General features: G+C 67.2%; 108 protein-coding genes and 2 tRNA genes (1 of these 110 only partly in view). 77 read left to right on the top strand and 33 right to left on the bottom strand.

Translation table 11 applies throughout. From position 1 onward, the window contains the following. On the top strand, positions 1-361 hold the 3' end of the coding sequence (gene lpxC, locus LWH48_RS01075; protein WP_161432362.1) for a UDP-3-O-acyl-N-acetylglucosamine deacetylase. The gene continues 551 nt to the left of window position 1, outside the view; only the last 361 of its 912 coding nucleotides appear in the window; its start codon lies off the left edge, out of view; it ends in the stop codon at positions 359-361. A gap of 116 nt (positions 362-477) precedes the next feature. Here the strand turns inward: lpxC and LWH48_RS01070 are convergent, their stop codons facing one another. Beyond that, a complete protein-coding gene (locus tag LWH48_RS01070; RefSeq protein ID WP_232910952.1) occupies positions 478-945 on the bottom strand; it encodes a DUF721 domain-containing protein in 468 nt (155 codons plus the stop codon). A 99-nt stretch (positions 946-1,044) separates the two neighbouring features. Between LWH48_RS01070 and LWH48_RS01065 the strand changes: the two genes are divergently transcribed. The 4 genes from LWH48_RS01065 to LWH48_RS01050 all read left to right on the top strand — a co-directional run bounded on the left by LWH48_RS01065 (position 1,045) and on the right by LWH48_RS01050 (position 6,504). After that, the gene (locus tag LWH48_RS01065) at positions 1,045-1,407 is read left to right on the top strand and encodes a hypothetical protein (RefSeq protein ID WP_232910951.1); all 363 of its coding nucleotides are present in this window, start codon (positions 1,045-1,047) and stop codon (positions 1,405-1,407) included. 66 nt (positions 1,408-1,473) lie between these two features. Then, complete coding sequence (secA, locus tag LWH48_RS01060) at positions 1,474-4,212, top strand: preprotein translocase subunit SecA (protein ID WP_232910950.1); 2,739 nt, start codon at positions 1,474-1,476, stop codon at positions 4,210-4,212. A gap of 36 nt (positions 4,213-4,248) precedes the next feature. After that, positions 4,249-5,466: a bifunctional glutamate N-acetyltransferase/amino-acid acetyltransferase ArgJ gene (argJ, locus tag LWH48_RS01055; protein WP_232910949.1), complete on the top strand. Its 1,218-nt coding sequence runs from the start codon at positions 4,249-4,251 to the stop codon at positions 5,464-5,466. Positions 5,467-5,556: 90 nt separating this feature from the next. Then, positions 5,557-6,504, top strand: coding sequence for a Nudix family hydrolase (locus tag LWH48_RS01050; RefSeq protein ID WP_232911026.1), 948 nt, complete (start codon positions 5,557-5,559; stop codon positions 6,502-6,504). 84 nt (positions 6,505-6,588) lie between these two features. Here the strand turns inward: LWH48_RS01050 and LWH48_RS01045 are convergent, their stop codons facing one another. The 3 genes from LWH48_RS01045 to LWH48_RS01035 all read right to left on the bottom strand — a co-directional run bounded on the left by LWH48_RS01045 (position 6,589) and on the right by LWH48_RS01035 (position 9,853). Further along, the gene (locus LWH48_RS01045) at positions 6,589-8,109 is read right to left on the bottom strand and encodes an NCS2 family permease (protein WP_232910948.1); all 1,521 of its coding nucleotides are present in this window, start codon (positions 8,107-8,109) and stop codon (positions 6,589-6,591) included. 217 nt (positions 8,110-8,326) lie between these two features. Beyond that, the gene (locus LWH48_RS01040) at positions 8,327-9,514 is read right to left on the bottom strand and encodes an amino acid aminotransferase (RefSeq protein ID WP_232910947.1); all 1,188 of its coding nucleotides are present in this window, start codon (positions 9,512-9,514) and stop codon (positions 8,327-8,329) included. Next, complete coding sequence (locus tag LWH48_RS01035) at positions 9,515-9,853, bottom strand: 4a-hydroxytetrahydrobiopterin dehydratase (protein WP_232910946.1); 339 nt, start codon at positions 9,851-9,853, stop codon at positions 9,515-9,517. Between the two features lie 152 nt (positions 9,854-10,005). Here LWH48_RS01035 and LWH48_RS01030 point away from each other — a divergent pair, with 152 nt between their 5' ends. Further along, the gene (locus tag LWH48_RS01030; RefSeq protein WP_232910945.1) at positions 10,006-10,626 is read left to right on the top strand and encodes a hypothetical protein; all 621 of its coding nucleotides are present in this window, start codon (positions 10,006-10,008) and stop codon (positions 10,624-10,626) included. Here the strand turns inward: LWH48_RS01030 and LWH48_RS01025 are convergent. The 3 genes from LWH48_RS01025 to cfa all read right to left on the bottom strand — a co-directional run bounded on the left by LWH48_RS01025 (position 10,615) and on the right by cfa (position 14,898). Then, positions 10,615-12,585: a RecQ family ATP-dependent DNA helicase gene (locus LWH48_RS01025; protein ID WP_232910944.1), complete on the bottom strand. Its 1,971-nt coding sequence runs from the start codon at positions 12,583-12,585 to the stop codon at positions 10,615-10,617. The two genes, LWH48_RS01030 and LWH48_RS01025, sit on opposite strands and share 12 nt — an antisense overlap. Before the next feature lie 66 nt (positions 12,586-12,651). After that, positions 12,652-13,551 carry a GGDEF domain-containing protein gene (locus LWH48_RS01020; protein ID WP_232910943.1) on the bottom strand — a complete coding sequence of 300 codons (900 nt, stop codon included), beginning with the start codon at positions 13,549-13,551 and terminating at the stop codon, positions 12,652-12,654. A 195-nt stretch (positions 13,552-13,746) separates the two neighbouring features. Further along, positions 13,747-14,898 carry a cyclopropane fatty acyl phospholipid synthase gene (gene cfa / locus LWH48_RS01015; RefSeq protein WP_232910942.1) on the bottom strand — a complete coding sequence of 384 codons (1,152 nt, stop codon included), beginning with the start codon at positions 14,896-14,898 and terminating at the stop codon, positions 13,747-13,749. Between the two features lie 133 nt (positions 14,899-15,031). Between cfa and LWH48_RS01010 the strand changes: the two genes are divergently transcribed. Continuing rightward, complete coding sequence (locus LWH48_RS01010; RefSeq protein WP_232910941.1) at positions 15,032-16,516, top strand: sodium-dependent transporter; 1,485 nt, start codon at positions 15,032-15,034, stop codon at positions 16,514-16,516. Further along, positions 16,513-17,346, top strand: coding sequence for a uroporphyrinogen-III C-methyltransferase (gene cobA / locus LWH48_RS01005; protein ID WP_232910940.1), 834 nt, complete (start codon positions 16,513-16,515; stop codon positions 17,344-17,346). The genes LWH48_RS01010 and cobA overlap by 4 nt, the downstream gene beginning before the upstream one ends. On the opposite strand, the gene LWH48_RS01000 is transcribed toward cobA, so the two are convergent. From LWH48_RS01000 to LWH48_RS00985, 4 genes are read right to left on the bottom strand one after another with little or no spacing between them, the layout of a single operon-like run. Continuing rightward, complete coding sequence (locus tag LWH48_RS01000) at positions 17,343-18,446, bottom strand: ABC transporter substrate-binding protein (RefSeq protein ID WP_232910939.1); 1,104 nt, start codon at positions 18,444-18,446, stop codon at positions 17,343-17,345. The two genes, cobA and LWH48_RS01000, sit on opposite strands and share 4 nt — an antisense overlap. Continuing rightward, on the bottom strand, positions 18,443-19,816 hold the full coding sequence (locus LWH48_RS00995; protein WP_232910938.1) for a sensor histidine kinase: 1,374 nt from the start codon (positions 19,814-19,816) through the stop codon (positions 18,443-18,445). Before LWH48_RS00995 ends, LWH48_RS01000 begins: the two co-directional genes overlap by 4 nt. After that, complete coding sequence (locus LWH48_RS00990; RefSeq protein ID WP_232910937.1) at positions 19,813-20,478, bottom strand: response regulator transcription factor; 666 nt, start codon at positions 20,476-20,478, stop codon at positions 19,813-19,815. The genes LWH48_RS00995 and LWH48_RS00990 overlap by 4 nt, the downstream gene beginning before the upstream one ends. Then, positions 20,475-21,071 (bottom strand): helix-turn-helix domain-containing protein, encoded by a 597-nt coding sequence (locus LWH48_RS00985; RefSeq protein ID WP_232910936.1) that lies wholly within the window; start codon positions 21,069-21,071, stop codon positions 20,475-20,477. The genes LWH48_RS00990 and LWH48_RS00985 overlap by 4 nt, the downstream gene beginning before the upstream one ends. 208 nt (positions 21,072-21,279) lie before the next feature. On the opposite strand from LWH48_RS00985, the gene LWH48_RS00980 reads away from it, so the two are divergent. From LWH48_RS00980 to LWH48_RS00900, 17 genes are all read left to right on the top strand, one after another. Beyond that, entirely contained in the window at positions 21,280-22,266 is a 987-nt protein-coding gene (locus tag LWH48_RS00980; RefSeq protein WP_232910935.1) for a Bug family tripartite tricarboxylate transporter substrate binding protein, read from the top strand. Between the two features lie 5 nt (positions 22,267-22,271). Beyond that, positions 22,272-22,718: a tripartite tricarboxylate transporter TctB family protein gene (locus LWH48_RS00975; protein WP_232910934.1), complete on the top strand. Its 447-nt coding sequence runs from the start codon at positions 22,272-22,274 to the stop codon at positions 22,716-22,718. Then, positions 22,718-24,244 (top strand): tripartite tricarboxylate transporter permease, encoded by a 1,527-nt coding sequence (locus tag LWH48_RS00970; protein WP_232910933.1) that lies wholly within the window; start codon positions 22,718-22,720, stop codon positions 24,242-24,244. Before LWH48_RS00975 ends, LWH48_RS00970 begins: the two co-directional genes overlap by 1 nt. Before the next feature lie 331 nt (positions 24,245-24,575). Continuing rightward, a complete protein-coding gene (gene urtA / locus LWH48_RS00965; protein ID WP_232910932.1) occupies positions 24,576-25,883 on the top strand; it encodes an urea ABC transporter substrate-binding protein in 1,308 nt (435 codons plus the stop codon). 90 nt (positions 25,884-25,973) lie between these two features. Further along, positions 25,974-27,569: an urea ABC transporter permease subunit UrtB gene (gene urtB / locus LWH48_RS00960; protein WP_442908282.1), complete on the top strand. Its 1,596-nt coding sequence runs from the start codon at positions 25,974-25,976 to the stop codon at positions 27,567-27,569. 6 nt (positions 27,570-27,575) lie between these two features. Then, on the top strand, positions 27,576-28,715 hold the full coding sequence (gene urtC / locus LWH48_RS00955; RefSeq protein ID WP_232910930.1) for an urea ABC transporter permease subunit UrtC: 1,140 nt from the start codon (positions 27,576-27,578) through the stop codon (positions 28,713-28,715). Continuing rightward, complete coding sequence (urtD, locus tag LWH48_RS00950; protein WP_232910929.1) at positions 28,712-29,557, top strand: urea ABC transporter ATP-binding protein UrtD; 846 nt, start codon at positions 28,712-28,714, stop codon at positions 29,555-29,557. The genes urtC and urtD overlap by 4 nt, the downstream gene beginning before the upstream one ends. Beyond that, entirely contained in the window at positions 29,557-30,255 is a 699-nt protein-coding gene (gene urtE / locus LWH48_RS00945) for an urea ABC transporter ATP-binding subunit UrtE (protein ID WP_232910928.1), read from the top strand. Before urtD ends, urtE begins: the two co-directional genes overlap by 1 nt. Positions 30,256-30,507: 252 nt before the next feature. Next, complete coding sequence (locus LWH48_RS00940) at positions 30,508-31,407, top strand: urease accessory protein UreD (RefSeq protein WP_232910927.1); 900 nt, start codon at positions 30,508-30,510, stop codon at positions 31,405-31,407. Between the two features lie 26 nt (positions 31,408-31,433). Beyond that, positions 31,434-31,736: an urease subunit gamma gene (locus LWH48_RS00935; RefSeq protein WP_232910926.1), complete on the top strand. Its 303-nt coding sequence runs from the start codon at positions 31,434-31,436 to the stop codon at positions 31,734-31,736. Between the two features lie 9 nt (positions 31,737-31,745). After that, entirely contained in the window at positions 31,746-32,072 is a 327-nt protein-coding gene (locus LWH48_RS00930; protein ID WP_232910925.1) for an urease subunit beta, read from the top strand. Then, positions 32,069-33,772 (top strand): urease subunit alpha, encoded by a 1,704-nt coding sequence (gene ureC / locus LWH48_RS00925; protein WP_232910924.1) that lies wholly within the window; start codon positions 32,069-32,071, stop codon positions 33,770-33,772. The genes LWH48_RS00930 and ureC overlap by 4 nt, the downstream gene beginning before the upstream one ends. A 9-nt stretch (positions 33,773-33,781) precedes the next feature. After that, positions 33,782-34,288: an urease accessory protein UreE gene (gene ureE / locus LWH48_RS00920; RefSeq protein ID WP_232910923.1), complete on the top strand. Its 507-nt coding sequence runs from the start codon at positions 33,782-33,784 to the stop codon at positions 34,286-34,288. Next, positions 34,278-34,973, top strand: coding sequence for an urease accessory protein UreF (locus LWH48_RS00915; RefSeq protein ID WP_232910922.1), 696 nt, complete (start codon positions 34,278-34,280; stop codon positions 34,971-34,973). Before ureE ends, LWH48_RS00915 begins: the two co-directional genes overlap by 11 nt. 25 nt (positions 34,974-34,998) lie before the next feature. Continuing rightward, entirely contained in the window at positions 34,999-35,646 is a 648-nt protein-coding gene (gene ureG, locus LWH48_RS00910) for an urease accessory protein UreG (protein ID WP_232910921.1), read from the top strand. Between the two features lie 37 nt (positions 35,647-35,683). Then, positions 35,684-35,911, top strand: a complete 228-nt coding sequence (locus tag LWH48_RS00905; RefSeq protein WP_232910920.1) for a hypothetical protein — start codon at positions 35,684-35,686, stop codon at positions 35,909-35,911. A gap of 161 nt (positions 35,912-36,072) precedes the next feature. Next, entirely contained in the window at positions 36,073-37,497 is a 1,425-nt protein-coding gene (locus tag LWH48_RS00900; RefSeq protein WP_232910919.1) for a phospholipase D-like domain-containing protein, read from the top strand. A 29-nt stretch (positions 37,498-37,526) separates the two neighbouring features. Here the strand turns inward: LWH48_RS00900 and LWH48_RS00895 are convergent, their stop codons facing one another. Then, on the bottom strand, positions 37,527-38,453 hold the full coding sequence (locus LWH48_RS00895) for a YihY/virulence factor BrkB family protein (protein WP_232910918.1): 927 nt from the start codon (positions 38,451-38,453) through the stop codon (positions 37,527-37,529). Positions 38,454-38,633: 180 nt separating this feature from the next. Between LWH48_RS00895 and LWH48_RS00890 the strand changes: the two genes are divergently transcribed. From LWH48_RS00890 to dcd, 5 genes are all read left to right on the top strand, one after another. Continuing rightward, positions 38,634-39,308, top strand: a complete 675-nt coding sequence (locus LWH48_RS00890) for a hypothetical protein (protein ID WP_232910917.1) — start codon at positions 38,634-38,636, stop codon at positions 39,306-39,308. A 75-nt stretch (positions 39,309-39,383) separates the two neighbouring features. Continuing rightward, positions 39,384-40,115 (top strand): RNA pseudouridine synthase, encoded by a 732-nt coding sequence (locus LWH48_RS00885; RefSeq protein WP_232910916.1) that lies wholly within the window; start codon positions 39,384-39,386, stop codon positions 40,113-40,115. A 144-nt stretch (positions 40,116-40,259) separates the two neighbouring features. Then, entirely contained in the window at positions 40,260-41,378 is a 1,119-nt protein-coding gene (locus LWH48_RS00880; protein ID WP_232910915.1) for a hypothetical protein, read from the top strand. 157 nt (positions 41,379-41,535) lie between these two features. After that, on the top strand, positions 41,536-42,336 hold the full coding sequence (gene apbC / locus LWH48_RS00875; RefSeq protein ID WP_232911025.1) for an iron-sulfur cluster carrier protein ApbC: 801 nt from the start codon (positions 41,536-41,538) through the stop codon (positions 42,334-42,336). Between the two features lie 99 nt (positions 42,337-42,435). Continuing rightward, positions 42,436-43,002: a dCTP deaminase gene (gene dcd / locus LWH48_RS00870; RefSeq protein ID WP_132042428.1), complete on the top strand. Its 567-nt coding sequence runs from the start codon at positions 42,436-42,438 to the stop codon at positions 43,000-43,002. 116 nt (positions 43,003-43,118) lie between these two features. Here the strand turns inward: dcd and purN are convergent, their stop codons facing one another. Then, positions 43,119-43,856 carry a phosphoribosylglycinamide formyltransferase gene (purN, locus tag LWH48_RS00865; protein WP_232910914.1) on the bottom strand — a complete coding sequence of 246 codons (738 nt, stop codon included), beginning with the start codon at positions 43,854-43,856 and terminating at the stop codon, positions 43,119-43,121. Further along, positions 43,853-44,917, bottom strand: coding sequence for a phosphoribosylformylglycinamidine cyclo-ligase (gene purM / locus LWH48_RS00860; RefSeq protein ID WP_232910913.1), 1,065 nt, complete (start codon positions 44,915-44,917; stop codon positions 43,853-43,855). Before purM ends, purN begins: the two co-directional genes overlap by 4 nt. A 125-nt stretch (positions 44,918-45,042) precedes the next feature. On the opposite strand from purM, the gene LWH48_RS00855 reads away from it, so the two are divergent. Then, complete coding sequence (locus LWH48_RS00855; protein WP_161432339.1) at positions 45,043-46,122, top strand: AI-2E family transporter; 1,080 nt, start codon at positions 45,043-45,045, stop codon at positions 46,120-46,122. Beyond that, entirely contained in the window at positions 46,119-46,820 is a 702-nt protein-coding gene (gene hda, locus LWH48_RS00850) for a DnaA regulatory inactivator Hda (protein WP_232910912.1), read from the top strand. Before LWH48_RS00855 ends, hda begins: the two co-directional genes overlap by 4 nt. 13 nt (positions 46,821-46,833) lie before the next feature. Here the strand turns inward: hda and LWH48_RS00845 are convergent, their stop codons facing one another. Next, positions 46,834-47,385: a carboxypeptidase-like regulatory domain-containing protein gene (locus LWH48_RS00845; RefSeq protein WP_232910911.1), complete on the bottom strand. Its 552-nt coding sequence runs from the start codon at positions 47,383-47,385 to the stop codon at positions 46,834-46,836. Positions 47,386-47,558: 173 nt separating this feature from the next. Continuing rightward, the gene (locus LWH48_RS00840) at positions 47,559-47,936 is read right to left on the bottom strand and encodes a phasin family protein (RefSeq protein WP_420841784.1); all 378 of its coding nucleotides are present in this window, start codon (positions 47,934-47,936) and stop codon (positions 47,559-47,561) included. Between the two features lie 193 nt (positions 47,937-48,129). Here LWH48_RS00840 and LWH48_RS00835 point away from each other — a divergent pair, with 193 nt between their 5' ends. After that, positions 48,130-49,509 (top strand): class II fumarate hydratase, encoded by a 1,380-nt coding sequence (locus tag LWH48_RS00835; RefSeq protein WP_232910910.1) that lies wholly within the window; start codon positions 48,130-48,132, stop codon positions 49,507-49,509. A 3-nt stretch (positions 49,510-49,512) separates the two neighbouring features. On the opposite strand, the gene LWH48_RS00830 is transcribed toward LWH48_RS00835, so the two are convergent. The 5 genes from LWH48_RS00830 to phnD all read right to left on the bottom strand — a co-directional run bounded on the left by LWH48_RS00830 (position 49,513) and on the right by phnD (position 54,120). Further along, positions 49,513-50,577, bottom strand: coding sequence for an endonuclease/exonuclease/phosphatase family protein (locus LWH48_RS00830; RefSeq protein ID WP_232910909.1), 1,065 nt, complete (start codon positions 50,575-50,577; stop codon positions 49,513-49,515). A 76-nt stretch (positions 50,578-50,653) separates the two neighbouring features. Continuing rightward, the gene (phnE, locus tag LWH48_RS00825) at positions 50,654-51,463 is read right to left on the bottom strand and encodes a phosphonate ABC transporter, permease protein PhnE (RefSeq protein WP_232910908.1); all 810 of its coding nucleotides are present in this window, start codon (positions 51,461-51,463) and stop codon (positions 50,654-50,656) included. Beyond that, on the bottom strand, positions 51,457-52,272 hold the full coding sequence (gene phnE / locus LWH48_RS00820) for a phosphonate ABC transporter, permease protein PhnE (RefSeq protein WP_232910907.1): 816 nt from the start codon (positions 52,270-52,272) through the stop codon (positions 51,457-51,459). The genes phnE (LWH48_RS00825) and phnE (LWH48_RS00820) overlap by 7 nt, the downstream gene beginning before the upstream one ends. After that, on the bottom strand, positions 52,259-53,074 hold the full coding sequence (phnC, locus tag LWH48_RS00815; protein WP_232910906.1) for a phosphonate ABC transporter ATP-binding protein: 816 nt from the start codon (positions 53,072-53,074) through the stop codon (positions 52,259-52,261). The genes phnE (LWH48_RS00820) and phnC overlap by 14 nt, the downstream gene beginning before the upstream one ends. Before the next feature lie 77 nt (positions 53,075-53,151). Next, entirely contained in the window at positions 53,152-54,120 is a 969-nt protein-coding gene (gene phnD / locus LWH48_RS00810) for a phosphate/phosphite/phosphonate ABC transporter substrate-binding protein (protein ID WP_232910905.1), read from the bottom strand. A 111-nt stretch (positions 54,121-54,231) separates the two neighbouring features. Here phnD and LWH48_RS00805 point away from each other — a divergent pair, with 111 nt between their 5' ends. Beyond that, the gene (locus tag LWH48_RS00805; RefSeq protein WP_232910904.1) at positions 54,232-54,828 is read left to right on the top strand and encodes a histidine phosphatase family protein; all 597 of its coding nucleotides are present in this window, start codon (positions 54,232-54,234) and stop codon (positions 54,826-54,828) included. On the opposite strand, the gene glpD is transcribed toward LWH48_RS00805, so the two are convergent. Both glpD and LWH48_RS00795 read right to left on the bottom strand, forming a co-directional pair. After that, positions 54,806-56,317, bottom strand: a complete 1,512-nt coding sequence (gene glpD, locus LWH48_RS00800) for a glycerol-3-phosphate dehydrogenase (RefSeq protein ID WP_232910903.1) — start codon at positions 56,315-56,317, stop codon at positions 54,806-54,808. The two genes, LWH48_RS00805 and glpD, sit on opposite strands and share 23 nt — an antisense overlap. Positions 56,318-56,463: 146 nt before the next feature. After that, positions 56,464-57,222 carry a DeoR/GlpR family transcriptional regulator gene (locus tag LWH48_RS00795; protein ID WP_232910902.1) on the bottom strand — a complete coding sequence of 253 codons (759 nt, stop codon included), beginning with the start codon at positions 57,220-57,222 and terminating at the stop codon, positions 56,464-56,466. 211 nt (positions 57,223-57,433) lie between these two features. Here LWH48_RS00795 and glpK point away from each other — a divergent pair, with 211 nt between their 5' ends. From glpK to LWH48_RS00780, 3 genes are all read left to right on the top strand, one after another. Then, positions 57,434-58,918, top strand: coding sequence for a glycerol kinase GlpK (gene glpK / locus LWH48_RS00790; RefSeq protein WP_232910901.1), 1,485 nt, complete (start codon positions 57,434-57,436; stop codon positions 58,916-58,918). Between the two features lie 124 nt (positions 58,919-59,042). Next, positions 59,043-59,119 (top strand) — tRNA-Val (locus tag LWH48_RS00785). A 25-nt stretch (positions 59,120-59,144) separates the two neighbouring features. Continuing rightward, positions 59,145-59,221 (top strand) — tRNA-Val (locus LWH48_RS00780). Between the two features lie 71 nt (positions 59,222-59,292). On the opposite strand, the gene LWH48_RS00775 is transcribed toward LWH48_RS00780, so the two are convergent. Then, a complete protein-coding gene (locus LWH48_RS00775; protein ID WP_232910900.1) occupies positions 59,293-59,751 on the bottom strand; it encodes a GAF domain-containing protein in 459 nt (152 codons plus the stop codon). 133 nt (positions 59,752-59,884) lie between these two features. On the opposite strand from LWH48_RS00775, the gene LWH48_RS00770 reads away from it, so the two are divergent. Beyond that, positions 59,885-61,030, top strand: a complete 1,146-nt coding sequence (locus tag LWH48_RS00770; protein ID WP_232910899.1) for an RNA-guided endonuclease InsQ/TnpB family protein — start codon at positions 59,885-59,887, stop codon at positions 61,028-61,030. Between the two features lie 107 nt (positions 61,031-61,137). Here LWH48_RS00770 and LWH48_RS00765 read toward each other — a convergent pair whose 3' ends face one another. From LWH48_RS00765 to LWH48_RS00755, 3 genes are all read right to left on the bottom strand, one after another. Further along, positions 61,138-61,926 carry a MetQ/NlpA family ABC transporter substrate-binding protein gene (locus LWH48_RS00765; RefSeq protein WP_232910898.1) on the bottom strand — a complete coding sequence of 263 codons (789 nt, stop codon included), beginning with the start codon at positions 61,924-61,926 and terminating at the stop codon, positions 61,138-61,140. Between the two features lie 88 nt (positions 61,927-62,014). Further along, on the bottom strand, positions 62,015-62,668 hold the full coding sequence (locus tag LWH48_RS00760; RefSeq protein ID WP_161432327.1) for a methionine ABC transporter permease: 654 nt from the start codon (positions 62,666-62,668) through the stop codon (positions 62,015-62,017). Beyond that, entirely contained in the window at positions 62,649-63,710 is a 1,062-nt protein-coding gene (locus LWH48_RS00755) for a methionine ABC transporter ATP-binding protein (RefSeq protein WP_161432326.1), read from the bottom strand. Before LWH48_RS00755 ends, LWH48_RS00760 begins: the two co-directional genes overlap by 20 nt. Positions 63,711-64,096: 386 nt before the next feature. Here LWH48_RS00755 and LWH48_RS00750 point away from each other — a divergent pair, with 386 nt between their 5' ends. The 7 genes from LWH48_RS00750 to LWH48_RS00720 all read left to right on the top strand — a co-directional run bounded on the left by LWH48_RS00750 (position 64,097) and on the right by LWH48_RS00720 (position 70,006). Then, positions 64,097-64,726, top strand: a complete 630-nt coding sequence (locus LWH48_RS00750; RefSeq protein WP_232910897.1) for a riboflavin synthase subunit alpha — start codon at positions 64,097-64,099, stop codon at positions 64,724-64,726. 147 nt (positions 64,727-64,873) lie between these two features. Continuing rightward, the gene (locus tag LWH48_RS00745) at positions 64,874-66,178 is read left to right on the top strand and encodes an NCS2 family permease (RefSeq protein ID WP_232910896.1); all 1,305 of its coding nucleotides are present in this window, start codon (positions 64,874-64,876) and stop codon (positions 66,176-66,178) included. Between the two features lie 22 nt (positions 66,179-66,200). Then, positions 66,201-66,746 carry an adenine phosphoribosyltransferase gene (locus tag LWH48_RS00740; protein ID WP_232910895.1) on the top strand — a complete coding sequence of 182 codons (546 nt, stop codon included), beginning with the start codon at positions 66,201-66,203 and terminating at the stop codon, positions 66,744-66,746. 4 nt (positions 66,747-66,750) lie between these two features. Then, entirely contained in the window at positions 66,751-67,230 is a 480-nt protein-coding gene (gene gpt / locus LWH48_RS00735) for a xanthine phosphoribosyltransferase (RefSeq protein ID WP_232910894.1), read from the top strand. Between the two features lie 16 nt (positions 67,231-67,246). Then, entirely contained in the window at positions 67,247-67,945 is a 699-nt protein-coding gene (gene ung, locus LWH48_RS00730; protein ID WP_232910893.1) for a uracil-DNA glycosylase, read from the top strand. A gap of 118 nt (positions 67,946-68,063) precedes the next feature. Beyond that, the gene (gene upp / locus LWH48_RS00725; RefSeq protein ID WP_161432320.1) at positions 68,064-68,693 is read left to right on the top strand and encodes a uracil phosphoribosyltransferase; all 630 of its coding nucleotides are present in this window, start codon (positions 68,064-68,066) and stop codon (positions 68,691-68,693) included. A 68-nt stretch (positions 68,694-68,761) separates the two neighbouring features. Beyond that, the gene (locus tag LWH48_RS00720; protein WP_232910892.1) at positions 68,762-70,006 is read left to right on the top strand and encodes a uracil-xanthine permease family protein; all 1,245 of its coding nucleotides are present in this window, start codon (positions 68,762-68,764) and stop codon (positions 70,004-70,006) included. 1 nt (position 70,007) lies between these two features. Here LWH48_RS00720 and LWH48_RS00715 read toward each other — a convergent pair whose 3' ends face one another. Further along, positions 70,008-70,907: a carbon-nitrogen hydrolase gene (locus tag LWH48_RS00715; protein WP_232910891.1), complete on the bottom strand. Its 900-nt coding sequence runs from the start codon at positions 70,905-70,907 to the stop codon at positions 70,008-70,010. Between the two features lie 209 nt (positions 70,908-71,116). Then, entirely contained in the window at positions 71,117-72,160 is a 1,044-nt protein-coding gene (locus LWH48_RS00710) for an agmatine deiminase family protein (protein ID WP_232910890.1), read from the bottom strand. Between the two features lie 158 nt (positions 72,161-72,318). On the opposite strand from LWH48_RS00710, the gene LWH48_RS00705 reads away from it, so the two are divergent. From LWH48_RS00705 to LWH48_RS00690, 4 genes are all read left to right on the top strand, one after another. Next, complete coding sequence (locus LWH48_RS00705; RefSeq protein ID WP_232910889.1) at positions 72,319-73,143, top strand: hypothetical protein; 825 nt, start codon at positions 72,319-72,321, stop codon at positions 73,141-73,143. Beyond that, positions 73,140-75,446 carry an EAL domain-containing protein gene (locus LWH48_RS18340; RefSeq protein ID WP_232910888.1) on the top strand — a complete coding sequence of 769 codons (2,307 nt, stop codon included), beginning with the start codon at positions 73,140-73,142 and terminating at the stop codon, positions 75,444-75,446. Before LWH48_RS00705 ends, LWH48_RS18340 begins: the two co-directional genes overlap by 4 nt. Before the next feature lie 113 nt (positions 75,447-75,559). Continuing rightward, positions 75,560-76,801: a lipoprotein-releasing ABC transporter permease subunit gene (locus LWH48_RS00695; RefSeq protein ID WP_232910887.1), complete on the top strand. Its 1,242-nt coding sequence runs from the start codon at positions 75,560-75,562 to the stop codon at positions 76,799-76,801. Between the two features lie 37 nt (positions 76,802-76,838). Beyond that, positions 76,839-77,552: an ABC transporter ATP-binding protein gene (locus tag LWH48_RS00690; RefSeq protein WP_232910886.1), complete on the top strand. Its 714-nt coding sequence runs from the start codon at positions 76,839-76,841 to the stop codon at positions 77,550-77,552. Between the two features lie 96 nt (positions 77,553-77,648). On the opposite strand, the gene LWH48_RS00685 is transcribed toward LWH48_RS00690, so the two are convergent. Then, on the bottom strand, positions 77,649-78,188 hold the full coding sequence (locus tag LWH48_RS00685) for a DUF2062 domain-containing protein (RefSeq protein WP_232910885.1): 540 nt from the start codon (positions 78,186-78,188) through the stop codon (positions 77,649-77,651). 113 nt (positions 78,189-78,301) lie between these two features. On the opposite strand from LWH48_RS00685, the gene LWH48_RS00680 reads away from it, so the two are divergent. The 9 genes from LWH48_RS00680 to murB all read left to right on the top strand — a co-directional run bounded on the left by LWH48_RS00680 (position 78,302) and on the right by murB (position 87,191). After that, positions 78,302-80,584, top strand: coding sequence for a DNA internalization-related competence protein ComEC/Rec2 (locus LWH48_RS00680; protein WP_232910884.1), 2,283 nt, complete (start codon positions 78,302-78,304; stop codon positions 80,582-80,584). 40 nt (positions 80,585-80,624) lie between these two features. Beyond that, positions 80,625-81,323, top strand: a complete 699-nt coding sequence (locus tag LWH48_RS00675; RefSeq protein WP_232910883.1) for a MotA/TolQ/ExbB proton channel family protein — start codon at positions 80,625-80,627, stop codon at positions 81,321-81,323. Continuing rightward, positions 81,320-81,757, top strand: a complete 438-nt coding sequence (locus LWH48_RS00670; protein WP_161432310.1) for an ExbD/TolR family protein — start codon at positions 81,320-81,322, stop codon at positions 81,755-81,757. Before LWH48_RS00675 ends, LWH48_RS00670 begins: the two co-directional genes overlap by 4 nt. Further along, positions 81,754-83,526 (top strand): lipid A export permease/ATP-binding protein MsbA, encoded by a 1,773-nt coding sequence (gene msbA / locus LWH48_RS00665; RefSeq protein WP_232910882.1) that lies wholly within the window; start codon positions 81,754-81,756, stop codon positions 83,524-83,526. The genes LWH48_RS00670 and msbA overlap by 4 nt, the downstream gene beginning before the upstream one ends. Before the next feature lie 76 nt (positions 83,527-83,602). Next, complete coding sequence (gene lpxK / locus LWH48_RS00660; RefSeq protein ID WP_232910881.1) at positions 83,603-84,670, top strand: tetraacyldisaccharide 4'-kinase; 1,068 nt, start codon at positions 83,603-83,605, stop codon at positions 84,668-84,670. 10 nt (positions 84,671-84,680) lie between these two features. Continuing rightward, positions 84,681-84,890: a Trm112 family protein gene (locus tag LWH48_RS00655; protein WP_213313321.1), complete on the top strand. Its 210-nt coding sequence runs from the start codon at positions 84,681-84,683 to the stop codon at positions 84,888-84,890. After that, positions 84,890-85,696: a 3-deoxy-manno-octulosonate cytidylyltransferase gene (gene kdsB / locus LWH48_RS00650; protein ID WP_232910880.1), complete on the top strand. Its 807-nt coding sequence runs from the start codon at positions 84,890-84,892 to the stop codon at positions 85,694-85,696. The genes LWH48_RS00655 and kdsB overlap by 1 nt, the downstream gene beginning before the upstream one ends. Continuing rightward, positions 85,696-86,172 (top strand): low molecular weight protein-tyrosine-phosphatase, encoded by a 477-nt coding sequence (locus LWH48_RS00645; RefSeq protein ID WP_232910879.1) that lies wholly within the window; start codon positions 85,696-85,698, stop codon positions 86,170-86,172. Before kdsB ends, LWH48_RS00645 begins: the two co-directional genes overlap by 1 nt. Then, positions 86,172-87,191, top strand: a complete 1,020-nt coding sequence (murB, locus tag LWH48_RS00640) for a UDP-N-acetylmuramate dehydrogenase (protein WP_232910878.1) — start codon at positions 86,172-86,174, stop codon at positions 87,189-87,191. Before LWH48_RS00645 ends, murB begins: the two co-directional genes overlap by 1 nt. Before the next feature lie 108 nt (positions 87,192-87,299). Here the strand turns inward: murB and rne are convergent, their stop codons facing one another. Further along, a complete protein-coding gene (rne, locus tag LWH48_RS00635) occupies positions 87,300-90,542 on the bottom strand; it encodes a ribonuclease E (RefSeq protein WP_232910877.1) in 3,243 nt (1,080 codons plus the stop codon). A 564-nt stretch (positions 90,543-91,106) separates the two neighbouring features. Here rne and LWH48_RS00630 point away from each other — a divergent pair. The 3 genes from LWH48_RS00630 to sppA are packed head-to-tail and all read left to right on the top strand — an operon-like array spanning position 91,107 to position 93,818. After that, complete coding sequence (locus tag LWH48_RS00630; protein ID WP_232910876.1) at positions 91,107-92,054, top strand: RluA family pseudouridine synthase; 948 nt, start codon at positions 91,107-91,109, stop codon at positions 92,052-92,054. 9 nt (positions 92,055-92,063) lie between these two features. Next, entirely contained in the window at positions 92,064-92,717 is a 654-nt protein-coding gene (locus LWH48_RS00625; protein WP_232910875.1) for an HAD-IA family hydrolase, read from the top strand. Positions 92,718-92,720: 3 nt separating this feature from the next. Next, the gene (gene sppA, locus LWH48_RS00620; RefSeq protein WP_232910874.1) at positions 92,721-93,818 is read left to right on the top strand and encodes a signal peptide peptidase SppA; all 1,098 of its coding nucleotides are present in this window, start codon (positions 92,721-92,723) and stop codon (positions 93,816-93,818) included. A 159-nt stretch (positions 93,819-93,977) separates the two neighbouring features. On the opposite strand, the gene LWH48_RS00615 is transcribed toward sppA, so the two are convergent. Next, positions 93,978-94,568, bottom strand: a complete 591-nt coding sequence (locus LWH48_RS00615; protein WP_232910873.1) for a Maf family protein — start codon at positions 94,566-94,568, stop codon at positions 93,978-93,980. A 101-nt stretch (positions 94,569-94,669) separates the two neighbouring features. Here LWH48_RS00615 and LWH48_RS00610 point away from each other — a divergent pair, with 101 nt between their 5' ends. From LWH48_RS00610 to LWH48_RS00535, 16 genes are all read left to right on the top strand, one after another. Further along, positions 94,670-95,197 (top strand): YceD family protein, encoded by a 528-nt coding sequence (locus LWH48_RS00610; protein ID WP_232910872.1) that lies wholly within the window; start codon positions 94,670-94,672, stop codon positions 95,195-95,197. 32 nt (positions 95,198-95,229) lie between these two features. Next, a complete protein-coding gene (gene rpmF / locus LWH48_RS00605) occupies positions 95,230-95,400 on the top strand; it encodes a 50S ribosomal protein L32 (protein WP_161430362.1) in 171 nt (56 codons plus the stop codon). Between the two features lie 45 nt (positions 95,401-95,445). Then, positions 95,446-96,507, top strand: coding sequence for a phosphate acyltransferase PlsX (plsX, locus tag LWH48_RS00600; RefSeq protein WP_232910871.1), 1,062 nt, complete (start codon positions 95,446-95,448; stop codon positions 96,505-96,507). Between the two features lie 17 nt (positions 96,508-96,524). Continuing rightward, complete coding sequence (gene fabD, locus LWH48_RS00595; protein ID WP_232910870.1) at positions 96,525-97,484, top strand: ACP S-malonyltransferase; 960 nt, start codon at positions 96,525-96,527, stop codon at positions 97,482-97,484. Between the two features lie 31 nt (positions 97,485-97,515). Then, positions 97,516-98,259, top strand: a complete 744-nt coding sequence (gene fabG, locus LWH48_RS00590) for a 3-oxoacyl-ACP reductase FabG (RefSeq protein ID WP_232910869.1) — start codon at positions 97,516-97,518, stop codon at positions 98,257-98,259. A gap of 133 nt (positions 98,260-98,392) precedes the next feature. Further along, a complete protein-coding gene (acpP, locus tag LWH48_RS00585) occupies positions 98,393-98,626 on the top strand; it encodes an acyl carrier protein (protein ID WP_008956801.1) in 234 nt (77 codons plus the stop codon). A 211-nt stretch (positions 98,627-98,837) separates the two neighbouring features. Then, on the top strand, positions 98,838-100,076 hold the full coding sequence (gene fabF, locus LWH48_RS00580) for a beta-ketoacyl-ACP synthase II (RefSeq protein WP_161430366.1): 1,239 nt from the start codon (positions 98,838-98,840) through the stop codon (positions 100,074-100,076). Positions 100,077-100,093: 17 nt separating this feature from the next. After that, on the top strand, positions 100,094-100,897 hold the full coding sequence (gene pabC / locus LWH48_RS00575) for an aminodeoxychorismate lyase (protein ID WP_232910868.1): 804 nt from the start codon (positions 100,094-100,096) through the stop codon (positions 100,895-100,897). A gap of 25 nt (positions 100,898-100,922) precedes the next feature. Further along, positions 100,923-101,930: an endolytic transglycosylase MltG gene (gene mltG, locus LWH48_RS00570; protein WP_232910867.1), complete on the top strand. Its 1,008-nt coding sequence runs from the start codon at positions 100,923-100,925 to the stop codon at positions 101,928-101,930. A 10-nt stretch (positions 101,931-101,940) separates the two neighbouring features. Beyond that, positions 101,941-102,585, top strand: a complete 645-nt coding sequence (gene tmk, locus LWH48_RS00565; protein WP_232910866.1) for a dTMP kinase — start codon at positions 101,941-101,943, stop codon at positions 102,583-102,585. Beyond that, positions 102,573-103,583, top strand: coding sequence for a DNA polymerase III subunit delta' (locus LWH48_RS00560; RefSeq protein WP_232910865.1), 1,011 nt, complete (start codon positions 102,573-102,575; stop codon positions 103,581-103,583). The genes tmk and LWH48_RS00560 overlap by 13 nt, the downstream gene beginning before the upstream one ends. Before the next feature lie 31 nt (positions 103,584-103,614). Further along, on the top strand, positions 103,615-103,950 hold the full coding sequence (locus tag LWH48_RS00555; RefSeq protein WP_161430371.1) for a PilZ domain-containing protein: 336 nt from the start codon (positions 103,615-103,617) through the stop codon (positions 103,948-103,950). 70 nt (positions 103,951-104,020) lie between these two features. Next, complete coding sequence (locus LWH48_RS00550; RefSeq protein WP_232910864.1) at positions 104,021-104,869, top strand: TatD family hydrolase; 849 nt, start codon at positions 104,021-104,023, stop codon at positions 104,867-104,869. Between the two features lie 10 nt (positions 104,870-104,879). Further along, positions 104,880-105,440, top strand: a complete 561-nt coding sequence (locus tag LWH48_RS00545) for a DUF1285 domain-containing protein (protein ID WP_232910863.1) — start codon at positions 104,880-104,882, stop codon at positions 105,438-105,440. Beyond that, on the top strand, positions 105,431-107,626 hold the full coding sequence (locus tag LWH48_RS00540) for an ATP-dependent helicase (RefSeq protein WP_232910862.1): 2,196 nt from the start codon (positions 105,431-105,433) through the stop codon (positions 107,624-107,626). The genes LWH48_RS00545 and LWH48_RS00540 overlap by 10 nt, the downstream gene beginning before the upstream one ends. Beyond that, positions 107,623-108,447: a sulfurtransferase gene (locus LWH48_RS00535; protein WP_232910861.1), complete on the top strand. Its 825-nt coding sequence runs from the start codon at positions 107,623-107,625 to the stop codon at positions 108,445-108,447. Before LWH48_RS00540 ends, LWH48_RS00535 begins: the two co-directional genes overlap by 4 nt. A 117-nt stretch (positions 108,448-108,564) precedes the next feature. On the opposite strand, the gene LWH48_RS00530 is transcribed toward LWH48_RS00535, so the two are convergent. Continuing rightward, positions 108,565-110,232 carry an electron transfer flavoprotein-ubiquinone oxidoreductase gene (locus tag LWH48_RS00530; RefSeq protein ID WP_232910860.1) on the bottom strand — a complete coding sequence of 556 codons (1,668 nt, stop codon included), beginning with the start codon at positions 110,230-110,232 and terminating at the stop codon, positions 108,565-108,567. Positions 110,233-110,491: the final 259 nt, after the last annotated feature.

The following is a 110,491-nucleotide window of genomic DNA, read 5'->3' as shown; positions in this document are numbered from 1 at the left end:
GGTGTCGCGGGCGCGCACCTTCGGCTTCATGCGTGACCTGGAGTACCTGCGCTCCAACAACCTGGCGCTGGGTGGCAGCCTCGACAACGCCATCGTCGTGGACGACTACCGCATCGTCAACGAGGGCGGGTTGCGCTACGACGACGAGTTCGTCAAGCACAAGGTGCTCGATGCCATCGGTGATCTCTACCAGCTGGGCTACAGCCTGATCGGCGAATTCCATGGCGTGAAGTCCGGGCATGCCCTGAACAATCAGCTGTGTCGCGCCCTGATGGACCAGCCCGATGCCTACGAGATCGTCACCTTCGAGGACGAGAGCGAAGTCGCCCCGATCTCCTATGCTGCCCCCGCCATGGCCTGAACCCGGCTGCGCCGGGAGCTGTAAGCCATAAGCTTCAAGCTGCAAGAGAACCGCCCCCGTGGTCATGCCACGGGGGCGGTTTGCTTTATGGCGCGCTCCAGTTTCCAGCTTCCAGCTTACGGCTCGTCCTTCCGTTCGGCATGGGAGGCGAGCCGCTCCAGGGCTTCCCTGAGCCTTGGGTCCTCGGTATCGGCGGCGCAGCTGGAGATCTCGTCGGCGGCCCGGGTCGGCAGATGGCGGACCTGGCGTAGCGGTACCTTGGGTGGGCGCACGGGCCTGACCTTCAGGGTGAACCCCTGCACCGCCTCGAAGCCGGGCAACTCGTGCAGCAGTTCCAGCAGGCGAGGCTGTTCATAGCGCAGTCGGGTCAACCAGGCGGCACCGTCGGCGATCAGGGTCAGCTTGCCGTCGCGAAAGCCGCCGACGTGCAGATGCTCGGCAAGCTCCTCGGGCAGGTGGGCGCGCAGGTGTGCCTGGGCGAGGTCGATCAGCCTCGCCATGCGCATCAGCGAGCCGAGTTCGCCGCGCCCGCCAAGCAGCCGGGACATGGGCTGGGCGCGAAAGCGCTTAACCTTTATACTCATGGGCTTGACTCTCTCGGCCCGCGCCAGGCGGGTCAGACGATAAACGCGATGGGCCTGCAGCGCCCGCCAGACTAGCACGCCCGGGAGCCCCTCGACAGCATGGCCGTGACCCTCAGCCACTCGCCAGCCACACCCGCCAGGCCCGCTCCATCGCGGCGTCACGCCCGCTGGTGGCTGGCTGGCCTGCTGGTGAGCTGCCTGCTCCCCGCGGGCCTTGCCCAGGGTGACCTGACGCGTCAGGCCGAGCGGCTGGTGCAGGTGTGCATCCTGGCCCCGGCGCTGATTCGAGCCAGCTCGCGGCTCAAGGCGCGCCGCCGGATGCGGGGTTGGCCGCTGCGGCGGCGGGCCAGTGTGACACTCCGTGGCGGCATGCCCGCACTTCCACGCGTGGCCATCCTGCAGGCCACCGCCGCCCATGACGTCCTGACTCGCCGCGGTCCTCCCCCTGCGTGGGCAAGCTGAACCCCTGACCATGGCCGACCGCCCCGGGCCGTCGGCGCTATGCCATACGCAGATGACGGACACTTCATGATCAATTCCCTGTTACGCAAGGTCGTTGGCTCCAAGAACGACCGCGAAGTCAAGCGCATGGGCCGCCAGGTCGAGCGCGTCAATGTTCTCGAGAACGAGCTCGAAGGGCTCGATGATGCGGCCATCAAGGCTCGTACCGACGACTTCCGCGAGCGCCTCGAGGGGGGCGAGGCGCTGGATGCGCTGCTGCCCGAGGCCTTCGCCACGGTGCGCGAGGCCAGCAAGCGGGTCATGGGCATGCGCCACTTCGACGTCCAGATGATCGGTGGCATGACCCTGCACAATGGTCGCATCGCGGAGATGAAGACCGGCGAGGGCAAGACCCTGGTGGCGACCCTGGCGGTCTATCTCAACGCCCTGCCCGGCAAGGGTGTGCACGTGGTGACGGTCAACGACTACCTGGCGCGGCGTGACGCCCAGTGGATGCGTCCCCTATACGAGTTCCTCGGGCTCAGCGTCGGCGTCATCTACGCCGGCCAGACACCCGAGGAGAAGCGTGCCGCCTACGCCTGCGACATCACCTACGGCACCAACAACGAGTTCGGCTTCGACTACCTGCGTGACAACATGGCCTTCTCTCTGGAGGACAAGGTCCAGCGCGGGCTGCACTACGCTATCGTCGACGAGGTGGACTCGATCCTGATCGATGAGGCGCGCACGCCGCTGATCATTTCCGGGGCGGTGGACGAGAATACCGAACTCTATCGGGTTGTCGATCGGTTGTCGGTGCATCTGGTCCAGGGGGAAGTCTCGGAAGATGCCGATGCTTCGGTAGAGGGTGACTTCACGCTGGACGAGAAGCACAAGCAGGTGGAGATCACCGAAAACGGTCACCACAAGATCGAGGGCCTGATGCGCGAGCAGGGGCTGCTGGGCGAGGAAGACTCCCTCTACGCCGCCCAGAACCTCAACCTGCTGCAGCATATGCACTCGGCCCTGCGCGCCCGTCATCTCTACCATCGTGACGTCGACTATATCGTCAGCGATGGCCAGGTGGTGATCGTCGACGAGCACACCGGCCGCACCATGCCCGGCCGCCGCTGGTCCGAGGGGCTGCACCAGGCGGTGGAGGCCAAGGAGGGGGTGGCCGTGCAGCGCGAGAGCCAGACGCTCGCCTCCACCACCTTCCAGAATTATTTCCGCCTCTACGAGAAGCTGGCGGGCATGACCGGTACCGCCGACACCGAAGCCTTCGAGTTCCGTCAGATCTACGGCCTCGACGTGGTGGTGATCCCCACCAACAAGCCGCTGATTCGCCGCGACCGTAACGATCTCGTCTATCTCACCGCCGAGGAGAAGTTCGAGGCGATCATCGAGGACGTCAAGGCCGAGACCGAGGCGGGCAGGCCGGTGCTGGTGGGTACAGCCTCCATCGAGACCTCCGAGTACCTGGCCAACCTGATGAAGAAGGGCGGCCTCAAGTTCAACGTGCTCAACGCCAAGCAGCACCAGAGCGAAGCCGAGATCATCGCTCAGGCCGGCCGCCCGGGAGCCATTACCATCGCCACCAACATGGCCGGCCGCGGTACCGATATCGTGCTGGGTGGCAACTGGGAGGCTGAGGCGGCCAAGCTGGAGAACCCCAGTGCCGCGCAGGTCGAGCAGCTCAAGGCCGAGTGGCAGGCCCGCCATGAGGCGGTGCTCGAGGCCGGCGGCCTGCACGTGATCGGCTCTGAGCGCCACGAGTCGCGGCGCATCGACAACCAGCTGCGTGGCCGTGCCGGCCGTCAGGGTGACCCGGGCTCGACCCGCTTCTTCCTGTCGCTGGAGGATAGCCTGATGCGGCTGTTCGGCTCCGACCGGGTACAGCGCATGATGAAGGCACTGGGCCTGGAACACGGCGAGGCGATCGAGCACAAGATGGTGTCGAATGCCGTGGAGCGTGCCCAGAAGAAGGTCGAGAGCCGCAACTTCGATATTCGCAAGCAGCTGCTCGAGTATGACGACGTGGCCAACGACCAGCGTCACGTGATCTACGAACAGCGCAACGAAGTGCTTGCCGCCGAGGAGGTATCGGCGGCGGTGGCCGGCATCCGCGAGGAGGTCATGGACCTCGCGATCAGCGACTATGTGCCGCCCCAGAGTCTGCCCGAGCAGTGGGATCTGGCCGGGCTCCAGGAGTACCTCAAGTCAGAGTTCAACCTGGACGCACCCGTGGTGCAGTGGGCCGAGGAGGACGAGCGCTTCCACGAGGAGCAGTTGCGCGAGCGTCTGCAGAGCCTGCACCGCGAGTCCTATGAGGCCAAGGTGGAGCAGGCCGGCGCCGAGCTTATGCGCCGCTTCGAGAAGCAGGTGATGCTGCAGGTGCTGGATACCCGCTGGAAGGAGCACCTGCAATCCATGGACCACCTGCGCCGGGGCATCCACCTGCGCGGCTACGCCCAGAAGAATCCCAAGCAGGAGTACAAGCGCGAGGCCTTCGAGCTGTTCCAGAACCTGCTGGCCAATATCAAGGGCGATGTCACGCGAATCCTCAGCCACGTTCAGGTTCGCCGTCCCGAGGAGGTCGAGGAGCTGGAGCGTCAGCGCCGTGAGGCCCTGGAGCGCGAGAAGGCCACCGCGGCGAGTCGCCACGATGCGCCCGAGGCCGCCCGTGATGACGACGACGAGGCGCCGGTGGCGCCGGGAGCCGATGGGCGTCCGGTGCGTCGTGAAGGACCCAAGGTGGGGCGCAACGACCCCTGTCCCTGCGGTTCGGGAAAGAAGTACAAGCAGTGCTGCGGCAAGCTGAGCTGAACCTGGCCTTCGGCCAACCCCAGAGGAGACGAGACGATGGCAGTGGGTGACGCAACATTTCCCGAGATGCCGGCCATTCCCGGCGTGCGACTGGGCACCGCCATGGCGGGGATCAAGAAGCCTGGCCGCCGCGACCTGGTAGTGATCGAGAGTCCCGAGGGGGCCCGCATGGCGGGAGCCTTCACTCGCAATGCCTTCTGCGCGGCCCCGGTGACGGTGGCCCGGGAGCACCTGGCAAGCGGTGAGGCGCCGCGCTACCTGGTGATCAATACCGGCAACGCCAATGCCGGGACCGGCGAGATCGGGTTGCGTGACGCACGTGCCAGCTGCGCCGAACTGGCCCGCCTGGCCGGGGTCGACGCACGGGCCGTTCTGCCATTCTCCACCGGGGTGATCGGCGAGCCGCTGCCCATGGAGCGGCTGCTGGCCGGCCTGCCGGTCGCACTCGACAGCCTCGACGAAGGTGCCGAGGCGTGGCACCAGGCCGGCGAGGGCATCCTGACTACCGATACCCGTGCCAAGGGCGCCAGCGTCACCCTGGAGATTGCCGGGGAGCGGGTGGTCATCAACGGCATCGCCAAGGGCTCGGGGATGATCCAGCCCAACATGGCCACCATGCTGAGCTTCGTGGCCACCGATGCGAGCCTCGAGCAGGAGCTCCTCGACAGGCTGCTGCGCGAGACCGTCGAGCGCTCCTTCAACTGCATCACCGTGGATGGTGACACCTCCACCAACGACGCCTGCGTGCTGATCAGCACCCAGCGCGGCCCGTTGATGGCGGATGAGGAAGCGATCGCCATATTCCGCAACGGCCTGCAGCGGGTGATGACCGAGCTGGCCCAGGCGATCATTCGTGACGGAGAAGGCGCCACCAAGTTCGTGACCCTGCAGGTCGACGGCGCTACCAGTCGGCAGGAGGCACTCGACGTGGCCTTTACGGTGGCCAACTCGCCGCTGGTCAAGACGGCGCTCTACGCCTCGGATGCCAACTGGGGGCGAATACTCGCCGCGGTTGGGCGTGCGCCGGTGGCCGACTTCGATGTGTCACGGGTGACCATCGACCTGGGCGAGGTGCGCCTGGTGGAGGGGGGCGGGCGTGCCCCGGGCTATACCGAGGAGGCCGGAAGCGCGGTGATGGGGCGCGAGGAGATTCCCATCCGCATCGCGCTCGACCGCGGTGGGGAGAGTGCCACGGTGTGGACCACCGACCTCTCCCATGACTATGTCAGCATCAATGCCGACTACCGCAGCTGAGCGTCGGCATACTGCCAGATCCGGTACATCCGGTCAGACACAGACCCCGCGCCGCCGTGCGCGGACACGTTGGAAGGGTGAATGAACGCAATGGTGAAGAGAAGGGTGCACGTGGCGGCGGCGGCCATCATCAGCGCCGACGGCCGCGAGGTGCTGATCGCGCGCCGACCCAGTAACGTTGATCATGGTGGGCTCTGGGAGTTTCCCGGCGGCAAGCTGGCGCCTTACGAGACGGGCCTGGGTGGGCTCAAGCGCGAGCTCCACGAGGAGCTGGGCGTCGAGATCCGGCGCGCCCAGCCGCTGATTCGCATCCATCACGAGTATCCCGACAAGCATATCCTGCTCGATGTGTGGCAGGTCCACGAGTTCTCCGGTGAGCCCTTTGGTCGCGAGGGTCAGGCGGTGCGCTGGGTGCCGATGAAGGACCTGGTCAACTACCCCTTTCCGGCGGCCAACCTGCCGATCCTGCGCGCGGTGATGCTGCCCACCGAGTACCTTATCTCCGGCGAGGAGGAGGACGATGGGCAGTTTGACCAGCGTCTCGAGCGGGCCCTGGTAGAGGATGGCGTGCGCCTGGTGCAGCTGCGTGCCAAGCAGCTGGATGACGCCGCTTACCTGGCTCGCGCGGAGTCCGCTCTGGCACGTTGTCGCCAGTACGGTGCGCGTCTGCTGCTCAACGGGGAACCCGAGCTGCTCGAATCGGTGGATGCCGATGGTATCCACCTGACCAGTGAGCGACTGATGCAACTGGAGCGGCGCCCCATCGCCGAGGGCAAGTGGCTCGCCGCCTCGACCCACGATCGGGAGCAGCTCGTCCAGGCCGGCAGGCTGGGCTGCGATTTCGTGACCCTCTCGCCGCTGCGCACCACGCCGTCGCATCCCGATGTGCCGCCCGTGGGCTGGCACGACTTCCAGGAGCTGGTGGAGCGCGCCGCCATGCCGGTCTTTGCACTGGGTGGCATGACCCGCTTCGATGCCAACCACGCCCGCGCCGTGGGGGCTCAGGGGGTCGCCTCGATCCGCGACTTCTGGAAGTGATGCATCGCCGAGGCACTCGGCAGCCCTGAACGACTCGCCCCGCCATCTGGCGGGGCGAGTCGTCTGTGTCGGGCGTGATAGCGCTCAGCGTGGCCGAGTGGCGGGGTCACTCATTGCCTGGCGGCTCTCCTGCCAGGCGAAGTAGAGGAACAGCGCGCCCATCACCAGGTAGCCCAGGGTGTAGTCACCGGCGGCATTGAGGGCGAGCTTCGGCGCGTGCATCAGCCCCACGAAGGAGAAGCCGGCCGCGACGGCGGCGAAGGCGGCGGCACGCCGGAACTGGTGGTCGATCACCGCCACCGTCATGGCACCGAGGAAGATCGCCGTGAACATGGCGCCCTGGCCCAGGGGCACCACGCCGCCGGAGATCCCGCTCACCGTCTCCTCGGCGGCGCGGTTGAAGCGGGTCATCACGTAGTTGGCGAAATAGGGTAGCATGGCCAGGGCCACCGCCGGATAGTAGCGGGTATCGTTGCTCTGGAAGGCGGTGGCGATCATCGACATGCCGACGAACACCAGGATCGGCGCCACTACCGAGACCGGAATGATGGCGGCCAGCGCGGCGATCAGCCCGAACATGGTGGCCAGGGCATAGACCGCGCCGTTGAGGATGCTGTAGCCGCGTCCCGCGCCCATCCACTTGGCGCCCACGGTGGCGATATAGACGGTGGTCGGGAAGACGCCGCCGAACAGGGCGCCGAGCATGGTGCCCACGCCGTCCACTGCCTGGCACTCACGCACGTCATACTTGTCGCCGGCGGCCTCCATTGCCTCGACGTTGTTCATGGTCTCGATGGCGTTGTAGAGCGTGATCGGCAGCACCACGGTGAGCACCGCCAGCATACCGGTGAATAGCAGCCCCAGGCCCTCGAACCAGGCCAGGTTGGGCAGCAGCGGGTAGAAGCCCAGGTGGGTAAAGGCATCACTGAAGCGCTCGCCGCCGGCGTCGCTGATCAGGTAGGCCATGGCGGTACCCACCACGATGGCGAACAGCGAGGTGGGCAGGCGGAAGGGCATCGCCACCCGCGCCACCAGGCCGACGATGATGATCGCCAGCACCAGCAGGCCGATCACCGGCATCTCAAGGGTCTTGAACAGCATCTCGCCGGCGATAAAGGTCAAGGCAACGCCAGCCACGGCGCCGAGCATCGCCGCCCGCGGCAGGTGGTACTGCACCCAGCGGCCGATCAGGCTGATCACCGCCTCGATGGCACCGCTGATGAAGCAGGCGGCCACCGCCACCTTCCAGGCCAGCTCGGCATCACCGGTGAGCTGCTTGGCCGGCAGCAGCACGCCGAACAGGAAGACGAACATCACCGGGGTCGAGATGCCGTAGGAGAGGGCGGTGACGTCGGCACGGTTCTCCTTGCGGGCCAGGCGCGCCGCACTCCAGGCGTAGTAGAAGTTGCCCACCATCACCGCCACGGCGGCACCGGGCAGCACCTGGCCGAAGACGATCGACGCCGGGAACTCCATGCCCAGCATGGTGATGGCGATGATCACGAAGTTGGCGATATTGTTCTGGAACAGCGCGAAGAAGGCGTCGGTGTCCTCCTTCTTGTACCAGGGGTAGTGCACCGGTTGGTGCTGGGAGGGAGCCGCCATGGGTGAGCCTCTTGGTTGTCGGATTATTGGAACAAGGCCGAGAGGCAGTCTGGTCGAAACCTGACTGACTGGTCAAGCCTGGCCGTTCCACGGGCGCCACGCGGCGCCCCGGGCCCCGGCGGCAATGGAGTCGATGACTCTGGAAGGCGGGGATTCTACCCGAAACGCAGACGCCCGGGCAGGGCCCGGGCGTCGTGACTGGCTGGCATGGCGGCGATCAGTTGACCGCGGCGACCGCCTTGGCCAGGTAGGGCAGGTTGTCATGGGAGAAGCCCGCCACGTTGGCGCGGCCGGAGCGCACCATGTAGATGCCGAACTCGTCGCGCAGGCGGTCGACCTGCTCGGGCGTCAGGCCGGTGTAGCTGAACATGCCGCGCTGCTCGGCGATATGCGCATACTTCTGGTCCAGGCCGTAGGGCTTGAGGGCCTCGACGAAGTCGCGGCGAAGAGTGTTGATGCGATCGCGCATCTCGGTGAGCTCCTCGCGCCAGAGGGCGGCGAGCTCCGCGGAGTGGAGGATCTCGCTGACGATGGCGCCGCCGTGGGCCGGCGGGTTGGAGTAGTTCTCGCGGGCGACGATGGCGATCTGGGAGCGCACGTTCTCCATCTGCTCGGCGTCCTTCGCCACCATGATCAGGCAGCCGGTGCGTTCGCAGTAGATGCCGAAGTTCTTGGAGCAGGAGCTGGTGATGATCACCTCGTCGAGGTTCTCGGCCAGCAGGCGTACCCCGTAGGCGTCCTCGTCCAGGCCTTCGCCGAAGCCCTGGTAGGCGAAGTCCACCAGCGGCAGCAGGCGACGCTCACGCAGCACCTCGAGCACGGTCTGCCACTGCTCACGGGACAAGTCGAAGCCGGTGGGGTTGTGGCAGCAGGCGTGCAGCACCACGACGTCGCCCTCGGGGATCTGCTTGAGGGCCGCGAGCATGCCGTCGAAGTCGAGACGGTTCTCGGCGTCCACATAGGGGTACTTGTGCAGCTCGATGCCGGCGGCAGTGAAGATGCCGTGATGGTTGGGCCAGGTGGGGTCGGAGACCCAGATACCCTTGCCGGGCAGCTTCTTGGCGATGAAGTCCGCCGCCAGGCGCAGGGCGCCGGTGCCGCCGGGCGACTGGGTGGCGCTGGCGCGACCGGCCTCGAGTACCGGAGAGGCCTCGCCCAGGACCATGGGCAGGATCACCGCGCCATACTCCGGCGCCCCGTGGGAGCCGATGTAGGTCTTGGTGGTCTCGTTCTTGAGCAGCAGGGCCTCGGCTTCCTTGACGGCGCGCATTACCGGGGTGTTGCCCTGGGCATCCTTGTAGACCCCGACGCCGAGATCGACCTTCTGAGGATTGGTGTCCTTCTTGAAGGCCTCGATCAGACCGAGGATGGCATCCCCGGGAACCCGCTCAATGTGTTCGAACATTTATTTCGCTACCTCGTCGGTTCTGGCGGCAAGAATGAAGTCGTTCCTGTGCAGGCCCTTGATCTTGTGTGACCACCAGATCACGGTGACCTTGCCCCATTCGGTCAGCAGGGCTGGGTGATGATCCGCCTGCTCGGCGAGCTCACCGACGCGCTGGGTGAAGGCCAGCGCCTGCCGGAAGTCGGGGAAAGTGAAGACCCGCTCGAGCTTCATGATGCCATCGCGCTCGACGATCTGCCACTCGGGCACCTCGGCGCCGAGTGCCTTGACCTCCTCCTCGGTGACCGTCGGGGCGCCGACGCGGCAGGCCTCGCAGGACTCTCTGGAAAGCTGGCTCATGGTCGTCTCCTAGGTCGGGGATTCACCCCGAAAGGTCGTGCAGGCGGCGCGAGGCGTCAAGCGCTGGAGGCTGGGGACGCGAGCTGCCGTGCTCGCCACAGGCCATCCCGGCGCCACCGGGCAACACCGGAAGGCGCAACCAGGAGAGCGGCATGTCCGACCACAGGCGCAATCGGCTCCCCCTCTGGCTGAAGCTCGCCTTCACCGCCTGGATCGTCGCCTGGGCGCCCACCTTCTGGCTCTTGCTGGGGCCCCAGAACTACTTCTGGCTATGCAACCTGGCCAACTTCCTGATCCTGGTGGGGCTGTGGCGTGAGAGCCGCCTGCTGCTCTCCATGCAGTGGCTGGCGGTGGCCCTGGTCGGGACGCTGTGGGCGCTGGACGTGGGGACCGCGGCGCTGATCGGCTGGCACCCCATCGGTGGCACCGAGTACATGTTTGATGGCGAGGAGCCGCTGCTGACCCGGCTGCTCTCGCTCTACCACCTGATCCTGCCGGCGGTGGCGGGGCTCTCGGTCTGGCGGCTGGGCTATGAACCGCGCGCCCTGGCCTGGCAGACGGGGCTCACCTGGCTGGTGATCCCGGCCAGCTTTCTGTTCACCGACCCCTCGCGCAATGTCAACTGGACCCGGGGCCCCTTCGGCAGCGAGCCCCAGGCCCTGGTGGACCCGCTGCTCTACCTGGTCGCCCTGATGGGCCTCTGGCCACTGCTGCTCTTCCTGCCCGTTCACCTGCTGATGCGCGCCCTGCAGCGCCGGGGGCTACTGCGCTGAATCACTCGCGCCATGCACGGCCAGCCATTCGCGCACCTCGGCGTAGGGGGTTCCCTCCAGGGCACCGAAGCCCGACAGCTGCCGCGCCTTGAGCCGAGTGAAGAGCGGGGTGGTTATGCCGCACAGGAAGCGTGCCAGCAGGTCCGGAGTGGCTGAGTGTCCGTCGCCCTGGTCGGCCAGGCGCGTGCGGAACTCGCCGAGCAGTTCGTCGGGATGGCGTCCCGTCAGCGGGGCGCGTTCGGCGGCCGGCGGTAACCGGGCGGGCTGCCCACGACAGGCCGAGCAGTGGCCGCACTGTTCCGGTGCGCGGTCGTCGCCGAACCACTCGGCCAGACGGCGGCTCAGGCAGCGCTCGCTCTCGAAGAGTTCGAGCATGGCATGCAGGCGGGTGATCTCGGCGGCCTCCTTGTCGCGAAAATAGCCGTGGAGCTCGTCGCTCAATGCCTGGGGGTCGAGCCCGGGTTGCTCGACCTCATAGACCTCGGTGAGCTGACGGCTCTGCAGCTCGAGCCAGCCCTTGTCGACGAAGTAGTCCAGGGCGGTGATCACCCGGCTGCGAGTGGTGTCCAGGCCACGTTCCCGGCCCAGGGCCTCCAGGCTGGCGAAATCCAGTTCGTGCCAGGTGCGTGCCTTGCGGGAGGCGTCGAGGATTGCCTGGACGAAGGCCTGACGCTCGCCCTGGAAACGGGCGACCAGGCTTTCGGGTTCGCACAGCAGCTTGAAACGATAGTCGGCGAAGTAGGCGTGCCGCGGGCGGATGATGCCGCGCAGCTCGAGCTGCACCAGCAGGGTCTTGAGCGGCAGCGGCCGGATGTTGGCATGCTGGGAAAGTGCGTTGAGGGTCAGCTCCCAGCGCGGCCCGGCGGCGCGTAGCTCGTCGATCACCCGGCGGATGCCGTGCTGCTCCGGGGTGTCGCCGTAGACGAAGGTCTCCAGCACACTGAGGGTGTCGCGCCCGGCGAGCATCAGGCACTCGGAGGGCTTGCCATCGCGCCCGGCACGGCCGATCTCCTGGCTGTAGTTCTCGATGGACTTGGGCAGGTCGAAGTGGACCACGGCGCGGATATCGGCCTTGTCGATGCCCATGCCGAAGGCGATGGTGGCGACGATGCAGTCACTGTGGCCAGCCATGAAGTCGCGCTGGATCGCCTCGCGCCGTTCGGCGTCGAGGCCTGCATGGTAGGCGGTGGCGGTGATGCCGGCCTTGCCCAGGTAGGCGGCGAGTCGCTCGGCGGTCTGCTGCAGGGTGACGTAGACGATGGTGGGGAAGGGGGCATCGCCCCGGCGCTCCTTGAGCCAGGTGGCCAGGGCGCGGGGGCGGGTGTCGGCGGGTACCGGCGCCACCGTCAGGTCCAGGTTCTGCCGATAGAAGCCGGTGGCGGTGACGTCGTCCGCCGCGATGGCGAAGCGTTCGCGCATGTCGTCAATCACCCGCGGGGTGGCCGTGGCGGTGAGCAGCAGCGCCTGGGGGATGGCGAACTCGCGCTGGTAGTCGGGGAGCTTCAGGTAGTCGGGGCGGAAGTTGTGGCCCCATTCGGAGATACAGTGGGCCTCGTCGACCACCATCAGCGAGATCGGCACCCGGCGGATGAAGGCGCGGAAGCGTTCGTTCTTGAGGCGCTCCACCGAGATCATCAGGATGCGGATCTCGCCGCGCTCGACGCCTGCCATCACCGCGGCCGCCTCCTCGCGACTCTGCCCGGAGTCGATGCTGGCGGCCCGGATGCCGTGGCGCTCGAGGAAGGCGAGCTGGTCCTGCATCAGCGCCAGCAGGGGCGAGATCACCAGGGTGAGGTGGGGCAGGTGCAGGGCGGGGAGCTGGTAGCAGAGCGACTTCCCGGAGCCGGTGGGAAAGATGGCCGCCGCCGAGCGGCCGGCCACCACGGCCTCGATCACCGGGCGCTGGCCGGGGCGGAACTCGGGGTAGCCGAAAACGCGCTGGAGGGTCTCGTCGATCATGATGCGATCAGCTTTTTATGGATGAATATCCAGTGTATACGCTTCGCCTCGGCTCGTCGTCCCCGCTCAGGTGTCGGCCAGGGCGCGGTTGCGGCCGTCGTCCTTGGCCGCATAGAGTCGACGGTCGGCGCGCTCGACCAGCTGGAGATGCCCCTCGCCGATGCGATGTTCGGCGACGCCGATGCTGACCGTGATACGGCTTTCCACGTCGAAGTCATGCCCCTCGATGATGCGACACAGGCGCTCGGCCAGGGTCAGCGCCCGTTGGCGTGGCGTGAGAGGCAGCAGCAGGGCGAACTCCTCGCCGCCCATGCGTGCCACCAGGTCCTCCTCTCTCAGGGTCTCCCGGCACAGCTGGGCCACGTCGCGCAGCACCTCGTCTCCCTGCAGGTGGCCGTGGGTGTCGTTGATGGTCTTGAAGTGGTCGATGTCGAGGATCATCAGCGACAACGGGGTGGCGTGGCGATTGCTGAGTGACACCGCCTCCTCGAGACGCGCCATCAGGCGGCGGCGGTTGGCCACCCCGGTCAGGTCGTCGGTGTCGGAGAGCCGACGCAAGCGGGCCTCCTCGCTGACCTGCTCGGTGATATCCATCAGCATGCCGTGCCACAGCACGCCATCTGATGTGGGTGTGGGTTGGGCCCGCAGGGCGACCCAGCGGGTGCCACGCCCCTTGAGAGGCAACCGGAAGCGGGTGCTGAGCGGGGTCTGCCAGCGCATGGAGCGCTCCAGCGCCACCATCAGGCGCGGATAATCCTCATCCGACAGGCGATCCAGAGCGGGACGGGCGTCCAGGGCGAGGTGTTCCGGAGCTATGCCGATAAGGCGGACGCCGGCCCCCGCCAGGTAGGGGAAGTGCATCTCCCCAGCGTGGCTGCGGTGCAGCTGAAAGATGACTCCGGGCAGCCGGTCGACCGGTGCCGTGTCGAGCTCTCTCCCGCCCGGCATGACAGTCGTCGACGTCATGCGGGGTTCCTTTTTCAGTGTCCTGCTGCGTACAGGAAGTGATGTCGTTATAGGTGCCTGCCGTCGAGGTGCGGTCAGGTCATGGCACAGTTTACCCCGATTCAGGGAGGCTATGCCCCCCGAAACTCCTTCATAGGATGTAAGCGATTGCCGACAATGCGAGTGATGCCTGACCGGTGTCACGATTCGCTGGAATTATCTGGGGGCATCGTAGCGTTGCAGACGGTCCCGGGAGAAGACCACCTGCCACAGCTGCAGATGGCGGGCCCGGAAGGCACCGGCACAAACGGCGAGGTAGTAGCGGAACATGCGCCGGGTACGCTCGTTGTAGCGGTGGGCGATCTCGGGCCAGCGGGCGTCGACATTGGCCAGCCAGGCCATCAGGGTGTGGTCATAGTCGGGGCCGAAGTTCTGCCAATCCTCCATCAGCAGGTGCGGCTCACTGGCACGGGCGATCTGCATTGCCGAGGGGAGCACGCCGTTGGGAAAGATGTACTTGTTGATCCAGGGGTCGGCGGTGATCTCTGAGTGGTTGGAGCCGATGGTATGCAGCAGGAAGAGGCTTTCGGCTTCCAGCAGGCGCTCCACGGTGGCGAAGTAGGTGGGGTAGTTGCGATGACCGACATGCTCGAACATGCCGATGGAGACGATGCGGTCGAAGCGGCCAGTGAGGTCGCGATAATCCATCAGCTCGATGGTCACCGGCAGGCCGGCGCAGCGCTCGCGGGCCAGCGCCGCCTGCTCCCGGGAGATGGTGATACCGGTCACCTCGACCCCGTGGTGGCGCGCGGCGTGTTCGGCGAAGCTGCCCCAGCCGCAGCCGATATCCAGCACGCGCATGCCTGGCACCAGTGCGAGCTTGCGACAGGCGAGCTCCAGCTTGGCGACCTGGGCCTCGTGCAGGGTCTCTGCCTCCTTCCAGTAACCACAGGAGTAGCACATGGTGGGGTCGAGCATGCGCTCGAAGAGGTCGTTGCCCAGGTCGTAGTGAGCTTCTCCGACGATGTAGGCCCGTGCCCGGCTCTGCAGGTTGAAGAAGCCGGCCTGCAGGCGATACATCAATCGCTCCGATGGGGTATGGGCGCGCTCAGCGAGGCCGTGGCGCAGCAGCCGGCAGGCCATCTCGTCGATGCGCTCGCACTCCCACCAGCCGTCCATGTAGGCCTCGCCGAGGCCCAGGGTGCCCTGATGCAGCACCCGCGAGAAGAAGTCGGGGTGGTAGATACGCAGATCCTGTGGGGCATCGCCGTTGAGGGTGACGCCGGACCCCTCGAGCAGTTCCTGGAAGACGCGGCGCGCTCGAGTGTCGGGCAGGGCGATGGGGCCGATCCGAGGGTTGCTGGTCATGACAGGCTCCGAGTCCAGAAGTCTCGTTCATTGAGCATAGTCGAGCCTGTCAGCGAGGGAAAAATCCGGCACAATATGCGGCTTTAGTATTGCCACGCGGCGTGGCAGCGACTCCTCAACCGACGGGCACAAGATGACGACGACGCAACCCCGTATCCAGTGGCTGGGCCGCTGGGGCTTCGTGCTGGCGGCTACCGGCTCGGCGGTGGGCCTGGGCAATATCTGGAAGTTTCCCTACATGACCGGCGAGTATGGCGGCGGCGCCTTCGTGCTGGTCTATCTCGTCTGCATCCTGGCGCTGGGGGTGCCGGTGATGATGGCCGAGATCGCCCTGGGACGGCGCGGCCGGGGCAGCCCCATCGATGCGGTCCGCCGAGTGGCCGCCGAGTCGGGGCGCTCTGCTGCCTGGTCGCTGCTGGGCTGGATGGCGATGCTCTGTGGCTTCCTGATCCTGTGCTTCTATGTGGTGGTGGCCGGCTGGTCCTTCTCCTACCTGTGGAAGATGCTCAGCGGTGGCCTGGCCGGCGGCAGTGTCGACGACATGGTGGCGATCTTCGCGGCCAACAACGCCAGTCCGTTGAACCTCGGCCTGTGGAGCACCCTGGTGACGGTGGTCACCATGCTCATCGTCGGCAAGGGTGTGCAGGGCGGCATCGAGAAGAGCGTCGGCTGGATGATGCCCGGCATGGTGGTGATGCTGCTGGTGCTGATCCTGTATGGCGTGTTCTCCGGCGGCTTCTCCGACGCCCTGCGCTTCCTGTTCGTCTTCGATGCCGGCTCACTCTCCAGCGAAGGCCTGCTGGCGGCCCTGGGGCACGCCTTCTTCACCCTGTCGCTGGCCTCCGGCGCCATCCTCACCTATGGCAGCTACCTGCCGGCAGGGGCCTCCATCGCCCGCACCACCCTGACGGTGGCGGTAGCCGATACCCTGGTGGCGCTGATGGCGGGTCTGGCGATCTTTCCTGCCATCTTCGCCAATGGCATGGACCCCGGTGAGGGGCCGGGGCTGATCTTCATGAGCCTGCCGCTGGCCTTCCAGGCCATGCCTCTGGGTACCCTGTTCGGCGTATTGTTCTTCGCCATGCTCTCCATGGCGGCGCTGACCTCGTCGATCTCCATGGTCGAGGCCACCGTCTCCTGGCTGTGCGACCGCCAGGGGCTCTCGCGCCGTGCCGCAGCCTGGGCAGCGGGCGGTGTGCTGTGGGTGATCAGCACCCTGGCCATGCTCTCCTTCAACGTCGGTGCCGACTGGACCCTGGCCGGTCGCCACCTGTTCGACTGGCTCGACTACCTCACCTCGCGCTGGATGATGCCGTTGGGCGGCCTGGGCACGGCGCTGCTCGTCGGTTTCGTGCTGCGTGCGGCGCCAATGCGCGAGGAGCTGGGGCTGTCCTCGGCCTGGCATGCCCTGTGGCTTTACATGGTGCGCTATGTCAGTCCACTGGGGATCCTGGTGATCTTCGTCGATGCCCTGGGCATCGTATCCGTGGAGTTCGCCACGCACTGGCCCTTCCTGCTGGGGTTGCTGCTGGTCATTAGCCTGGCGGGAGAGCTGGCAAGCCCGCGGCTACGGCGTACCCTGTTTGCCAGCACCCCAACACGGGAGGGCGTTGAATGAGTGTCGACGAAGCCTCGGAAAGTGGCGTCACGCGGCAAGCCCAGCCGCGGGGCATGGTCAGCCTGGTGGGTGCGGGCCCCGGCGACCCTGAGCTGTTGACCCTCAAGGCGCTGCGGCGCCTCGAGGCGGCCGAGGTCATCCTCCACGATCGCCTGGTGAGCCCCGAGGTGCTGGCCATGGCCAATCCCGCTGCTCGGCGGCTGTATGTCGGCAAGGCACGCTCCGACCACAGCCTGCCCCAGGCCGAGATCAACCAGGCACTGGTCGACTGGGCGCGCCAGGGCAAGCGGGTGGTGCGCCTCAAGGGGGGCGATCCCTTCATCTTCGGGCGCGGCGGCGAGGAGCTCGAGACCCTGGCCGAGGCCGGTGTCGACTTCGAGGTGATCCCCGGCATCACCGCCGCCTCGGGCTGTGCCGCCTACGCCGGCATCCCGCTTACCCACCGTGACCACGCCCAGTCGGTGCGTTTCATCACCGGTCATCTGCGCAACGGGAGTGCCGACCTCGACTGGCCCGCGCTGGCGAGCCGAGGACAGACCCTGGTGTTCTACATGGGGCTGCACGGCCTGCCCGAGATCTGTCGCCAGCTGGTCGCCCACGGTCTGCCGGGCGAGACCCCGGTAGCGCTTATCGAACAGGGCTCCACGGCCCGCCAGCGAGTGCACCGGGCGAGCCTTGCGAGCCTGCCGGGAGAGCTCGCCGGGGTCAGCGTCAAGCCGCCCACCCTGATCATCGTCGGTGGGGTAGTGACGCTGCATGACCGCCTGGCCTGGTTCGAGGCGACCCGGGCCGGCAGCGCCGGCTGGGAGACTGCCGAGCGCCGCGGCTAGTCCGCCGCGACGCTGTCGTCAGTGGCGACCTCGCGGCGAAATTCGCGCTGCCAGCGAGCCAGTAACGCCTGGCGCTTGAGTCGGTCGAGACCGGCAAGCAGCCCTGGCCCCAGGCCCGGCGGACGCAGGGCATCGCCGAGTCGCTCGCGCAGTTGGGTGGCGGTGCCCGGGCCCGTCAAGGCGGGGTGGATGGCGCCCAGCGAGGTCTCCTCGGCCAGGGTGCGTTGCCCCTCCAGGCTCAGCAGGTAGTCCATGAACAGCTCCGCACTTTGCGGGTTGGGCGCCTGGCGGGGCACCAAAGCCAGGCGCTGGCTGACCAGGGCGTAGTCATCGGGGATGATCATCTCGAGGTCCGGAGCCGCCGCTACCCCGGGGGCAGCGTAGCTGCCCAGCAGGTTGTAACCGATCAGGAAGCGTCCCTCCTTCAGGCCGTCGAGCATCGCCCCGGTGGTCTCCACCAGCTCGGCCTCGACGCCGCCCAGCGCGGCCACCAGGTCCCAGTAGCGCGGCGAGAGTTGCGACTCCTCCATGGCATAGGCATAGCCTGCCCCGCTGCGTACCGGGTCATAGCTGGCCACCCGTCCCGCGAGTGCCTGGCGATGGGTATTCAGCAGCGCCAGCAGTTCGGCATGGTTGCGTGGTGGCTCGGCAATGTCTGCCAGTTCGCGGTGAATCACCATGACGATGGGCTCGAAGGTGAAGGCGATCAGTTCATCGCGCCAGCGTGCCCAGGCCGGCCAGGCCTCGAGGTGGGGGCTGTCGAGCGGTCGGGCATGACCATCGTTGGCCAGCGCGAACTGCCAGGGCATGGCTGAGGAGATCAGCACGTCGACCTCGTCGGGATGGTCGAGGAAACGCTCGTGAAGCTCGAGGGTGGGGAGGTTGCGATAGATCAGGTCGATGCCGGGGTGACGGCGATGGAAGTCTTCCAGCAGCGGGCGCGCCTGGGGCAGGTCGAGGGCGGCATGAATCACCAGCGGGCGGGCGGGCCCTGTATCCGTGGCGGCGGGCAGCCGCAGCAGCTGCTCAGCGCAGGCGACCACCGGCAGCAGGCAGAGGGCGCCGAGAAGCGCCACGCGGGCGAGGGCGGAGCACTTCATGTCGGGGCCTCCGGGAAACGCATCTCCACCCGCAACCCGCGCCCTGAGTCGCTCTCGGCGAGATCCAGTCGAGCGCCGTGGTTGCGGGCGATACCGTCGACGATGGCGAGCCCTAGCCCCGAGCCTTCGCCGTCGTCGCGTCCGCGATGAAAGGGGCGCAGGACCAGCAGGCGTCGCTCGGCCGGGATGCCTGGCCCATCGTCCTCGACGAAGAGACGCGGAGGGTCGCTGAGGACGCCCAGGGTGATGCGGTGAGCGCCATAGCGGCGTGAATTGTCGATAAGGTTGGCTAGCGCCTCCTGGAGCTGCCACTCGCTCGCCGCTACGGGCAGCGGCGATGGCAGGCAGTCGGCGCCCAGGTCGATACCCGCCTGATGACAGGCCACCCAGTGGTCGCGTACTGCCTGGCGTACGCAGTCATTGAGATCGACGGGATGCAACTCCGGTCGGTATTCGGGGTTGTCGAGTCGAGTCAGCGAGAGCAGCTGCATGGCCAGGCGGGCGGTCCTCTCGCTGGTGGAGTGAACCGTTTCCAGGGCGGTACGCCACTCCTCGGGTTCCTGGCGACGCAGGGCCAGCTCGGCACGCGCGGTGATGCCCGCCAGGGGCGTGCGCAGCTGATGCGAGGCGTCGCCGATGAAGCGCTCCTGGTTGGCTCGCACCCGGCGCATGCGCGCGAGCAGTTCGTTGAGTGCCTCGCGCAGCTCGGCGAGTTCCCGGGGCAGCTCCAGGTCAAGCGACTTCAGGGTGCGCGGGTCCCGGGCGCGGATCGCGTGGCGCAGTCGGGTCAGCGGTTGCAGCGCTGCTCGCACCGCCAGCAGCAGGGTAGCGACCGCCAGCGCTCCCATGGCCAGGATGCCGGCCAGGTTGCTGCGCAACAGCTCGAGGCGCAGCGCATCGCGCCCTTCACGGGTGTGGGCAACTCGGACCTCGAAAGGCTCCCCGCTGCGCCAGTCCTCGAGACGCGTGCGACGGATGCCCTGGCGCAGGGCCATGCCATGCCGCTCGATATCGCGGTAGAGCAGGGTGTCGCCGCTGGCAGCGCTGGCGCCGGAATGCTCCGGCAGCCTGGCGTTGCCGGTGATGTGGCGGCCCTGCTGGTCCACCAGGGAGTAGAAGACCCGTTCCTGGGCGTCACCCGCCAGCATCTCCAGGGCGGCTGGCGGCAGGTCGAGCCAGAGACGCTCATCCTGCCACTGCACCTGCTCGGCGATCGCCAGGGTGGCGGCGTCGAGCAGGCGATCATAGGCACGGTCGGCGGTGGCGCGGGCCTCGAGCCAGGCCTGCAGCAGCAGCAGGGCACCCAGCGTCAGCAGCGGCAGGGTCAGCCAGGCCAGCAGGCGACCGTAGAGGCTGCCGGCAGGGTTCATGGCCCGGTTTCCAGCAGGTAGCCCAGGCCGCGAACGGTCCTGAGTGCCAGTCGCTCTGCGGGCAGGCGCTTGCGCAGCCGGTGTACGTAGACCTCGATGGCGTTGTCGCCCAGTGGTTCACCACCGAAGGCTTCCTCGGCGAGGCGCGCCTTCTCCACGGGTTCGCCGGCGTGGCGCAGCAGGCAGGCCAGCAGACGCTGTTCGCGGGGGGGGAGGGGAAAGGGCGCACCGTCGATGGTGAAGCCGAGGGTGGTGGCGTCGAACTCGAGCGGCCCCAGGGTCAGACGGGTGGCGCGCGCGTGGCGCCTGAGCAGGGCGCGGACCCGGGCCTCCAGCTCGTCCAGGGCGAAGGGCTTGGCCAGATAGTCGTCGGCCCCCAGGTCCAGGCCGCGCACGCGATCCTCCACGGCGCCACGCGCAGTCAGCACCAGTACCGGGGTCTCACGGTCGTGTCGGCGCAGCGCCTCCAGCACCTCGAGGCCACCGGCGCCGGGCAGGTTGAGATCGAGCAATACCAGATCGATGCCGTGCTCGTGATCCGCGAGCCGCGCCAGCGCCGCGTCACCGCGGGGCAGGTGTTCGACCCGATGGCCGTGGTCGCGCAGCAGTGCCAGCAGCGATTCGGCCAGCAGGGCATCGTCTTCCACCAGCAGCAGTTTCATTTCACCGGCTCCTCTGCGGACGGTGCTTCCAGGCCAGCGCTGGCGTCGGCCAGGGCCCGGGTCGCATCGGCGAGGACCAGGCGCCCCTCGGGGCCGGAGAGTGCCAGCCAGCGTGGGGGTGATCCCGGCAGCGGGTGGGCGACCATGACGCCACCGGCAATGGCCGGGCAGGGTGAATCTCGCGTGATGGTCTGCCAGGTGGCGCCGGGTCGCAAGTCATGGCGCAGCGCGCTGGCAGGCAGTGCCACCAGCCGGCACTCGATCTGTCCTCCCGCCTGCTCCAGCAGTGAGGCGGTTTCGCCGAGTCCGCTTGCCAGCCGGTCGAGCACCGGCTGGACACGGGCGGTGAGCAGGCGCAGGGGGTCCTGGCGACGCGCCAGGCGGCCAGGCGTCTCGCCCAGCTGCCAGAGGCCATCGGCGTCGCGGCGCACATAGTCGAAGTGCGAAAGCGATCCCAGGAGTCGCAGCAGGGTGCTCTTGTAGAAACCGGTGGCATTGGCCAGCTCGGCGAGACTCATGACGGGGCGGTCGGCGTCGAACGCCTCCAGCACCGTCAACGCGCGTTCGACGGCCTCCACACGATCCTGGGCCATACTCAAACGACTCCTCGGGGAAAACCCCCCCTTCTCGAACTTTGGTCGTAATTTGTCCGCGCAGCGTTGACGGCCTGCGTGACGCCCTCTAGCTTTCTACCCTGAAGAACGTAGTTCTGCCTTACAGAATTGTAAGCCAGTTGAAAGCACTCGGCAAGGCCGCCGGGATTGTCCTTCAACACCATCCAACAAACCCGAGGACATCACCATGTCGATCAAGACGCCTCTCAAGCTGGTTGCCGTTGCCGCGCTCACCGTTAGTGCCGGCAGCGTCATGGCCTTCGAGCCCAAGGGCAAGGTGGAATGCATTGCCCCGTCGGACCCCGGCGGTGGCTGGGACTTCACCTGCCGCAGTGTGGGTAACGTGTTGCAGGAGCTGGATCTTGTGCCCGGCAACGTCCAGACCATCAACATGGCCGGCGCCGGCGGTGGGGTGGCCTACGCCCATGTGGTGAGCAAGCGGGCCGGAGATGAACAGCTGCTGGTTGCCGCCTCGACCGCCACCACCACGCGTCTGGCCCAGGGCCAGTTTCCCGGCATGAATGCCGACATGGTCAACTGGATCGGGGCGCTGGGTGCCGACTATGGCGTGATTGCCGTGTCGGCCGACTCCGAGTACGAGGACCTGCCGGCGCTCATGGAGGCCATCGATGAGGACCCGCGCAGCATCAAGTTCGCCGGTGGCAGTGCCAAGGGCGGCTGGGACCACCTCAAGGTACTGATCACCGCCGATGCGGCCGGGGTCGACGAGCTACCGCGGATCCCCTACCTCTCCTACAACAATGGCGGCGAGGCCATGACCCAGGTCGTCGGTGGCCACGTCGATGCCTTCACCGGCGATATCTCCGAGGCCCAGGGCTTCATGGAGTCGGGGGACCTCCGGGTGCTCGCGGTGCTTTCCGAGGAGCGTCTGCCTGGTGAGTTCGACGACATTCCCACCGCCATGGAGCAGGGTATAGATGCCGTGGGCCCCAACTGGCGCGGCTTCTACATGCCCACCGATATCTCCGACGAGTCGCGGCAGTACTGGATCGACGCCATGGATACCGTCTATGCCAGCGATGAGTGGAAGGAGCTGATGGTCAGCAACGGCCTGATGCCGTTCCACATGACTGCCGGTGAGTTCGAGACCTTCGTCAAGGAGCAGATCGCCGATATCGAGCAGCTTTCCAAGGACATCGGGCTGATCCAGTGACAACCATGAATGATCGTATCTTCGGCATCCTGCTGATCGTCCTGGCCGTCGCGTACGGCTGGGGCGCCACTCAGCTCCCCGCCCCCTTCGGCGGCAGCGAAGCGGTGGGTCCCGAGACCTTCCCCCTGCTGCTGTCGGTGGTGCTGGGCCTCTCCAGCCTCTACATGATCGTGCGTCCCGACCCCGACAACGCCTGGCCCTGGAGCCGCACCGGCATCGAGCTGGTGATCGCCGTGGTGGTGCTGGTGCTCTACGCGGCGCTGCTGCAGCCGCTGGGTTTTATCCTCAGCACCACCCTGGCGGTCGGCACGCTCTGCTGGCGCATGGGATCGGCGCCCGTGCGGGCCTACCTGACCGGTGTGGCATCGGGGGTGGTGGTATTCCTGCTGTTCAATTTCGCCCTTGATCTGGCCTTGCCGCTGGGCGTGCTTTCCTTCCTGGAGGTGAGCTGATGGAGACCCTCGGCTTCCTGATCGACGGCTTCGGGGTGGCGCTGGCGCCCCATAACCTGATGTTTGCGCTGCTGGGTGCCTTCCTGGGTACCCTGATCGGCGCGCTCCCGGGCCTGGGCCCGGCCAACGGGGTGGCGATCCTCATTCCGCTGGCCTTCACCCTGGGCCTCGCCCCGGAAACCGCCCTGATCATGCTCACCTCGGTCTATGCCGGGGCCATGTATGGCGGGCGGATCTCGTCGATCCTGCTCAATATTCCTGGTGATGAGCCGGCCATGATGACCTGCCTGGACGGTTATCCCATGGCCCAGCAGGGCAAGGCGGCGGAGGCCCTGGCGATCTCCGCCGTGGCGTCCTTTATCGGCAGCCTGGTGGCGACCGTCGGACTGATCCTGCTCGCTCCGGTGCTGGCGAAGTTCGCCTTGACCTTCGGCCCCGCCGAGTATTTCGCGCTCTTCCTGCTGGCCTTCGCCACCCTGGGCGGGATCACCGGCAAGAATCCCATGAAGACCGTGGTGGCGGCCTGCATCGGCCTGATGATCGCCACCGTGGGCATCGACAACACCGGGGTGCAGCGTTACACCTTCGGTGTGCTGGAGCTCTACGAGGGGGTGGACTTCATCATCGCCATCGTCGGCCTGTTCGCCATCTCCGAACTGCTGTTCTTCATCGAGGAGAAGGCCGGTGGCGGCAAGGAGAAAATGACCGTCAACAAGCTGTCGCTGAAGTGGGCCGATATCCGCAATATCCTGCCTTCCAGCCTGCGCGGCGGGGTGCTTGGCTTCATCGCCGGCGTGCTGCCCGGTGCCGGCGCTTCCCTGGGCAGCTTCATCGGCTATACCCTCGAGAAGAAGGTGGTGGGCAAGAAGGGCTATTTCGGTCAGGGCGATCCGCGCGGCGTGGCGGGCCCCGAAGCCGGTAACAACGGTGCCTCCAGTGGCGCGCTGGTGCCCATGCTGACGCTGGGTGTGCCGGGCAGCGGCACCACGGCGGTGCTGCTGGCGCTGCTGATCTCGCTCAACATCACCCCCGGCCCGTTGATGTTCACCCAGAATGCCGACATCGTCTGGGGCGTGATCGCGGCGCTGCTGATCGGCAACTTCCTGCTGCTGCTGTTGAACATCCCGCTGGTGGGGATCTTCGTCAAGCTGCTGTCGGTGCCACCGATGTTCCTGCTGCCGATCGTGACCATGATCGCCTTCGTGGGCATCTACTCGATCAGCAATACCACCTTCGATCTCTATTTCATGGTCGCCTTCGGCGTCGCCGGCTATATCTTCCGCAAGCTGGAGATCCCGCTGGTGCCGGTCATCCTCGGCCTGCTGCTGGGGCCGGAGATGGAGAAGAACCTGCGCCATGCCATGGACATCTCCGACGGTGACTGGACCATCCTGTGGGACAGCGGCCTGGCCATCGGCCTGTGGGTGTTCGCCGGCCTGGGGCTGATCCTGCCCTACATCGTCGGCCCGCTGCTGCGTCGACGCATGAAGGTCACCACCGGCACGGGCGGCCCCGAAGGCGACTGAACCTCTCTCAACATAACTGCCCAGCGGGGGCGCCGGTCTAGCCGGTGCCCCCGTATTGTGTGTTGGCCCTCCTGCGTCACATCGGTGCGCTGCACCAGTCAAGCAGACGATCCTGGGGCAGGGCAGGGCGGCTATTGCACCAGAACATCGCCTGGTGGGGCATTCGCGGTCTCGTTGGTGTTACTACAATCTACTGAATAAGAAGGAAAAAACTTCCATATTGCCAGTCTGGCACAACCCTTGCTAAATCCCTTGCAGAGTACCGAGAGACATCTTGCGATGGTCTCCCGTGAGGACTCATCGACAACAACATCGATCGCAAGGAGTTCCCATGACCTCGTCATCCCGCTATTCCAAACCTCGCTGGCTGGCTCTCCCGCTGCTGGGCCTGGCCTTGTCCACACCCGCCCTGGCTCAGGAAGAGCCGATCAAGGTGGGTGTCCTGCACTCACTCTCCGGCACCATGGCAATCAGCGAAACGGTCCTCAAGGACACCGTCGAAATGCTGATCGAGCAGCAGAACGCCGCGGGCGGTCTACTGGGTCGTCAGCTGGAAGCGGTGGTGGTGGACCCGGCATCGGACTGGCCGCTGTTCGCCGAGAAGGCTCGCGAGCTGCTGGCCCAGGAGGAAGTCGACGTCATCTTCGGCAACTGGACCTCGGTGTCACGCAAGTCGGTGCTGCCGGTGATCGAGGAACTCAACGGGCTGCTCTTCTACCCGGTGCAGTACGAGGGCGAGGAGTCCTCCGAGAACGTCTTCTATACCGGCGCGGCCCCCAACCAGCAGGCGATTCCCGCTGTCAATTACCTGATGAACGATGTCGGGGTGGAGCGTTGGGTACTGGCCGGCACGGATTATGTGTATCCGCGCACTACCAATAAGATCCTCGATGCCTACCTCAAGTCACACGGGGTGGCCGACGACGACATCATGATCAACTACACGCCCTTCGGTCACTCGGACTGGCAGAACATCGTCTCCGAGATCAAGGACTTCGGCAGTCAGGGCAAGAAGACCGCGGTGGTCTCGACCATCAATGGCGACGCCAACGTCCCTTTCTATCGTGAATTGGGCAACCAGGGCATCAGCGCCGCCGATATCCCGGTCGTGGCCTTCTCGGTGGGCGAGCAGGAGTTGACCGGCATCGATACCGCACCGCTGGTTGGGCACCTGGCGGCCTGGAACTACTTCATGAGCGTCGACAGCGACGCCAATTACGACTTCATCGACGCCTGGATCGAGTACACCGGCGACGAGATGGCGGTGACCAACGATCCCATGGAGGCCCACTACATCGGCTTCAACATGTGGGCCGAGGCGGTGCGCAAGGCCGGTACCACCGAGGTGGACGCGGTCAAGGAGGCAATCATCGGCGTCAGCGTGCCGAACCTGACCGGTGGCTATGCGGCGATGATGCCCAACCACCACATCACCAAACCGGTGCTGATCGGCGAGATCCAGGACAATGGCCAGTTCTCCATCGTCTGGGAGACTCCCTCCACCGTGGCGGGTGATGCCTGGTCGGACTACCTGGAGGGCTCCCGTGACCTGATCAGCGATTGGCGCAAGCCGATGGAGTGTGGCAACTACGACGTCGTCCAGGGGCGTTGTGGTGGCGGCCAGGCGGCAGCCGAGTAAGCCTCGTCAACCTCCACCGGCCGGTGAGCTGGTCCGGTGGTTGCCCGAGACACGCCAACTCCCCATCCCCTACAGGATATGCCCATGAGGATGCTGCCACGTCTCCTGCCGGGCCTGCTGTGCCTCTGCCTGTTGATTGGCCTGCCACTGGCCGCCCAGGCGCAGGATGATCCCGGCCAGGCCCTGCTGGAATCCATTGCCGCCGATTCCTACGCCGAAAAGGGCGAGGCCATCGAGGCCATCATCGCCAGTGGCGATGAGCGCAGCCGCCGCTGGCTCGAGGCGTTGCTGGACGGCAAGCTGCAACGCCACAAGGACGGCGGTGGCTTCGTTATCGTGCTCGAGAACCGCGGTCGCAACTGGCCGGTGGTCGATGCACTGAGCCTCGAGGGGGCCGGCGAGATGTCTCGCCGGGACCTGGACCGTATAGGCATCAACAATGCCCTGCGCGGCCAGCTGCAGAGTGCCCTGGCCGTGCTCGACCTTTACAAGGATGATGCCGGCGGTCGTCGCGAAGCGGCCCGCGAGCTGCTGGGAAGCGTGGATGCGGCCATGGTCGAGTCGCTACGCGACCTGGTCGCCGGTGAAGACGATGCCGAGGTTCGCCGTCTGCTCGAGCAGGCCCTGGCGATTCATCGCCTCGACGAGGGCGAGATCGCTGCCATCACCGAGCTGGAGGGCAGCCTCAACGGCCATGTGCGTGCCGCTCTCAGCTCGGCCGCGCGCAGCGATGATCCCGACCTCGCCGATGCCGCCATGGCGGCGCTGGCCGATATCGAGCAGAAGATGAAGCTCAACCGGGGGCTCGAGACCCTCTATTTCGGGCTATCGCTGGGCTCGGTTCTGGTGCTTGCCGCCATCGGCCTGGCCATCACCTTCGGCGTCATGGGGGTGATCAACATGGCCCATGGCGAGCTGATCATGCTCGGTGCCTATACCACCTGGGCCATGCAGCAGTTGTTGCCCGGTCAGCCTGGCCTGGCACTGGTGGTGTCGATTCCCGCGGGCTTCCTGGTGGCGGCGCTGGCCGGCATCGCCATCGAGCGTGGCGTCATCCAGTTTCTCAAGGGGCGTCCCCTGGAGACCCTGCTGGCGACCTTCGGCGTCAGCCTGATCCTGCAGCAGCTGGTGCGCACCGTCATCTCCCCGCAGAACCGCAGCGTGGTCTCGCCGGAGTGGATGAGTGGCTCCTTGATGATCAACGAGGGGCTCTCTCTGACTCTCAATCGCCTCTTCGTGCTCGGCTTCGCCCTGGTGGTTTTCGCCTGCCTGATGCTGGTGATGCGTCGTACCCGCCTGGGCCTGGAGGTGCGGGCGGTGACCCAGAACCGGGCCATGGCGCGCTGCATGGGTATCCGCGCGACGCGAGTGGACATCCTGACCTTCGCGCTGGGCTCCGGGGTGGCCGGCCTGGCCGGCGTGGCGCTCTCCCAGCTCACCAATGTGGGGCCCAACCTCGGCCAGAACTACATCATCGACTCCTTCATGGTGGTGGTCTTCGGCGGCGTGGGGAACCTGTGGGGCACCCTGGTGGCGGGCTTGTCGCTGGGCGTGATCAACCAGGTCCTCGAACCCTGGGCCGGGGCCGTGCTGGCCAAGATCCTGGTGCTCGTCTTCATCATCCTGTTCATCCAGAAGCGCCCCCGCGGACTCTTTCCGCAGAAGGGCCGGGCGGCGGAGGGCTAGACCATCATGTGGCTGACAAGACCATTTCATGAACGTGCAACGCAGCTCTTCCTGGGTATCCTGCTGGCCGCCCTGGCCACGGTGACACTCCTCAACCTGGCGCTGCCGGCAGGACACCCGCTGCATGTATCGACTTATACCGTGACGCTGCTCGGCAAGTACCTGAGCTATGCCCTACTGGCGGTGGCCGTGGACCTGGTGTGGGGCTACCTCGGCATCCTTAGCCTGGGGCATGGCGCCTTCTTTGCTCTGGGCGGCTATGCCATGGGCATGTACCTGATGCGCCAGATCGGCGACCGGGGTACCTATGGCGATCCTGTCCTGCCGGATTTCATGGTCTTCCTGAACTGGGACAGCCTGCCTTGGTACTGGCTCGGCTTCGACATTCCCGGGTTCGCCTTCCTGATGGTCATGCTGGTGCCGGGGGCCCTGGCGTTGGTGTTCGGCTTCCTGGCCTTCCGCTCGCGCGTGACCGGTGTCTACCTGTCGATCATCACCCAGGCCATGACCTTCGCCCTGATGCTGGCGTTCTTCCGCAACGAGATGGGGTTTGGTGGCAACAACGGCCTCACCGACTTCCGGGAGCTGCTGGGCTTCGATCTGCGCAGTGACGCCACCCGGCTCGGGCTGTTCCTTGCCACCGGGATCTCCCTGGCGCTGGGCTATGTGCTGTGCCGGGCCATCGTCGTCAGCAAGCTCGGCCGGGTCAGCGTGGCCACACGCGACGCCGAGGCGCGCACGCGCTTCCTCGGCTACCAGGTCGAGCGCTTCCAGCTGTTCGTCTTCGTGGTCTCGGCCATGCTGGCCGGGGTGGCCGGTGCCCTCTACGTGCCTCAGGTGGGTATCATCAATCCCGGCGAGTTCTCGCCGATCTTCTCCATCGAGATCGTGCTCTGGGTCGCCCTAGGCGGGCGTGCCACCCTCTACGGGGCGGTCATCGGCGCCATTCTCGTCAACTATGCCAAGACGGTCTTCACCGGCGTGATGCCCGATGCCTGGCTGTTCGCCCTGGGTGGCCTATTCGTGCTGGTCACGGTGCTGCTGCCCAGGGGCATTGCTGGCCTGCTCGCCTATCGCCTGACACCTCGGCGTCTCCAGCGCAAGCCCGCTGCCCAGTCATCCACTCCCCGGGAGGCCTCCGCATGAACTTCCTGCATTCCCTGGCCGATCGTGATCGCGTCTTCGACTTCCTGGTCCCCACCACCTCGCCGGTGGATGTTCGCCATGGTCCGATCCTCTACCTGGAAGAAGTCACCGTCAGCTTCGACGGTTTCAAGGCCATCGATGACCTGAACCTGACCATCGACGACGGCGAGCTGCGGTGCATCATCGGCCCCAACGGTGCGGGCAAGACCACCATGATGGACATCATCACCGGCAAGACGCGCCCCGACAGTGGCTCGGTGTGGTTCGGCAGCCGTCACAATCTGCTGTCCATGAATGAGCCCGAGATCGCCAGCCTCGGCATCGGGCGCAAGTTCCAGAAGCCCACGGTTTTCGAGGCGCTGACGGTGTTCGAGAACCTGGAGCTGGCCATGGCGGCGGACAAGCGCATCCTGCCCACGCTCACCGCCCGCATGACCGGCGAGCTCCGCGATCGCATCGAGGAGGTGCTGGCGACCATCGGCCTCACCGAGCTGCGCCACCGTCAGGCGGGCATTCTCTCCCACGGACAGAAGCAGTGGTTGGAGATCGGCATGCTGCTGATGCAGCGTCCGCGGCTGCTGCTGGTGGACGAGCCGGTGGCCGGCATGACCGAGCAGGAGATGGAGCGCACCGCCGAGCTGCTGACCGGCCTGGCTGGCAAGGGCAGACAGTCGGTGGTGGTGGTGGAGCACGACATGGGCTTCGTGCGCTCCATCGCCCGCACGGTGACGGTGCTGCATCAGGGCAGCGTGCTGGCCGAGGGCAGCATGGACCAGGTCTCAAGTGATCCGAAGGTCGTCGAGGTCTACCTGGGCGCCGACCCCGACGAGGAGGCCGCCTGATGCTGACTATCGACAGGCTCAACCAGTTCTACGCCGAGAGCCACACCCTGTGGGATCTCGACCTCGAGGTACCGGCGGGGCAGTGCACCTGCGTGATGGGGCGCAACGGGGTGGGCAAGACCACGCTGATGAAGACGATCATGGGCGAGGTCGCTGTGGCCTCGGGCAGCATCCGCTATGCCGACGAGGTGGAGTTGACCCGCCGTCGTGTGGAGGATCGCGCGCGCCTGGGCATCGGCTACGTGCCCCAGGGACGCCAGATCTTCCCGCTGCTCAGCGTGGAGGAGAACCTGCGTACCGGCCTGGCGGCGCGGTCCGATGGGCTCAGGCGCATCCCTCCGCGGGTCTACGAGCTCTTTCCCATCCTGCAGGAGATGAAGCAGCGTCGCGGCGGTGACCTCTCGGGAGGGCAGCAGCAACAGCTGGCCATCGGCCGCGCCCTGGTGCTGGAGCCGCGCTTGCTGATCCTCGACGAGCCGGGAGAGGGGATCCAGCCCAATATCGTGGCCCAGATCGGTGATGTGATCCGTCGGCTGATCGCCGAGGATGGCCTGACCGTGCTGCTGGTGGAGCAGAAGCTGCCCTTCGCCCGCCGCTACGCCGACCGCTTCGCGATCCTGGATCGTGGCCGGCCGGTCGCCGACGGCGCAATCGAGCAGCTCTCCGATGCGCTGATCAAGCAGCACCTAACGGTATAGGCTCTGACGCGTCTAGCGCCGAAGAGCAAGGAGCAAGGGCACCTGCGCTTTTTTGGGCCGACCGCCCGAGCAGCTGCACCTAAAGGGGGCGTCGAGGTGTGACGGCTGCACCTCAACGGGGCGGGGAGGGACTTCCCTGGTGGTCGAAAATATCCTGCAAGTTATTGAATTTTGAAAATAAATGTCGGTTTTCCCCATTCTGGTACAGCCCTTGCTTATTGCTGGGTAGAGACACCCGGCCAAGAGTTGCCCATGACCGCCTTCGAGAACTCCCTGAATGCCACGCCGCCGAACGATTCCGGCCACCGCTTCGATGCGGAACGCCATTGGGCGGCGTCTCTGGAGCTTGGCTTCGAGACCCGTGAGGGGGTGAGCCGCATGACCCGCTGCCGTCATCGTGGCCCGCTGCGTGTCCAGCGGTCTTTCCATCCCGAAGGCCGCGCCGGGGCCTGCCATGTGTACCTGCTCCATCCACCCGGCGGCCTGGTCAGCGGCGATGCCCTGAACATAGATGTCGGTGTCCGGGGCGGGGCCCGAGCGCTGCTCACCACTCCCGCCGCCAACAAGCTCTACCGCGCCGACAGCCATGCGGTGGCCTGGCGTCAGCATACGCGCCTGGCGGTCGCCGACGGTGGGGCACTGGAGTGGCTGCCCCAGGAGACCATCGCCTTCAATGGCTCACGGGGCGCGCAGTCCACCGAGATCGCACTCGACGGCGATGCTCGCTGCCTGGGCTGGGAAGTCATGGCCCTGGGCCGCCCCGCGAGCTCGCTGCCCTTCTCCACGGGGGGTATCGAGCAGCGTTTCCGGCTGACCCGGGACGGAAGACCGCTGTGGCTTGAGCGCCAGCCGCTGGACCCCGCTCACCCGCGTTTCCGCGGGCGCTGGGGGCAGGGCGGTGCCAGCGTCCAGGCCACCCTGTGGGCGGCGGGCCTGACTGACGAGGCCGGGGCTGGGGCCGTCGAGGCCCTGCGTGAGGGGCTCGGTGCCTCGCCGCGCTGGGCGGTCACCGTGCGCCATGGCGTACTGCTGCTGCGCTACCTGGGCCAGGAGTGTCGCGAGGCCTGGTCGCTCTGCGAGGCCGCCTGGCGGGTGCTGCGGCCCCGTCTGCTGGGCCGCGAGGCGCATCCGCCACGCATCTGGCGTACCTGAACCCCCACTTCCCGCGGAGAACCGACATGGAACTGACCCCCAGAGACAAGGACAAGCTGCTGCTCTTCTCGGCGGCCCAGCTGGCCGAGCGCCGGCGTGCCCGGGGCCTCAAGCTCAACTACCCCGAGGCGGTGGCGCTGATCAGCTTCGAGATCCTGGAAGGCGCCCGGGACGGTCGCAGTGTCGCCGAGCTGATGAGCTTCGGCCGTGAGATCCTGTGCCGCAACGACGTCATGGAAGGCGTGGCCGAGATGGTCGAGGAGGTGCAGGTGGAGGCCACCTTTCCGGATGGCACGAAGTTGGTCACCGTCCACACCCCCATCGTCTAGGAGAGCCCCATGATTCCCGGTGAGTATCAGTTGCAGGAGGGCGAGATTTCGCTCTGCGAGGGACGTCAACGGATCACGCTCGAAGTCGCCAACACCGGCGACCGGCCGATCCAGATCGGCTCCCACTACCACTTCGCCGAGGCCAACCCGGCGCTCTCCTTCGATCGCGACCGGGCGCGGGGGCATCGCCTGGATGTGGCCGCCGGCACGGCGATCCGCTTCGAGCCTGGCCAGACCCGCGAGGTCACACTGATCCCCTATGTCGGGCGGCGGCATATCTATGGCTTCCGCGGCGAGGTAATGGGTGCGCTGGATGGTAAAGGAGAAGGGGGATGAAGATCTCGAGACAGGCCTATGCCGATATGTACGGCCCCACGACGGGCGACCGGGTGCGCCTCGGCGATACCGAGCTGTGGATCGAGGTGGAGCGGGACGCCACCCGCTACGGCGAGGAGGTGAAGTTCGGCGGCGGCAAGGTGATCCGCGACGGCATGGGCCAGAGCCAGCGCCATGACGACGGCGTGATGGACACAGTGATCACCAACGCCCTGATCCTCGACTGGTGGGGCATCGTCAAGGCGGACGTGGGCATCCAGGCCGGACGCATCGCCGCCATCGGCAAGGCGGGCAACCCCGACACCCAGCCCGACGTGGAGATCGTGATCGGCCCCGGCACCGAGATCATCGCCGGCGAGGGTAGGATCCTCACCGCCGGCGGCATTGACGCCCATATCCACTTCATCTGCCCCCAGCAGGTGGAGGAGGCGCTGATGAGCGGTATCACCACCATGCTGGGCGGCGGCACCGGGCCTGCGACAGGGTCCAATGCCACCACCTGCACCCCCGGGGCCTGGCACCTGGGCAGGATGCTCCAGGCGGTGGATGACCTGCCCATGAACATCGGCCTCCTCGGCAAGGGCAACGCCAGCCTGCCCGAGGCCCTGGAGGCTCAGCTCGAGGCCGGCGCCATGGGCCTCAAACTCCACGAGGACTGGGGTACCACCCCTGCGGCCATCGACACCTGCCTCGCCGTGGCCGAGCGCTACGACGTCCAGATTGCCATCCACACCGACACCCTGAACGAATCGGGCTTCGTGGAGGACACCCTGGCCGCCTTCAAGGAGCGCTGCATCCACACCTACCACACCGAGGGCGCGGGGGGCGGTCATGCGCCGGATATCCTCACCGCTTGTTCGAAGCCCTGGGTGCTGCCGTCCTCCACCAACCCGACGCGCCCCTACACCGTCAACACCATCGACGAGCACCTGGACATGCTGATGGTGTGCCACCACCTGGATCCCAACATCCCCGAGGACGTAGCCTTCGCTGACTCGCGCATTCGCCGCGAGACCATTGCCGCCGAGGACATCCTCCAGGACCTCGGCGTGATATCGATGATCGCCTCGGACTCCCAGGCCATGGGCCGCGTCGGCGAGGTGATCTGCCGCACCTGGCAGACCGCCCACAAGATGAAGGTGCAACGGGGGCTCTTGCCCGAGGACGAGGCGCTCGGCGCCGACAACCTCCGGGCCCGGCGCTATATCGCCAAATACACCATCAACCCGGCCATCACCCACGGCATCGGCCACGAGGTGGGCTCCATCGAGGTGGGCAAGCTGGCCGACCTGGTGCTCTGGAAGCCGGCCTTCTTCGGCGCCAAGCCGGCGCTGATCCTCAAGGGCGGGATGATCGCTGCCGCGCCCATGGGCGATCCCAACGCCTCAATCCCTACGCCGCAGCCGGTGCACTACCGGCCGATGTTCGGCGCCTTCGGGCGCGCCGCCAGCCAGACCCGCCTGACCTTCGTCAGCCAGGCGGCCCTGGACGCCGGCATCCGGGAGCGGCTGGGACTCGCCAGCGAGCTTTCGGCCTGCCGCAACGTGCGCGGGGTGCGCAAGGGTGACATGAAGCTCAACGACGCCTGCCCCGAGCTCGGCGTCGACCCCCAGACCTACGAGGTTCGCTGCGACGGGGAGCTTTTGACCTGCGAGCCCGCCACCGAGCTGCCCCTGGCCCAGCGCTACCACCTGTTCTAGGACCCCGAGATGCTGAAACTGACCGAACGCCTGGGCCCCATAGCGGCGGACCGGGCCACCGACACCCTGACGCTGCCCTATGAGCGGCGCGTGCTGGGCCGCCTCAGGGCGAAGAGCGACGCCGGCCGCGACCTCGGCTTCTTCCTGGACCGTGGCCCGGTGCTGCGCGACGGCGAGGGGCTGCGCGCCGAGAGCGGCGAGGTGGTGCGCATCCGTGCCGCCGCCGAGCCGGTGGTCACAGCCCGCATCGCGGCCGGGCTGCCCCTGGCGCGGCTCGCCTACCACCTGGGCAACCGTCACGTGCAGCTGGCGCTGGGCGAGGACGAGAAGGGAGGCTTCGTGCGCTTCCCGCCGGACCACGTGCTGGAGGCACTGGCCGAACGGCTCGGCGCGCGACTGGAGCGCCACCAGGCCCCCTTCGACCCGGAGCCCGGCGCCTACCAGCAGCCGGGTGGGCATGGCCACTCGCACGGCCATGCCCATGGCCATTCACATGGCCACGCCCATGAACACTGAGCCCGACGACCTGGCCCTGCTGGGGCTGCTGCAGCTGGTCAGCCCTGCGCTGCCCATCGGCGCCTTCGCCTTCTCCCAGGGGCTGGAGAGCGCCTTTGAGCTGGGCTGGGTGACCGATGAGGCGAGCCTGGGCGACTGGCTGGAAGGAGTGCTGGCGGATGGCCTGACCCGCTGTGAGCTGCCGGCGCTGGCGCGCCTGCACGGCGCCTGGGGGGAGGGTGACGACGAGGCAATCTCCGCGTGGGACGCCTGGCTTGCCGCTAACCGCGAGACGGCGGAGCTCGCCGCCGAGGATTCACGTTTGGGCGCCTCGCTCGCCCGGCTGCTCGGCAGCCTTTCGCTGCTGCCGAAGGACCTTGCCGGCGAGAGCCCGGCGCTGCCGGCTGGGGCTGGCTACGTCACGCTGTTCGCCTGGGCGGCCCGCCTGCGCGGCGTGCCGCGGCGTCCGGCGATGCTGGGCTTCGCTTGGGCCTGGCTGGAGAACCAGCTGGCCGTGGCCTGCAAGGCACTGCCGCTGGGCCACACCGCCGCACAGCTGCTCGTCGAACGGCTACGCCCGGCACTGGTGGTCGCGGTGGACGAGGCCCTGGCACTGCCTGATGACGAGCTCGGCCCGGCCCTGCCCGGCCTGGCGCTGGCCAGCGCCCTGCACGAGACCCAGTATTCGCGCCTGTTCAGAAGCTGACGGTGCACAACAAGGAGACACGACCATGACCCATTGCCTGCGCGTTGGCGTCGGCGGCCCGGTGGGCTCCGGCAAGACCGCGCTGCTCAAGCAGCTCTGCCGGGTACTGCGCGGCCACTACGATATCGCTGTGGTGACCAACGATATCTACACCCGGGAGGACGCCGACTTCCTGCTGCGCCACGAGGCGCTCCCCGCCGACCGCATCCTCGGCGTGGAGACCGGCGGCTGCCCGCACACGGCGATCCGCGAGGACGCCTCCATGAATCTCGCCGCCATCGACGAGCTGCAGGCGCGCCATCCGGGACTGGAGCTGGTACTGGTGGAGTCCGGCGGTGACAACCTCTCGGCCACCTTCAGCCCCGAGCTGTCGGATCTGACCCTCTACGTGATCGACGTGTCTGCCGGCGACAAGATCCCCCGCAAGGGCGGTCCCGGCATCACCAAGTCGGATCTCTTGATCATCAACAAGATCGATATCGCCGAGCAGGTCCACGCCTCACTGGAGGTGATGGAGCGTGATTCCCGCAAGATGCGTGGCGAGCGTCCCTTTGTGTTCACCAACCTCTATGACGGCGTCGGGCTGGAGGAGATCATCCGCTTCATCCTCGACCGCGGCATGCTGCCGGATCGCCGGCCGCCGGAGCGCCGGACCGAAGCGGCTACCGCCTGACTCTAACCATCATTTACCTCACCCGGGAGACCCCTCCATGGACACTCGACACTCTTCCATCACCCGTGCCGGACTCTCGGCAGCCGCCATGCTGCCGTCCACTACGATACTGGCCCACTCGGGGCATGGTGCCCCCTCGGTGCATGCCCACACCGGCAGCCCGTCGATGCTGGTCGTGCTCGGGATCGTCATCCTGGGCGTGGCTTCCCTGGCGGGGCTGGCACGCCTGATTCTGCGTCGCCGCCGGGCAGGCCGCCAGCAATAAACTGCCCTGAACCGGGTCAGCTTGAACCCGACCTCGGTCGGGTGCACTGCTTTTTGCACCCCCTGTCGCTATGCTGGCCGTTGACGCTGCCCGTTGGGGTGGCATGACCGACAGAGGGTGTCATGGACGACGGGCAGAAACCGGGGCGGGGGAGGCGGCGAATGTGGCCATGGTTGCTAATGGCGTTGCTGGCGTGGGGGAGCATGGGCGCCTGGCAGCGCTTCAAGCCACTTCCCGAGGGGATTGGCGTGGCCTTTCCCGAGCGTCCCGCCGAGCAGGTGCGCTTCGTGGCCGACCGTACCTGGTACGATGCCGCCGGAAAGCGCCACCTCGACCAGGTGATCTTCGATGAGGTGCTCGCCATGATCGCCCAGGCAAGGCGCCTGGTGGTGGCGGACATGTTCCTGTTCAATGACTTCGCTGGAAATGCCGAGGGCGAAGATTTCCGCCCGCTCTCCCGGCAGTTGACCGAGGCCCTGCTCGAGCAGAAGCGCCGCCATCCCGGGCTCCAGGCGGTGCTGATCACCGATCCGCTCAACACCCTCTACGGTGGCCTCGAACTCGACCACCTCAAGCGTCTACGCGGGGCGGGCGTTGCCGTGGTGGAGAGCGACCTGACCCGGCTGCGCGCCTCCAATCCCCTCTGGTCGGGCTTGTGGCACCTGGGCCCGCGCTGGTTCGGCAATGACAGCGACGGGGGCTGGCTGCCCAACGCCCTGGGGCCGGGGCGGGTCACCCTGCGCAGCTACCTGTCGCTGCTCAACTTCAACGCCAATCACCGCAAGACCCTGGTGGTGGATCAGGGCGATGGCTGGGCGGGCCTGGTGACCTCCGCCAACCCCCACGATGCCAGCAGCCGGCATGGCAACGTGGCTCTGCGTTTCCAGGGAGCGGCGGCCTTGGACCTTCTTGCCAGCGAGCGGCCCGTGGCGGCCTGGTCCGGCGTGGCGCTGCCCGGCCCCGAGCCTGCCCCGGTAAAGGAGCCGGAGCCCGAAGGCACCAGACTGCAGCTGCTGACCGAGGGGGCGGTCCGCGATGCCCTGATCGCGGCAATTGCCGCCAGCGGCGCCGGTGACCGCCTCGATGTGGCGGTGTTCTACCTGGCCCACCGTGGCGTGATCGAGGCACTCGAGCAGGCCCGGGCACGTGGCGCTATGGTGAGAGTGCTGCTCGATCCCAACCGCGATGCCTTCGGCATCGAGAAGAGCGGCATTCCCAACCGGCCGGTGGCACACGAGCTGCATTCGGCGGGCATCGAGGTTCGCTGGTGCATCACCCGCGGCGAGCAGTGCCACAGCAAGCTGCTGCTGCGCCGCCCGGCCGGTGCCGGCGAGGCCGAGATGATCCTCGGCTCGGCCAACTTCACTCGCCGCAACCTCGACGATCTCAACCTCGAAACCAGCGTGCGCCTGGTGGGCCCGGCGGACACCCCGGCCCTCCAGGAGGCGGCGGCCTTCTTCGAGGAGCGCTGGAACAGCACTCCCGAGCGAAACACCAGTGCGCCCTTTGCGGCATTCGACGACACCACCCTCTGGCAGCGAATGCGCTATCGGCTGATGGAGGCGACGGGGCTATCGACGTTCTAGCCAGTGGGCAAGGCCTATGCCTTTGAGCATCAATCCACGTGGGTGACGGCCTGATGCCGCGGATCGATGTGCCAGCGCAGGCCGAGGCGGGCATTGCGCTCCAGCTCGGCGATCACCTGGGCACCCAGCAGCAGGATGATGGCGCCCACCTCCAGGCTCAGCAGCACCACGATCAGGGTCGCGAGTGACCCGTAGACGGCGTTGACGAAGGAGAGATTGGCGAAGTAGTAGACCAGCAGCAGGCGCACGCCTTCCCACAGCAGGGCGGCCACGAAGCCGCCCACCAGGGCGCGCCGCAGGGCGATGCGCACCACCGGCAGCACCTTGTAGATGGCGCTGAACAGCAGGAAGACCCCGACGAAGCTGGTCAGGTTGAGCAGCGGCTCGGAGAGTCCGGACAGCGGCAGCTCGCGCCCCGCCAGGGCGATCGAGAGGGCGTTGAGGCCGCTCAGCAGGCTGACCACCAGGGTCAGCGCCAGCAGGCCCGCGCCCAGCACCACCATAAAGGCGTAGGGCAGCAGTACCGATACCCACAGGCTGCGTCCCTGGTGCTGGGCATCCGGCGCATGGAAAATGATTGCCAGGGCATCCTCGAGCATGCGGAAGGCAAAGGAGCTGAACAGCAGCAGAACCGGGAAACCCAGCAGGCCGATCACCTCCCGCGACTCGAGCAGGGCGCGCACCGCCTCGAGCAGCACCTCGGCATGGGCCGGCGCCAGATGGCGGGCCTGAACCGAGAGCACCTCGAGCAGGCGCGTCTCATCGACCACACCCGCCAGCAGGACCACCAGCAGCGCAAACAGCGGCACGATGGAGAGCAGGATGTTGTAGCCGACGCCGCCGGCGAGCAGGATCCCCCGGTTGCGCAGGAACGCGCAGATCACCCGCCACAGAAAGCGCGCCATGCGCGGCAGCAGGGTAAGGGCAAGGTGGCGCGCAGGGTAAGGAGATGTCATCGGCCTGGCCATCCATGGGCGTTCCTGCATCATACGCCCGTGCCGGCGCCGGGCGTCAACGCAGGCGGCAACTATCCGCGTGCTGCGCCATGGCTGCATGGCAACCCCCCGCCGGGACCCGCATAATACGGCGAACCGTCTGTCCGATGCCTCCCCACCTTACTTCCGATAAGAGACTCCATGGCCAAGTTCGAAACGATCGGTACCGCAAGCATTCCCGGCAAGGGCAGCGAGCTGCGGCTGTTGCAACGTAACGATGAGTTCTCCATCCGCATCGCCGGGACCCCCGGCGAGCTGATGAATACCCGCCTGCATGGCTCCGAGGATGCCCTTGCCGAGCTGGCCTGTCGGCGAGTCGCCGACCGCCCACAGGCCCGGGTGCTGGTGGGTGGCCTGGGCATGGGCTTCACCCTGGCCGCGGCGCTCAAGGCCCTGGGGGCGGATGCCGAGGTGGTGGTCGCCGAGCTGGTGCCGGGCGTGGTGGAGTGGAATCGTGGCCCGCTGGGTACCGCCGCCGGCAATCCTCTGGCCGACCCTCGCACGCGGGTCTGCATCGGCGACGTGGGTGAACTGCTGCGCCGAGAGCCCGGCGGCTTCGATGCGATCATGCTCGACGTGGACAACGGCCCCGAGGGGCTGACACGGCGCGAGAACGACTGGCTCTATTCGCCCGAGGGACTGGCCACTGCCCAGCAGGCACTGCGTCCCGACGGGGTGCTCGCCGTGTGGTCGGCGGGCCAGGATCCGGCCTTTACCGAGCGCCTGCGGCGGGTAGGCCTGCTGGTCGAGACGGTCACGGTGCGTGCCCAGCGTCCCGGCAAGGGGGCCAGGCACTGCATCTGGCTGGCTTACTGAAATGTCGGCAACGGTAGCGGTGGGGCAGGGGCCCCAGAGCATGGTGGATCGGAACGCTTCGGCAGAGGAGCAGTAATGAGCAACAACGAAAGTGGCGAACGCCTCTCCAAGCGGCTGGCCCGTGAGCTGCCCTGTTCTCGTCGCGAGGCCGAGCTCTTTATTGCCGGGGGTTGGGTGAGCGTAGACGGCCGGATCGTCGAGGAGCCCCAGTTCAAGGTCGTCGAACAGCGAATCGAGCTGATCCCTGGGGCCCGGCCGCTGGAGATTCCGCCGGCGACACTGCTGTTCAACTGCCCTGCCGATATCGGCGTCGCCGAGGGCGAGGACCTGGCCAGGCGCCTGATCCGCAAGGCCAACCACTGGACGGAGGATCCCGCCGGACAGCCGCCGCTCAAGGCACACTTTCGTGGACTGGTCACCCTGCTGCCGCTGGGCCCCGCCGAAGCGGGCCTGATGGTATTCACCCAGGATCGTGGCGTGGTGCGACGCCTGGAGGAGAAGCGCTCGCGGCTGGAGGAGGAGTGGCTGGTGGAAGTGACCGGTACCCTGGACGAGCAGGGGCTTGCGGCACTGCGCGATGGTTCGGCGGTGCCGGGGCGCCGCCTGGCCCCGGGCAAGGTCAGCTGGCAGAGCGAGACCCGCCTGCGCTTCGCCATGAAGGGCATGGTGCCCGGCCAGCTCGAACCGATGTGCCGTGCCGTGGGGCTCACGGTGGTTGGCCTGCGCCGCCTGCGTGTCGGGGGCGTGTCACTGGGTTCGGTGCCGACTGGAGAGTGGCGCTACCTGCGAGGCGACGAGCGCTTCTGAGTCGCAGGGGTGGTCCACCGCGTCCCTTTCCCCGCTGGGTATCGCTCTGTATGCTGAACTCGAGTGCCCCACTACTGCTCGGCCCCTGCCGACCGGTCCCGAATCCGGAACCGGCCCCCGGGCCGACTCAACGAGGATGCATCCATGTCGGAAACCCCGCAGACATCACCGTTCAAGGATAACCGCGTGCGCGGCCTCGCCGGCATCGCGGCCGTTGGCGTCGTCTGGGCGATCATCGCCCAGAGCAGTGCCGGTACCCACAAGGAGGCGCGCGAGGCCCTGGAGGCCGAGATGGCCGTGCTGGAGTCGCGTAACCAGACACTGGCCACCCAGCTGGAAGAGCACGACCAGGCCAGCCAGGAGATCGAGGCGCTCGAGGCGCAGATCGCCGAACTCGAGCAGCGCCGACAGACCCTGGAGGCCGACGTCGAGGCACGTGAGGCCGAGGCCAGCGAGCGCCTGGAGGCCATCCAGGCCGACATCGGCTCTGCCGAGACGCGACTCGAGGAGCTGAAGGGGTCCCGGGAGGCCCTCGAGGCGAATATTGCCACGCTCGAAGAGGAGCAGTCGGGCCTCGAGGCGACCCTGGCGGAGCTGAAGGAGGAGCGCGACACCGTGGAGCAGGCGCTCAGCGATGCCGAGGAGGCGCGCGAATCCGCCGAGGCTGCCCGTCAGGAGGCCGAGGGCCAGCGTCAGGAGGCCGAAGAGGCCCGCCAGGCGGCGCTGGAGGAGCGCCAGGCCGCCGAGGAGGCGCGTCAGCAGGCAGAAGCGGACCTGGAGAGCCTGCAGGGGGAGATCGATGCGGCGGGAGAGCGCCATGCGGCACTCCAGGAGGAGGTCGAGGCCAGCCAGGCCGAACGCGACCAGCTCGAGGAGCGCCTCGCTGCCCTGGGCGAGGAGCGCGATGCCCTGACTCAGGAACTCGAATCCCTGCGCGATGAGCGTGACCAGGTGCAGCAGGCAGTCCAGGAGGCGCAGGGCCAGCTCGAGGACCTCAAGCTGGCCATCGGCATCGGCCGCGACGAGCAGGCCGCCGTGGAGAGTGAGGTCGAGCGTCGCGAGGCCCAGCTGCGTGGGCTGGAGTCGCAGCTGGCGACCTGGCGCAGCGAACTCGAGTCGCTCGAGGTCGGCAGCAGCCAGGATTCCAGCGGGGATTCGGAGTCGGCAGAGACCGAGACGAACCTCGGTGGTGATGCAGAGGCCGGTGAGGCGGCGGACAGCGAAGCCGAGCCGACGGCCGAAGAGGGCGATGATCAGGGCTGAAAGCGGCGTGCCCTGACAGCATGACAGGACGGCGGGCCCCGGGGTCCGCCGTCCTGCTGTGGTAGGTTCGGTCGCCGTCAAGCAAGGCGTATACTGATTTCCAGTGTGTCGGTCTCGCGCCGGCGCGGTGATTCTACAAGCGAAGGAGCAGGACGTGATCGAAGGGGTCAAGCATATCGTCGCCGTGGCATCCGGCAAGGGCGGCGTCGGCAAGTCTACCGTCACCGTGAACCTGGCCCTGGCCATGGCCGCGGAAGGGTACCGGGTAGGCATCCTGGATGCCGACATCCACGGCCCCAGCCAGGCCCAGATGCTCGGTGTGGGGGAGGGCGTGCGTCCCGAGGCGGCCGGCGAGAATCGCATGCGCCCGCTCGAGGCCCATGGCATCCAGGCCATGTCCATGGCCTTCATGGTCGATATCCGCGAGCCCATGGTGTGGCGCGGACCGATGGTAGCCGGGGCCTTCCAGCAGCTGCTGACCCAGACCGTCTGGGATGACCTGGACTACCTGTTCATCGACATGCCGCCGGGTACCGGTGACATCCAGCTGACCCTGGCTCAGAAGGTGCCGGTAGATGGCGCGGTGATCGTCACCACGCCCCAGGACATCGCCCTGCTGGACGCCCGCAAGGGGATCGAGATGTTCCGCAAGGTCAACGTGCCGGTGCTCGGGGTGGTGGAGAACATGTCGCTGCATATCTGCTCGAACTGTGGTCATGCCGAGCCGATCTTCGGCGAGGGTGGCGGGGAGCGCATCGCCCAGGAGTATGAGACTCGGGTGCTGGGTCGCCTGCCGCTGACCCTCTCCATCCGCGAGCAGGTCGACGGTGGCCGGCCCACGGTGGTCGCCGACCCGGAGGGCGAGGTGACCGCCACCTTCCGCGACATGGCGCGCCAGGTCGCCGCGCAGGTGCAGGCCCAGGCCGACGAGGGCCCGAGCATCTCGTTCAGCGAGTGATTCTCAGTGTGTCCCCCGGCGTGACGCCCGGGCCCGGGGCCGCTATCATGGCGGCCCCGGGCCCGCGCCCCTGATTCCAACGCAGCAGGAAAAGGTTCCATGAGCATCAAGTCCGACAACTGGATTCGCCGCATGGCCGAGCAGGAGGGCATGATAGAGCCCTTCGAGGCCGACCAGGTTCGCTATGTGAACGAGCGTCGGGTGATCTCCTACGGGACCTCCAGCTACGGCTACGACGTGCGCTGTGCCGACGAGTTCAAGGTGTTCACCAACATCCACTCGGCGGTGGTGGACCCCAAGGCCTTCGATGACAAGAGCTTCGTCGACGTCAAGGGTGACGTCTGCGTGATTCCGCCCAACTCCTTTGCCCTGGCGCGTACCGTGGAGTACTTCCGCATCCCGCGCAGCGTGCTGACCATCTGCCTGGGCAAGTCCACCTACGCGCGCTGTGGCATCATCGTCAACGTGACGCCGCTGGAGCCGGAGTGGGAAGGGCACGTGACCCTGGAGTTCTCCAACACCACCAACCTGCCGGCCAAGATCTACGCCAACGAGGGCGTGGCCCAGATGCTGTTCCTAGAGTCCGACGAGGTGTGCGCGACCTCCTACAAGGACCGCGGCGGCAAGTACATGGGGCAGCGAGGCGTGACCCTGCCGCGCACCTGAGGGCCTTCGGCCAGGTTCAAGTGACAAGGTGCAAGTGACAAGAAAGCCCCGCCGGCGCGCAGCCTGCGGGGCTTTTCAGTGTCGCTGGAACGTCTTTCTACTTTCTACTTGGCCGCTTATCCCTCGAGTTCCTCGTCCAGCTCCTCGGCGGCGTCGGCGTGGGACATGCGCATTCCGTGCAGCGGCAGCGGGGTGCCGTCCAGGGTCGCACCCTCGCCGGTGAACTGCAGGCGACCCTCCAGGCACCACTTCACGGCGATGGGGTAGATGAGGTGCTCGCGGGCGTGCACCTTCTGCTTGAGGCTCTCCTCGGTCTCGTCCGCGGCGACCTCGACCACGGCCTGCATCAGGACCGGCCCTCCGTCGAGCTCCTCGGTGACGAAGTGCACGCTGCAGCCGTGCTCGGCGACACCATCGGCCAGCGCCCGGGCGTGGGTGTTCAGGCCCTGGTAGTCGGGCAGCAGCGAGGGGTGGATATTGATCAGGCGCCCCAGGAAGCGCTGCACGAAGCGCGGGGTGAGGATGCGCATGAAGCCGGCCAGTACCACCAGGTCCGGCTCATGGCGCTCGATCACCTTGATCAGGGCGCCGTCGTAGGCGTCGCGACTCTCGTACTCTCGGTGGGGCAGTACCACCGCGTCGATGCCCGCCTCCCGGGCGCGGGTCAGCCCGTAGGCGTCCGGCTCGTTGGAGACGACCGCGACGACCTCGCCGCCCAGGGCGTCGTGGCTCTGGGCGTCGATCAGCGCCTGCAGGTTGCTGCCGTTGCCGGAGATCAGCACCACCACCCGGCGGGCATCGGCAGCCTCGGGGGTGAAGTCCTGCAGGGTATCGCTCTCGTAGTTCTCGCTCATGCCGAAAGGTTCTCCAGGATCACCCGTTCGCCGCCATTCTCGCCGGCGACGATCTCGCCGATACGGTAGACCGCCTCCCCATGGGCCTGCAGGTGGGCGCGGGCCTGGTCGGCCTTCTCGGCCGGGACCACGATGACCATGCCGATGCCGCAGTTCAGCACGCGGTACATCTCCTCCTCGGCGACGTTGCCCTGCTCACGCAGCCACTCGAAGACCGCCGGACGCTGCCAGGCGCTGACATCGACCCGGGCAGCGAGGCCCTCGGGCAGCACCCGGGGCAGGTTCTCGGTGAGACCACCGCCGGTGATATGTGAGAGGGCATGCACCGGCACGCCGCTCTCCCTGATCAGCGACAGCAGCGGCTTCACGTAGATGCGCGTCGGCGCCATCAGGGCGTCGCCCAGGGACTCGCCGGCGAGCTCGGTGTCCAGCGCGGCGCCGGAGACCTCGAGGATCTTGCGGATCAGCGAGTAGCCGTTGGAGTGGGGGCCGGAGGAGGCCATGCCCAGCAGCACGTCGCCCTCGGCCACCTTGTGGCCGTCGAGGATCTCGGACTTCTCCACGACGCCGACGCAGAAGCCGGCCAGGTCGTAGTCGCTGCCCTCGTACATGCCGGGCATCTCGGCGGTCTCGCCGCCCACCAGGGCGCAGCCGGCCTTCTCGCAGCCGGCGCCGATGCCGTCGACCACGTCGGCGGCGATGTCCACATCGAGCTTGCCCGTGGCATAGTAGTCGAGGAAGAACAGCGGCTCGGCGCCGGCCACCACCAGGTCATTGACGCACATGGCCACCAGGTCGATACCGATGGTGTCGTGGCGACCCAGGTCCATGGCCAGGCGCAGCTTGGTGCCCACGCCATCGGTGCCCGAGACCAGCACCGGCTCGCGGTAGCCGGTGGGCAGTTCGCAGAGGGCGCCGAAGCCGCCCAGTCCGCCCATCACTTCCGGGCGAGTGGTACGCTTGGCGACCCCCTTGATGCGGTCGACCAGGGCATTGCCGGCGTCGATATCGACGCCGGCGTCCTTGTAGCTGAGCGAGGGGCGTGAGGAGGAGTCGGTCATCGGGAGTCCTGTCGGGTGGTCGGCGTGGCGGGAGCCGCCACGCGGTAGGCAAGTCTGGGGCGGAATTGTAGCATCACGGCGAACGGCTGGCAGCCCGTCGGCGGTCGCGGGACAAGGAGGTAGCAATGCGCAGACAGTGGTGGGTCGCGGCCGGGTTGGCGGCGCTGGCGCTGTGGTTCTTCGTCAGCATCGAGCCGGTGCTGATGCCGTTCTTCGTCAGCATGGTGCTGGCCTATCTGGGTGACCCCCTGGCCGACCGTCTGGAGGCACTGGGCCTGTCGCGCCGACTCTCGGTGTCGCTGGTGTTCCTGCTGCTGACGCTGGTCATCGTGATCTCGCTGCTGCTGGTGGTGCCGGTGCTGGGTCGCCAGCTCGCCCAGCTGGTGGAGTCGCTGCCGGCAGTGCTCGAGTGGATACAGCAGACGGTGGTACCGAAGGTGCAGTCGTTGACCGGCATGGACCTTTCCACCGATATCGATGCCCTGCGCCAGACGGTGATGGACAACTGGAAGGAGACCGGCACCTTCGCCGCGACCCTGCTCTCCCAGGTGTCGCGTTCGGGCCTGGCACTGGTCGGCTGGATCGGCAACCTGGCATTGATTCCGGTGGTCACCTTCTACCTGCTGCTCGACTGGGACATCATCGTCGCCAAGGTGCGTGACTGGCTGCCGCGGCGCTGGGAGGATACCGTGATCCGCCTGGCGGGCCAGTGCGACGAGGTGCTCTCGGCGTTCCTGCGCGGCCAGCTGATCGTGATGCTGTGCCTGGGGATCATCTACGCCATCGGCCTCACCCTGCTGGGGGTGCGCTTCGGCCTGCTGATCGGTCTGCTCTCGGGGCTGGCCAGCATCGTGCCCTACCTGGGTGTGATCGTCGGCATCAGCGTGGCCGGCCTGGTGGCCTTCTTTCAGGGCGGCGAGTGGTGGCTGCTGCCGGGGGTGGCGGCGGTGTTCGGCTTCGGCCAGGTGGTGGAGAGCGTGGTGCTGCAACCCAAGCTGCTGGGCGACAAGATCGGCCTGCACCCGGTGGCGGTGATCTTCGCGGTACTCGCCGGTGGCAACCTGTTCGGCTTCACCGGGGTGCTGCTGGCGCTGCCGGCGGCGGCGGTGATCATGGTACTCTTGCGGGAACTCAACAGCCGCTACAAGAACAGTGCCTTGTACGACGAGACACTCAACCGAAGCCACGACGAGGAGTCGCCATGAGCCGTGCGCCCGCGCAGCTGCCACTGGGCGTCGGGCTGCGTGACGATGCCACCTTCGTCAACTTCCATCCTGGCCCCAACGCCACTCTGGTGGGGCGGCTGACTCACCAGCTCGAGCCCGAGGGCGAGCCCTTTCTCTACCTGTGGGGGGCGCCGGGAGTGGGGCGCAGCCACTTGCTGCAGGCCGCCTGCCACGCGGCTTCGGATCGCGACATGCGTGCCCTCTATCTGCCGCTGGAGGAGCTCGGCCACTTCCCCCCGCTGATGCTCGAGGATATCGAGCGCCTGGACCTGGTGGCCATCGATGACCTGGACCGGGTAGTGGGACGGCCCCGCTGGGAGGAGGCACTGTTTCACGCCTTCAACCGCCTGCGCGATGCCGGCAAGCGGCTGGTGGTGGCCGCCGAGGCGCCACCGCGCCAGCTACCCGTGAAGCTTCCCGACCTCGCTTCGCGCCTCTCCTGGGGGGTGACCTTTCACGTCCAGGGGCTGGACGACAGCGGGCGCCTGGCTGCCCTGCAGCTGCGTGCTCGGGGGCGCGGCATGCAGCTCGGTGACGAGGTGGCGCGTTACATCCTGCACCGCGGGCCGCGGCGTCTCGATGAGCTGTTCCGCCTGCTGGAGCAGCTCGACCGTGCCTCGCTCTCCGCCCAGCGCAAGCTGACCATTCCCTTCGTCAAGCAGGCGCTGGGCTGGTAGCCAAGCACTCGACTCACCGCGCGAGCGTTATCTCCCTGTGCTGTCCGTTACCCAGCGAGATCTGGCGGATCACTACCCTGGGTTTGCCGGTCTGCGGGTCGGGGCCTGCACCCGAGACGTAGAATTCTCCGGCGGGCAGGTTGGAGACACGGAAGTAGCCGTTGCCGTCGGTGCGAGTGGTGTGGGTGTACTCCCGTGCCCTGGGGTCGGCGGGCTCCACGGCAACCCCGGCCAGCGCCTTCTCGGCGGCCTCGGCGGAGTAGCTGGTCACCGGCGCCACCGAGACGCCGGCATTGGGCACCGCACGTCCGCTCAGCGTCAGGCGCCCGCTGACCGCCGCACTGCCGTGTTTCTCGAGCCTGGCATACTCGGCCTCGGGATAGGCGACCTCTCTCTTGGCGCGTGAGGCAGTGGCGTCGCGCTCCGCTTCACGAGTCTCCTGCGGGGCATCACGCTGGGTCTCACCCCGCTCGATGACCTCGATCCGCTCGGTAGGGGCGGGGGGAACGACTTCACAGCCGGCGAGCACCAGTGCCGCGAAGACGAGGGGAAAGTAGCGTTTCATGATTGACCTCCCTATCCGGTTCAATTTCTGCAGGCGCCCCGTGCCTCGGCCAAGGGTAGCGTAACACCAGGCCAAACGGCATGCCGCTACCAACGAAAACCGCCGCCCTGCAAGGGGCGGCGGTTTGGGGATCTCCCGGGGGAGCAGGGCGCCGGAGCGCCCCGAGGTCAAGCTTACTGGGCGGCCTTGGTGGCGGTCGCCTGGGCCTGCTTGACGTTCTCCTCGGTCAGCTTCTGGCTCTGCTGGACGAAGTCCTGCTGCAGGGAGACAACCTTCTCGGCGTCGCCCTTCATGCGCTCGGCGAGGTCCTTGGCGACCTTCTGCTGACCTTCCATGTAGGAGCGCAGGCCTTCGGCATCCTTGACGTTCATCAGGGTGCGCAGCTGGGCCAGGCCGGTGTCGGTGTAGGCCTTGGTGGCGTCGAGCTGGGCGTGGGCCAGTTTCTCGCTGTAGTCCACGGCCAGGTTGGCGTAGGCGCGGGCCGGAGCGAAGAACATGGACTCGACCTGCTTGGTGTCGAAGGCCTTGGTGTCGAAGTTGAAGGCGTTCATCATGGTGGAACCTCCTGGTTTCACTGAGTGTAGGGGAGCAGTTGCTGCTCTGTTGCGATGCACAATAGCAGAGCGGCTTGTGCAGTGCAACATCGATATCGAGCAGCACCGCGAGTGACGCGGGCCTTGCCGAATGGGGTGGGCGGCACCATGGTGAGGGGAGAGAACCGCGGCCGACATGAGGAGCCAGGCGATGAGTGCGACACGCAGCGAACGCGACAGCATGGGGGCGCTGGAGGTCCCGGCGGATGCCCTCTATGGGGCGCAGACTCAGCGCGCCGTCAACAACTTTCCGGTCTCGGGCCAGGCCATGCCCGCGCCGTTCATTCATGCCATTGCGCGTATCAAGCTCGCCGCGGCGCGCGTCAATGCCGAGCTCGGGCTACTCGACGACGAGCGCGCCGAGGCGATCGCCACCGCCGCCGAGGCGGTGATTCGCGGTGAGCATGATGAGCACTTTCCGGTGGACGTCTTCCAGACCGGTTCCGGTACCTCCAGCAACATGAATGTCAACGAGGTGCTGGCGAACCTGGCCAGTCGCAAGGGGCTGGAGGTGGGGCCCAATGATCATGTCAACATGGGCCAGTCCAGCAATGACGTGATTCCCACCGCCATCCATGTCGCCGCGGCGCTGGAGGTGACCAACCGCCTGCGTCCGGCCCTGGTCCATCTGCGCGAGACCATCGACAGCCGCGCCGCTGATCTCGATGGCGTGGTCAAGACTGGCCGCACCCACCTGATGGACGCCATGCCCCTGCGCATGAGCCAGGAACTGGGCGGCTGGTCGAGCCAGCTGGGGCAGGCCATCGAGCGCCTGGATAGTGCTCTGGTCAGGCTCTGCCGAATTGCCCAGGGGGGCACGGCGGTGGGTACCGGCATCAATGCCCACCCCGAGTTCGCCGAGCGCATGGCCGCCCGGCTCTCCGAGCAGAGCGGACTCGCCTTCACCCCAAACGACAGCTTCTTTGCCAGCCTCGCCTCCCAGGATGCGGCGGTGGAGCTCTCCGGACAGCTCAGGGGCCTGGCGTGTGTGATCATGAAGATCGCCAACGACCTGCGCTGGATGAACTCTGGCCCCCTGGCCGGCCTCGGCGAGATCGAGCTGGAGGCCCTGCAGCCGGGCAGCTCGATCATGCCGGGCAAGGTCAACCCGGTGATCCCCGAGTCGGCGGCCCAGGCCGCTGCCCAGGTGATCGGGCTCGATACGGCGGTCACCGTGGCCGGGCAGAGCGGCAACTTCCAGCTCAACGTCATGCTGCCGCTGATCGCACACAATCTGCTGACGTCGATCACCCTGATGAGCAATACCGCCTGGCTGCTCGGCAACCGCGCCATCGCCACCTTCCGGGTGCGTGAGGAGAACCTCGCCGAGCCGTTGTCACGCAACCCCATCCTGGTGACGGCGCTGAACTCGGTGATCGGATACAACGCCGCGGCGGCCATCGCCAAGCAGGCCTACCAGGCCGGTCGGCCGATCATCGAGGTGGCCGAGGAGCAGACCGAGCTCTCCCGGGAGGAGCTCACGCGGCTGCTCGACCCCGCTGCTCTGACGCGGGGCGGAATACCGGAATAGCGCTCACTCCTGCTGCTCGCGCTCCTTGCCCTCGTGGACCGTGTTGTGGGCCTCGCGGTGCTCTTCGGCGTCCGCCTCTGGGGTGTCATGCTCGTCGGCTCGGGCGGGCCGAAAGCAGAGTGTGGCCAGGATGGGAAAGTGGTCAGAGCCGAAGCCGCGCAGCCGCTTCAGGCCTCCCAGGGTGAAGTGCTCGCTTGCGAACACGTGGTCAAGCGGCCAGCGCAACAGGGGATAGTGGGCGTGGAAGGTGCTGAACATGCCGCGGCCCCGGCGTGGGTCGAGCATGCCGCTTACCCGGCAGAACAGGCGTGTGGTGCGAGACCAGGCGACATCGTTGAGGTCCCCCGCCACCAGGGTCGGCACCGGGTCGTCGTGGATCGCCTTGCCCACCAGCAGCAGCTCGGCGTCGCGCCACAGTGACTCCTCGCTCTCGCCGGGGGCAGGCGGGCGTGGGTGCAGGGCGTGGAGGCGGATCTCGTCGCCGCAAGGCAGGCGAACGCCGGTATGAAACGAGGGGATATCGTCCTGGATCAGCCACTGGACCTCGGGGTCGACCAGCGGCAGGCGTGAATAGAGATGCATGCCATAGAGGTTGTCCAGCGGAACCCTTATTGCATGGGGCCACGCCTCGTTGAGGGCGCCATCGAGCTGCTCCTGCCACCAGCCATCGGACTCCAGGGTCAGCACGAGGTCGGGGCGGTATTGATGGATCTGTGCGATCAGCCCCCGGGCATTGCGGTTGGGCGTCAGGACATTGGCGATCAGCAGCGTCAGGCAGCGGCTCTCGTGTCCAGGCTCGGCGCGCTTGACCTGTACCGGCCAGAACGGGGTCCAGGGCAGTACATGGACGACCTGGATCGCGATCACCATCAGGCAGCTCCCAAGGCCAACCAGAGACCAGGGGGCGTCGGCAAATGTGCAGATGGGCAGCAACAGCAGGGCGGCGGCGGCCAGTTGTACCCGGGGGAATTCGGCAGCGCGAATCCACCACCAGGTGACGCGCAGCCTGGCGACGAGGGTGATGCCGAGCAGCAACAAGGCAAGCACTGCAGACGCAATGGAGACCACTAGGCATTTTCCCTTGCAGACGATGGTGCCAGCATACCCCGCTTCGACTCACCTGGCTCGCTCGGGGCGTCATCACCTACAGCGCACGGCGGCGCAGCAGGCCGGTGATCGCCTCGCCAATCAGCACTAGCACGATGATGGCGATCAGGATGGTGGCTACCGTCTGCCAGGCAAAGGTGTCTATGGAGCCCTGCAGGATCACGCCAATACCGCCGGCCCCGACCAGCCCCAGCACCGTGGACTCGCGGATGTTGATGTCCCAGCGCAGTATGACGATGGCGAAGAAAGCCGGCATCACCTGGGGCACGACGGCATAGGCGATGACCTTCGCCTTGGAGGCGCCGGTCGCTTCCATGGCCTCCACCGGGCGACGATCGATCTCCTCGATGGCCTCGCCCATCAACTTGCCGATGAAGCCCACCGAACGGAACATTATGGCCAGTATCCCGGCCAGCACGCCTGGGCCGAAGATCGCCACGAACAGCAGCGCCCAGATGATGGTATTCACCGAGCGGCTCGAGACCAGGATGAAGCGTCCCAGCCACAGACAGGCGCGGTTAGGCGTGGTGTTCTGGGCGGCGATATAGGAGACCGGCAGGGCGATGAAGATGGTCAGCATGGTGGCCAGGGTGGCGATATGCACGGTCTCAATCATGGCACTGACGATCTCGCCGAGGCGGCTCGGGTCCGGCGGCCACATGCGGGCGCCCAGGCTCGAGATCTGATTGGGGGCATCCCATACCCAGGGCCAGAAGATGTCGATGTCGCGCACAGCCCAGACGACCAGCATCAGCGTCAACAGCATCACGCCGTAACGGATGAGCTGCTCCCGGGGATTGTGGCGTCGCCAGATGCGATCGGCCAGCAGGTCGGCGTCCTCTACCATATCTTCTTCCTTACCCAGCCGCTCACGCCCTCGCTGACCAGGATCACCGCGATGATCACCAGCAGGATGGCGAATGCGAAGTCATAGTCGTATCGCCCGAAGGCGTTCATCAGGGTGCTGCCGATCCCTCCTGCGCCGACGATCCCCACCACCGCGGAGGCGCGTAGGTTGCTGTCGAGCTGGTACATGGAGAGCCCCACCTGGCGCGGCAGGATCTGGGGAAAGACCGCATAGTGGAGGGTGGCCAGATAGCCGGCGCCCGTGGCACGCATGGCCTCGACCTGGCCCCAGTCGATCTCCTCTATCTCCTCGGCGAGCAGCTTGCCGACGAAGCCGATGGAGTAGAGCGTCAGCGTCAGGATGCCCGCCAAGGGACCAAAGCCGACGGCAGCGACGAAGAGGATGGCGACGATCACTGGATGGAAGCTGCGCGAGACGATGATCACCGCGCGTCCCAGCAGGTAAATGGGCAGCGGTGCGATGTTGCGCGCAGCCATCACCGCGAACGGAATCGACAGCAGGACCCCGAGCAGGGTGGAGAGGACGGCGATCTGCAGGCTCTCCGTGAAGCCGGTCAGCAGCAGGTCGAAGCGCGAGAAGCTCGGCGGGAAGCCGCCGCCGAAGATCCGCGCGGCGCGTGGCAGCCCTTCGCTGATGCGCTCCCAGTTGAAGGGCAGGGTGCCAAGAGCCCAGACGAGATAGACAGCCACCACTGCCAGCACGCCATAGCGCAGGATGGGGTTGGCGATGAAGGGGGGCTTGCGCCAGGTTCGGGGTGTCGTTCCCCCGCTGGCTTCAGGGCGAGTCATGGCGAATCTCCCGTTCACGCTTTCCGGGGTCGGCCTGAGGCGTGATGGTCTCGTCCTCCGGCGACTCGATGCCGCCGTAGATGGCGTCCAGGGCCGCCTTGTCGAAGTCGGCGGGGGCACCATCGAAGATCATGGTGCCGTGGCGCAGCCCAACGATGCGGTCGGTGTAGCTCCTGGCCTGGGCCACGTTGTGGATGTTGATCAGCACCGGCAGGGCCAGCTCGCTGGCCAGGCTCTGCAGCAGTACCATGATCTGCTCGGAGGTGCGCGGGTCCAGCGATGCCGTGGGTTCGTCGGCCAGCAGTACCTCCGGTTCCTGCATCAGGGCGCGCACCACGCCGACCCGCTGGCGTTCGCCACCGGAGAGCTCGTCGGCGCGCTTGTTGGCGTAGTGGGCGATGCCTACCCGCTCCATCAGGGTAAAGGCTCGCTTGATGTCCTCCTGGGGATAGCGTCGACTCACCGCCTGGAACAGGCTGACATAGCCGAGTCGCCCGGCCAGCACGTTCTCCATCACGGTGAGGCGATCGATGAGGTTGAAGCCTTGGAACACCATGCCGATCTTGCGCCGCGCGCGGCGCAGCTCTCGGTGGCGCAGGTTGACCAGCTCGGTACCGTTGAGCCGGATCGAGCCCGAGGTGGGTTCCACCAGGCGGTTGATACAGCGCAGCATGGTGCTCTTGCCGGCGCCTGAGGCACCGACGATGGCCACCACGCTGTTGCCGTCGACGGCCAGGTCGAGCCCCTTGAGCACGGGCTCGTCCTGACCGTAGCGCTTGACCAGGTTGGAGATCTCTAGCATCGCGGCTTCTCGTTGGACGCGGCGTCGCGACGCCCATGCCGGCCACGAGGGCGGCATGGGCGGTCGAGCGGGCATGGTTACTGGAGGTTGTCGGGGGTGTACTCGACGCCGTTGGCGTTCTGGATGGTGCGGATGACCTTCCAGTGCTCCGCGTAGTTGATGGGGATGAACTTCTCGACGCCCTCGAACTCCTCGCCCAGCTCGGTGCCTTCGAACTCGAAGCTGAAGAAGGCCTCCTCGATCTTCTCGACCAGCTCCGGGTGGAGGTTGTGGGCATAGTTGTAGGAGGTGGTCGGGAAGCTGTCGGACTCGTAGAGGAGTCGGACGTCGTCGGGGTCGTAGAGGCCGCGTGCCGCCATGCGCTCTACCACTTCGGAGGCGACCGGGGCGGCGTCGTAGTCCCGGGCCACCACGCCGAGCATGGACTGGTCATGGCTGCCTGAGTAGACCACCTCGTAATCCTCGTCCGGCACGATGCCGAGCTCGGGGAACAGGGCCCGCGGGGCCTGGTTGCCGGAGTTGGAGGTGGGTGAGGTGTGGGCGACCCGCTTGCCCTTGAGGTCCGTCACCTCGTCGATGCCGGAGTCGACGTGGGTATAGAGCTGCAGGGTGTAGCCGAAGCGGCCGTCATCCGATCCCATCAGGGCGAAGGGCACGGCCCCTGCCAGGTTGACGGCGAAGGGCGTCGGGCCGGTGGAGAAGCCGGCGATATGCAGGCGGCCGCTGCGCATCGCCTCGACCTGGGCCGAGTTGGACTGCACGGCGAAGAAGCGCACGTCGCGGCCGGTGACCTCCTCCAGGTGGTCGATGAATGGCTGCCAGATATCGGAGTAGATGGCCGGGTCTTCCACCGGGGTATAGGCGAAGATCAGGGTGTCGGGGTCGGCCCACTGGGCTTCATCCGCCGGGCGGTCGGCCACCATGTCGCCGTTCTCGTCGCAGTAGATGGCGTCCAGGGCGCCGCGTTCACACTCCTGGGCCTGGGCCGTACCGATCATCAGCAGGGCCAGGGGCAGCAGGGCGAAGAGGGTGTGGGGACTGGGCATGGCGTACCTCGCGTTTGTTGTTGTCCTTGGGTATGTTCGGTTATCGACACGCAACGTGCATCGATGATTATTTCCGAATCGCCTCATCAATTTAGGGTTGGTGACAATATCATGTCAAACGGCTTCTCCCTCGCCTCTCAGTCCCTGAAAAACCACTACCTGCTGATGCGTCACGGGCACAGCGAGGCCAACCTGGCGGGCAGGATCGTCAGTACGCCAGCGCGCGGGGTAGGAGGCTGCGGCCTCTCGGCGCGGGGGCGCGACCAGTTGGTCGAGGTGCTGGCAGGGTGGCGCTGGGCGAGGCCGCAGCGCGTGGTGCACTCGGACTTCCTGCGCACCACCGAGACTGCCGAGCGTATCGCTCGCCACTTCGGGCTGGGGCTCGAGGCCGACACGCGCCTGCGGGAACGCCACTTCGGCGACCTGGAGGGGGAGAGGGATGTGCGCTATGCCGAGGTCTGGGCACGGGATTCCCGCGACTCCGCCCACCGCTACGCCGGCGTCGAGTCGGTGGTCGAGGTGGCCGCGCGGATGATGGCGGTGATCGAGGAACTGGAGCGGGCCCATGCCGGCGAGACCCTGCTGCTGGTCAGCCACGGCGACCCGCTACAGATCCTGCTCACCGCCCTAGAGGGCCGCGACCTGGCCCGGCACCGTGAGCGGGAGCCGCTGGCGCCGGCGAGCATCACGCCACTGTGGAGGCCCTGAGGTCGGTCCGCTCGGCGAGGTAGTCGGCCAGGCGCCGCCGCTCGGCGGCGGTGACGCGTACGTCGAGCTTGGTGCGCCGCCACAGGATGTCCTCGGGAGTGCGCGCCCACTCCCGCGCCACCAGGTAGTCGACCTCGGCGGGGGTGAGGCCGGCGCCCAAGGCCTCGCCAAGGTCCTCCTCCCGGCGCGCGCCTTCGAGGAACTCGCGGCACAGGCTGCCGTAGGTGCGCGCGAAGCGCGCCGCCCGTTCCTCGCCCAGCCAAGGGTAGGCGTCCAGCAGTTCGGCGCGCAGGGCGGCTTGGCTCTCGATGTCGCCCCCCGGCAACGGAGTGTGTTCGGTCCAGGCCTGGCCCATGGCGGGGAGGTGCGGGGCGAGGCGTGTCAGTGCCGCCTCGGCGAGCTTGCGGTAGGTGGTGATCTTGCCGCCGTAGACGGAGAGCAGCGGCGCCCCCGAGGTGTCGAGGTCGAGGGTGTAGTCGCGGCTCATGGCCGAGGGGTCGGCCGATTCGTCATCGCACAGCGGACGCACGCCGGAGAAGGTGCGGATCACGGCGTCCCGGGAGAGCTGGGTGCGGAAGTGAGCATTGACCACCGACAGCAGGTAGTCGATCTCCTTCGCAGTTGCCTCGACGCGTGACGGGTCGCCCTGATAGCGCCGGTCGGTGGTGCCGATCAGGCTGAAGTCTTCCTCGTAGGGCAGCACGAAGACGATGCGCCGGTCGGTGTTCTGCAGGATATAGGCGCGCTCGTCATGGTTCAGGCGAGGCACGATCAGGTGGCTGCCCTGGATCATGCGCACGGCATAGCGCGAGGGTCGCCGTAGCTGCTCACGCACCACGCCCTCGACCCAAGGGCCCGCGGCGTTGACCAGGGTGCATGCCCGGCGTGTGAAGCGTTTGCCGTCACCTTGCCGCTCCAGGGTGAGCTCCCACAGGCCCGCCACCTCCCGGGCGGCGACGCAGCGGGTTCCGACCAAAATCTCGGCACCGGCGTCGTGGGCCTGGCGTGCATTGAGCACCACCAGGCGGGCGTCGTCGACCCAGCAGTCCGAGTATTCGAAGCCTCGGTGGATGTCGTCCAGCAGCGGGGAGCCGGCATCGAAGTGCAGTCCCCGGGAGGCCGGGAGGGCCCGCCGGCCGCCTAGGTGGTCGTAGAGGAAGAGCCCGGTGCGCAGCATCCAGGCCGGACGCAGGTGGGGGCGGTAGGGGAGGATGAAGCGCAGCGGCCAGATGATGTGCGGGGCCTTGGCAAGCAGCACCTCGCGCTCTCGCAGCGCCTCGCGCACCAGTCGGAATTCGTGGTGTTCCAGGTAGCGCAGGCCGCCGTGGATCAGCTTGCTGCTGGCCGAGGAGGTGGCGCCGGCGAGGTCTCCCTGTTCGCACAGGCCCACCGATAGGCCCCGCCCGGCGGCATCGTTGGCGATGCCGGTGCCATTGATGCCGCCGCCGATCACGAAGAGGTCGAGCACCTCGTCCGACTTGTCGCTCATGGAATCTCCTGCCCGGGATTGCCGGACCTCGATGATGTTTGATTTCGAAAATAGACGAAAACAAAACGAACATCAAGGCGCGTCAGGATTCACCTGGCGTGCCGGCCAGGGCGATGGTAAGAGAGGGAGGGCGGGAGCGCGCGGTCTCAGGCGATATGCAGGGTCACGTCGTGCTGCTTCAGCAGGCGCAGGATGGCCTCGGGCGGCTCGCGGTCGGTGAACAGGGCATCGAGCTGTGCCAGGTTGCCCTGGCGGACCACGGGGTTGCGCTGGAACTTGGAGTGGTCGGTGGCCAGGAAGACCTTGCGGGAATTGCGGATGATGGCCTGGGCGACCCGCACTTCCTGGTAGTCGAACTCCAGCAGGGAGCCATCCTCGTCGATGCCGCTGATGCCGATGATGCCGTAGTCGACCTTGAACTGGTTGATGAAGTCGATGGTCGCCTCGCCGATGATGCCGCCGTCGCGGGAGCGGACCTGGCCGCCGGCGATGATCACGTTGAAATCCTCCTTGTGCTGGAGGATCGCCGCCACGTTGAGGTTGTTGGTGATCACCTCCAGTCCCTGGTGGTCGAGCAGCGCCTCGGCGATCACCTCGTTGCTGGTCCCGATGTTGATGAACAGCGACGAGTGGTCGGGGATGTGCCGGGCGAGGAGGGCGGCGATGCGCTGCTTGGCCTCGAGGTTGAGGGTCTTGCGGGTCGAGTAGGCGGTGTTGACGGTGCTCGACTCCAGGCCGGCGCCGCCATGGACCCGGCGGATGCGTCCTTCCGCGGAGAGGGTGTTGAGGTCGCGGCGAATGGTCTGTGGGGTGACCGTGAAATGCTCTGTGAGCTGCTCGATGCTGGCGTAGCCCTGGCGGCGCACCAGTTCGATGATGGCGTCCTGGCGTTGCTGCTGGTTCATGGGATCTCCTAGGTTCGCCGGATTCTACGACATCGTCACGGTCGCTGCAGGGACTGCTGCGCACCTGAGTCTTCATCCAAAGTCTCAGTGTCTCAGGTGTCTGGGGGTTTGAGCAGTGCGATTGGCTGGAGTAGTCTGGATGATCATAAACGAACATTAGCGTTTGGCTGCGAAACTTGCATGCCGCTAGAGCCACAACAGGATGCTTGCCATGGCTTCATACCTCCTGGCCATCGATCAGGGCACCACCAGTTCCCGCGCCATCCTCTTCGATCGTGATGGTCAGGCTATGGCCACGGCGCAGCGCGAATTCCCTCAGCACTTTCCCCACGATGGCTGGATCGAGCATGATCCGGAGGATATCTGGGAGTCTGTTCTCGCCACCTGCCGCGAAGTGCTCGCCGATACGGGCATCGCCCCGGAGGCGATCGCCGGGGTCGGCATCACCAATCAGCGCGAGACCACCGTGCTGTGGGACCGGGCGACCGGCGAGCCGCTCTACAACGCCATCGTCTGGCAGGATCGCCGCACTGACGAGGCCTGCCGGCAGTTGCGTGAGGCGGGCCACCTGGAGGATGTCCAGTCAAGCACGGGGCTGCTGATCGACCCCTACTTCTCGGCGACCAAGCTCGGCTGGCTGCTCGATGAGATCCCCGGTGCGCGGGAGCGGGCCGAACGGGGAGAGCTGGCCTTCGGCACCGTGGACAGCTTCCTGATCTGGCGGCTGACGGGCGGTCGGGTGCATGCCACCGATGCCACCAATGCCTCGCGCACTGCCCTGTTCAATATCCATGAGCAGCGCTGGGACGAGGCGCTGATGGCCCTGTTCGGCATTCCCGCCTCCCTGCTGCCCGAGGTCAAGGACTCCAGCGACGACTTCGGCCACGTCGATGCCCGCTGGCTGGGGGGTGAGCTGCCCATCGCCGGGGTGGCCGGTGACCAGCAGGCCGCGCTGGTGGGGCAGGCCTGCTTTACACCCGGCATGGGCAAGAGCACCTACGGTACCGGCTGCTTCATGATCGTCAATACTGGGGACAGTGCCGAGACTTCGCGAAATCGGCTGCTGACCACGGTAGCCTATCGGCTCAACGGCAAGCCCACCTACGCCATGGAGGGCAGCATCTTCGTTGCCGGAGCCACGGTGCAGTGGCTGCGCGACGGTCTGCAGCTGTTTGCCGACGCCGCGGAGACCGAGGCCCTGGCGCGCCAGACGCGCAGCGGCCATAGCGTCTATCTGGTGCCGGCCTTCACCGGTCTCGGTGCACCGCACTGGGACCCCAAGGCGCGCGGGGCGATCTTCGGTCTGACCCGCGATACCGGTATCGCCGAGATCGTCGCCGCCGGCCTCCAGGCGGTCTGCTACCAGAGCCGCGACCTGCAGGTCTGCATGGACGATGACATGTCCGCCACGCCGGGCATCCTCAGGGTCGATGGTGGCATGGTGGCCAACAACTGGGTGATGCAGTTCCTCGCCGACATGCTGGGCGTTCCGGTGGACCGCCCCACGGTACTGGAGACGACTGCCCTGGGTGCCGCCTATCTCGCCGGCCTCCGGCTCGGCTGGTATCGCGACCTCGACGAGATCGCCGCGCTATGGCGCTGCGAACGGCGCTTTTCGCCGCAGATGGACGAGGCGGAACGCGAGCGCCTCTATGGGGGCTGGAAAGAGGCTATCGAGCGGGTGCGTACCGAGTAGCGTGAAACCGTTCAAGGTGCTGATTCGCCGGCATTGGCGGGTGACATCAGGGCTTGCATTCCCGGGCCGGATGGGTAGAATACGCATCCGTTGCCGCGACGAAGTCTTGTCGCAGCGGAGATTCAGGACCATAGCTCAGTTGGTTAGAGCGCCACGTTGACATCGTGGAGGTCGGCGGTTCAAATCCGCCTGGTCCTACCAGATCTCGCCCGGTAACACCTGCCTCAGGACCATAGCTCAGTTGGTTAGAGCGCCACGTTGACATCGTGGAGGTCGGCGGTTCAAATCCGCCTGGTCCTACCAGATACTGAATCGCCCCCGCAGCCTCGCTGCGGGGGCGATTTGCTATGTGCCTTCTGTCTGGCTGCCGCGGCTCAGGCGAGGTCGGTGCGTTCGATGAAGGTGGCCACCAGGGCCTCGATGCCTGCCTGGTCCTCGTCGGTGAAGCGCCCCCGGCGTGGGCTGTCCAGGTCCAGCACGCCCCACAGTCGATCCGCAACCACGACCGGCACCACCAGTTCGGCGCTGGAGTCGGCGTCGCAGGCGATATGGTCGGCCACGCTGTGGACGTCATCCACGCGCTGGGTGGAGCGTGTGCGTGCGGCTGCCCCGCACACTCCCTTGGCGAAGGGGATGGGGTGGCAGGCCGGTTTGCCCTGGAAGGGGCCCAGGGAGAGCAGCTCCGGCTGGTGCTGCAGATAGAACCCGACCCAGTTGAGATCGGGGACCTGCTGCATGATGAAGGCACAGGTCTGGGCGCTGTTGGTCAGCCAGTCGCGGGTGTCGAGAAGGGCTGCCAGCTGGCGGTTGAGCAGCGAATAGTCGTGCGTCATCAAGTTTTGCGCGAGATACCCGGTACTTCTAGTGCCGGGAGGGATAGCGCGTCGTCCGCAAGGACGACCCTGTTCTCGCTGCCTCCTTCTTTGATGGTTGCTATCTATGCATGGTTGTTTATACAGTGTGCATATGACGAAACGCGCTTACCGATACCGCTTCTACCCGACGCCTGAGCAAGAACAGCTTCTTGCTCGGACGTTTGGCTGTGTGCGTTTCGTCTACAACGCGGTGCTTCGCTATCGCACCGATGCCTTCCATGAGCGGCGAGAAAGAATTGGCTATGTGGCCGCGAACGCCGAGCTGTCGCGGATGAAGAAGGCCGCCGACACCGCCTTCCTCAATGAGGTCAGCTCGGTGCCACTTCAGCAGTGCCTTCGCCACCAACAGACGGCCTTCAAGAACTTCTTCGAGGGTCGTGCCAAGTACCCGAACTTCAAGAGCAAGCGACACCGCCAGTCGGCGGAATTTACGCGCTCGGCGTTCAAGTACCGTGACGGAAAGCTGTTTATTGCCAAGTGCAAGGAGCCGCTCCCGGTCCGCTGGAGTCGCGAGCTGCCCAGCGAACCGACTACCATCACCGTGTCCAAGGACTCGGCGGGGCGCTACTTCGTCGCGTGCCTGTGCGAGTTCGACCCCGAGTCGCTGCCCGTTACCCCGAAAATGGTAGGTATCGACCTCGGCCTGAAAGACCTGTTCGTCACCAGCGACGGGCATCGAATCGGCAATCCCCGCCACACGGCGAAGTACGCGACCCGTCTGGCCAAGGCGCAGCGTCGGCTGAGCAGGAAGACGCTCGGCTCGAAGAACCGTGCCAAAGCTAGGCAGAAGGTCGCTCGCCTTCACGCCAAAATCTCCGATTGCCGGATGGACCGCTTGCACAAGCTGTCCCGCCAGATTGTCAACGAGAACCAAGTGATCTGCGTCGAGTCCCTCAAGGTGAAGAACATGCTGCGCAACCGCGCGCTGGCCAAGTCGATCAGCGATGCCGGCTGGGGCGAGTTCGTCCGGCAACTGGAGTACAAGGCGGCCTGGGCGGGCCGGCAGGTGTCGGCGATCGACCCGTGGTATCCCTCCAGCAAGCGCTGCTCCGGCTGCGGGCATGTGATGCCCGAGATGCCGTTGCAGGTTCGCGCCTGGACGTGCCCCGAGTGCGCAGCCGAACACGACCGCGACATTAACGCCGCGATCAACATTAAAGCCGCCGGGCTGGCGGTGTTAGCCCTTGGAGAGAATGTAAGCGGCAGGGAGCCAGCCTCCGTGTCCGATTCTCGGTGAATTGGGAATCTCCGTCCTTCAGGTCGGGGGGCAGTCAACTTGGCTCCTTGAAACAGAAGGGCCGGCCTTGCGGCCGGCCCTGTCACTCTTCTGGATACAGACGAGGCTTACTTCCAGCCGGGCACCGCCTGCGCTCCAAACAGCTCCTCGGCCTTGGCCTCGACCTCTTCGGTCTGGTAGGACTTGACCAGCTGCTGGATCGCTTCGCGCTCTTCGTCACCGCCGCGTACCGCGATCAGGTTGACGTAGGGTGACTCCGGGCCCTCCTTGATCAGGGCGTCGTCCAGGGTCAGGCCGGCGGGCTGGGCGAAGGTGTTGTTGATGAAGGCCATATCGACGTCGGGCAGCACGCGCGGGAGCTGGGCGGCCTCGATCTCGCGGAACTCGAAGTCGCGCGGGTTGGCGGCGATATCCAGCGGCGTGGCTTCCAGGTTCTCGGGGTCGGTCAGCTCCAGCATGCCGAGGTTGTGCATCAGGATGAGCGCGCGTCCCTCGTTGGAGGGGTCGTTGGGCAGGGCGATGGTGGCACCGTCCGGCAGCGCCTCGATGCTGTCATATTTCTCGGAGTAGGCGCCGATGGGGTAGACGAAGGTGTAGCCGGCGATGGCGAAGTCGTAGCCGCGGTCCTCGACCATGGAGCGCATGTAGGGCTCGTGCTGGTAGGCGTTGGCGTCGAGGCTGCCGTCGGCCAGTGCGGCGTTGGGTGTCACGTAGTCGGTGAACTCGATGATCTCCACCTCGAGGCCGTACTCGCGCTCGGCGATCTCGGCGGCGACTTCCATCACCTGGGTCTCGGGGCCGGCGACGGTGCCGACCTTGATGGCGTGATCATCGGCCAGGGCGCTGCCGACGGGCAGGGTGGAGGCCAGCAGGGTGGCGAGCAGTGTCTTGCGCATGGAATCGCTCCTTCTGTTGTGTCGGTACGATACTAAAGGAATAAGCCTGATATTTTAAATATCAATATGTTATTTAACGGTGTCTTCCTTACTTGTGGTCGCTCTTCCTTACCAGGTAGTCCCCCAGGCTCTGGAAGCCCTGCACCATGACCACCAGGATCGCCACGGTGATCAACATGATGGTGGGGTTGAAGCGATTGTAGCCGTAGCGGATGCCGAGGTCGCCCAGGCCGCCGCCGCCCACGGCGCCGGCCATGGCCGAGTAGCTCACCAGGGTCACGATGGTCACGGTAAGGGCGGTGAAGATGCCACCCCGTGCCTCGGGCAGCAGCACCTTGAGGATGATCTGCCAGGGGGTGGCGCCCATGGACTGGGCGGCCTCGACCAGGCCCGGGTTGATCTCGTTGAGTGCGCCTTCTACCAGGCGGGCGATGAACGGAATGGCGGCGATGGTCAGCGGCACGGCGGCGGCGTTGGTGCCGATGGAGGTGCCCACCAGCATGCGCGTGAAGGGGATGATCGCCACCATCAGGATGATGAACGGGATCGAGCGGCCGATATTGGTGATGATTCCCAGCGCGCCGTTGAGTGCCGGCTGGGCCAGCACCTGGCCGGGGCGGGTGACATACAGCAGTACCCCCAGCGGGATGCCCACCAGGGCAGAGATCACCCCGGAGATGGCTACCATATAGAGGGTGTCGAGGGTCGCCTCGAGGATCAGTTCAAGCATTGCGCTGGACATGGCCAAGCACCTCCACCTGCAGGTCGTGGGATTCGAGATAGTCGAGGGCCTCGCGGGTCTTCTCCGCCGGGCCCATCAGTTCGGCGATCATCAGGCCCAGGGTGCGCTCCTGGATCGACTCCACCTTGGCCTGCAGGATGCTGACATCGACGCCGCACTCCCTGGCCAGGCGCGACACCAGAGGCGAGGCCACGGCGTCGCCGCGGAAGGCCAGGCGTACCACCGGGTGGGTGTTGTGGCCCGGGGACGCCTCGAGTCGCTCGATCAGTGCCCGCGGCGGTTCCAGCTTGAGGAAGTCGTTGAGGAACTCGCGGCCCAGTCGCGTCTGCGGGGCGGTGAAGAAGTCGCCCACGTCGGCCTCCTCGACCAGCTCGCCGTCGGAGATCAGGCTCACCCGATGGCAGATCGACTTGACCACCTCCATCTCGTGGGTGATCAGCAGGATGGTCAGGCCGAGCTTCTGGTTGATGTCGCGCAGCAGGGCCAGGATCGACCCGGTGGTCTGGGGGTCGAGCGCCGAGGTGGCCTCGTCGCACAGCAGCACCTTGGGACGGCTGGCGAGTGCCCGGGCGATGGCCACGCGCTGCTTCTGGCCGCCGGAGAGCTGGGCCGGATACTGGCTGGCCTTGTCGGCGAGTCCTACCAACTCCAGCAGCGGGGTGACCCGCTCGCGGATCTCGCCGCGCGGCATGCCCATCAGCTCCAGGGGCAGGGCCACATTGGCGAAGACAGTGCGGTTGGTCAGCAGGTTGAAATGCTGGAAGATCATGCCCATGCCATGGCGCGCCTGGTTGAGCGCCTGGCGCGACAGGCCGGTGAGTTCGCGGCCGTCGACGGTGACGGTGCCGGTGGTCGGGCGTTCGAGAAGGTTGACGCAGCGGATCAGCGTCGACTTGCCGGCCCCGGAGAGACCGATCACGCCGTGGATGCGGCCCGCGGGCACGTGGAAGTCGACGTGCTTGAGCGCCGGCACGGTCCTGGCGATGCCGCCGTGTCGGCCCTTGAGCACATAGGTCTTGGAAACGTTGTCGAGTCGGATCATGGATGCCACCGCTGTGGGCGCCGAGGCGGGCGGTGCAGGGCAGGGGCCAAAAAAAGGCCACCCTGACGGGTGGCCATCAACGCTGGACACACCCTTTTAGCTGCACTTCACGCCATGACCGAGTCATGCCGCGGGCGCCCGCAAGCCGGGTTCAAATCGGCGCCATTCAATGTAGCCGGCAAGGATAGGGGTAGGCTATGGGCCTGTCAATCTCGCCGAGAGCCCGTCTGACCAGGCGGCCTTGATCCCGAAATATCCTTTGTTCATGTTGTGTTTTGTGGTGGATCTTGTGGTTCATGGCGGCAATGGACGGGAAGGGAGGGAATTCCCTACACTCGTGCTTCTTCCTGCTCCCTGTGTGGGGCACCCGTAGTCAAGGAGACGCCATGTTCACTGGCATCGTGCAGGGCACCGCCGAGGTGGTGGCCATTCAGGAGGCCGAAGCCTTCCGTACCCATGTCGTCGTGCTGCCCGAGAATCTGGGGGAGGGGCTGGAGATCGGTGCCTCGGTGGCGCATAACGGCGTCTGTCTGACGGTGACCGCCATCGATGGCGAGCGCGTCAGCTTCGATCTGATGCGCGAGACGCTGCGCGTCACCAACCTCGGTGAACTGGCGGTGGGGGATCGCGTCAACATCGAGCGGGCCGCGCGCTTCGGTGACGAGATAGGCGGGCACGCCATGTCGGGACACATCATGGCCCAGGCCGAGCTGGTCGAGCTCGACGAGTCGCCCAACAATCGGCGGCTGTGGTTCGAGCTGCCCCATGCCCTGGGTCGCTTCCTGTTCGCCAAGGGCTATATCGGCGTCGACGGGGCGAGCCTGACCATCGGCGAGGTGCGTCGTGCCACGGCCGAGCATGGCCCGCGCTTCTGCGTCGACCTGATACCCGAGACCCTGCACCGCACCATCCTGGGCGAGCGCGTGCCCGGCGATCGGGTCAATATCGAGATCGACCCCCAGACCCAGGCCATCGTCGAGACGGTTGAGCGTGTGCTGGAGACCCGTGGCATCTAGCGTTGGTGGCGGCGGCTGACGCCGCTACCGTCAGCTGCTTAACTTGGCAGACACCGCTGCCTCGCATCGCCGTGAGGCTTTGGGTACCATGTGCGGCTTTTCCGCACCCAGGATCGCAGCACCGTCCACGCGCCCAGGAACGACACCATGCTGAATCGCCTGATCGAACGTCAATTCAAGCTCTCCGAGCACAAGACTTCCGTCAAGACGGAGGTCATCGCGGGGTTCACCACCTTCCTGACGATGGCCTACATCATCTTCGTCAACCCCAGCATCCTCTCCGAGGCGGGCATGGACTACGGTGCGGTGTTCGTCGCCACCTGCCTGGCCGCGGCACTGGGCTGCCTGGTGATGGGGTTGTGGGCCAACTATCCCATCGCCCAGGCCCCGGGCATGGGGCTCAACGCCTTCTTTACCTACGGCGTGGTGCTGGGCATGGGCTACACCTGGGAGGCGGCGCTGGGTGCGGTCTTCTTCTCGGGCCTGACCTTCTTCCTGCTCAGCATCTTCCGGGTGCGCGAGTGGATCATCAACTCGATCCCGCTCTCCCTGCGCCTTGGCATCGCCGCGGGTATCGGTCTGTTCCTGGCGATGATCGCCATGAAGAACGCCGGCATCGTGGTCGCCAACCCGGCCACCTACGTCGCGGTGGGTGACCTCTCCGAACCGTCGGCGCTGTATGCGCTGCTGGGCTTCTTCGTGATCACCGCGCTCTCCTACATGCGGGTCACCGGTGCGGTGATGATCGGCATCCTCGGCATCACCGTGCTGGCCATGGTGCTCGGCCATAACGAGTATGGCGGCCTGATGTCCATGCCGCCCTCCATGGCCCCGACCTTCATGGCCCTGGACCTGGCCGGCGCACTCGATGTGGCGATGCTCAGCGTGATCTTCGCCTTCCTGTTCGTCGACCTCTTCGATACCTCCGGCACGCTGATCGGCGTGGCCCACAAGGGGGGGCTGCTCGACAAGGAGGGCAAGTTGCCCCGCATCGGCCGGGCGATGATGGCCGACAGCACCGCTTCCATGGCCGGCGCCGTGCTGGGCACTTCCACCACTACCAGCTACGTGGAATCCACCGCCGGCATCGCCTCGGGCGGGCGCACCGGCCTGACCGCCGTAGTGGTGGCCGTGCTGTTCCTGGTCAGCCTGTTCTTCGCGCCGCTGGCGGGCTCCATCCCGGCTTACGCTACCGCCGGTGCGCTGCTCTATGTGGCGGTGCTGATGGCCGGCAGCCTGGCCCATGCCAACTGGGAAGACCCTACCGACGCCGCCCCGGTGCTGATCGCCGCCCTGGCCATGCCGCTGACCTTCTCCATCGCCGAGGGGATCGCGCTGGGCTTCATCAGCTTCGTTGCCATCAAGGCGCTCTCCGGCCGCTTCCGTGACCTCAACCCCGCGGTGGTCGTGCTGGCGCTGCTGTTCGCCGCCAAGTTCCTGTTCCTCGACTGATCATTCACTACCGAGACCCGCCATGAGCATCTACGGCGACTACATCAAGTCCGTCATCCGCACCGTCCCCGACTGGCCCCAGCCGGGGGTCAACTTCCGGGATATCACGCCGCTGCTGCAGAACAGTGCCGCCTTCCGCAAGCTGGTCGACAGCTTCGTGCACCGCTATCAGGAGATGGATATCGACGCCGTGGCGGCCATCGACGCCCGCGGATTCATCGTCGGCGCGCCCCTGGCCTACGAGCTGGGCTGCAGCTTCGTGCCGGTGCGCAAGAAGGGCAAGTTGCCGTTTCGCACCATCAGCGAGACCTACACCCTGGAGTACGGCGAGGCCGAGGTGGAGCTGCACTCCGACGCCTTCAAGGCGGGCGACCGCATCCTGATCGTCGATGACCTGATCGCCACCGGTGGCACCATGCTGGCCGCCGCCAAGCTGATCAGCCGCAGCGGCGGTCAGGTGGTGGAGACCGCCACCATCGTCGACCTGCCGGACCTCGGCGGCTCGGCGCGCATCCGCGATGCCGGCTACGGCGTCTTTGCCGTCTGTTCCTTCACCGAGGACGAATGATTCCATGAGCAGCAACCGCTACCACCAGCACTTCACCGTCTCCTGGGATCAGCTGCATCGCGACGTGCGCGAGCTCTGCCACCGCCTGGTGGAACGTGACTTCAAGGGCATCGTTGCCATCACCCGTGGCGGCCTGATCCCCGCGGCGCTGATCGCCCGGGAACTCAACGTGCGCCTGATCGATACGGTGTGCATCAAGAGCTACGACCATATGGATCAGGGCGGGCTGGACGTCATGAAGGGCGTCGACCATGACGGCGAGGGCTGGCTGCTGGTCGATGACCTGGTGGACACCGGCAAGACCGCCCGCAAGGTCCGCGAGATGCTGCCCAAGGCACACTTCGTCACCGTCTATGCCAAGCCCGAGGGCAAGCCGCTGGTCGACCAGTACCTCACCGAGGTGGCCCAGGACTGCTGGATCCAGTTCCCCTGGGACATGGGCGTGGCCTACGTCGAGCCGCTGGCCGACCAGGTCAAGCGCTGAGGCGAGGAGGGCAGGGATGGCAGCACCGCTACCCGCCAGCTGGCAGCAGTGGCTCGACGCCGAGTTCGAGGCGCCCTACATGCAGTCGCTGCGTGACTTCCTGGCCGCCGAGAAGGCCGCCAGGAAGGTGATCTACCCCCACTCCTCGGAGTGGTTTCGCGCCTTCGAGCTCACCCCCCTGGAAAGGGTCAAGGTGGTTATCCTCGGCCAGGATCCCTACCACGGACCGGGCCAGGCCCACGGGCTGTGCTTCTCGGTGCGTCCAGGCGTGCGCATCCCGCCGTCGCTGGTCAATATCTACAAGGAATTGCAGGCGGACGTGGGTTTCAGGCCGGTGGAACACGGCAATCTAGAATCATGGGCGCGCCAGGGGGTGCTGCTGCTCAACACCTCGCTGACGGTGGAGCAGGGCAATGCCGGCTCGCACCGTGGCCGCGGCTGGGAGACCTTCACCGACCGCGCCATTGCCACGGTGAGCGAGCATGCCGAGCCCTCGGTGTTCCTGCTCTGGGGCAGCCCGGCCCGCAAGAAGAAGGCACTGATCGATACCTCGCGCCATCTGGTGCTGGAGTCCCCACACCCCTCGCCACTCTCCGCCCACCGCGGCTTCTTCGGCAACCATCACTTCTCCCGGGCCAACGCCTTCCTGGTCGAGCATGGCCGCGAGCCCATCGACTGGCAGCTGCCCGAGCAACCGGACGCGCCCACGCCTTAACCTCAACGCAGGATACGGGTAGAATGGCGCGCAATTTGTCACCGTGGTCCATGCGACCAAGGTCGACCGGTTTCCGTCGCCCGCCAACCCCCGTCGCACCAGTGAAGAGGTCCCGACCATGAGCGTCCACGCCATCCAGCACCCCCTGGTCCAGCACAAGCTGGGCTTGATGCGTGAAGCTGGTATCAGCACCAAGAGTTTTCGCGAACTGGCCGGTGAGCTGGCCAAGCTGCTCACCTACGAGGCGACCCAGGACCTTGAGCTCCAGGAGCAGGAGATCGACGGCTGGAGCGGCAACAAGATCCCGGTACAGCTGCTCAAGGGCAAGAAGGTCACTATCGTGCCGATCCTGCGCGCCGGCCTGGGCATGCTCGACGGTGTCACCGACCTGATCCCCAGCGCGCGGATCAGCGTGGTGGGTCTCTATCGCGACGAGGAGACCCTCGAGCCGGTGCCCTACTTCGCCAAGTTCGCCAATGACCTGGACGAGCGGATGGCCATCGTCATCGACCCCATGCTGGCCACCGGCGGGACCATGGTGGCGACCCTGGACATGCTGCGCGAACGGGGCTGCAAGCACATGAAGGTGATCGTCCTGGTGGCTGCGCCCGAGGGGATCAAGCGGGTGCAGGAGGCCTACCCGGATATCGAGATCTATACCGCCGGGGTTGATGAGCGCCTCGACGAGAATGGCTATATCGTCCCGGGCCTGGGCGATGCCGGTGACAAGATCTTCGGCACTCGCTGACCCCTTTCGACCCTGTCATCACGCCCCTGAGACCTCGCTCCAGGGGCGTTTTCATGGAGACCCGTCATATGAGTGATACCCCTGCGGCCGGCTCGCGGCCCGTCGACTCCCTGCCACGTACCCTGCTCACCGGCGTGCAGATGCTGTTCGTTGCCTTCGGCGCCCTGGTGCTGGTGCCGTTGCTCACCGGCCTGGATCCCAGTGTGGCCCTGTTTACCGCCGGTATCGGCACGCTGCTGTTCCATGGGGTGACGAAGCTGACGGTGCCGGTCTTCCTGGCCTCGTCGTTCGCCTTTATCGCGCCGATCCAGGGCTCCATCGCCAACTTCGGTGTGTCGGCCACCATGGGCGGGCTGATGGCCGCCGGCCTGGTCTATGTGGTGATCTCCCAGGCCGTACGCCTCAAGGGCACAGGCTGGTTGCACCGGCTGTTGCCGCCGGTGGTGGTGGGGCCCGTGATCATGGTGATCGGCCTGGCCCTGGCGCCGGTAGCGGTGAGCATGGCGACCGGCGAGACGAGCGATCATATCGATTACGGTCCGGCGCTGTTCCTGTCCATGACGAGCCTGCTGGTGACCCTGGTGCTGGCGGTATTCGGGCGTGGCATCGTGCGCCTGGTGCCGATCATGGGCGGCATCGTCACCGGCTATGTGCTGGCGCTGATGATGGGACTGGTGGACTTCTCGCCGGTGCGCGAGGCGGCCTGGTTGGCCATCCCCGAGTTCACCGCGCCCAGCTTCCACTGGGCGGCGATCCTGTTCATGATCCCGGTGGCCATCGCCCCGGCGGTGGAGCATATCGGCGACATGGTGGCCATCGGTTCGGTGACGCGCCAGAACTACCTGCAGAAGCCGGGCCTGCATCGCACCCTGCTCGGTGATGGCCTGGCCACCACCGCGGCGGCGCTGTTCGGCGGACCGCCCAACACCACCTATTCCGAGGTGACCGGGGCGGTGACCCTGACCCGCGCCTTCGACCCGCGCATCATGCTGGTAGCCGCCTGCACCGCCATCACCCTGGCCTTCATCGCCAAGCTGGGAGCGCTGCTGCAGACCATCCCCGGGCCCGTGATGGGAGGGATCATGACCTTGCTGTTCGGCTCCATTGCCGTGGTGGGCATGAACACCCTGGTGCGCGCCGGCCACTCGCTGACCGCGCCGCGCAATCTGGTGGTGATCTCGCTGATTCTGGTGTTCGGCATCGGTGGCATGCAGGTGGGTGGCGGCCAGTTCACCCTGCAGGGGGTGAGCCTGGCCGCCCTGGTGGGCATCGTCCTGAACTGGGTGCTGCCCGGCGCCGAGGAGGACGAGTAGGTCAGTCCCGGTAGCGGCGGGTCAGGTCGCCGTAGGCGTCGACGCGGCGGTCTCGCAGATACGGCCAGATCCGCCGCACGTCCTCGCCGCGGTCCATGTCCAGGGTCACCAGCAGGCGCTCGGCCTGGGTGCCGGCGTGGGCCATTAGCTCCCCCTGGGGGCCGGCGATGAAGCTGCCGCCCCAGAAGTCGACGCCGCGGCCGACCCCGGAGTGGTCCGGCTCGTGGTCGACGCGGTTGGCCACCACCACCGGCACCCCGTTGGCCACCGCGTGGCTGCGCTGGATCAGGGTCCAGGCGTCCTTCTGGCGCGCCTTCTCGTCATCGTCGTCGGCGGGGTCCCAGCCGATGGCGGTGGGGTAGAGCAGCAGCTCCGCTCCGGCCAGGGCCATCAGGCGCGCCGCTTCCGGGTACCACTGGTCCCAGCACACCAGCACGCCGAGCCGGCCTACCGAGGTGTCGATGGGGGCGAAGCCCTGGCCCGTGCCATCGGCGTCCCCCGGCGTGAAGTAGAACTTCTCGTAGAAGCCCGGATCGTCGGGGATATGCATCTTGCGGTAGTGGCCCACGGCACCCAGCTTGCGGTCATAGACCACTGCGGTGTTGTGGTAGAGGCCGGCGGCGCGGCGCTCGAACAGCGAGCCCACCAGCACGATATCGAGCTCGGCGGCCAGTGCCGCGAGGCGGGTCCCGGTGGGGCCATCCAGCGGCTCGGCCAGGTCGAAGAGTTCGGTGTCCTCGTACTGGCAGAAGTAGTGGGTGGCGTGCAGCTCCTGGAGCATGACCAGCTCGGCGCCGGCGGCGGCCAGCTCGCGGATGCCGGCCTCACTCTCGGCGAGGCTTCTGGCCTTGTCGGGCCAGGCGGGCTGCTGGACCAGGCCGACCTTCAGATGACGGGACATGGTGAACTCTCCTCGTGTCTGGTTACTCTGGATTCACTTTAAGGCTGTTCATCGCCGTCGGGGCTTTTCTGGCGACAAGCCCCGGAGCGCCGGACCGTCGAGGAGGCGCTGTGAATACTTCCCTGTACGCTACCGACGCCGTCCATGGCGTAGGACCTCCTCTTCGGCTTGTCCCCAGCGCCCCTGCTAGTGTGGCTATAAGACAGTTTTCAGGCCTGTTTGCTTAGGCTGCCGCGGGGCAGCTGCATGGTCAGGCAGTGCAGGCTGCCGTGCTGGCGGATCACGCTGCGACAGTCGATGGGCACGATATCCCGCTCCGGAAAGGCCTCGGCCAGGGCATTCAATGCCCGGGTGTCGGCGGCGTCGCCGTAGGTGGGCACCAGCACGGCGCCGTTGATGATCAGGAAGTTGGCATAGGTGGCCGGCAGGCGGTGGCCGTCCTCGGGATCCAGGCAGGCTTTGGGCCAGGGCAGGGGCACCAGACGGTAGGGCTGGCCGTCGGCGCGGCGCAGCGCCTTGAGCTCCGCCTCCATGGCGGCAAGCGCCGGGTAGTGGGGATCCTGCTCGTCGTCGCAATGCACGTAGGCGATGGTGGCCGGGTCGCAGAAGCGCGCCAGGGTATCCACGTGGCTGTCGGTGTCGTCGCCCTCCAGGTTCCCGTGGGACAGCCACAGCACCCGCGTCACGCCGAAGTCCGCGTGGAGCCACTCCTCCACGGCGCGGCGGTCGAGCCCGGGGTTGCGATTGGGGTTGAGCAGGCAGGCCTCGGTGGTGAGCAGGGTACCCTCGCCGTCGCTCTCGATGGCGCCGCCCTCCAGTACCAGGCCACGCTCGCTGACCGGGCAGGCGTAGGCGCCGGCTGCGGCGAGGCGGCGGGTCAGGGTGTTGTCCCTGGCGGCGGGAAATTTCCCGCCCCAGCCCGTGAATACATAGTCGTTCAGTACCAGCTTGCCGTCGCACTCCACGGCTAGGGGGCCATGGTCGCGGGCCCAGGTGTCGTCCGCCTCGGCGACCACCAGCGTCAGCCGCTCGGCAGGGACACCCAGCAGGGAGAAGCGTCGCGCGAGGTGGGTGCGGACAAGCGTGGTGGGCACGCTGATCAGCACGCTCTCGTAGCGGGCGATGGCGACCACCATCGCCTCCAGGGTCGCCTCGATGCGCTCCAGCATCGATGCCCAGTCGCTCTCCGGGCCGGGCCAGGTCAGTTGGACGGCATCCTGGGGATGCCACTCGGGGAGCAGGCGTGTGGCCATCGGGTCATGTCCCTGATCGTGGGGTGTCAGGCGGCGAATGTAGGCGGCCCGGTCGCGCTATGCAAGCGCACAGGACGGCACAGCCCTGGCTGGTCTTCGCCCCGGGCGGTGGTATCCTGATGGCAACGTCGACCGTTCCGGGGTCGCTAAGGAGTCGCATGCGCGCCAGTTCCCTGCTTTCCGTGATCACCTTGATTGGTCTGATGCTCGGCGGCTGTACCTCGCTTCCCGACCGTGAAACGGTGGCCAACACCTCGAACGAGTGGCTGACGCGTTCCGGCGAGGCGATCAGCGCCCAGGGTCAGCGCCTTGCAGGACTCTTCGGACGCGATGATGCGGAACAGGCGGCGCTGGCCCAGGAGCGTCGCGAAGAGCGTCAGGCGCTGTTCGACCAGCCCTACATCGATCCGTTGACCCGCTACCTGGAGAAGTATGGCGAGGATCCTCGCTATGCCGAGGTGCTGACCGATATCTCGCAGGAGCGTGATCGCCGCTGCGCGGCCGTCGCCGACGAGTATGCCGAGCGCCCCGTCAGTCGTGAGACCCTGGCTCGCTTTCGGCGCGGCTACCTCTACTCCTGCCCCGCCGAGGTCAATGCCTTCTATACGCGGGTGCGACAGCAGGAGGCACGCCGTGCCGCCGCGGCACCCGCACCCGATGCGGGCAATACGCCGGTTGAGCCCCTGGCGGAGCGCGACGAGCGAGTCGAGGAGGCGGTGGATCGGCGCCAGGCCAACGACTGCTACCTGCTGTTCACCATTCGCAACCTGGGCAAGGCTCGCGAGGCCTGCCTGGCACCCGCCGAACAGGATGACCCCCGTGCCCAGCGACACATGGGCAGCATGGCCGAACTGGCTGGCGAACGGGAGGAGGCGTTGCGCTGGTACCGGCGTGCCGTGAGCAACGGCGATGACCAGGCCAGGGAGCGGCTCGAGGCACTCACCGCCTCGCCTGGCGATGCGGATGCCGAGGGCACCCGGTGAGACGTCAGCGCCCCGTCCTTGGGCGCCGCCCCCTGATCATGCTGCTGCTGGCGCTGCTGGTGGCGCTGTTCTTCGGTGGCATGTGGCTGCTCTCGACCCTCAACCTGCGCTATGCGGAGGGTGCGCTCGCGGAGCTGCGTGAGCGGCAGATCGTCGATACCTTCCACGCCAACCTCGACCGCATCGATGCCCACCATCGGCGCATGGAGCAGAACAGCCGCGGGCTGGCCCGGGCGGGTTTGCTGCTTGCCGAGATGGAGGCGGGCGAGGCCAGGGTATCCGAGGCCCTGGAGCAGGCCCTGGCAGAGTTTCCCGACGCCCGGGGAGCTACCCTGTGGTTGACTCGGTCGGAGCGACCCGTCGCGATGTTCGCGCGTCGCGAGGAGCAGCGTGTGGTGGTCGAGCCACTGGCGTCCGGCTGGGCCCAGGCGGAGTGGTTGCAGAGCCGCCTTGATGGCTGGCGCGAGGGCAACCCCCAGCCACACTGGACCGCTACCTACTTCAAGCCGCGTATCGACGATGCGGTGATCAGCGTCAGTGCGCCGATCCGTGATGCGGCGGGGCGCGTGCTGGGCATGGCCGCCAGCGACTGGGTGGCCGACGACATCATCGGCCTGGTCAGCGATGTGCAGGTTACCCCCAGCACCTTCGCCTTCCTGGTCGATCGCGAGAATCGCAACCTCTCCAGCCTGGCCCGTGCCGAGGACCTGCAGCGAGCCCAGCGCCTCATCGAGGAGGTGTCGGCGCTGGAGCTGCACCGTGACGCCGACAAACTGGCCGCCGTGGAGGGCATGGTGCGGCGCGATCTCGCCCTCGGGGGAGAGCCCTGGTCGCTCTATCACGATACTTCCCGCGCCGGCATGGTCTTCGGTATCGCCGTGCCCCAGGCCGAGATCGATGCCGTCCTGGCCCCCATGCGCGGGGTCAACCTGCAGCTGTTGGTCGGCATCGGCCTGGCCCTGCTGGTGCTGGCGGGGGTGATCCTGTTCCTGGTGGCGGGGCTGCTGCGCCAGCTGCGCACTCTCTATACCGATCCGCTGACCCGGCTGCCCAACCGCGCGCGACTGCTGGCCGACCTCGAGTCGGGCCGGGCGGGTTCGCTGATGCTGGTCAATGTCGACGGCTTCAAGCAGATCAACGACCTCTTCGGCCATCGCTGCGGTGACCGGGTGATCCAGCACCTGGCGAAGCGTCTCGAAGAGTTGTTGAAGGCGAGTGGTTGGCGCAATTGCCGGCTCTATCGCATGCCCGGTGACGAGCAGGCGGTGTGGCTCCCCGGTGCCGTGGCAGATGACACCCTGCAGGCGACGGTCGAATCCCTCTACCAATCCCTGAGCGGCCTGCGGCTCGACTGGCGGGGGCAGGAACTGCCGCTGCAGATGACCCTGGGTGTGGCCTCGAGCTGGCAGCTGGAGAGCGGTGGCGATGGCGACGAGACCCTGCTCTCATCGGCCAACATCGCCCTCAAGCAGGCCCGCGGAGAGCAGCGGCCCTTTGCCTTCTATGACCCGGCCACCCGGGTGCGCCGCGACTACGAGCGCAACCTGGCCTGGGCCAATCGGCTGGCCGAGGCCCTCGATGATGGCCGGGTCGTGGCCTATTTCCAGCCGATTCTCGAGGTGGCGAGCGGGCGGGTCGGCAAGTTTGAATGCCTGGTGCGGATGCTGGATGAAGAGGGCAGCCCGGTCAGTCCCGGCGTCTTCCTCGAGGTGGCCCGGCGCAGTCGGCTCTACCGCCGGCTGACGCTGACCATGATCGATCGCTGCCTGACGGCCATGGCCGAGAGTCCCCACGAGTTCTCCTTGAACCTCTCCGGCGAGGATATCGCCGATGCCGAGATCAGCGAGGTGCTGCTGGCGCGGGTGGCCGAGAGTGGCGCCGGCGAGCGGCTGATCTTCGAGATCCTCGAATCCGAGGGGATCGATAACTATGCCGTGGTCAGCGCCTTCATCGAGCGGGCCAAGGCGCTGGGCGTGAGGATCGCCATCGATGACTTCGGCAGCGGTTACTCGAACTTCGAGCACCTGCTTCGTCTCGACGTGGACCTGCTCAAGATCGATGGCAGCCTGGTGCGTCAGGTCGATACCGACGCCGATGCCGAGACCCTGATCCGCGGTATCGTGGGGTTCGCCCGCGAACTGGGCATCGCCACGGTGGCGGAGTTTGTGCACAGCGAGGCGGTGCTGGCACGGGTGCGCGCCCTGGGTGTGGACTTCGCCCAGGGCGCCTGCATCGGCATGCCCGAGCCGCATCCCGAGTTCGCGGCTGCCATCGGCGAGAGCCGTGCAAATCCCGTGGATTAGCGCTTCCCGGCGATGCAGCGCCAAGGCAAAAGCCTTACCATGGGCGCCCGCCGCCTTGCTGCAGGGCTAATGCCGCCTTGCTACAGGGCCATCGCCGACAAGGAACGCCATCAATGCTGGATAGACTGCCCTTCCTGATCGGGTTGCGCTATGTGCGCGCCAAGCGCCGCAACCACTTCATCTCCTTCATATCGCTGACCTCCATGCTGGGCCTGATGCTCGGTGTGGCCGTGCTGATCCTGGTGCTCTCGGTGATGAACGGCTTCGATCACGAGTTGCGCACACGGATCCTCGGCATGGTGCCCCACACCAAGATCGAGTCACGCACCGGCATGGTGGAGTGGGAGGCGCTGGCTGAGCGCCTGATGACGCGCGACCGGGTGATCGGTGCCGCCCCCTACGTGGAGCAGCAGGGCATGTTCTCGGTAGGCGGCAGCAACGAGGGTGCCATGGTCAATGGTATCCATCCCGAGTGGGAGGATCGGGTGTCGATCATCGGCGAGAACATGCAGCAGGGCAGTCTCGCCGACCTCGAGCCCGGCGAGTGGAACATCGTGCTCGGCTCGATCCTGGCGCGACGCCTGGGGGTGGGGGTCGGCGACCGGGTCACCCTGCTGGTGCCCGAGGCCTCGATCACCCCGGCCGGGGTCTTCCCTCGACTCAAGCGCTTCAATGTCAGCGGTATCTTCAGCGTCGGAGCCGATCTCGATGCCGCCCTGGCCTATGCCCATATCGAGGACATGCAGACCCTGGCGCGCCTGGGCGACGCCGTGGGCGGCCTGCGCCTGGAGCTCGATGACCTGTTCGCGGCGAGCGCCGAGACCCGGGCGATCGTCAACGAGCTGGGGCCGGGCTACCGCGGCTACGACTGGACCTTCTCCCACGGCAACCTCTTCCAGGCGATCCAGATGGAGAAGCGCATGATCGCGCTGCTGCTCACGGTGATCATCGCCGTCGCGGCCTTCAATATCGTCTCGACCCTGGTCATGGTGGTTACCGACAAGCACGCCGATATCGCCATCCTGCGCACCATCGGCGCCACACCGCGCTCGATCATGGGTATCTTCGTGGTCCAGGGCCTGGCCATCGGCGTGATCGGCATCCTGGTGGGCGTGGGACTCGGGGTGCTGCTGGCGCTGACCATCTCCGACATCATCGACTGGGTCGAGGCGGTGTTCGGCATCCAGTTCCTCGACGCCGGTGTCTACTTCATAAGCAATCTTCCCTCGCGGCTGCACTGGGAGGACGTCGGCAATATCGTCGCCGCGGCCCTGGTCCTGACCTTCCTCTCCACACTCTATCCGGCATGGCGCGCCGCCCGCGTGCAGCCGGCGGAGGTGCTGCGCTATGAGTGATGCCCGCCACGCCCCGAGCCCCCACCAGGAGACAGCCATGCAACGTACCGCCGGGCAGACGATGCTGGAGTGCCACGACCTGACCCGCGTCTACCGCGAGGGGCCTCAGGACATTACCGTGCTCGATGGGCTCACCCTCACCGTCAATGCCGGTGAGCGAGTGGCCATCGTCGGCAGTTCCGGCTCCGGCAAGACCACACTGCTCAATCTGCTGGGCGGGCTCGACCGGCCCAGCCGCGGCGAGGTGCGTATCGCCGGCGAGTCGTTGCTCAACCTCGGTGAGGCCGCACTGGGACGCTTCCGCAACCGTCATATTGGCTTCGTCTACCAGTTCCACCACCTGCTGGCCGAGTTCACCGCGGTGGAGAACGCGGCCCTGCCGCTGATCGTGCGTGGCCAGCGCAAGAAGGTGGCCGAGGCCAGCGCCATGAAGCTGCTGGAGAAGGTGGGCATGGCATCGCGCGCCGACCACAAGCCCGGCGAGCTCTCCGGCGGTGAGCGCCAGCGGGTGGCCATCGCCCGTGCACTGGTCACCGACCCCAGCCTGGTGCTGATGGACGAGCCCACCGGTAATCTGGACCAGCACACCGCCGCGGGCATCCTGGCTCTGATGGATGAGCTGGCCCGTACTGCCGCCTGTGCCTTCGTCATCGTTACCCATGACCCGGCCCTGGCCGCCCACCAGGATCGTGTCATGCGCCTAGACGAGGGGCGGCTGAGCGAACAGCCGGGGGCGTCGACCTCAAGCTGATCCCGTACCGTTCGCCATGCCTGCGGCCGCCTCTCGAGGCGGCCGCCTGCATTGTGGGGGCCTGAGCTGGGGCAGGATGGTGTCGTGCCTGGGGGACTACAGGGCGTCGTCGCAGTCGACTCGGCGCCGCCGTCGATGGCGGGCCTTCCAGCTGCGCGAGATCTGCCAGCGCCACAGCAGCCGTACCGCCAGGTTGGCGACGAGCGCCAGCGCCACCGCCGTGACCACCGAGCCCAGCGCCAGGGAGGGCAGGATGTCGCCCAGCCGTTCGGCGATCCAGTAGGGGGAGAGGCGCTCGGGGGCGTCGCGTGCCGGTACATCCATCAGCCAGGCCCCGAGGCGGTAATTGGCGTAGAAGATCAGCGGCATGGTCAAGGGGTTGGTGACCCAGACCAGGCCCACCGAGAGCGGGAGATTGCAACGTGCCAGCCAGGCGCCGCAGGCCGCCACCGCCATCTGCAGAGGGATCGGCAGCATGGCGCTGAACAGGCCCACCGAGAAGGCGTTGGCCACGCTGCGTCGAGTCAGCACCCATAGTGCGGGATTGCCGATCAGGCCGTTCATGAAGCGCAGCGAGCGCTGTCGCCTCAGGGTATCGGGGTGGGGCATGTAGCGCTGTAGCAGGCGGCGCGGCATGGGCACTGGCTCGCGGCATCGTGACCTGGCCTATTATCCATACAAGGCCGCGTGACCGCACCCGCGGCCTTTCACGCTGCGGGGAGATCGGCCCCGGTTGTCGGAGCCAGGCAATGCCGAGAGGATGGGCACTTCCCCTGGCCCTCGCCGTGCTGTCGGGCATCGGGCTGGGGGCCAGTCCGCCGCCGGGCCTCGCCGAGGGGCTGGGCCTGGTGTTACTGGCTAGCCTGGCGCTACGCTGCCGGGCGGCGGTGGCGGGTGTGCTGCTGGTCTCCTGGATGGCGGGCGCCGTGCTCACGGTGCAGGGCGGGCAGTTGCCGCCCGGATTGGGGGGCGTCGACCTGGTGCTGGAGGGGCGGCTCGAATCGGTGGTGTCGCAGGGGCGGCTGACACGACTCGGCGTGGCCGTGGAGCGGTGTCGGCCCATCGCCTCGCCGCGGCTGCCCTGTGATGAGCTGACACGAGTCCGCCTCAATGCCTATGCGCCGCCGCCCATGCAGAAGGGGGAGCGCTGGGCACTCGCCGTCAGGCTGCGACCCCCCGGCGGGCTCGCCAACCCCGGTACCTTCGACTATCGCGCCTGGCTGTGGCGCGAGGGCATCCAGGCGACCGGCTATGTCCGCGACGCACCGGCTCCGCAACGTTTGGCCACGGCGCCGCCCGACCCTCGGGGCCTGGCACTGGCACTGCTCGACAGGCAACAGCTGCCTCCACTCCCGTCACGCTGGCTGGCGGCCCTGACCCTGGGGGCCGGCGAGCGCCTCTCGGATGAGGACTGGGCGCTGCTCAACGCCACCGGCACCACCCACCTGATGGTGATCTCCGGCCTCCATGTGAGCCTGGTGGCGGCCTTCGTGCTGCTGCTGGGTCGTGTTGCCGCACGCCTGGTGACCCCGGGCCGCTGGCGGCTGGTGGTATGGCCCTGGTGGCTGGCGGCGTGCGGGGCGAGTGGCTATGCGCTGCTGGCCGGACTCGAGCCACCGGCCCTGCGCGCCTTGACCATGGCCCTGGTGGGCCTCTGGGTAGCCAGCGGGCGCCATGCGCCGGGGCCCTGGCAGGGCTGGTGGCTGGCGCTCGCCCTGGTGCTGTTGATCGACCCGCTCAGCGCCTGGCGGCCGGGACTGTGGCTCTCCTTCGGGGCGGTGGCCATGCTGATCCTCATCTGGCAGGGTCGTCCGCGACCGCGCGGGGTGCGTGGCTGGCTGTGGGGGCTGGTGCGTACCCAGCTGCTGCTGGCCCCGGCGATGGCCGCCGCCGTGCTGCTGGCCTTCGATCGGCTGGCTCCGGGGGCACCGCTGGTCAACCTGGTCGCCGTGCCGCTGGTGGGCAGCCTGCTGGTGCCGCTGGGGCTGCTGGGGTGGTTGCTGACACCCCTGCCGGGGCTGACACAGGCCTGCTGGTGGCTGTTCGCACGGCTGGCGAAAGGACTGGCATGGCTGCTGGATGCGGCGGCAGCGTGGCTGCCGCTGTGGCACCCCGAACCCGCCCAGACGCTGCCGGTGGCGCTCGCGCTGCTGGTCCTGGCGATGCTGTGGGGATTGCCCGGCCTGGATCGACGCTTGCGGGTGACGGCCTCGCTGCTGCTGGTGCTGGTCCCGCTGCTGTGGCAGCCCGAGCGCCTGCCGCCCGGTGAGCTGGTGGTCAGGGTTCATGATGTGGGGCAGGGCCAGCTGGTGGAGCTCGCTACCGCCGACTACCGGTTGCTCTACGATACCGGGCCGCGCTTCGCCTCGGGTTTCACGCCGTTGGAAACGCTGTGGCCGCCGGGGCAAGCCTTCGACACGGTGATCGTCAGCCACGCCGATGGTGATCATGCCGGTGGGGTGGCGGGCCTTGAGACGCAACATCGCGTCGAGGACTACCTGGGGCCCCAGGCAGCGCTGCCGGGGACGGGGGGCGAGCCCTGCAGGGCCGGTCGCGAGTGGCGTCGTGACGGCGTCGCTTTCCGCCTGCTGTGGCCACCCCACGACGTAAGGGGACTCTCGGACAACGACCGCTCCTGCGTGCTGGAGGTCACCGCCGGCGATCATCGCCTGCTGCTGACCGGCGACTTGGGCAAGGCACAGGAGCGGCGGCTGCTGGGCGAGGCCGCTGCTCCCGTGAGCCTGCTGCTCGCCGGTCACCACGGCAGTGCCACCAGTTCGGGTCCGGCGCTGGTGGCGGCGCTCGCCCCTCGCCACCTGGTCTATAGCGTGGGGCGCCATAACCCCTTCGGCCACCCGGCGCCCGAGGTGGTCAGGCGCTTCCGGCGCGCCGGGGTCTGCCAGTGGAGCACCGGCCTGGACGGCGCGCTGACCTTCCGGCTCGGCGGTGACGAGCTGTCGATTCCCGAGACGGCCCGGCCCGGCGTTCGGCCTGGTGTCGATTGCGGGCACCTTGCGTTAGAATCGCCGTAAACGCGGCTGGACTCCCGCGGCCACCGGAGAGGATGTGCGCATGGACATGATGGAGGCCCTGATCGCCGGGGGATGGCTGATGCTGCCGCTGCTCGGCTGCTCGCTGCTGGCCACGGTGATCATCATCGAGCGCCTGTGGACCCTGCGTGCCGGGCGCATCGCCCCGCGCGGGCTGGGCCAGGAGGTGTGCACCCTGATCACCCGCGGCCAGGTCAATCTCTACTGGCTGGAGAGTCACTCGCCGCTGGGCGGGGTGCTGGCCGCCGGGCTGCGCAATGCCCGGCTAGGCCACGAGCAGGTGAGGGCGCGCCTGACCGAGGCCGCCACCGCGGTGATCCACGACATGGAACGCTTCCTCAGCCCGCTGGGCACCATCGCCGCCATCGCCCCATTGATCGGCCTGCTGGGCACCGTGGTGGGCATGATCGAGGTATTCGCGGTGATCGTGTCGGCGGAAGGGGCGAGCCGTGCGGGTGAGCTGGCCGGCGGCATCTCCCAGGCCCTGGTGACCACCGCGGCCGGCCTCACCGTGGCCATTCCCGCGCTGATGTTCCACCGCTACTTCCAGCGGCGTGTCGAGGATATCACCGTACGCATGGAGGAGCAGGCCGGCCAGGTGGTGGAGTTCCTGGCCCACTATGGCGAAGATCTCACGCTGGCCGAGCGCCAGGAGCCGGCCCGGGACGCCGAGCGTGTCGAGGCCGATGGCCGGCTCGCTCCCGAGGTGAAGCGCCCGTGAGGTTCCCCCGGCGGCGCCGTGACCCGGTGGAGGTGAATCTCACCCCGCTGATCGATGTGGTGTTCCTGCTGCTGATCTTCTTCATGGTCTCCACCACCTTCGAGACCCGGCAGGCGCTCGAACTCACCCTGCCGGAGTCGGTCAGTGGCGTCGCCGCCGAGCCGTCGCCGGTGACTCTGGTGGTCACCGCCGAGGGCGTCTATCGGCTGGCAGGGCGTGAACTGGCCCCCGAGTCGCTGGGTGCGGCTCTGGCCGCCGAAGCGGAGCAGGCCCGCGAGCATGGCCTGGTGGTGGAGGCCGATGCCCAAGCCCGCCATGCGGATGTGGTGCGTGCCCTCGACCAGGCCGGACAGCAGGGTATCCAGCGCGTGCGGATAGCGACTACCGAGAGTTCGTCGAGCGATTCCTTTCCCAGACCAGCGGAGACGCCGTGACCCCCATCGGGACTTCCCAACACGCTTCCCGGCAGTCGGGCGTGACGCTCTATCGCCGCCTGCTGGGCTATGTGCGCCCCTACTGGCGCTCCTTCGCCCTGGCCATCTTCGGCTATGCCATCTATGCCGCCTCCAGCACCGCCCTGGCGGAGATGATGAAGCGCCTGATCGACGGCATCCAGGAGCCCGACGCCGCCTTTCGGCTCTTCCTGCCGCTGTTCGTGGTGGGCATGTTCGCCGCCCGGGGGCTGGGTACCTTTCTCGGCACCTACTACATGAGCAACGTGGCGCGTAACGTGGTCCACGCGCTGCGCTGCGATGTCTTCAACCATATGCTGCATCTGCCGGGGCGCTTCTTCGACAACCACTCCAGCGGCCACCTGATCTCGCGGGTCACCTACCACGTGGAGCAGGTCACCGGGGCGGCCACCAAGGCACTGACCATCCTGTTGCGCGAGGGGCTCTTCGTGATCGGCCTGGTCAGCTACCTGCTGTGGACCAACTGGATGCTGACGCTGCTGTTCCTGGCGGTCACCCCGCTGATCGGCGGGGTGGTGAGCTATACCAGCAAGCGCTTCCGGCGTATCTCGGGGCGTATCCAGGCCTCCATGGGAGAGGTCACCCACGTCGCCTCCGAGGCACTCTCCGGCTACCGGGTGGTACGCACCCACGGCGCCGAGGAGTTCGAGAAGGCCCGCTTCGCCGCGGCCAGCGACTACAACCGCCAGCAAAGCCTGAAGGAGGCGCTGACCAAGGCGGTCAGTACCCCGGTGATCCAGCTGCTGGTGGCCCTGGCCCTGGCGGTACTGGTGTGGCTGGCCATGTCGCCGGCGCTGATGGCCGACATGACCGCCGGCGAGTTCGTGGCCTTCATCACCGCCGCCTCGTTGATGGCCAAGCCGGTGCGTCAGCTGACCGAGATCAACAGCGAGATCCAGAAGGGCCTGGCCGCCTCGTCGGAGCTGTTCGGGCTGCTCGAGCAGCCTCCCGAGCGCGACGAGGGTACCTACGAGCCCTCGCGACTTGCCGGTCGCGTGACCCTGGAGGGGGTCGCCTTCCGCTATGCCGATGGCCAGCCGGAGGTGCTCAAGGGCATCGACCTTGAGGTGGCCGAGGGTGAGATGGTGGCGATCGTCGGGCGCTCGGGCAGTGGCAAGTCGACGCTGGTCGGCCTGCTGCCGCGCTTCTATCGTCCCAGTGCCGGACGCGTGCTGATCGACGATGTGCCGCTGGATGACTATCGGCTGGCGCCGCTGCGCCGCCAGATCGCTCTGGTCTCCCAGCAGGTGACCCTGTTCAATTCGAGCATTGCCGACAATATCGCCTACGGCGTGGACGACGCCGACCCGGCAGCCATCGAGGCGGCAGCCCGCTCCGCCCATGCCCATGAGTTCATCGAGCGCCTGCCCCAGGGCTATGCGACGCTGGTCGGTGACAACGGCGTGATGCTCTCCGGCGGGCAGCGTCAGCGCCTGGCCATCGCCCGGGCGATCTTCAAGGATGCGCCGCTGCTGATCCTCGACGAGGCCACCTCGGCGCTGGATACCGAGTCCGAACGCCATATCCAGGCGGCACTGGAAGAGGTCTGCAAGGGGCGCACCACCCTGGTGATCGCCCACCGCCTCTCCACCATCGAGCGCGCCGATCGCATCCTGGTCATGGAGCAGGGCGAGATCATCGAGCAGGGCAGCCATGCCGAGCTGCTGGCCCGTGATGGTGCCTATGCAGCGCTGCATCGCCTGCAGTTCCAGGAGGCCGACCCGGCATGAAGCACAGGCAGGATGGCGGAACGGCGACCCTGGCCGCGGCGCAGCATCGCCTGCGCTGCCGGAAGTCCAGGCCGGCATGAGCGGGCTGGGCGAGCGCTGGCTGACCGCCGCCTACCGGGGGGATGCCTGGCTGGGGCTGCTGAGCCCACTGGAGGCGCTCTACCGCTGGGCGGTGCGGCGTCGCGCCGCTGCCTATGCCAGCGGGCGCCGCCAGGCATGGCGGGCGCCGGTGCCGGTGATCGTGGTCGGTAACCTGACCCTGGGCGGCACCGGCAAGTCGCCGCTGGTGGCCTGGCTGGTGGAGCACCTGGCCGAGCGCGGCTGGCGGCCGGGTATCCTGTCGCGGGGCTATGGCGGCAAGTGCGCCGACTATCCGCTGCTGGTGGAGCCCTCGACACCGGCCGCGGCCTGCGGGGACGAGCCGCGCATGCTGGCCGACCAGAGCGGGGTGCCGGTGGTGGTGGATCCCGACCGTCCGCGCGGCGCTCGCCGGCTGCTGGAGGCCGGCTGCGATATCCTGGTCAGCGACGATGGCCTGCAGCACCTGGCACTGGCCCGCGACCTGGAGCTGGTAGTGGTGGATGGTGCGCGGGGCTTCGGCAATGGTCGCTGCCTGCCGGCGGGACCACTGCGCGAACCCCTGTCGCGCCTGGAGAGCGTGGATGCCACCCTGGTCAACGGCGAAGCGCAGCGCACTCTGCCCATGGCTGCCCGGCGCATGACGCTGGTGCCATCTGCCTGGCGTCGCCTCGGCGATGGCCGGCGCTACCCCATCGCGGCGCCACCCTTCGCGGGGCCGGTGCATGCCGTGGCCGGCATCGGCCGACCGGAACGCTTCTTCGAGACCCTGGAGGGGCTCGCCATCGAAGTGATGCCCCATCCCTTCGGTGACCATCATGCCTTCCGTGCCGATGAGCTGCGCTTCGCCGATCATCGGCCGCTGGTGATGACCGCCAAGGATGCCGTCAAGTGCCGTGACCTGGCCCCCGGGGAGAGCTGGGTGCTGGAAGTGGAGGCCGCTCCCGAGCCTGCCTTTGTCGCCTGGCTCGACGAGCGCCTGACGGCGCTGAGGGCTCGTCGGGTGCCCGGGAACGATGACACGAATTCGCGAGCCGGCGAGATGCCGGCTCATCCCCCGAAGTGAGGTGAATACGATGGACAAGGAACTGCTGGCCATGCTGGTCTGCCCGCTGTGCAAGGGCAAGCTCAAGTACCACCGCGAGGCCGATGAACTGCACTGCCTCTTCGATGGCCTGGCCTATCCGGTCCGCGATGGCATTCCGGTGATGCTGGCCGAGGAGGCGCGACAGCTCTCCGTCGACGAGAAGCTGCATGACTCGCCCGGACGCACGGGAGAGGCCTGATGGCGGAGGGGACGGGGAAAAATCGAAGGGAGTTCATCGCGGTGATCCCGGCACGCTTCGCCTCGTCACGGCTGCCCGGCAAGCCGCTGGCCGAGATCGCCGGTGAGCCGATGCTGGCCCACGTCTGGCGACGTGCCAGGGAGAGCGGGGCGAGTCGGGTGGTGGTGGCCACCGACGATCCGCGTATCGAGCAGGCCATGGCGCCGCTGGGAGCGGAGGTGGTGATGACCCGCGCGGACCACCCCTCCGGCACCGACCGACTGGCCGAGGTCGCCGAGCGCCTGGGGCTCGATGACGATGCCGTACTGGTCAACGTCCAGGGCGACGAGCCGCTGATACCCCCGGCGCTGATCGATCAGGTCGCCGAGCGACTGTTCGATGATCCCGGGGCTTCCATCGCCACCCTGGCCGAGCCGATCGGCGAGGTGGAGTCACTGTTCAACCCCAACGTGGTCAAGGTGGTGCGCGCCCTGGATGGCCGCGCCCTCTACTTCTCGCGGGCACCCATCCCATGGGATCGCGATGCCTTCGCCACGCGGCCCGAGTTGCTCGAGACCGATGCCTGGCTGCGCCATATCGGCCTCTATGCCTACCGCGCCGGCTTTCTCGCCGAGTACCGCGATTGGTTGCCGTCGCCCCTGGAGTGCCTGGAGCATCTCGAACAGCTGCGTGCGCTGCACCATGGCCACGCCATCCAGGTGGCGCTGGCCCGGGAGCCCCATCCCGCGGGGGTGGACACCGCCGAGGACCTGGCCCGTGTGCGGGCCCTGCTGACAACCGACGACGCTGAATCGGGAGGCCATTGATGCGTGTGCTGTTCGTCTGTCTGGGCAATATCTGTCGCTCGCCCACCGCAGAGGGGGTCTTCCGCCGCAAGCTCGAGGAGCGTGGCCTGGCCCACCGGGTCGCGGTCGACTCCTGTGGCATCGGCCCCTGGCATGTCGGCAAGGCGCCGGACCAGCGCGCCCGGGAGGCGGCCTCCCGGCGCGGTATCGACCTCTCGGCGCTGCGCGCCCGGCAGCTGGACGCCGCCGACTTCCATGCCTTCGATTATCTGCTGGCCATGGACCACGATAACCTGCAGGCGATGCACGAACAGGCGCCCGACGGCCTCGACGTCCATATGGGACTCTTCCTCGAGTTCGCCGACCTGCCGGACACCGCCGTCCCCGACCCCTATTATGGCGGCGAGGATGGCTTCGAGGAGGTCCTCGACCTGGTCGAGCGAGCCGCCGACGGGCTGCTGGAGGAGATCGCCGTTCGCCTGGAGACGCCGCGCTGATGGCGTCGATCCAGCGCGACCACGACCTGAGCCAGGCCAATACCCTGGGCCTGCCCTGTGTGGCCGAACGCTTTATCGCACCGGGTAGCCTCGCGCAGCTCGGAGAGGCGCTGGACGAGGCGCGCGCGCATGACTGGCCGCTGACCCTGCTGGGCGGCGGCAGCAACCTGATCCTGCCAGCGCGCCTTCCGGGCCTGGTGATTCAGCCGGCTATGGCCGACTGGTGGCAGGAAGAGGGCGAGCAGGGCGCGGTGCTGGTCCATGCCGAGGCCGGGGTGAACTGGCACGAGCTGGTCATGGCACTGGCCACCGCTGGCCTTTGGGGTACCGAGAACCTGGCGTTGATTCCCGGCCATTGCGGCGCCGCACCGATCCAGAATATCGGCGCCTACGGCGTGGAACTGAGCGATGTCATCGAGGCGGTGCACCTGATCCATCTCGACGATGGGCGTGAGGCGGTGCTCTCGCCGAGTGAGTGCGCCTTCGGTTATCGCGACAGTGTCTTCAAGGGGGCACTGGCGGGACGCGTGGTGATCACCCGGCTGGTGTTGCGTGTCTCTCGCCTGGCGCAGCCGCGCCTCGGCTATGGTGATCTCGCGAGCCGCACGGGGGCATCGCCCACCGCCCTCGAGGTGGCCGAGGCGGTGTGTGCCATCCGCCGCGAGAAGCTGCCCGACCCCGCACTGCTGGGCAATGCCGGCAGCTTCTTCAAGAACCCGCTGGTAGCGGTCGAACTGGCCGAGCGCATGCTGGCCGAGTTTCCCGAGATGCCGCACTTCCCCCAGCCGGATGGCCGCGTCAAGCTGGCCGCCGGCTGGCTGATCGACCGCTGTGGCCTGAAGGGCTGGCGAGAGGGGCATTTCGGCGTGCACGAGCGCCAGGCGCTGGTGCTGGTCCACTTCGGTGGCGGCAGTGCCGAGGAACTGTTGGGGTTTGCCGGGCGTGTCGCCGATAGCGTGCGCGAGCGCTTCGGTGTGTTACTGGAGCGCGAGCCACGGCTGGCCAGCGAGGGCCCCTGAGAGCTCCCTGGCCGAGAGCAATAAACGACAGCGCCCGCAGCCATGGCTGCGGGCGCTGTCGTTGGTGGGGGGGGGGGAAGCGGAGCCTTGGCTCCGCCTTTGACCCGCCTAGTGCTGCTGGTTTTCCTGGGCCTTGGCCTCCTGCTCACGACGGCGGATCTCCCGCGGGTCGTTGTGGGCACGGCGGCGACGGCGGCTGGCACGGCTCTCGGCCTTGGGCTCTTCGGCCTTGGGCGCCTCGGGCTTGGACTCTGCCTTCGGAGCTTCGGCCTTGGGTGCCTCGGGCTTGGGCTCTGCCTTCGGTGCTTCGGCCTTGGGTGCCTCGGGCTTGGACTCTGCCTTGGGTGCTTCGGCCTTGGGTGCTTCGGCCTTGGGTGCCTCGGGCTTGGACTCTGCCTTCGGAGCTTCGGCCTTGGTTGCCTCGGGCTTGGGCTCTTCCTTCGGGGCTTCGGCCTTGGGTGCCTCGGGCTTGGGCTCTGCCTTCGGGGCTTCGGCCTTGGTTGCCTCGGGCTTGGGCTCTGCCTTCGGGGCTTCGGCCTTGGGTGCCTCGGGCTTGGGCTCTACCTTGGGGGCTTCGGCCTTGGGTGCCTCGGGCTTGGCTTCTGTCTTCGGGGCTTCGGCCTTGGGTGCCTCGGGCTTGGTTTCTGCCTTGGGAGCTTCGGCCTTGGGTGCCTCGGACTTGGGCTCTGCCTTCGGTGCTTCGGCCTTGGGCGCCTCGGGCTTGGGCTCTGCCTTCTGAGCTTCTGCCTTGGGCGCTTCGGGCTTGGACTCTGCCTTCGGTGCTTCGGCCTTGGGCGCTTCGGCCTTGGGCGCTTCGGCCTTGGGTGCCTCGGGCTTGGTTTCTGCCTTGGGAGCTTCGGCCTTGGGTGCCTCGGACTTGGGCTCTGCCTTCGGTGCTTCGGCCTTGGGTGCCTCGGGCTTGGTCTCTGCCTTCGGGGCTTCTGCCTTCGGCGCCTCGGGCTTGGCCTCGGCCTTCACGGGCTCGGCCTGGCCGGCGTCGCCCTGGTCAGCGGCCTTGGCGGCTTCCGCCTGCAGTCGCTGCTGTTCTTCGAGCGCCTTGGGGCTGATGGCGTGCTGGCGGCTGCGGTTGCGCGGGTTGTTGCGCGTCCGCTTGGGCTTGCCATCATCCACCGGTGCATCGCTGCTGGTGTCGGCCGGCTTTCTGCTTTCCTCCTGCTTCTGGGGTTCGGCCGGCTTCTGGGCGGCACGCGGGTCGCGCTTGTCGCCAGCGGCCTGGCGGCGGTTGTCGTCGCGTCCCTTGGCGTTGTCCTGCTGGCGGGGCTGGCGGTTATCTTCCTGGCGATTGCCGTCCTGACGGCCACGGTTGCGGCCGCCGCGGCTGCCGCGATTATCACGGCCATCGCTGCCGTCGGCCTTGCCGTCGTTACGCTCGTTGTCCTGGCGCGGCGCGCCACGCCGCTCCTCGCTGCGCGGGCGGCGCTGACGGGTGTTGCGTCCTCCGCGCTCCTCCTCACGGGGGGCGGACTTGCGCTCACTCTTGTCGCTGCCTGAGGGAGCCGCAGCGGGAGTCGACTTCCTGGCGGTGTCGCCCGATGGCGCCTCATCGCCACCTAACAGCTTGGAAAGCCCCTTGACCAGACGCCCGAGGACGCCACCCTGGGACTCCACGGCCACCGGCGGGGCACTGCGCCGGGGCGCGGCGGCCTTGGTGGGGGCGGCCGGTGCTTCCTTCTGCGCCGGAACTTCCTTCTGCGCCGGAGCTTCCTGCTGCAGGGAGGCAGGTGCCGGTTCGTGGTGAATCACGGTCTTCACCGCGGCTTCGGCGCGCTGCACGGGCTTTCCGAAGGAGGCCTCGGGCTCCTTGCCTACCTCGGTGTCCAGGGGGAGCTCGAAGCTGGATTTCTGGCTGCCGTCCTCCTCGACGTGGTCGTCACGCAGGCGCTGAACGTCGTAGTGGGGGGTGTCCATATCGGGGTTGGGCAGCAGCACGACCCGGACGTCCTGGCGACGCTCGATGTCGGCCAGCACCTTGCGCTTCTCGTTGAGCAGGTAGGTCGCCACCGGCACCGGCAGGATGGCGCGGATCTGGGCGCTGCGCTCCTTCATCGCCTCTTCTTCGATGAGGCGCATGATGGAGAGCGAGATGGAGCGCACGTCGCGGATGGTGCCCTGGCCGTTGCAGCGCGGGCAGACCACGCCACTGGTCTCGCCCAGCGAGGGGCGCAGGCGCTGGCGTGACATCTCCATCAGGCCGAAGCGCGAGATGCGGCCGATCTGCACCCGAGCCCGGTCGAGCTTGAGGGCGTCGCGCATGCGGTTCTCGACCTCGCGCTGGTTGCGCGCGGGGCTCATGTCGATGAAGTCGATTACCACCAGGCCGCCGATATCACGCAGGCGCAGCTGGCGAGCGGTCTCGTCGGCCGCTTCCAGGTTGGTCTGCAGGGCCGTCTCCTCGATGTCGCTGCCACGGGTGGCACGCGCCGAGTTGATATCGATGGAGACCAGCGCCTCGGTATGGTCGATGACGATGGAGCCCCCGGAAGGCAGCTTCACCTCGCGCTCGTAGGCGGTCTCGATCTGCGACTCGATCTGGAAGCGCGAGAAGAGCGGCACCTCGTCGACGTAGAGCTTGATCTTCTGCTGGTAGGAGGGCATCACCTGGCGGATAAAGGCCAGCGCCTCCTCGTGTACCGCGGGGCTGTCGATCAGCACCTCGCCGATATCCTGGCGCAGGTAGTCACGCATGGCGCGGATGATGACGTTGGATTCGCGGTAGATCAGGAAGGGGGCAGGGCGCTTGCCGGCCTCGGCGGTGATCGACTCCCAGACCTGAACCAGGTAGTCGAGGTCCCACTGCAACTCCTCGGGGCTGCGGCCGATGCCCGCGGTGCGCACGATCAGGCCCATGCGGTCCGGCACGCTGAGCTGGTTCATGGCCTCCTTGAGCTGGCTGCGCTCCTCGCCCTCGATGCGCCGCGAGATGCCGCCGGCCTTGGGGTTGTTGGGCATCAGCACCAGGAAGCGGCCGGCCAGGGAGATGAAGGTGGTCAGGGCGGCGCCCTTGTTGCCACGCTCTTCCTTGTCGACCTGAACGATCACCTCCTGGCCCTCCTTCAGCACCTCCTTGATGCTGGGGCGACCATCGGGATCCTTGACGAAGTACTCGCGGGAGATCTCCTTGAGGGGCAGGAAACCGTGACGGTCGGCGCCGAAGTCGACGAAGGCGGCTTCGAGGGAAGGCTCTATGCGGGTGATCTTGCCCCGATAGATATTGGCTTTCTTCTGTTCCCGGGCACCGGATTCGATGTCCAGATCGTAGAGGCGTTGTCCATCGACCAGCGCGACGCGCAGCTCTTCGGGCTGGGTCGCATTGATGAGCATCCGTTTCATGTTGACTCGCACTATATGGCGCCGGCGAGCGCGACGTGGCGAACCGCTGTGTGCTGCGTGCCTGTGCTCAGCGCATGTCACGGATGCGCAGCTGCGTCCGACCGCGTCGCTCCCGGTGGGGCAGCGCCGCGGCATGAGCCTGTTGAGTACGGGGCGGGGGCAGGACATGTCTCGGCGGGCGTCACCCATCCGGCCCTGCGGTCACCGCCAACACCTGGCATTCATCGATTCGCCTACGCCGGCCTCCGGCACGCTGTTGAACGTGTCCCGTGGCCTGCCGTCGCTCCGTGACTGGGGTAGCGGCGGGGGGATCCGGGCGTGGCGCGTTTATCGCTGTATCGCTTGTCTCTTGCAACGGGCGGCGGGACGTCTTGGCGTCGTCGCGGCCTGATATTTTCGCTCCGGCCTGCGTGTCTGTCGGGCAGGCGCCTTGCGGGTGCAATGATGCCCATTGGAGCGACTTGGCAATATAACAGCAAGCACGGTTACCAGCAATTGGCGCGGCGGGGCGAACACTGCGTTAGAATGCGCCCTTTCGCAGGTTCTGAGCAGTGGAGTCTCGGCATGGCCGAAGGGCGCGACGTACAGTGGATAGAGGTCACGGAAGGGCAGGACGGCCAGCGGGTCGACAACTTCCTGATGACGCGCATCAAGGGAGCGCCGCGAGCGCTGATCTATCGCATCGTGCGCAAGGGCGAGGTGCGTGTGAACAAGAAGCGCGTCAAGCCCGATACCCGTCTGGCCACGGGGGACCTGGTGCGTATCCCGCCGCTGAAGCTGTCGCCTCGCGAGGCGGTACGCGAGGTGAGCGATAACCTGCGCAACCTGCTGGCCGGCAGCGTGCTGGTGGAGGGGCGTGACTGGCTGGTGATCAACAAGCCCTCGGGGCTGGCCGTGCACGGCGGCAGCGGGGTCAAGATCGGCCTGATCGAGGCGTTGCGCCAGGTGCGCGAGGATCTCGACTTCCTGGAGCTGGTGCACCGGCTGGATCGCGATACCTCGGGCTGCCTGCTGCTGGCCAAGTCACGGCCGGCGCTGCTGGCGCTCAACACCTCGCTCAAGCAGCAGCAGATGGACAAGCGCTACCTGGCGCTGGTGGCGGGGCGCTGGCCCGCACGTCGTGACTTCGTGGCGGCTCGCCTGGATCGCTACACCCTGGCCAACGGCGAGCGCCGCGTGCGTGTCGACGCCGAAGGCAAGGTAGCCCGCACCCGTTTCGCGGTGCGTGAGGCCTTTCCGAAGGTGAGCCTGCTGGAGGCGGAGCCGGTCACCGGTCGTACCCATCAGATCCGCGTTCATGCGGCCCACGCCGGTCACCCGCTGCTCGGCGACGACAAGTATGGTACCCGGGAGAGCCAGCAGCTTGCCGCGCGGCTCGGTCTCTCGCGACTGTTCCTGCATGCCGAGTCGCTGGCCTTTCCCGAACCGACCAGCGGCCGTGAAGTGCGTATTCGTGCGCCGCTGCCCGACGATCTCGAGTCGGTGTTGACCCGCGCCCGCGAGGCCCTCTGAGGAGACGACATGCGCTATCGACTGGTGATCTTCGATTGGGACGGGACCCTGATGGACTCCGCGGCGCGGATCGTCGCCTGCATGCAGGCGGCCTCGCGGGACGCCGGCTGGGGCGAGCTCGCGCCGGAGAGCATCCGCAATATCATCGGCCTGGGGCTTCCCGAGGCCATCGCCTCCCTGTGTCCGGGCATCGATGCGGAGCGCGCCGAACTGCTGCGCAGCCGCTATGCCTGGCATTTCGTGGAGGGCAACGACACGCCCATGACCTTCTTTCCCGAGGTGGAGGGTGGGCTGGCCGAGTTGCATATGCGGCCCGGGCAACGCCTGGCGGTGGCTACCGGCAAGAGCCGCCGCGGCCTCGATCGAGTGTTTCGGGAGAGTCGCAGCGGGCACTGGTTCCACGCCAGTCGGACCGCCGACGAGACCCGCTCCAAACCCCACCCGCTGATGCTCGAGCAGCTGCTTGCCGAACTCGAGGTGCCGCTGGCGGAGGCCGTCATGGTGGGTGATACCGAGTATGACCTGGAGATGGCGCGCGCCATCGGCATGGATCGCGTGGCGGTTACCTGGGGTGTGCATGCGCCCGAGCGCCTGTCGGCGAGCCTGCCGACCTTCACCGCCGAGGCGGTGCCGGAACTGTTCGACTGGCTACAGGGGAGATAGACGATGTCCGATGAGCGCAACGAGCATGAGGAGGGGCGCGACCCCTGGACCCAGGGACCCGAGCTGAGTCGCGACGAGGCCCGGGAACGGCGCCGGGCGAGCGATGCGGATGAGCTGCCTGCCGCCGAGGATGCCGAGGCGCTGCGCGAGCGCCAGCGCCTCGAGCAGACGGCGATGATGGGCCGCTGGATCGATGGCGTGCTTGCCGAGCAGCGTCGTTCACGCCGCTGGAAGCTGTTCTTTCGCTTCCTGTTCGCGGCGCTGATCGCGGCCTCCCTGTCGGTGACCCTCTACGGCCTGCTGGCCGGGCCATCCGCGGTGGGTGGGGCGGAGGGCCCGCACCTGGGCGTGGTCAAGGTGGAGGGAGTGATCGATGCCGACGGAACCGCCAGTGCGCAGCGTATCAATGCGGGGCTTAAGCGTGCCTGGGAAGCCGAGCAGAGCCGGGCGGTGGTGCTGCATATCAACAGCCCCGGGGGTAGCCCGGTGCAGTCCCAGCGCATCTTCGACGAGGTCATGCGGCTGCGCGGCGAGGGCGACAAGCCGATCATCGCGGTGATCGAGGATATCGGCGCCAGCGGTGCCTACTATATTGCCGCCGGTGCCGATGAGATCATTGCCGCCCCGGCCAGCCTGGTGGGTTCCATCGGGGTGATCTACTCGAGCTTCGGGTTCCAGGAGGCCATCGACCGGTTGGGCGTCGAGCGTCGGGTCTACACCGCTGGAGACAACAAGGCCTTCCTCGACCCCTTCTCGGAAGTGGCTCCGGAGCAGCGCGAGTTCTGGCAGTCCGTGCTGGAGAGCACCCATGACCAGTTCATCGCCGCGGTACGCGAAGGGCGAGGAGAGCGGTTGAGTGATGACGATGCGCTGTTCAGCGGCCTCGTCTGGAGTGGTGAGCAGGCCCTGGAATTCGGCCTGGTGGACGCCCTGGGTAGTCTCGATACCCTGGCGCGGGAGCGGCTTTCCGAGCCCAGGCTACGCGACTACAACCCCCGCCTGGATCCCTTCGAGCGCCTGTCGCGCCAGTTTGGCCGGGTGGCCATGGAGTGGCTGGGGCTGCCGCGGGCCGAGTCGCCGGTGCGTTACCAGCTGCCTTAGGGCGCCGAGCTTCAAGCGCCGAACAGGCTGGCAGCACCGATCCGAGCGGCGCCGGGGACAAGTCGTAGAGGGGGTCCTATGCCATGGATGGCATCGGTAGCGCCCAGGGATGGGTTCACAGCGCCCCCTCGGAGACTTGTCGCCGGAAAAGCCGCGGCTTCAGGCTGCGGGCCCCAGCGGATCCAGGCCCGCCTCGCGCAGCAGGGCGCAGAGCCGGATCAGTGGCAGGCCGATCAGGGTATTGGGGTCGTCGCCCTCGAGGCGTTCGAAGAGGGTGATCCCGAGCCCCTCCATACGGAAGCTGCCGGCGCACTCCAGCGGCTTCTCCCGTTCCACATAGTTCGCGATCTCCTTTTCGCTGAGCGCGCGAAACACCACGTCATAGGTCTCGTGGCAGACTCGGTGACGGCCCTGGCGGGTATCCACCAGCGCCAGGCCGGTCACGAAACGCACCCGGTTGCCGGAAAAGCGTGCCAGCTGGGCGCGAGCGGCGCCAAGGTCGGCGGGCTTGCCGAGGACCTCGCCTGCGAACAGCGCAATCTGGTCGGAGCCGATGATCAGGTGCTGCGGCCACTCGTCTGCCAGATGCTGTGCCTTGGTCAGCGCCAGGCGGTGTACCAGGCCGCTGGGTGATTCGCCGGGACGCGGGGTCTCGTCGATGTCGGGGCTCTGCCAGGCGTAGGGGAGTTCCAGGCGATCGAGAAGCTGGCGTCGCCAGCGCGAACCGGAGGCGAGGACGAGGCGCGGCATGCAGGGGTCTCTAGGGTGTCGATAGCGCCGCAGGGTAGCATGAAGCCAAGTGCCACGGCGGCTTTGACAGGGGCGGGGGGAGTGCCTATCATTGCGCGCCTATGTTGACCACACGACTCCCTGGCAGGGTCGAGCCCTACAAGCTCGCCGCCCGCGCCGAGCACCTGGAAGGGCTGATGGCCCTGGACGCCTTTGCGCGATTGGCCGAAGAGGTCGGTCAGCAGCATGGCGACGTCGAGGTGTGGCTGGATTTCAGCGTCGACCCCCAGGGGCGTCGCGAGATCCACGGGCGGCTGCGCGCCAGGCTGCAGCTGCCCTGCCGGCGCTGCCTGCACCCCATGGCGCAGGACGTCGAGAGCCAGTTTCTGCTCGGCATGGTCACCAGCGACGCCCTGGCGGCCGAGTTGCCCAGCACCCATGAGCCGGTGCTGGTGGAAGACGAACAGCTGAACCTGCTGACGGTGGTCGAGGATGAATTGATCCTCAGCCTTCCCCAGGTGGTTTACCACGATGAGGCCGACTGTGCGGTCTCACGCGACCAGCTGACCAGCGGGGAGGATGCCGTGGCATCCAGCGAGCCCGCAGCCAGCCCCTTCGACGTGCTCCGGCACCTCAAGGGAAAATCCTGATTCATTACCGATTCACTCTGGAGTGACATCCCATGGCAGTTCAACAGAACCGCAAGACCCGTTCCAAGCGCGGCATGCGTCGCAGCCACGACGCCCTGAGCGCCCCGGCCCTGTCCCAGGACAAGGAGACCGGTGCCACTCACCTGCGCCACCACGTCTCTCCGGATGGCTTCTACCGTGGTCGCAAGGTCGTCGACGCTTAAGTCGACGACGCGACCTGCGGTGACCCCTGGCTCCTGACCCCCTTCATGCGGATCGCCATCGATGCGATGGGGGGGGACCTCGGACCCCGTGCCACAGTGCGCGGTGCCGCCGGGGCAGCCCTCCAGGACACCCGTCTCGCGCTGCGACTGTTCGGCCCCCGGGCTCGACTGGAGCGTGAGATCGCCAGCCTGCCGCGGCGTCTCGCCGCGGCTGGTTCGCGTCTGGAGGTCGTGGATGCCCCCGATGAGATTGCCCCGGGGCTGCGCCCCTCCGAGGCGCTGCGCCATGGCCGCGACAGCAGCATGGCGCGCATGCTTGATTGCTTAGCTTCGGGTGAGGCCTGTGCCGGGGTCAGTGGCGGCAACACCGGGGCCTTGATGGCCCTGGGGCGCCGCGCGCTCGGGACCGTGGCCGGTATTCCCCGGCCCGCGATCAGCACCGCGATTCCCACGCGCGACCAGGGGCGTTGCTACCTGCTCGACCTGGGCGCCAATGTCGAGGCCTCCGCCGACCGTCTGGTGGACTTCGCCCGCATGGGCGAGGTGATGGCGCGCCATGTGGATGGCCTGGCGCGGCCGCGGGTGGCGCTGCTCAACGTCGGCGTCGAGGGCACCAAGGGCACCGCCAGCGTGCGCCAGGCCGATGCCCGGCTGCGCGAGCTGTCGGAGTTCGCCTACGGCGGCTACGTCGAAGGCGACGGTATCTTCGCCGGGGCCGCGGATGTGGTGGTGTGCGACGGCTTCGTCGGCAACGCCGTGCTCAAGGCCAGCGAGGGCCTGGCACGGATGCTGGTCGCGCGGGTCCAGCAGACCTTCGAGGCCCACTGGGGGAGTCGCCTGGTGGGTCTGGCGGCACGGCCGGCGCTGCGCCGGCTGCGTGGCGAGCTCGACCCGGTGCGCTACAACGGGGCCAGCCTGCTGGGGCTTTCGGGTATCGTGGTGAAGAGCCACGGCGGCGCCGACGCCGAGGGCTTCCGCTATGCCGTGCTGCGCGCCGTGCAGGAGGTGGAGCATGATCTCCCCCGGCGGCTGGCGCGGGAGTTGGGCGGAGCTCCACGGCATTCTACTTCTCGCCTCGGTGTGACCGGCGGCGATGACAGGCAATAAAAGCAAAGGTGACCAAGATGACTCAACCGCTCGCCCTCGTGTTTCCCGGACAGGGTTCCCAGCAGGTCGGCATGCTGCGGGAGCTGGCGGAGCGCTACAGCGTGGTGGGCACGACCTTCGAGGAAGCCTCCGAGGCCCTCGGTTATGACCTCTGGCAGGTAGTCCAGGAGGGCCCCGCCGAGACGCTGAACGCCACCGCATGTACCCAGCCTGCGCTGCTCACCGCCAGTGTGGCGATCTGGCGTATCTGGCAGGAGCTCGAGGGGCCGCGCCCCGGTGCCATGGCCGGCCACAGCCTCGGCGAGTACAGCGCCATGGTCTGCGCCGGGGTGATGCCCTTCGCCGAGGGGGTCAGGCTGGTCAAGCTGCGCGGTGAGGCCATGCAGGCCGCGGTGCCGGCAGGGCAGGGTGCCATGGCGGCGATCCTGGGGCTCGATGACGCCGTGGTGGAGCAGGCCTGTGCCGAGGCGGCTCAGGGCGATGTGGTCTCGGCGGTGAACTACAATGCTCCGGGACAGGTGGTGATCGCCGGCAGCAAGGCGGCCGTGGAGCGCGCCATCGTGGGCTGTCAGGAAGCGGGCGCCAAGCGTGCCATGCCGCTGCCGGTCTCGGTCCCCTCTCACTGCGCGTTGATGGAGCCGGCCGCCGAGCGCCTGGCCGCCGCGCTGGGTGAGGTGACACTCAAGGCGCCGCGTTATACCGTGATTCAGAACGTCGATGCCCAGGCCCATGCCGATGTCGAGACCCTGCGCACGCGATTGATCGAACAGCTCTATCGTCCGGTACGCTGGACTTCCTGCGTCGAGGCCATGAGCGAGCGCGGTGCCGAGGTCTTCATCGAGTGCGGGCCGGGCAAGGTGCTCACCGGCCTGGGCAAGCGTATCTCCCGCGGCAGCAAGGGCCTGGCGGTCAATGACCCCGACAGCCTCGATGCGGCCCTGGAGCTGGCGCGCGGCGTGGCAGCCAACCACGGTTGATCTCTTTTCACAGGACGAAGGCGTAACTTTCATGACTAGCGAAACCAGAGTCGCCCTGGTCACCGGGGCCAGCCGCGGCATCGGCCGGGCCATCGCCCACGAGCTAGGCCGCCAGGGGCGCATCGTGATCGGTACCGCGACCAGCGATGCCGGCGCCGAGAAGATCGATGCCGACCTCAAGGCCCAGGGCATCCAGGGTGCCGGTCGGCGTCTCGATGTCACCGACCAGGCCAGCGTCGACGGCCTGGTCAAGGCGATTACCGAGGAGTTCGGCGCACCGACCATCCTGGTCAACAATGCCGGGATTACTCGTGACAACCTGCTGATGCGCATGAAGGAAGGGGAGTGGGACGACGTCGTCGACACCAACCTCAAGTCGGTCTATCGCGTCAGCAAGGCTTGCCTGCGCGGCATGACCCGGGCGCGCTTCGGCCGCATCGTCAGCATCAGTTCGGTGGTGGCCAGCATGGGCAACCTGGGGCAGACCAACTATGCTGCCGCCAAGGCGGGCATGGAGGGCTTCACCCGTGCTCTGGCTCGTGAAGTGGCCTCGCGCGCCATCACCGTCAATGCGGTAGCGCCGGGCTTCATCGCCACCGACATGACCGAGGCGCTGCCCGAGGAGCAGCACAAGGCACTGCTCACGCAGATTCCGCTGGCGCGCCTCGGCCAGCCCGAGGAGATCGCCGCGGCGGTGGGCTTCCTCACCGGCGAGACGGCCAGCTACATCACCGGCGAGACTCTGCATGTCAACGGCGGCATGAACATGCGTTGAGAGGTGCCGGGTCCGGCGGTTGCGCCGGCCCCGGGGGCTCTATACACTACCCCGCAGCTTCCGGCTTGCGGATCTGGAACCCCAAACGGCTGGTCATCTGGACGGCCAATGTGAACGACTGGAGTACGTCATAATGAGCACCATCGAAGAGCGCGTTAAGAAGGTTGTGGCCGAGCGCCTGAACGTCAAGGAAGAGGACATCCAGAACAGCTCCTCCTTCACCGAGGACCTGGGTGCCGACTCCCTGGATACCGTCGAGCTGGTCATGGCGCTCGAGGAGGAGTTCGATACCGAGATTCCCGACGAGGAAGCCGAGAAGATCACCACCGTTCAGGAAGCCATCGACTACGTTAACGCCCACCAGTAAGTCTGGTGGCGGTCGATACCGCTTGCTGATGCTCGGGGCCGTCCTCGCCGGAACGGCCCCTGGAAAGCCGCCCCGAGGGGCGGCTTTTTCGCACCCGGACGGTTCTCATGTGCGCCGCCGGGGCGGCATCTCGCGGGGAGACTCGTTATAATGCGCCGAAACAGGCGGCCCGGTCGGGCCGCAATCATCCTGGACGCCTGGAGGAACGCTGATGACACGTAGACGGGTAGTGGTGACCGGCTTGGGCCTGGTCACGCCGGTGGGGAATTCCGTGGAAGAGAGCTGGCGCAACATCGTGGCCGGCAACAGCGGCATCGCCCCCATCGAGCACTTCGATGTCAGCGGCTTCAACACGCGCTTCGGCGGCTCGGTGAAGGACTTCGATATCAGTCCCTACCTGAATCCCAAGGAAGCCCGCAAGATGGACCTGTTCATCCAGTATGGGGTGGCGGCCGGGGCTCAGGCGATCCAGGATGCCGGCATCGAGTGCACGGAAGAGAACGCCGACCGCATCGGTGTGGCCATCGGTTCCGGCATCGGCGGGCTGCCGATGATCGAACACAACCATAGTGCCCTGCTCAAGAGTGGGCCGCGGCGCATCTCGCCGTTCTTCGTGCCGGGGTCGATCATCAACATGATCTCCGGCAACCTGGCGATCCAGCATGGCTTCCGCGGTCCCAACATCGCGATCACCACCGCCTGCACCACCGGTACCCACAACATCGGCTACAGCGCCCGCACCATCGCCTATGGCGATGCCGACGTGATGGTCTGTGGTGGCGCGGAGATGGCTACCACCCCGCTGGGCCTGGGCGGCTTCTCGGCGGCGCGGGCGCTGTCCACGCGTAACGATGATCCCCAGGCGGCCAGTCGGCCCTGGGACCGCGACCGCGATGGCTTCGTGCTCTCCGACGGTGCCGGCGTGCTGGTGCTGGAGGAGTATGAGCATGCCAAGGCGCGCGGAGCGACCATCTATGCGGAAATGGCCGGTTTCGGCATGAGCGATGATGCCTATCACATGACCGCCCCGCCCGAGGACGGCAGCGGTGCGGCTCTCTCCATGGCCAACGCCGTGCGGGATGCACGTCTCGACCCGTCCTCGATCGACTATATCAACGCCCACGGCACCTCGACCCCCGCCGGCGACCTGGCCGAGAGCCGGGCGGTGCAGAAGGTGATGGGCGAGGCGGCCAGGTCGGTGGCGGTGAGCTCCACCAAGTCGATGATCGGCCACCTGCTGGGAGCGGCCGGCGCCGTCGAGGCGGTGTTCTCGATTCTCGCGATCCGAGACCAGGTGGCGCCGCCCACCATCAACCTGGACAATCCCCAGGAGGGCTGCGAGCTCGACTATGTGCCGCATACCGCCCGTGAGATGAAGATCGACGTGGCACTCTCGAACTCCTTCGGCTTCGGTGGTACCAACGGCACCCTGGTCTTCACCCGGGTCTGAGGTGGGTGGAGCCGCGCGTGAGTGAGCAGGCTGCCTGGCCGCTGGACGATCGCGGTGCCGCTTACGGTGATGGCCTCTTCGAGACCATCCTGGTCAGGGGTGGCCGCCCACTGCTGTGGGACGAGCACTTGGCGCGGCTGGCCCGGGGATGCCATGTTCTGGGCATTCCCATGCCGGCAGAGCATGACCTGGCCGCCCCCCTGGCCGAGGCGGGGCCTGGGCTCGAGGTGCTCAAGCTGACTCTCACCCGGGGCAGCGGCGGGCGCGGCTATCGCCCGCCGGCGGCCCCCGAACCGCGGCTTCGCTGGCAACTCGCCGACTTCGCCCCCGCCGAGTCGCGCTGGCAGACGGGGGTGCGGGTACGTCACTGTCGGCTACGCCTCGCCAGCCAGCCGCTGCTCGCCGGGATCAAGCACCTCAATCGTCTCGAGAATGTGCTGGCACGTGCCGAGTGGAACGATGATGCGATCGCCGAAGGGCTGCTCCGCGATGACGCAGGGCGGCTGATCGAGGCCACTGCCATGAACCTCTTCTGGCAACGCGCCGGTCGCCTGGAGACCCCGCACCTCGCACGTTGCGGGGTGGCGGGCACCCTGCGCGAGGCGTTGATCTCCCGCCTCGATATCCATGAGGTCGAGGCGGGGGACGAGGCGCTGACGAATGCCGAGGCGGTTTGGCTTGGCAACTCCGTGCAGGGCGTCTGGCCGGTCGTGTGCCTCGATGATGCCGCGGGTGTCGAACGGCGTCGCTGGTCGCTCGGGGTCACGCATCGCACCTTTCAGGCCGAGGCCCATGCCTTGCTGGGCTATTCCTGCCCCTGAACCCTACTGACTCACGAGGACTCCGATGCGGCGAGTGCTGATCTTCCTGCTTGTGCTGGCCATGGTGGCCGCGGCGGCGCTGTTCGGTGGCTATCGCTACTGGCAGTCGCGCCTGGCGGCTCCCATCGCGATCAGCGAGACGATGCTCTACGAGGTGCCCCGCGGGGCCGGCTACCATCGTGTGGTGGGCGACCTGGTGGCCCAGGGCGTGATCGAGGATGACTGGGCCTTCCGTGCCCTGGCGCGCCTCGAGCCTGAAAGCCTGCCGCGACTGCGCCCCGGGGAGTTCCGGCTGGAGCCCGGCATGAGCGGTCGCGAATTGCTCGAACTGCTGGGCAGCGACCGCCTGGTGAGCTATCCGCTGACCATTCCCGAGGGCTGGACCTTCCGCCAGATGAGAGCCGCCCTGGATGCGGCGCCCAAGCTGGAACACCGTACCGAGGGGCTCGACGCCGAGGAGGTGATGGCGCTGCTCGACCGCGAGGGTACGCATCCGGAGGGCCGGTTCTTTCCCGATACCTACCTCTATCACAAGGGCGCGAGCGATCTGGAGATTCTCGAGCAGGCGCTCTCGCGCATGGAGGAGACCCTCGAGGAGGTCTGGGCGCAGCGCGCCGATGACCTGCCGTTCGATACCCCCTACGAGGCGCTGATCATGGCCTCACTGATCGAGCGCGAGACGGGGGCCCCCGAGGAGCGTCGCGAGATCGCCGGGGTCTTCAAGCGTCGCCTGGAGCGTGGCATGCGCCTGCAGACCGATCCCACCGTGATCTACGGCATGGGGGAACGCTACGAGGGCAACATCACCCGCGCCGACCTGCGCGAGGCCACACCCTACAACACCTATGTCATCGCCGGCATGCCGCCGACGCCGATTGCACTGCCGGGGCGGGCCTCGCTGGAAGCCGCGGTCGACCCGCTGCCCGGTGAGACGCTCTACTTCGTCTCCAAGGGCGATGGTACGCACCACTTCTCGCGCACCCTGCGCGAGCACAATAATGCGGTGAACCGGTATATCCGTAATCGCCAGTAAGGAGATTCATATGGCCGAGCGCGGACGCTTTATTACCCTGGAAGGGGGCGAGGGGGTGGGCAAGTCCACCAATCTCGCGCGGGTCGTCGGTTGGCTCGAGGCGCGTGGGTTCGAGGTGGTCCAGACCCGCGAGCCCGGCGGCACGCCACGCGCCGAGGCTATCCGCCGCCTGTTACTCGACCCCGAGGAGCCGGAACCACTGGATGATGATGCCGAGTTGCTGCTGGTGTTCGCCGCCCGCGCCCAGCACCTGGCCCAGGTCATCCGTCCGGCCCTGGCGCGCGGCGCCTGGGTAGTGTGCGACCGCTTCACCGATGCCACCTTCGCCTACCAGGGCGGCGGGCGCGGGATAGACAGCGCGCGCATCGCCGAGCTCGAGGCCTTCGTCCAGCGGGGCCTGTCCCCCGACCTGACCCTGCTTCTCGACATGCCCATGACGGCGGCCCAGCGGCGCCTGGACCAGCGCGGCGAGCGGCGTGACCGCTTCGAGCAGGAGCGTGCCGAGTTCTTCGAGTCGGTCCGCCAGGCGTATCTCGCGCGTGCGGAAAGTGAGCCGCAGCGTTTCGCCGTCATCGATGCTTCCGGTTCCCGGGAGGTTGTCGGTGAGCAGATCGAGAGCGTGCTCGAGGCGCGGGTGGCTACATGGCAGAGCTGAACGCGACGCCGATCACCACCCTGGAGCCGCTGCCCTGGCTTGGCGAGCGCTTCGACGAACTGGTCCGCCTGGCCGACAGCGGGCGACTGCCCCATGCGCTGCTGATCTCCGGGCCGCGAGGAGTGGGCAAGCGCTCTCTGGTGGATGCCCTGGCCGCCCGGACCCTATGTGCCGAGCCCGGCAGACTGGCCTGCGGTCACTGCCATGGCTGTCGCATGCTGGCTTCCGGGTATCACCCTGACCTGATGAGTGTCGAACTCGAGGAGGGCAAGCGCCAGATCCGTATCGATGCCATTCGCGAGATCAACCATGTCGTCTCCCAGACCGCCCAGCAGGGCGGCTATCGGGTCATTCTCATCGCTCCGGCCGAGGCGCTTAACGTGGCGGCCTCAAACGCACTGCTGAAGAGCCTCGAGGAGCCTGGCGAGCGGACCCTGTTCCTGCTGCTTTCGGATATTCCCTCCCGACTGCTGTCGACGATTCGCTCGCGCTGCCAGCATTGGAACCTGACGATTCCCACCGCGACCGACTGCCTGCCCTGGCTGACCGAGCGCCTTGGCGATGCCCAGGAGGCGCGCTTCTGGCTGACGGTGGCCGGTGGCATACCGCTCGAGGCGCTGCGGCTGGCCGACCCGGAGGCCAGGGCCCTGCGTCAGCAACTGGTGGAAACCTTCGAGGCGCTGGTACGGGGGGCCGAGCCGGTGGCCGAGGCGGCCCGGCTCGACCGCCAATCCATCGATGCCATCCTGTGGTACGGTATCGCCTGGCTCGAGGATCTGATTCGCCTGGGGCTCTCCGGCGACAGCGGTGGGCTGTGCAACCCCGACCTGTTGCCGCTCTATCGCCAGGCGGTCAAGAATGCACGGGTACGCGACTGGTTCCGCCTGCTCGACTACGCCCGTGAGGAGCGCCGGCTGCTGGCCGCCGGCGGCAATCCCAATCCCCAGCTGGTGCTGGAAGCCTGGCTGGTCCGCTGGTCCGCGCTGCTGCGCTCATGATGGGGCGCACGAGAACGTTAAGGAGGGGCCCATGGCCGCCCAGAAGGCTCTGTCGCTGAATATTCAGGACGTCCAGACCCTGCTGTCGGCCTATATGCCGGCGCTCGAGCGGGGTGGGATCTTCGTGCCCACTCGCGAACGCTATGAGCTGGGCCAGCAGATCTACCTGCTGCTGACCCTGCCCGGCGAGAGCGAGCGGGTGCCGATCACCGGCCAGGTGGTGTGGGTCTCGCCGGAGGGCGTCACCGGCCGGCGCATGCCCGGAGTGGGCATCCACTTCAGTGCCGCCGACCAGACCGTGCGCGATCGCATCGAGAACCTGCTCGCCGGGCACCTCGACAAGGGCACGCCGACCTATACGCTTTAAGCAGCTTCGAGCTATACGCTGTATGCAGCTTCGAGCTTCGAGCCATTCATCTGTCATCCGGATACACCGCATGTTTGTCGACTCCCACTGTCACCTCGACCGCCTCGATCCCGCCACCCACGGCGGAGACCTCACCGCTACCCTGGATGCCGCCCGGGCACGCGGGGTCAAGCAGTTCCTGGCCATCGGCGTCACCCTGGATGAGGTGCCCGGCGTCGCGGCCATCGCCCGTGAACACGATGACGTGGTGATCTCCGCCGGGGTCCACCCGCTGCACCGAGTCGACGAGGAGCCTGACGTGGAGGCGATCAAGGCGGTCGCCGACCGCTTCGGCGCGGTGGCTATCGGCGAGTGCGGGCTGGACTATCATTATCTGAAGAAGGCGCCGGATCAGGTGCCGTCGCGGGAAATCCAGCGCGAGCGTTTTCGTCGCCAGCTGATCGCCGCCAGCGAACTGGAGCTACCGGTGATCATCCATACGCGGGAAGCCCGTGACGAGACGCTGGCGCTGATCCGCGAGCACACCGACCCCGCTGTCGGCGGCGTGCTGCACTGTTTCACCGAGGACCTCGAGATGGCTCGTGAGGCGGTGCGCCACGGCTTCTACATCTCGCTGTCCGGGATCGTGACCTTCCACAGCGCCAAGGCCCTGCGCGAGGTTGCCAGGCAGGTACCCCTGGACCGGCTGCTTATAGAGACCGATAGCCCCTACCTGGCCCCGGTACCCCATCGTGGCAAGCCCAATGAGCCGGCCTGGGTGGTGGAGGTGGCCGAATGCATCGCCGCTGAGCGCGGGATCAGCGTGGAGGAGGTCGCCATGCAGACCACCGCCAACTTCTATCGGCTGTTCCGTGCCGCCGCCCCGGAGGCCAGCGAGGAGATGCGTGGCATCCTGCAGGGTGCCGGGCTGGTCACGTAGGAGGAAGACAATGGACCTGGAGCCGCTGGTGGCCCGGATCGATCCCGAGGGCGAGATTCCTCCGCTGGGGGACTGGCACCCCGAACATGCCGGCGAGATGGACCTGGTGATAGCAGCCGACGGGCGCTGGATCCACGAGGGTACCGTCATGTCACGCCCGCGACTGGTGCGATTGCTTTCCACCATCCTGCGCCGGGAAGCCGACGGTCGCCATGCGCTGGTTACCCCGGTCGAGAAGCAGCTGATACACGTCGAGGATTGCCCCTTCCTGGTCGTCGATGCCGAGCCCGACGCCGACGGCCTGTGGTGGCTGACCACCAATATGGGCGATCGCCTGGCGCTGGATGCCGACCATCCCTTCACCCTCAGCCAGACCCCTGCCGGCGAGTGCGTGCCCGAGGTCCCGGTGCGCTTCGGCCTGGCCGCACGCCTCGGGCGCAACGTTTTCTATCGGCTGGTCGAGGAGGCCGCTTCCTTTACCCTGGATGACGGCCGTGAAGCCCTGGGACTCGAGAGCGGGGGCGTATGGCATCCGCTGGGCCTGGTTGACGGCGAAACTGCGTGCGGCTGACCGATGAACAGCGCGCCGTGGTCGAACATGGCGCCGGGCATGCGCGTGTCGCCGCGGTGGCGGGATCCGGCAAGACCACCACCATGGTGGCGAGGGTGCTGCACCTTCTCGAACGGGGGGTGGCGCCGCAGCGTATCCTGGTGCTGATGTTCAACCGGTCGGCACGCGAGGACTTCCAGGCGCGCCTGGCAGCCATGGCGCCTTCGGGCCAGCGGTTGCCGGATGTGCGCACCTTCCACTCCCTGGGCCACCGACTGAGTGGCAGCCTGACCCGCTGGGGGGCGCTGGCGCCTCGCCAGCTGCTGACCGCAGACTGGCAGCTGGAGCGCCTGCTGCGGCAGGCCACTCAGCTCACCCTGAGCGACCAGGACGCCGAGGCCAGGGAGTCGGCGCTGGATGCCGAGCGGCTCGAGGCACTCGCCCACTTCTGCGCTCTGGTCAAGGCCGAGATGGTTCCCGCCGGCGAGCTCCACGAGCGACTGGATTATGGCGAGGAGACCCGCTACTTTCCGGCCGCCTTCGAGCAGGTCGAGGCGCTGCTGGAGCAGCATGGCCTGATGGGCTATGCCGACCTGCTCTATCGCCCCCTGCGCGCGCTGGAAGCGGATGCCAGCCTGCGCGGTCGCATCCAGGGCTACCTCGATCATGTGATCATCGACGAGTATCAGGACATCAACGTCGCCCAGCAGCGTCTGCTGGCGCTGCTCGCCGGCAAGCATGCCGAAGTGATGGCGGTGGGGGATGCCAACCAGTGCATCTATGAGTGGCGTGGCGCCCATCCTGAGACCATGCTCCAGCGCTTCACCGCCACCTTCGGGGAGGCCGTGGACTATCCGCTCTCCACCACCTTCCGCCACGGCCATGCCCTGGCGCTGGCCGCCAACCATGCCATCGACGCTAATCGCCGGCGCCCCGACCAGCAGTGCCTGGCGGCCCCAGGGAATCCGCTGACCCGGATCGCGGCGGGCCAGGGCAGTCGTGGCCTGCTGGATGGCCTGGCCGCATGGCAACGGGAGGGACGGGCGCTGCATGAGGCCTGTGTGCTGGTGCGCAGCTGGGCCCTCTCCGTGCCGTTGCAACTGGCGCTGCTGCGCGAGGGGATCCCCTTTCGCCTGGCTCGGGAGGACCGCTTCGTCTTTCGTCTGCCCCTGGTCCAGGCGCTGGCCGGCTACCTGCGCCTGGCGCGTGAGCCGGGGCTGCTGCGTGACCCCGCACACCTGGCGCTGCTGTTCAGCCAGCCGACGTCCTTCGTGGCTCGCGAGCGGATCGAGGCGCTGGCCCTGCGTCTGGCCGAGAGCCAGCGCTGGCCGGAGCCCCATGATCCGTTACTGGCCCCCCTGAGACCCCACCAGAAGCGCACCCTCAAGAAGCGCTGGGCGCTGCTCTGTGAGCTGCCGCGGCTGGCGGCCCGTCCCCCGGCCGAGCTGCTCGAGCACGTGGTGGCCGAGGTCGATGCCGAAAAGGTGCTCAAGCGTGCCGCGGCGCGACGCGACAAGGGCGAGGAGGACGTGCGCCTGCTCGACGTGCTCAAGGAGCAGGCCAGCGAACTGGGCAACGATACCGAGGCCTTCGTCGAGCTGCTCAGTCGACCGGTGGAGAACCGTGACGATGGCGTGCTGATCAATACCGTGCACGGTGCCAAGGGGCTGGAGTGGCCCCTGGTGGCCCTTGCCGGCGTCAACGAACAGGACTTTCCCCACTATACCCGTGACAATCCGCTCTCCCCGCAGCGGCTCGAGGAGGAGCGCAGGCTCTTCTATGTGGCGATCACCCGTGCTCGGGAGCGGTTGCTTCTGTTGCATGACGGTGGCGACCACCGTCCCAGCCGCTTCCTCGCTGAGAGTGCCTGGGAGGAGTGTGATCGCCTGGCTCGCCGACTGGACGGCGTGGGTGAAGGGGCACTCGAGGTGTCCCGCCCCGGGCTGGTACGTCACTATCTCGCCAGGCTGGGCGAGGAGCTTCCGCTGGTCGGCAGCGAACCGGGAGTCGCCGAGGGCGGGAGTGACTATCGCACCTTCGACGTGGGGCAGCGCCTGCGCCATGCTGTGTTCGGTGAAGGCGAGATCGACCTGGTGGAGGGGGATCCGGACAATCCGGTGATCGAGGTGCGTTTTCGCCATGCCGGTCGACGGCGGTTGATCGCTCGCCGGGCTCCCATCGAACTGCTCACTGGAGAAAACGCATGAGTCAACCGCTGATTGCCGCCTGGGAACTGGAAGAGGCCCTGGAGGGCGGGCGCCCCCCGCGGCTGCTCGACTGCCGGGCCCGCCTGGGGCAGCCCGACGCTGGCCACGGCCTTTGGTGGAAAGCCCATCTGCCGGGCAGCCACCACCTCGACCTGGATCGCGACCTCGCGGGACCACCGGGGGAGGGCGGGCGACATCCCCTGCCACGCCAGGAGGCATTTACCGCGACGCTCCAGCGGCTGGGAGTGGCGCCGGATGTGCCGGTGGTGGTGTATGACGACATGGGCGGCCAGCTGGCTGCCGCTCGGGCCTGGTGGATGCTGGCCTGCTGGGCCGGTCACCCCGATGTCAGGGTGCTGGACGGAGGCATCCAGGCCTGGCTGGGGCACGGTGGCGAGCTGCGCGAGGGTGATGGCGTGGCGCCGCGTCCCGGCGACTGGTCTCCCGCCTACCGCGACGATGCCTGGATGGGGGCCGATGCGGTCTTCTCCGGACGCGGTCTCAAGCTGGACGCCCGCAGCCGAGAGCGTTTCAGCGGTGAGGCCGAGCCCATCGATCCGGTGGCGGGCCATATCCCGGGGGCGGTATGCCGCCCCAGCGCCGAGAACCTGGGCGCGGACGGGCGCTTCAAGCACCCGCACCGCCTGGCCGAGGAGCTGCCCCAGGCCGATGAGGCAGTGGCCTACTGCGGCTCGGGGGTCACCGCCTGCCACACTATTCTTGCCTATGCCGTGGCGGGCAGGCCGTTGCCTCGCCTCTATCCCGGCTCCTGGAGCGAGTGGATCCGCGACCCGGCGCGCCCGGTGGCGACCGGAGCCTAAGCCTGGCTCAAGCTTGAAGAGCGTCGCTTCGCTCCTGGAAGCTTGAAGCTGGAATAAAAACCGCCTCCGGGGTTTTCCCCGGAGGCGATCTTGTTCAGGCTGTTATCCAGCTTTCCGTTACATATTCGGATAGTTCGGTCCGCCGCCGCCCTCCGGCGCCACCCAGGTGATGTTCTGGGCCGGGTCCTTGATATCGCAGGTCTTGCAGTGCACGCAGTTCTGGAAGTTGATCTGGAACCGTGGCTTGCCGTCGTCCCCCTCGACCACCTCGTAGACCCCGGCCGGGCAGTAGCGTTGGGCCGGCTCGGCGTACTCCGGCAGGTTGTCGCGAATCGGCAACTCCGGGTCGGCCAGCTTCAGATGGCAGGGCTGGTCCTCCTCGTGGTTGGTGTTGGAGAGGAACACCGAGGAGGGCTTGTCGAAGGAGAGCTTGCCGTCTGGCTTCGGGTAATCGATCTTCTCGAATTCGCTGGCCGGCTTCAGTGCGGCATGGTCCGGGGTGGTGTCGTGGACGGTGGGCAACTTGCCGCGCAACAGCTGGTCGGCGAAGTTGTAGGCGCCGCCAAAGACGGTGCCGTACTTGTGGATCGCCGGCCCGAAGCTTGAGCTCTCCTTGAGCTCGGCAAAGGCCCAGCTGGATTCCCACTTCTCGGTGAAGGCGGTCAGTTCCTGACCACCCTCGTCGCCCTTGGCCACTGCCTCGAATACCGCCTCGGCGGCCACCAGGCCGGACTTCATGGCGGTGTGCAGCCCCTTGATCTTGGCGAAGTTGAGGGTGCCGGCGTCGCAGCCGATCAAGAGGCCACCCGGGAAAGTCATCTTCGGCAGGCAGTTCAGCCCGCCCTTGGCGATGGCCCGAGCGCCGTAGGCGACCCGCTTGCCGCCCTCGAGATGTTTCGCCAGCACCGGGTGGTGCTTCATGCGCTGGAATTCGTCGAAGGGCGAGAGCCAGGGATTCTGGTAGGAGAGGTCCATGATCAGGCCTACCACCACCTGCTGGTTGTCACCATGGTAGAGGAACCAGCCGCCGTGGGTGTGCTTGTCCAGGGGCCAGCCGGAGCCATGCAGCACCAGTCCGGGTTCATGCTGCTCGGCGGGCACGTCCCACAGCTCCTTGAGGCCGATGCCGTAGTGCTGCGGGTCCTTGCCCGCGTCGAGGCGATACTCCTCGATCAGGCGCTTGCCAATATGGCCCCGGGCGCCTTCGGCGAACAGGGTGTACCTGGCGCGCAGCTCCATGCCCGGCATATGGCCATCCTTGGGCTGACCGTCGGCGCCCACGCCCATGTCGCCGATCAGGATGCCCTTGACCACGCCCTCCTCGACGATCGCCTCCTGGGCGGCGAAGCCGGGGAAGATTTCCACGCCCAGCCCCTCGGCCTGCTCGGCCAGCCAGCGGCAGAGGTTGCCGGCGCTGATCACGTAGCGGGGCATGTCCCCACCGGTGTTGTGCATGGAGGGGGGCACCAGGGCATTGGGCAGCTTCTGGCCCTTCTCGGCGTCCTTGAGCAGGTAGACCTCGTCGCGACTGGCCGGGGTGGTCAGCGGCGCGCCACGCTCCTCCCAGTCGGGGAACAGCTCCTGCAGGGCGCGGGGCTCGAAGATGGCACCGGAGAGGATATGGGCGCCGACCTCGGAGCCCTTCTCCACCACGCACACGGAGAGCTCCTGTTCCGCCTCGTTCGCCTGCTGCATCAGCCGGCACGCGGCAGCCAGGCCCGAGGGCCCGGCGCCGACGATGACCACATCGAATTCCATGGATTCGCGTTCGACTTGTTCTTCCATCTGTTCTCTCCTGACTGCCGGCTCGAAGGTGCGGTTCATGCCACCAATGTCGAATCAATTTAAAACGGTCGTTTGCTTCTAGCCTGTCCCCATGATAGGCATAATAGGTCAACAAGGTCACCCCCTGCGATCGCGCAATCTTGGTGTCATGCCGGCCAGAGATCCGGGGAGGGGCGATATTGGGATTGTTGCCATGCGCAAGGGTATGGCACATTGAGACAGTTTTTTCGATGTGGCGCCTATCAAACGCTTGCATGAA

This window comes from Halomonas sp. G15 (assembly GCF_021282295.1).
Classification (GTDB): domain Bacteria; phylum Pseudomonadota; class Gammaproteobacteria; order Pseudomonadales; family Halomonadaceae; genus Halomonas; species Halomonas alimentaria.
The sequence above is the reverse complement of the archived record's forward strand: the minus strand, read 5'-3'. Positions and strand labels throughout refer to the sequence as shown.

Excerpts from the sequence above, each read along its gene's own strand:
- cfa (WP_232910942.1), bottom strand. The coding sequence starts at position 14,898 with ATGACCAGCAACCCTCGGATCGGCCCCATCGCCCTGCCCGACACTCGA.
- tmk (WP_232910866.1), top strand. The coding sequence starts at position 101,941 with ATGGCCGAGCGCGGACGCTTTATTACCCTGGAAGGGGGCGAGGGGGTG.
- cobA (WP_232910940.1), top strand. The coding sequence starts at position 16,513 with ATGAGTGTCGACGAAGCCTCGGAAAGTGGCGTCACGCGGCAAGCCCAG.
- LWH48_RS00980 (WP_232910935.1), top strand. The coding sequence starts at position 21,280 with ATGTCGATCAAGACGCCTCTCAAGCTGGTTGCCGTTGCCGCGCTCACC.
- rpmF (WP_161430362.1), top strand. The coding sequence starts at position 95,230 with ATGGCAGTTCAACAGAACCGCAAGACCCGTTCCAAGCGCGGCATGCGT.
- ung (WP_232910893.1), top strand. The coding sequence starts at position 67,247 with ATGGCAGCACCGCTACCCGCCAGCTGGCAGCAGTGGCTCGACGCCGAG.
- fabF (WP_161430366.1), top strand. The coding sequence starts at position 98,838 with ATGACACGTAGACGGGTAGTGGTGACCGGCTTGGGCCTGGTCACGCCG.
- murB (WP_232910878.1), top strand. The coding sequence starts at position 86,172 with ATGGCGTCGATCCAGCGCGACCACGACCTGAGCCAGGCCAATACCCTG.
- LWH48_RS00545 (WP_232910863.1), top strand. The coding sequence starts at position 104,880 with ATGGACCTGGAGCCGCTGGTGGCCCGGATCGATCCCGAGGGCGAGATT.
- LWH48_RS00770 (WP_232910899.1), top strand. The coding sequence starts at position 59,885 with ATGACGAAACGCGCTTACCGATACCGCTTCTACCCGACGCCTGAGCAA.
- urtC (WP_232910930.1), top strand. The coding sequence starts at position 27,576 with ATGTGGCTGACAAGACCATTTCATGAACGTGCAACGCAGCTCTTCCTG.
- kdsB (WP_232910880.1), top strand. The coding sequence starts at position 84,890 with ATGGCGGAGGGGACGGGGAAAAATCGAAGGGAGTTCATCGCGGTGATC.
- LWH48_RS01035 (WP_232910946.1), bottom strand. The coding sequence starts at position 9,853 with ATGAGCCAGCTTTCCAGAGAGTCCTGCGAGGCCTGCCGCGTCGGCGCC.
- LWH48_RS00710 (WP_232910890.1), bottom strand. The coding sequence starts at position 72,160 with ATGGCCACACGCCTGCTCCCCGAGTGGCATCCCCAGGATGCCGTCCAA.
- urtA (WP_232910932.1), top strand. The coding sequence starts at position 24,576 with ATGACCTCGTCATCCCGCTATTCCAAACCTCGCTGGCTGGCTCTCCCG.
- lpxK (WP_232910881.1), top strand. The coding sequence starts at position 83,603 with ATGAGCGGGCTGGGCGAGCGCTGGCTGACCGCCGCCTACCGGGGGGAT.
- LWH48_RS00795 (WP_232910902.1), bottom strand. The coding sequence starts at position 57,222 with ATGAACCAGCAGCAACGCCAGGACGCCATCATCGAACTGGTGCGCCGC.
- acpP (WP_008956801.1), top strand. The coding sequence starts at position 98,393 with ATGAGCACCATCGAAGAGCGCGTTAAGAAGGTTGTGGCCGAGCGCCTG.
- LWH48_RS00895 (WP_232910918.1), bottom strand. The coding sequence starts at position 38,453 with ATGACATCTCCTTACCCTGCGCGCCACCTTGCCCTTACCCTGCTGCCG.
- LWH48_RS00890 (WP_232910917.1), top strand. The coding sequence starts at position 38,634 with ATGGCCAAGTTCGAAACGATCGGTACCGCAAGCATTCCCGGCAAGGGC.
- LWH48_RS00970 (WP_232910933.1), top strand. The coding sequence starts at position 22,718 with ATGGAGACCCTCGGCTTCCTGATCGACGGCTTCGGGGTGGCGCTGGCG.
- LWH48_RS00690 (WP_232910886.1), top strand. The coding sequence starts at position 76,839 with ATGCAACGTACCGCCGGGCAGACGATGCTGGAGTGCCACGACCTGACC.
- LWH48_RS00550 (WP_232910864.1), top strand. The coding sequence starts at position 104,021 with ATGTTTGTCGACTCCCACTGTCACCTCGACCGCCTCGATCCCGCCACC.
- LWH48_RS00740 (WP_232910895.1), top strand. The coding sequence starts at position 66,201 with ATGAGCATCTACGGCGACTACATCAAGTCCGTCATCCGCACCGTCCCC.
- secA (WP_232910950.1), top strand. The coding sequence starts at position 1,474 with ATGATCAATTCCCTGTTACGCAAGGTCGTTGGCTCCAAGAACGACCGC.
- LWH48_RS00625 (WP_232910875.1), top strand. The coding sequence starts at position 92,064 with ATGCGCTATCGACTGGTGATCTTCGATTGGGACGGGACCCTGATGGAC.
- mltG (WP_232910867.1), top strand. The coding sequence starts at position 100,923 with ATGCGGCGAGTGCTGATCTTCCTGCTTGTGCTGGCCATGGTGGCCGCG.
- glpK (WP_232910901.1), top strand. The coding sequence starts at position 57,434 with ATGGCTTCATACCTCCTGGCCATCGATCAGGGCACCACCAGTTCCCGC.
- LWH48_RS01070 (WP_232910952.1), bottom strand. The coding sequence starts at position 945 with ATGAGTATAAAGGTTAAGCGCTTTCGCGCCCAGCCCATGTCCCGGCTG.
- LWH48_RS00530 (WP_232910860.1), bottom strand. The coding sequence starts at position 110,232 with ATGGAAGAACAAGTCGAACGCGAATCCATGGAATTCGATGTGGTCATC.
- LWH48_RS00805 (WP_232910904.1), top strand. The coding sequence starts at position 54,232 with ATGTCAAACGGCTTCTCCCTCGCCTCTCAGTCCCTGAAAAACCACTAC.
- LWH48_RS00775 (WP_232910900.1), bottom strand. The coding sequence starts at position 59,751 with ATGACGCACGACTATTCGCTGCTCAACCGCCAGCTGGCAGCCCTTCTC.
- LWH48_RS00760 (WP_161432327.1), bottom strand. The coding sequence starts at position 62,668 with ATGTCCAGCGCAATGCTTGAACTGATCCTCGAGGCGACCCTCGACACC.
- LWH48_RS00935 (WP_232910926.1), top strand. The coding sequence starts at position 31,434 with ATGGAACTGACCCCCAGAGACAAGGACAAGCTGCTGCTCTTCTCGGCG.
- LWH48_RS00755 (WP_161432326.1), bottom strand. The coding sequence starts at position 63,710 with ATGATCCGACTCGACAACGTTTCCAAGACCTATGTGCTCAAGGGCCGA.
- phnC (WP_232910906.1), bottom strand. The coding sequence starts at position 53,074 with ATGCTAGAGATCTCCAACCTGGTCAAGCGCTACGGTCAGGACGAGCCC.
- upp (WP_161432320.1), top strand. The coding sequence starts at position 68,064 with ATGAGCGTCCACGCCATCCAGCACCCCCTGGTCCAGCACAAGCTGGGC.
- LWH48_RS00630 (WP_232910876.1), top strand. The coding sequence starts at position 91,107 with ATGGCCGAAGGGCGCGACGTACAGTGGATAGAGGTCACGGAAGGGCAG.
- purM (WP_232910913.1), bottom strand. The coding sequence starts at position 44,917 with ATGACCGACTCCTCCTCACGCCCCTCGCTCAGCTACAAGGACGCCGGC.
- LWH48_RS00695 (WP_232910887.1), top strand. The coding sequence starts at position 75,560 with ATGCTGGATAGACTGCCCTTCCTGATCGGGTTGCGCTATGTGCGCGCC.
- hda (WP_232910912.1), top strand. The coding sequence starts at position 46,119 with ATGAGCCGTGCGCCCGCGCAGCTGCCACTGGGCGTCGGGCTGCGTGAC.
- LWH48_RS01020 (WP_232910943.1), bottom strand. The coding sequence starts at position 13,551 with ATGACGTCGACGACTGTCATGCCGGGCGGGAGAGAGCTCGACACGGCA.
- LWH48_RS00900 (WP_232910919.1), top strand. The coding sequence starts at position 36,073 with ATGTGGCCATGGTTGCTAATGGCGTTGCTGGCGTGGGGGAGCATGGGC.
- LWH48_RS01010 (WP_232910941.1), top strand. The coding sequence starts at position 15,032 with ATGACGACGACGCAACCCCGTATCCAGTGGCTGGGCCGCTGGGGCTTC.
- rne (WP_232910877.1), bottom strand. The coding sequence starts at position 90,542 with ATGAAACGGATGCTCATCAATGCGACCCAGCCCGAAGAGCTGCGCGTC.
- LWH48_RS00845 (WP_232910911.1), bottom strand. The coding sequence starts at position 47,385 with ATGAAACGCTACTTTCCCCTCGTCTTCGCGGCACTGGTGCTCGCCGGC.
- LWH48_RS00985 (WP_232910936.1), bottom strand. The coding sequence starts at position 21,071 with ATGGCCCAGGATCGTGTGGAGGCCGTCGAACGCGCGTTGACGGTGCTG.
- sppA (WP_232910874.1), top strand. The coding sequence starts at position 92,721 with ATGTCCGATGAGCGCAACGAGCATGAGGAGGGGCGCGACCCCTGGACC.
- LWH48_RS00705 (WP_232910889.1), top strand. The coding sequence starts at position 72,319 with ATGCGCGCCAGTTCCCTGCTTTCCGTGATCACCTTGATTGGTCTGATG.
- LWH48_RS00745 (WP_232910896.1), top strand. The coding sequence starts at position 64,874 with ATGCTGAATCGCCTGATCGAACGTCAATTCAAGCTCTCCGAGCACAAG.
- LWH48_RS00750 (WP_232910897.1), top strand. The coding sequence starts at position 64,097 with ATGTTCACTGGCATCGTGCAGGGCACCGCCGAGGTGGTGGCCATTCAG.
- phnD (WP_232910905.1), bottom strand. The coding sequence starts at position 54,120 with ATGCCCAGTCCCCACACCCTCTTCGCCCTGCTGCCCCTGGCCCTGCTG.
- LWH48_RS00720 (WP_232910892.1), top strand. The coding sequence starts at position 68,762 with ATGAGTGATACCCCTGCGGCCGGCTCGCGGCCCGTCGACTCCCTGCCA.
- LWH48_RS00610 (WP_232910872.1), top strand. The coding sequence starts at position 94,670 with ATGTTGACCACACGACTCCCTGGCAGGGTCGAGCCCTACAAGCTCGCC.
- LWH48_RS00685 (WP_232910885.1), bottom strand. The coding sequence starts at position 78,188 with ATGCCGCGCCGCCTGCTACAGCGCTACATGCCCCACCCCGATACCCTG.
- LWH48_RS00885 (WP_232910916.1), top strand. The coding sequence starts at position 39,384 with ATGAGCAACAACGAAAGTGGCGAACGCCTCTCCAAGCGGCTGGCCCGT.
- LWH48_RS00555 (WP_161430371.1), top strand. The coding sequence starts at position 103,615 with ATGGCCGCCCAGAAGGCTCTGTCGCTGAATATTCAGGACGTCCAGACC.
- LWH48_RS00615 (WP_232910873.1), bottom strand. The coding sequence starts at position 94,568 with ATGCCGCGCCTCGTCCTCGCCTCCGGTTCGCGCTGGCGACGCCAGCTT.
- LWH48_RS00995 (WP_232910938.1), bottom strand. The coding sequence starts at position 19,816 with ATGAACCCTGCCGGCAGCCTCTACGGTCGCCTGCTGGCCTGGCTGACC.
- LWH48_RS01045 (WP_232910948.1), bottom strand. The coding sequence starts at position 8,109 with ATGGCGGCTCCCTCCCAGCACCAACCGGTGCACTACCCCTGGTACAAG.
- LWH48_RS00535 (WP_232910861.1), top strand. The coding sequence starts at position 107,623 with ATGAGTCAACCGCTGATTGCCGCCTGGGAACTGGAAGAGGCCCTGGAG.
- dcd (WP_132042428.1), top strand. The coding sequence starts at position 42,436 with ATGAGCATCAAGTCCGACAACTGGATTCGCCGCATGGCCGAGCAGGAG.
- LWH48_RS00880 (WP_232910915.1), top strand. The coding sequence starts at position 40,260 with ATGTCGGAAACCCCGCAGACATCACCGTTCAAGGATAACCGCGTGCGC.
- LWH48_RS00715 (WP_232910891.1), bottom strand. The coding sequence starts at position 70,907 with ATGTCCCGTCATCTGAAGGTCGGCCTGGTCCAGCAGCCCGCCTGGCCC.
- LWH48_RS01000 (WP_232910939.1), bottom strand. The coding sequence starts at position 18,446 with ATGAAGTGCTCCGCCCTCGCCCGCGTGGCGCTTCTCGGCGCCCTCTGC.
- ureE (WP_232910923.1), top strand. The coding sequence starts at position 33,782 with ATGCTGAAACTGACCGAACGCCTGGGCCCCATAGCGGCGGACCGGGCC.
- LWH48_RS00905 (WP_232910920.1), top strand. The coding sequence starts at position 35,684 with ATGGACACTCGACACTCTTCCATCACCCGTGCCGGACTCTCGGCAGCC.
- ureG (WP_232910921.1), top strand. The coding sequence starts at position 34,999 with ATGACCCATTGCCTGCGCGTTGGCGTCGGCGGCCCGGTGGGCTCCGGC.
- urtD (WP_232910929.1), top strand. The coding sequence starts at position 28,712 with ATGAACTTCCTGCATTCCCTGGCCGATCGTGATCGCGTCTTCGACTTC.
- phnE (WP_232910908.1), bottom strand. The coding sequence starts at position 51,463 with ATGGTAGAGGACGCCGACCTGCTGGCCGATCGCATCTGGCGACGCCAC.
- urtB (WP_442908282.1), top strand. The coding sequence starts at position 25,974 with ATGCTGCCACGTCTCCTGCCGGGCCTGCTGTGCCTCTGCCTGTTGATT.
- plsX (WP_232910871.1), top strand. The coding sequence starts at position 95,446 with ATGCGGATCGCCATCGATGCGATGGGGGGGGACCTCGGACCCCGTGCC.
- urtE (WP_232910928.1), top strand. The coding sequence starts at position 29,557 with ATGCTGACTATCGACAGGCTCAACCAGTTCTACGCCGAGAGCCACACC.
- LWH48_RS01025 (WP_232910944.1), bottom strand. The coding sequence starts at position 12,585 with ATGATCGACGAGACCCTCCAGCGCGTTTTCGGCTACCCCGAGTTCCGC.
- LWH48_RS00855 (WP_161432339.1), top strand. The coding sequence starts at position 45,043 with ATGCGCAGACAGTGGTGGGTCGCGGCCGGGTTGGCGGCGCTGGCGCTG.
- LWH48_RS00675 (WP_232910883.1), top strand. The coding sequence starts at position 80,625 with ATGGACATGATGGAGGCCCTGATCGCCGGGGGATGGCTGATGCTGCCG.
- gpt (WP_232910894.1), top strand. The coding sequence starts at position 66,751 with ATGAGCAGCAACCGCTACCACCAGCACTTCACCGTCTCCTGGGATCAG.
- LWH48_RS00765 (WP_232910898.1), bottom strand. The coding sequence starts at position 61,926 with ATGCGCAAGACACTGCTCGCCACCCTGCTGGCCTCCACCCTGCCCGTC.
- LWH48_RS00940 (WP_232910927.1), top strand. The coding sequence starts at position 30,508 with ATGACCGCCTTCGAGAACTCCCTGAATGCCACGCCGCCGAACGATTCC.
- LWH48_RS00975 (WP_232910934.1), top strand. The coding sequence starts at position 22,272 with ATGAATGATCGTATCTTCGGCATCCTGCTGATCGTCCTGGCCGTCGCG.
- LWH48_RS00680 (WP_232910884.1), top strand. The coding sequence starts at position 78,302 with ATGCCGAGAGGATGGGCACTTCCCCTGGCCCTCGCCGTGCTGTCGGGC.
- phnE (WP_232910907.1), bottom strand. The coding sequence starts at position 52,272 with ATGACTCGCCCTGAAGCCAGCGGGGGAACGACACCCCGAACCTGGCGC.
- LWH48_RS00930 (WP_232910925.1), top strand. The coding sequence starts at position 31,746 with ATGATTCCCGGTGAGTATCAGTTGCAGGAGGGCGAGATTTCGCTCTGC.
- LWH48_RS00655 (WP_213313321.1), top strand. The coding sequence starts at position 84,681 with ATGGACAAGGAACTGCTGGCCATGCTGGTCTGCCCGCTGTGCAAGGGC.
- LWH48_RS00990 (WP_232910937.1), bottom strand. The coding sequence starts at position 20,478 with ATGAAACTGCTGCTGGTGGAAGACGATGCCCTGCTGGCCGAATCGCTG.
- LWH48_RS01030 (WP_232910945.1), top strand. The coding sequence starts at position 10,006 with ATGTCCGACCACAGGCGCAATCGGCTCCCCCTCTGGCTGAAGCTCGCC.
- LWH48_RS00560 (WP_232910865.1), top strand. The coding sequence starts at position 102,573 with ATGGCAGAGCTGAACGCGACGCCGATCACCACCCTGGAGCCGCTGCCC.
- LWH48_RS00645 (WP_232910879.1), top strand. The coding sequence starts at position 85,696 with ATGCGTGTGCTGTTCGTCTGTCTGGGCAATATCTGTCGCTCGCCCACC.
- ureC (WP_232910924.1), top strand. The coding sequence starts at position 32,069 with ATGAAGATCTCGAGACAGGCCTATGCCGATATGTACGGCCCCACGACG.
- fabD (WP_232910870.1), top strand. The coding sequence starts at position 96,525 with ATGACTCAACCGCTCGCCCTCGTGTTTCCCGGACAGGGTTCCCAGCAG.
- LWH48_RS01065 (WP_232910951.1), top strand. The coding sequence starts at position 1,045 with ATGGCCGTGACCCTCAGCCACTCGCCAGCCACACCCGCCAGGCCCGCT.
- purN (WP_232910914.1), bottom strand. The coding sequence starts at position 43,856 with ATGAGCGAGAACTACGAGAGCGATACCCTGCAGGACTTCACCCCCGAG.
- glpD (WP_232910903.1), bottom strand. The coding sequence starts at position 56,317 with ATGAGCGACAAGTCGGACGAGGTGCTCGACCTCTTCGTGATCGGCGGC.
- LWH48_RS01040 (WP_232910947.1), bottom strand. The coding sequence starts at position 9,514 with ATGTTCGAACACATTGAGCGGGTTCCCGGGGATGCCATCCTCGGTCTG.
- LWH48_RS00915 (WP_232910922.1), top strand. The coding sequence starts at position 34,278 with ATGAACACTGAGCCCGACGACCTGGCCCTGCTGGGGCTGCTGCAGCTG.
- fabG (WP_232910869.1), top strand. The coding sequence starts at position 97,516 with ATGACTAGCGAAACCAGAGTCGCCCTGGTCACCGGGGCCAGCCGCGGC.
- LWH48_RS00840 (WP_420841784.1), bottom strand. The coding sequence starts at position 47,936 with ATGAACGCCTTCAACTTCGACACCAAGGCCTTCGACACCAAGCAGGTC.
- argJ (WP_232910949.1), top strand. The coding sequence starts at position 4,249 with ATGGCAGTGGGTGACGCAACATTTCCCGAGATGCCGGCCATTCCCGGC.
- LWH48_RS00835 (WP_232910910.1), top strand. The coding sequence starts at position 48,130 with ATGAGTGCGACACGCAGCGAACGCGACAGCATGGGGGCGCTGGAGGTC.
- LWH48_RS01050 (WP_232911026.1), top strand. The coding sequence starts at position 5,557 with ATGGTGAAGAGAAGGGTGCACGTGGCGGCGGCGGCCATCATCAGCGCC.